This window comes from Vibrio sp. Vb0667 (assembly GCF_033391095.1).
This window is the reverse complement of sequence record NZ_JAWPOL010000016.1, coordinates 1-94,279: the sequence shown is the minus strand read 5'-3', so window position 1 is coordinate 94,279 and position 94,279 is coordinate 1. Positions and strand designations below refer to the sequence as shown.

General features: G+C 44.4%; 78 protein-coding genes, 2 tRNA genes and 1 riboswitch. Of the genes, 40 read left to right on the top strand and 40 right to left on the bottom strand.

Features of this window, described 5'->3' with window-relative positions; all coding sequences use genetic code 11:
- Window positions 1-207: YeaC family protein (locus R8269_RS15420; RefSeq protein ID WP_318125756.1), on the top strand; the 207-nt coding region annotated here is incomplete at its 5' end.
- Window positions 208-302: 95 nt separating this feature from the next.
- Here R8269_RS15420 and ansA read toward each other — a convergent pair.
- Both ansA and sppA read right to left on the bottom strand, forming a co-directional pair.
- Window positions 303-1,316, bottom strand: coding sequence for an asparaginase (gene ansA / locus R8269_RS15415; RefSeq protein ID WP_017635822.1), 1,014 nt, complete (start codon window positions 1,314-1,316; stop codon window positions 303-305).
- A 164-nt stretch (window positions 1,317-1,480) separates the two neighbouring features.
- Window positions 1,481-3,331, bottom strand: coding sequence for a signal peptide peptidase SppA (sppA, locus tag R8269_RS15410; protein ID WP_238970015.1), 1,851 nt, complete (start codon window positions 3,329-3,331; stop codon window positions 1,481-1,483).
- Window positions 3,332-3,555: 224 nt separating this feature from the next.
- Between sppA and R8269_RS15405 the strand changes: the two genes are divergently transcribed.
- Window positions 3,556-5,568 (top strand): NADPH-dependent 2,4-dienoyl-CoA reductase, encoded by a 2,013-nt coding sequence (locus R8269_RS15405; RefSeq protein ID WP_213899708.1) that lies wholly within the window; start codon window positions 3,556-3,558, stop codon window positions 5,566-5,568.
- A 60-nt stretch (window positions 5,569-5,628) separates the two neighbouring features.
- Here R8269_RS15405 and R8269_RS15400 read toward each other — a convergent pair whose 3' ends face one another.
- A complete protein-coding gene (locus R8269_RS15400; RefSeq protein ID WP_213899707.1) occupies window positions 5,629-6,945 on the bottom strand; it encodes an MFS transporter in 1,317 nt (438 codons plus the stop codon).
- A gap of 173 nt (window positions 6,946-7,118) precedes the next feature.
- Here R8269_RS15400 and R8269_RS15395 point away from each other — a divergent pair, with 173 nt between their 5' ends.
- Entirely contained in the window at window positions 7,119-7,667 is a 549-nt protein-coding gene (locus R8269_RS15395) for an NAD(P)H nitroreductase (RefSeq protein ID WP_206958128.1), read from the top strand.
- Window positions 7,668-7,770: 103 nt separating this feature from the next.
- The gene (locus R8269_RS15390; protein ID WP_005380714.1) at window positions 7,771-9,738 is read left to right on the top strand and encodes a DNA topoisomerase III; all 1,968 of its coding nucleotides are present in this window, start codon (window positions 7,771-7,773) and stop codon (window positions 9,736-9,738) included.
- A 44-nt stretch (window positions 9,739-9,782) separates the two neighbouring features.
- Here R8269_RS15390 and R8269_RS15385 read toward each other — a convergent pair whose 3' ends face one another.
- Together R8269_RS15385 and R8269_RS15380 are read right to left on the bottom strand one after the other, a co-directional pair.
- Window positions 9,783-9,989 carry a hypothetical protein gene (locus R8269_RS15385; RefSeq protein ID WP_005380717.1) on the bottom strand — a complete coding sequence of 69 codons (207 nt, stop codon included), beginning with the start codon at window positions 9,987-9,989 and terminating at the stop codon, window positions 9,783-9,785.
- A 183-nt stretch (window positions 9,990-10,172) separates the two neighbouring features.
- Window positions 10,173-10,862, bottom strand: coding sequence for an SDR family oxidoreductase (locus R8269_RS15380; RefSeq protein ID WP_005384911.1), 690 nt, complete (start codon window positions 10,860-10,862; stop codon window positions 10,173-10,175).
- Between the two features lie 271 nt (window positions 10,863-11,133).
- Between R8269_RS15380 and R8269_RS15375 the strand changes: the two genes are divergently transcribed.
- The gene (locus R8269_RS15375) at window positions 11,134-12,057 is read left to right on the top strand and encodes a histone deacetylase (protein ID WP_017635827.1); all 924 of its coding nucleotides are present in this window, start codon (window positions 11,134-11,136) and stop codon (window positions 12,055-12,057) included.
- 194 nt (window positions 12,058-12,251) lie between these two features.
- Here R8269_RS15375 and R8269_RS15370 read toward each other — a convergent pair.
- From R8269_RS15370 to R8269_RS15360, 3 genes are all read right to left on the bottom strand, one after another.
- A tRNA-Ser gene (locus R8269_RS15370) sits at window positions 12,252-12,342 on the bottom strand.
- Between the two features lie 154 nt (window positions 12,343-12,496).
- A complete protein-coding gene (locus R8269_RS15365; protein ID WP_005380721.1) occupies window positions 12,497-14,305 on the bottom strand; it encodes a DUF3413 domain-containing protein in 1,809 nt (602 codons plus the stop codon).
- Window positions 14,306-14,327: 22 nt separating this feature from the next.
- The gene (locus R8269_RS15360) at window positions 14,328-14,555 is read right to left on the bottom strand and encodes a YejL family protein (protein WP_005380722.1); all 228 of its coding nucleotides are present in this window, start codon (window positions 14,553-14,555) and stop codon (window positions 14,328-14,330) included.
- An 85-nt stretch (window positions 14,556-14,640) separates the two neighbouring features.
- On the opposite strand from R8269_RS15360, the gene yejK reads away from it, so the two are divergent.
- The 3 genes from yejK (at window position 14,641) to R8269_RS15345 (ending at window position 18,318) form a co-directional block, all read left to right on the top strand.
- Entirely contained in the window at window positions 14,641-15,639 is a 999-nt protein-coding gene (yejK, locus tag R8269_RS15355; RefSeq protein ID WP_005380723.1) for a nucleoid-associated protein YejK, read from the top strand.
- Window positions 15,640-15,721: 82 nt separating this feature from the next.
- Window positions 15,722-17,050: an Hpt domain-containing protein gene (locus R8269_RS15350; protein ID WP_054729707.1), complete on the top strand. Its 1,329-nt coding sequence runs from the start codon at window positions 15,722-15,724 to the stop codon at window positions 17,048-17,050.
- Between the two features lie 104 nt (window positions 17,051-17,154).
- A complete protein-coding gene (locus R8269_RS15345; protein ID WP_017821147.1) occupies window positions 17,155-18,318 on the top strand; it encodes a hypothetical protein in 1,164 nt (387 codons plus the stop codon).
- A gap of 90 nt (window positions 18,319-18,408) precedes the next feature.
- Here R8269_RS15345 and nhaC read toward each other — a convergent pair whose 3' ends face one another.
- Window positions 18,409-19,842 carry a Na+/H+ antiporter NhaC gene (nhaC, locus tag R8269_RS15340; protein WP_005380726.1) on the bottom strand — a complete coding sequence of 478 codons (1,434 nt, stop codon included), beginning with the start codon at window positions 19,840-19,842 and terminating at the stop codon, window positions 18,409-18,411.
- 431 nt (window positions 19,843-20,273) lie between these two features.
- Here nhaC and asd point away from each other — a divergent pair, with 431 nt between their 5' ends.
- Window positions 20,274-21,389, top strand: a complete 1,116-nt coding sequence (gene asd / locus R8269_RS15335) for an aspartate-semialdehyde dehydrogenase (RefSeq protein ID WP_005380727.1) — start codon at window positions 20,274-20,276, stop codon at window positions 21,387-21,389.
- Between the two features lie 57 nt (window positions 21,390-21,446).
- Here asd and R8269_RS15330 read toward each other — a convergent pair whose 3' ends face one another.
- A complete protein-coding gene (locus R8269_RS15330; protein WP_005380728.1) occupies window positions 21,447-22,310 on the bottom strand; it encodes an ion transporter in 864 nt (287 codons plus the stop codon).
- A gap of 35 nt (window positions 22,311-22,345) precedes the next feature.
- A complete protein-coding gene (locus R8269_RS15325) occupies window positions 22,346-22,984 on the bottom strand; it encodes a YchE family NAAT transporter (protein ID WP_005380729.1) in 639 nt (212 codons plus the stop codon).
- A gap of 650 nt (window positions 22,985-23,634) precedes the next feature.
- Between R8269_RS15325 and adhE the strand changes: the two genes are divergently transcribed.
- On the top strand, window positions 23,635-26,337 hold the full coding sequence (adhE, locus tag R8269_RS15320; protein ID WP_005380731.1) for a bifunctional acetaldehyde-CoA/alcohol dehydrogenase: 2,703 nt from the start codon (window positions 23,635-23,637) through the stop codon (window positions 26,335-26,337).
- A gap of 143 nt (window positions 26,338-26,480) precedes the next feature.
- On the opposite strand, the gene R8269_RS15315 is transcribed toward adhE, so the two are convergent.
- The 3 genes from R8269_RS15315 to sodB form a co-directional block, all read right to left on the bottom strand.
- Window positions 26,481-27,224, bottom strand: a complete 744-nt coding sequence (locus R8269_RS15315) for an SDR family oxidoreductase (RefSeq protein WP_005380732.1) — start codon at window positions 27,222-27,224, stop codon at window positions 26,481-26,483.
- Between the two features lie 134 nt (window positions 27,225-27,358).
- Window positions 27,359-27,862, bottom strand: a complete 504-nt coding sequence (locus R8269_RS15310) for a VC2046/SO_2500 family protein (RefSeq protein ID WP_005380733.1) — start codon at window positions 27,860-27,862, stop codon at window positions 27,359-27,361.
- A 154-nt stretch (window positions 27,863-28,016) separates the two neighbouring features.
- Window positions 28,017-28,601 (bottom strand): superoxide dismutase [Fe], encoded by a 585-nt coding sequence (sodB, locus tag R8269_RS15305; protein ID WP_005396533.1) that lies wholly within the window; start codon window positions 28,599-28,601, stop codon window positions 28,017-28,019.
- Between the two features lie 285 nt (window positions 28,602-28,886).
- Here sodB and R8269_RS15300 point away from each other — a divergent pair, with 285 nt between their 5' ends.
- Entirely contained in the window at window positions 28,887-29,222 is a 336-nt protein-coding gene (locus tag R8269_RS15300; RefSeq protein WP_017635833.1) for a Grx4 family monothiol glutaredoxin, read from the top strand.
- A 74-nt stretch (window positions 29,223-29,296) separates the two neighbouring features.
- Window positions 29,297-29,926 (top strand): DsbA family protein, encoded by a 630-nt coding sequence (locus tag R8269_RS15295; RefSeq protein WP_005384890.1) that lies wholly within the window; start codon window positions 29,297-29,299, stop codon window positions 29,924-29,926.
- 78 nt (window positions 29,927-30,004) lie between these two features.
- Here R8269_RS15295 and R8269_RS15290 read toward each other — a convergent pair whose 3' ends face one another.
- Window positions 30,005-31,330, bottom strand: a complete 1,326-nt coding sequence (locus tag R8269_RS15290; RefSeq protein WP_017821192.1) for a Na+/H+ antiporter family protein — start codon at window positions 31,328-31,330, stop codon at window positions 30,005-30,007.
- Between the two features lie 28 nt (window positions 31,331-31,358).
- A complete protein-coding gene (rnt, locus tag R8269_RS15285; RefSeq protein ID WP_258476848.1) occupies window positions 31,359-32,003 on the bottom strand; it encodes a ribonuclease T in 645 nt (214 codons plus the stop codon).
- Between the two features lie 341 nt (window positions 32,004-32,344).
- Between rnt and motY the strand changes: the two genes are divergently transcribed.
- Window positions 32,345-33,226 carry a flagellar protein MotY gene (gene motY / locus R8269_RS15280; protein ID WP_005384887.1) on the top strand — a complete coding sequence of 294 codons (882 nt, stop codon included), beginning with the start codon at window positions 32,345-32,347 and terminating at the stop codon, window positions 33,224-33,226.
- Window positions 33,227-33,346: 120 nt separating this feature from the next.
- Here the strand turns inward: motY and R8269_RS15275 are convergent, their stop codons facing one another.
- The 11 genes from R8269_RS15275 to R8269_RS15225 form a co-directional block, all read right to left on the bottom strand.
- Entirely contained in the window at window positions 33,347-33,781 is a 435-nt protein-coding gene (locus R8269_RS15275) for a DUF2753 domain-containing protein (protein WP_005384886.1), read from the bottom strand.
- Between the two features lie 150 nt (window positions 33,782-33,931).
- Window positions 33,932-34,348, bottom strand: coding sequence for a lactoylglutathione lyase (gene gloA, locus R8269_RS15270; RefSeq protein ID WP_005380739.1), 417 nt, complete (start codon window positions 34,346-34,348; stop codon window positions 33,932-33,934).
- A 32-nt stretch (window positions 34,349-34,380) separates the two neighbouring features.
- Complete coding sequence (gene nth / locus R8269_RS15265; protein ID WP_005380743.1) at window positions 34,381-35,022, bottom strand: endonuclease III; 642 nt, start codon at window positions 35,020-35,022, stop codon at window positions 34,381-34,383.
- A 64-nt stretch (window positions 35,023-35,086) separates the two neighbouring features.
- Window positions 35,087-35,779, bottom strand: coding sequence for an electron transport complex subunit E (locus R8269_RS15260; RefSeq protein ID WP_005384881.1), 693 nt, complete (start codon window positions 35,777-35,779; stop codon window positions 35,087-35,089).
- Window positions 35,779-36,411 (bottom strand): electron transport complex subunit RsxG, encoded by a 633-nt coding sequence (gene rsxG, locus R8269_RS15255; protein ID WP_205390966.1) that lies wholly within the window; start codon window positions 36,409-36,411, stop codon window positions 35,779-35,781. Before rsxG ends, R8269_RS15260 begins: the two co-directional genes overlap by 1 nt.
- A gap of 7 nt (window positions 36,412-36,418) precedes the next feature.
- Complete coding sequence (gene rsxD / locus R8269_RS15250; RefSeq protein WP_005390256.1) at window positions 36,419-37,465, bottom strand: electron transport complex subunit RsxD; 1,047 nt, start codon at window positions 37,463-37,465, stop codon at window positions 36,419-36,421.
- A complete protein-coding gene (gene rsxC, locus R8269_RS15245) occupies window positions 37,465-40,329 on the bottom strand; it encodes an electron transport complex subunit RsxC (RefSeq protein ID WP_318222585.1) in 2,865 nt (954 codons plus the stop codon). Before rsxC ends, rsxD begins: the two co-directional genes overlap by 1 nt.
- 8 nt (window positions 40,330-40,337) lie before the next feature.
- Window positions 40,338-40,934 (bottom strand): electron transport complex subunit RsxB, encoded by a 597-nt coding sequence (gene rsxB / locus R8269_RS15240; RefSeq protein ID WP_005380760.1) that lies wholly within the window; start codon window positions 40,932-40,934, stop codon window positions 40,338-40,340.
- Between the two features lie 3 nt (window positions 40,935-40,937).
- Window positions 40,938-41,516 (bottom strand): electron transport complex subunit RsxA, encoded by a 579-nt coding sequence (rsxA, locus tag R8269_RS15235; RefSeq protein WP_005380762.1) that lies wholly within the window; start codon window positions 41,514-41,516, stop codon window positions 40,938-40,940.
- A gap of 305 nt (window positions 41,517-41,821) precedes the next feature.
- Window positions 41,822-44,119, bottom strand: coding sequence for a formate C-acetyltransferase (gene pflB / locus R8269_RS15230; protein ID WP_205390964.1), 2,298 nt, complete (start codon window positions 44,117-44,119; stop codon window positions 41,822-41,824).
- A gap of 351 nt (window positions 44,120-44,470) precedes the next feature.
- Window positions 44,471-44,546: transfer RNA gene (locus R8269_RS15225), tRNA-Asn, on the bottom strand.
- Window positions 44,547-45,105: 559 nt separating this feature from the next.
- Here R8269_RS15225 and uvrB point away from each other — a divergent pair.
- The 3 genes from uvrB (at window position 45,106) to luxU (ending at window position 49,175) form a co-directional block, all read left to right on the top strand.
- The gene (gene uvrB, locus R8269_RS15220) at window positions 45,106-47,136 is read left to right on the top strand and encodes an excinuclease ABC subunit UvrB (RefSeq protein ID WP_017636056.1); all 2,031 of its coding nucleotides are present in this window, start codon (window positions 45,106-45,108) and stop codon (window positions 47,134-47,136) included.
- 291 nt (window positions 47,137-47,427) lie between these two features.
- Entirely contained in the window at window positions 47,428-48,834 is a 1,407-nt protein-coding gene (luxO, locus tag R8269_RS15215) for a quorum-sensing sigma-54 dependent transcriptional regulator LuxO (RefSeq protein WP_005380768.1), read from the top strand.
- A complete protein-coding gene (gene luxU, locus R8269_RS15210; RefSeq protein ID WP_005380770.1) occupies window positions 48,831-49,175 on the top strand; it encodes a quorum-sensing phosphorelay protein LuxU in 345 nt (114 codons plus the stop codon). The genes luxO and luxU overlap by 4 nt, the downstream gene beginning before the upstream one ends.
- Window positions 49,176-49,312: 137 nt before the next feature.
- Here the strand turns inward: luxU and R8269_RS15205 are convergent, their stop codons facing one another.
- Entirely contained in the window at window positions 49,313-50,209 is an 897-nt protein-coding gene (locus R8269_RS15205) for a YvcK family protein (RefSeq protein WP_005380772.1), read from the bottom strand.
- A gap of 175 nt (window positions 50,210-50,384) precedes the next feature.
- Window positions 50,385-50,519, top strand: a riboswitch (molybdenum cofactor riboswitch).
- On the opposite strand from R8269_RS15205, the gene moaA reads away from it, so the two are divergent.
- The 11 genes from moaA (at window position 50,508) to R8269_RS15150 (ending at window position 60,609) form a co-directional block, all read left to right on the top strand.
- Window positions 50,508-51,497, top strand: coding sequence for a GTP 3',8-cyclase MoaA (moaA, locus tag R8269_RS15200; RefSeq protein WP_005380776.1), 990 nt, complete (start codon window positions 50,508-50,510; stop codon window positions 51,495-51,497). It overlaps the preceding riboswitch by 12 nt.
- A gap of 101 nt (window positions 51,498-51,598) precedes the next feature.
- On the top strand, window positions 51,599-52,111 hold the full coding sequence (gene moaB / locus R8269_RS15195; protein WP_005380778.1) for a molybdenum cofactor biosynthesis protein B: 513 nt from the start codon (window positions 51,599-51,601) through the stop codon (window positions 52,109-52,111).
- Window positions 52,112-52,137: 26 nt separating this feature from the next.
- Window positions 52,138-52,617 (top strand): cyclic pyranopterin monophosphate synthase MoaC, encoded by a 480-nt coding sequence (gene moaC, locus R8269_RS15190; protein WP_258476845.1) that lies wholly within the window; start codon window positions 52,138-52,140, stop codon window positions 52,615-52,617.
- Entirely contained in the window at window positions 52,614-52,871 is a 258-nt protein-coding gene (moaD, locus tag R8269_RS15185) for a molybdopterin synthase sulfur carrier subunit (protein ID WP_005380780.1), read from the top strand. Before moaC ends, moaD begins: the two co-directional genes overlap by 4 nt.
- A 1-nt stretch (window position 52,872) precedes the next feature.
- A complete protein-coding gene (gene moaE / locus R8269_RS15180; RefSeq protein ID WP_005380781.1) occupies window positions 52,873-53,328 on the top strand; it encodes a molybdopterin synthase catalytic subunit MoaE in 456 nt (151 codons plus the stop codon).
- Window positions 53,329-53,859: 531 nt separating this feature from the next.
- Complete coding sequence (locus tag R8269_RS15175; protein ID WP_031779051.1) at window positions 53,860-55,536, top strand: ABC transporter substrate-binding protein; 1,677 nt, start codon at window positions 53,860-53,862, stop codon at window positions 55,534-55,536.
- Between the two features lie 128 nt (window positions 55,537-55,664).
- Window positions 55,665-56,585, top strand: a complete 921-nt coding sequence (gene oppB / locus R8269_RS15170) for an oligopeptide ABC transporter permease OppB (protein WP_005380786.1) — start codon at window positions 55,665-55,667, stop codon at window positions 56,583-56,585.
- 15 nt (window positions 56,586-56,600) lie between these two features.
- Window positions 56,601-57,503, top strand: coding sequence for an oligopeptide ABC transporter permease OppC (gene oppC, locus R8269_RS15165; RefSeq protein WP_005380790.1), 903 nt, complete (start codon window positions 56,601-56,603; stop codon window positions 57,501-57,503).
- 27 nt (window positions 57,504-57,530) lie between these two features.
- Complete coding sequence (locus R8269_RS15160; protein WP_318222584.1) at window positions 57,531-58,502, top strand: ABC transporter ATP-binding protein; 972 nt, start codon at window positions 57,531-57,533, stop codon at window positions 58,500-58,502.
- The gene (oppF, locus tag R8269_RS15155) at window positions 58,481-59,494 is read left to right on the top strand and encodes a murein tripeptide/oligopeptide ABC transporter ATP binding protein OppF (RefSeq protein WP_005387265.1); all 1,014 of its coding nucleotides are present in this window, start codon (window positions 58,481-58,483) and stop codon (window positions 59,492-59,494) included. The genes R8269_RS15160 and oppF overlap by 22 nt, the downstream gene beginning before the upstream one ends.
- A gap of 167 nt (window positions 59,495-59,661) precedes the next feature.
- On the top strand, window positions 59,662-60,609 hold the full coding sequence (locus tag R8269_RS15150; RefSeq protein ID WP_215810313.1) for a glutathione S-transferase family protein: 948 nt from the start codon (window positions 59,662-59,664) through the stop codon (window positions 60,607-60,609).
- A 114-nt stretch (window positions 60,610-60,723) separates the two neighbouring features.
- Here the strand turns inward: R8269_RS15150 and R8269_RS15145 are convergent, their stop codons facing one another.
- The 3 genes from R8269_RS15145 to R8269_RS15135 all read right to left on the bottom strand — a co-directional run bounded on the left by R8269_RS15145 (window position 60,724) and on the right by R8269_RS15135 (window position 64,965).
- On the bottom strand, window positions 60,724-61,146 hold the full coding sequence (locus R8269_RS15145) for a hypothetical protein (RefSeq protein WP_005380804.1): 423 nt from the start codon (window positions 61,144-61,146) through the stop codon (window positions 60,724-60,726).
- A 341-nt stretch (window positions 61,147-61,487) separates the two neighbouring features.
- Complete coding sequence (pta, locus tag R8269_RS15140; protein WP_005380805.1) at window positions 61,488-63,632, bottom strand: phosphate acetyltransferase; 2,145 nt, start codon at window positions 63,630-63,632, stop codon at window positions 61,488-61,490.
- A gap of 136 nt (window positions 63,633-63,768) precedes the next feature.
- Window positions 63,769-64,965: an acetate kinase gene (locus R8269_RS15135; protein ID WP_005380807.1), complete on the bottom strand. Its 1,197-nt coding sequence runs from the start codon at window positions 64,963-64,965 to the stop codon at window positions 63,769-63,771.
- Between the two features lie 346 nt (window positions 64,966-65,311).
- On the opposite strand from R8269_RS15135, the gene yfbV reads away from it, so the two are divergent.
- The 6 genes from yfbV (at window position 65,312) to R8269_RS15105 (ending at window position 72,564) form a co-directional block, all read left to right on the top strand.
- Complete coding sequence (yfbV, locus tag R8269_RS15130; protein ID WP_005380809.1) at window positions 65,312-65,764, top strand: terminus macrodomain insulation protein YfbV; 453 nt, start codon at window positions 65,312-65,314, stop codon at window positions 65,762-65,764.
- A 330-nt stretch (window positions 65,765-66,094) separates the two neighbouring features.
- Window positions 66,095-67,060 carry an ABC transporter substrate-binding protein gene (locus R8269_RS15125; RefSeq protein WP_005380811.1) on the top strand — a complete coding sequence of 322 codons (966 nt, stop codon included), beginning with the start codon at window positions 66,095-66,097 and terminating at the stop codon, window positions 67,058-67,060.
- Window positions 67,061-67,234: 174 nt separating this feature from the next.
- Window positions 67,235-68,170, top strand: coding sequence for an ABC transporter permease (locus R8269_RS15120; RefSeq protein WP_005380812.1), 936 nt, complete (start codon window positions 67,235-67,237; stop codon window positions 68,168-68,170).
- A complete protein-coding gene (locus R8269_RS15115; protein ID WP_005380813.1) occupies window positions 68,167-68,961 on the top strand; it encodes an ABC transporter ATP-binding protein in 795 nt (264 codons plus the stop codon). Before R8269_RS15120 ends, R8269_RS15115 begins: the two co-directional genes overlap by 4 nt.
- Window positions 68,962-69,102: 141 nt before the next feature.
- The gene (gene malZ / locus R8269_RS15110) at window positions 69,103-70,929 is read left to right on the top strand and encodes a maltodextrin glucosidase (RefSeq protein WP_047103445.1); all 1,827 of its coding nucleotides are present in this window, start codon (window positions 69,103-69,105) and stop codon (window positions 70,927-70,929) included.
- 174 nt (window positions 70,930-71,103) lie between these two features.
- On the top strand, window positions 71,104-72,564 hold the full coding sequence (locus R8269_RS15105; RefSeq protein WP_005387278.1) for a sensor domain-containing diguanylate cyclase: 1,461 nt from the start codon (window positions 71,104-71,106) through the stop codon (window positions 72,562-72,564).
- A gap of 50 nt (window positions 72,565-72,614) precedes the next feature.
- Here the strand turns inward: R8269_RS15105 and dusC are convergent, their stop codons facing one another.
- Window positions 72,615-73,574, bottom strand: coding sequence for a tRNA dihydrouridine(16) synthase DusC (gene dusC, locus R8269_RS15100; RefSeq protein WP_047103443.1), 960 nt, complete (start codon window positions 73,572-73,574; stop codon window positions 72,615-72,617).
- Window positions 73,575-73,744: 170 nt separating this feature from the next.
- Between dusC and R8269_RS15095 the strand changes: the two genes are divergently transcribed.
- Window positions 73,745-74,362, top strand: a complete 618-nt coding sequence (locus R8269_RS15095) for a YecA family protein (protein WP_005380818.1) — start codon at window positions 73,745-73,747, stop codon at window positions 74,360-74,362.
- A gap of 79 nt (window positions 74,363-74,441) precedes the next feature.
- Here the strand turns inward: R8269_RS15095 and dsbB are convergent, their stop codons facing one another.
- Window positions 74,442-74,978, bottom strand: coding sequence for a disulfide bond formation protein DsbB (gene dsbB / locus R8269_RS15090; RefSeq protein ID WP_047103441.1), 537 nt, complete (start codon window positions 74,976-74,978; stop codon window positions 74,442-74,444).
- Window positions 74,979-75,061: 83 nt separating this feature from the next.
- A complete protein-coding gene (gene nhaB, locus R8269_RS15085; protein ID WP_005380822.1) occupies window positions 75,062-76,648 on the bottom strand; it encodes a Na(+)/H(+) antiporter NhaB in 1,587 nt (528 codons plus the stop codon).
- Window positions 76,649-77,287: 639 nt separating this feature from the next.
- Between nhaB and fadR the strand changes: the two genes are divergently transcribed.
- The gene (gene fadR, locus R8269_RS15080) at window positions 77,288-78,127 is read left to right on the top strand and encodes a fatty acid metabolism transcriptional regulator FadR (RefSeq protein WP_005380824.1); all 840 of its coding nucleotides are present in this window, start codon (window positions 77,288-77,290) and stop codon (window positions 78,125-78,127) included.
- A 110-nt stretch (window positions 78,128-78,237) separates the two neighbouring features.
- Here the strand turns inward: fadR and R8269_RS15075 are convergent, their stop codons facing one another.
- Window positions 78,238-79,047: a hypothetical protein gene (locus tag R8269_RS15075; RefSeq protein WP_025767216.1), complete on the bottom strand. Its 810-nt coding sequence runs from the start codon at window positions 79,045-79,047 to the stop codon at window positions 78,238-78,240.
- Window positions 79,048-79,256: 209 nt separating this feature from the next.
- Window positions 79,257-81,332 carry a methionine--tRNA ligase gene (gene metG, locus R8269_RS15070; protein WP_005387290.1) on the bottom strand — a complete coding sequence of 692 codons (2,076 nt, stop codon included), beginning with the start codon at window positions 81,330-81,332 and terminating at the stop codon, window positions 79,257-79,259.
- Between the two features lie 162 nt (window positions 81,333-81,494).
- Here metG and apbC point away from each other — a divergent pair, with 162 nt between their 5' ends.
- The 3 genes from apbC (at window position 81,495) to R8269_RS15055 (ending at window position 85,669) form a co-directional block, all read left to right on the top strand.
- Window positions 81,495-82,571: an iron-sulfur cluster carrier protein ApbC gene (gene apbC, locus R8269_RS15065; RefSeq protein ID WP_053349618.1), complete on the top strand. Its 1,077-nt coding sequence runs from the start codon at window positions 81,495-81,497 to the stop codon at window positions 82,569-82,571.
- Between the two features lie 180 nt (window positions 82,572-82,751).
- Entirely contained in the window at window positions 82,752-83,393 is a 642-nt protein-coding gene (gene udk / locus R8269_RS15060; protein WP_005380833.1) for a uridine kinase, read from the top strand.
- Window positions 83,394-83,581: 188 nt separating this feature from the next.
- The gene (locus R8269_RS15055) at window positions 83,582-85,669 is read left to right on the top strand and encodes an AsmA family protein (protein WP_258500563.1); all 2,088 of its coding nucleotides are present in this window, start codon (window positions 83,582-83,584) and stop codon (window positions 85,667-85,669) included.
- A gap of 62 nt (window positions 85,670-85,731) precedes the next feature.
- Here R8269_RS15055 and cobO read toward each other — a convergent pair whose 3' ends face one another.
- Window positions 85,732-86,337, bottom strand: a complete 606-nt coding sequence (cobO, locus tag R8269_RS15050) for a cob(I)yrinic acid a,c-diamide adenosyltransferase (protein WP_005380837.1) — start codon at window positions 86,335-86,337, stop codon at window positions 85,732-85,734.
- Window positions 86,338-86,454: 117 nt separating this feature from the next.
- Here cobO and R8269_RS15045 point away from each other — a divergent pair, with 117 nt between their 5' ends.
- Window positions 86,455-86,904 carry a low molecular weight protein-tyrosine-phosphatase gene (locus R8269_RS15045; RefSeq protein WP_025767219.1) on the top strand — a complete coding sequence of 150 codons (450 nt, stop codon included), beginning with the start codon at window positions 86,455-86,457 and terminating at the stop codon, window positions 86,902-86,904.
- Window positions 86,905-86,964: 60 nt separating this feature from the next.
- On the opposite strand, the gene R8269_RS15040 is transcribed toward R8269_RS15045, so the two are convergent.
- On the bottom strand, window positions 86,965-88,524 hold the full coding sequence (locus R8269_RS15040) for a SulP family inorganic anion transporter (RefSeq protein ID WP_258476837.1): 1,560 nt from the start codon (window positions 88,522-88,524) through the stop codon (window positions 86,965-86,967).
- A 332-nt stretch (window positions 88,525-88,856) separates the two neighbouring features.
- On the bottom strand, window positions 88,857-91,922 hold the full coding sequence (rne, locus tag R8269_RS15035) for a ribonuclease E (RefSeq protein ID WP_065274710.1): 3,066 nt from the start codon (window positions 91,920-91,922) through the stop codon (window positions 88,857-88,859).
- Between the two features lie 639 nt (window positions 91,923-92,561).
- On the opposite strand from rne, the gene rluC reads away from it, so the two are divergent.
- Window positions 92,562-93,506 (top strand): 23S rRNA pseudouridine(955/2504/2580) synthase RluC, encoded by a 945-nt coding sequence (gene rluC / locus R8269_RS15030; RefSeq protein WP_021033985.1) that lies wholly within the window; start codon window positions 92,562-92,564, stop codon window positions 93,504-93,506.
- A gap of 58 nt (window positions 93,507-93,564) precedes the next feature.
- Here the strand turns inward: rluC and R8269_RS15025 are convergent, their stop codons facing one another.
- Window positions 93,565-94,146, bottom strand: coding sequence for a Maf family protein (locus R8269_RS15025; protein WP_054729223.1), 582 nt, complete (start codon window positions 94,144-94,146; stop codon window positions 93,565-93,567).
- Window positions 94,147-94,279 lie beyond the last annotated feature (133 nt).

The following is a 94,279-nucleotide window of genomic DNA, read 5'->3' as shown; positions in this document are numbered from 1 at the left end:
TGGCCTGAGGGTACAACACTTTCTAAAGAGCAGCGAGATTCGTGTATGCAAGCTGTGATGTTGTATCAATCAAAACATAATACTGATGCGCAGCATATGACGGTTGCAGCCGGTGGTGAAATCAGTTTTAAATCAAAACAAGAGCTTAAAAAACAATTCAGCGGAGAAGAGAGCGATATTGTTCGTGTCAATCCGAACATTGATTAATCCTTACGCCTTATTTCTCAAAATTTTATTATTTTGATTTTGAAAGAAAAAAGCCCAAATTGTATTGGGCTTTTTAGATCGTAGAAAGCTTGAACTTACAGGCTCATTTCACCACGCAGTACTTGTTGCATTCTCTCTTTTACTTCTTCGTAAGAAAGGTTTTGGCTTAGAAGGTAGTGTAGTTTTGCCAGCGCCGCTTCGGGCGTCATGTCAAAGCCACTGATAACACCAGAGTCTGCGAGCGCACAACCTGTGGCATATCCGCCCATATTCACTTTACCTGCCAAACACTGAGTTAGGTTTACGACAATAACGCCGCGCTCAGAGGCTTCTTTCAGGTGACCAAGCAGCTCAGGGTTCTGAGGAGCATTACCGACACCAAAAGTCAGAAGAATCATCGCATTCACGGGCTGACGAAGCGTGTTGCGGATAACTTCGTGTGAAATACCAGGGTACATGGTGATCACACCGATTGGTTGTGGCGTGATGTTGTGAACCTTAAACTCACCTTCTGGTTGTGCACCAACGGTTACGCTGTTGCTAACTTGAATATTGATCCCAGCTTCCAATAGTGGAGGAAGGTTTGGTGAAGTAAAGGCATTAAAACCGTCAGCATGAGATTTTGTGCTGCGGTTACCACGCATCAATTGATTATTGAAGAACAAAGTTACTTCGTTGATCGGGTAGTTTGCCGCAATATGTAGCGCGTTTAATAGGTTTGCTTGGCCGTCAGAACGCAGCTCTGCGAGAGGGATTTGTGAACCCGTTACAATCACTGGCTTACCAAGGTTTTCAAGCATGAAAGACAATGCGGACGCTGTGTACGCCATGGTGTCAGTACCATGTAGGATAACGAAACCATCGTATTTGTCATAGTTGTCACGAATATCATTCGCAATCTGCTGCCAGTCAGCAGGTGTCATATCTGATGAGTCAATCAGAGGGTCGTATTCGTGGATGGTGTAATCCGGCATTTCAGGACGATGGAATTCGGGCATGCTTGCTAATTGCTTTTCCATAAAGCCAGCAACAGGCACATAGCCGTGGTCGGATTTTTGCATTCCGATGGTACCACCGGTGTAAGCGATGTAGATGTGTTTTCTAGTCATCGTTTTTTCTTTCGTGTAGGGGAACAGAGGCGGGGATTATATACCTAAATAACCTTGAGATGCGAGGCTATACGCACAGCATCAGAAAGTCATCTGAGGAGATGCAAAGCCTAATAAAAAGGGCACTTCAAGTAGAAGTGCCCTTTGTAATATTGATGGAAAAACTACTGCACTTGGCAGTTCAAACAAAATGCGTATTGACCTTTAGGATCGTTGAAGCTTTGGAGCAAGCTTGCGTCTTGTTCGAATTGTTGAGCTACGGGTTGAAGACTTTTTGGTAGCAAGCTTGTTGCATCAATACCTAGAGAGACTTTCACCTGTTTCATAAACTCTTGTAGAAATAGTTCAGTAGGTGAAAGAGGCTCTTCTACCCAGTAAATGCCGTAATCGGTTACGTTCGCTAGTTTCGCTGCTAGCTCTACAGCATCATCAAAGTCACCCATTTGATCGACAAGACCAAAGGATAGTGCATCTTGGCCAGTCCAAACTCGACCTTGAGCAACTTTGTCAACTTCCTCTAGAGACATATCGCGATTCTCGCCAACTAGAGAAATAAAGCGCTTGTAACCGTGTTCGATACCTAATTGGAACACTTGAGACGCGCCCTCAGAAAGGCCAGTGGTAATACCGTCACCTGAGAACGGCGATGTGCCAACGCCATCAGTGTTAATACCTAACTTGCTAAAGCCTTTTTCAAACGTGGTGATGACACTAAATATACCAATGGAGCCCGTCAGGGTTGTTGGCTGAGCAACGATTTTGTCTGCGCTCATTGAAATCCAATAACCACCAGAAGCAGCCAAACTCGACATGGATACAACAACCGGCTTACCTGCTTGCTTCAGAGCATCTACTTCGTTACGAATCACTTCAGAAGCAAAGGCACTGCCTCCTGGACTATCTACTCGTAACACGACCGCTTTCACTTTTTCATCATTGCGTGCTTGACGCAGCAAGCTTGCGACCGTGTCACCACCAACAGTTCCGCGAGGTTGTTGACCGTCCATAATCGCGCCACTTGCTAGAACAACGGCGATGTCGTGCTGAGGTAGTGTGTAATCGGGACGAATCGTTGCAAGGTAGTCGTAGTAACCAATCGCGTTGTAGCTGTCTTTGCCGTCACTACCAAACTGTTTTGCAAATAGAGTGCGAATGTCTTGGCGTGTCGCAAGTTCATCCACTAGCCCCAGTTTGACTGCGAGCTGAGCAATATCTCCATTTACAGACTTCATCTCGTTAATCAGCTCATCCATGGTTGGATTAAGCACTTTCGCATCAATGTTTCGGTTTGTTGTTACGTCATCAACAAAAGCACTCCATAATTGAGTAACCCAACGTGTTGCTGACTCTTTCGCCGCATCGGACATGTCATCACGAATAAACGGTTCGATAGCGGATTTATAAGTACCTACGCGAAAAACATGAGTAGAAACGTCAAGCTTTTCAAGTAACGTTTTGTAGTACATTGAGTAAGCGCTGTAACCTTTAATCAATACACCACCATCAGGTGCCAGATAAACTTTATCGGCGTAACTTGCCAAGTAATATTGGCTTTGGTTGTAGAAATCACCTACGGCGTAAACGGGTTTGCCTGACGCTTTAAATTCGTTCAACGCTTTCGCGATGTAACGTAGTTTCGTGAGATTTGTTTCTGGCATGTCTCGCAGTGCTAGCACTAATCCAGACACTTTAGGATCGTCTTTCGCGTAGCGAATAGTATCAACGATATCGAAAAGGACGTTTTCTTTCGGTAGCTCATTACCCAAAAGGGAACCAGCAAAAGAGTCCATTGGGTTTACATAACGTCTTTGTTCGACAATTGGGCCTGAAAGGTTCATCACCAATGCCGATTCTTTTTCGACGACAGGTTGACCGTCTCCGGTATAAGTAAAGGCAAAGTAGAAAACGGCAATCATCAGCAAGAAAATTAGGTTTGCCAGTGCGAGTCTGATGAAAGTGATACTTTTCCATATCCCTTTAAATATCAAACCAATAAATTTGAAGAGTTTTTTCATCTTGTCTCCATAACGAGATAGTTACGCCGAGTCTAACAAAGTATGGGTTCTTATCTCTAAGATCTCAAAAGATAACATTTTTTTAGCTTATCACGACCACTCAACAATTGGCATATTTTCACACGAGATTGATCGGTGTTACAAAAATGTAAACGCTTGTTTGATTTTTTGGTTGAGCAGGCTTAATCTGGTCAGACCATGATAATAACAATGGATGTTAAGTGATGTCTGCCATGTACCCAAACCTATTAAAGCCACTGGACCTCGGTTTCACACAATTACGAAACCGAGTTCTGATGGGATCAATGCACACGGGCTTAGAAGAGCACAAAGAAGGATTACAGAAGCTCGCGGCTTTTTATGAAGAACGCGCGAAAGGCGGTGTCGGACTGATTGTAACCGGAGGTTTTTCTCCTAACTTACGCGGTCGTTTACACCCGTTGAGTGCTGAATTCAGCAAGCCAAAACATGCTAAAGCCCATAAAGTTGTGACAGAAGCGGTGCACAAGCACGGTGGTAAAATTGCGTTGCAAATTCTCCATGCTGGGCGTTATGCAATGCATCCATTCTCGCAAAGTGCATCTGGCATTAAAGCGCCAATTGCAAAGTTTGCTCCGAGTGAAATGAGCGACCGCCAGATAAAGAAAACCATCGACGCGTTTGCTAATAGTGCGGAGTTAGCACAGCTTGCTGGTTATGATGGCGTCGAGTTAATGGGCTCGGAAGGTTACTTGATAAACCAATTCTTATGTAAACGTACTAATATGCGTTACGACGAATGGGGTGGCAGCTATAAAAAACGTATGCGTTTTCCGCTAGAAATTGTTAAAGCGGTACGCAAGGCGGTAGGTGACAAGTTCATCATCATCTTCCGTCTTTCTATGCTGGATCTTGTCGAGCAGGGCAGCACTTTTGAAGACGTTATCGAATTGGCGAAAGCACTTGAAGAGGCTGGCGTCACGATTATTAATACGGGTATCGGTTGGCATGAGGCTCGAATTCCGACCATTGCGACTCAAGTACCACGCGGTGCGTTTACATGGGTTACGGAAAAAGTTAAACCTCACGTTTCGGTTCCTATTATCACTTGCAACCGTATAAATACGCCAGATGAAGCAGAACGCATTTTATCTTCCGGTCATGCCGACATGGTTTCGATGGCGCGCCCATTCTTGGCCGATCCTTACTTTGTTGCTAAAGCCGAACAGGAAAAAGCGCAGCTTATTAATACGTGTATTGGTTGTAATCAGGCGTGTCTAGATAACGTGTTTAAAGGTAAACGCGCCAGTTGCTTAGTGAACCCTCTAGCGTGCTATGAAACCGAAATTGTTGTTGAGCCAGCCTTTAAAAAGAAAAACATTGCAGTTGTTGGTGCTGGACCTGCGGGCTTGGCTTGTGCGACCACACTGGCTGAACGTGGCCATAAGGTTGATTTGTTCGAAAAGAACGACCGCATCGGTGGTCAGTTCCGTCTTGCGATGCAGATCCCTGGTAAGGAAGAGTTTCGGGAGACGATACGATATTTCGCTAACCGTATTGATGAAACAGGCGTGAATCTGCACTTATCGACGGAAGCGAACTATGACTTACTCACAGAATACGATGAGATAGTGATGGCATCGGGTGTTGAGCCACGTAAAGTCAATATTGATGGAATTGATAACCCAGAGAAAGTCGTCGACTATCAAACTCTCATTCGAGACAAAACGCCAGTCGGTGAGAAAGTGGCTATCGTTGGTGCTGGTGGCATTGGCGTAGATGTCGCGACCATGCTCACAGAGCCAGTTGGACAAACGTTGGATGACTGGTTGCATGAATGGGGAATCGACAAGGAGATGTCTCAGCCGGGTGGTTTATATCCTTACCCTGATGCGGTCAGCGATAAAGAAGTCTGGGTACTTCAGCGTCGTAAAGGTCGTGTAGGTAAAGGTCCGGGTAAAACGACAGGTTGGATCCATAAACGTACCCTTGAAAAACGGGGCGTACATTTAGTCGGTGGTGTGTCTTACGATAAAATTGATGATCAAGGTTTGCACATTCATGTAGACGGAAGCGCGCAGGTACTTAATGCAGACAAAGTTATCATTTGTGCTGGGCAAGAGTCTGTATGTCCGTTTGAAGATAAATGGTCTGAACTTGGAGATAAGATTCATATCATTGGCGGAGCTGACCATGCGGGTGAACTTGATGCTGTGCGTGCGATTCGTCAAGGTGTTAAATTGGCGGTAAAACTCTAGCCTTTTAATGTGTGTTTACCATGAAAGCTGCGCTTTGAGCGCAGCTTTTTTTGTATAGAACTAGTCACTGATATCTGGCAGTTGTTTGGCCATTACTACGCCAGCAAGAGTAATAAAAGAGAACACTAACACCACTGCTGAAAGGCTCAAAAAGTTCGACATAACACCAAGAGAACTCATTAGAAGCAGCATTATTCCAACCACCGTGTTACTCACGGCTACATAGCTTGTCCGCTTGTCACCTTCTGCGATATCAACTAAGTAGGTTTTTCGTCCGACTCGTATTCCGTCGTGGGCAATACACACACAAAAGTAGAGCAGAGGAATCACGAATAGGAAGCTTTGGCTAGCGGTGACCCACGTATCGTAAACAAATAAAACAACGCCAAGTAGCGCGCTCATCATTGCGCCGATGACCATCACACTGCGGCTAGAGCGATCGGACATTCTTCCCCAGAAAGGACCTGACACAAAGGAGGCTAAGCCACTCGCAAACATAAAGAGAGCTAGCACCCAGAGCTGTCCACCCAGAGATTGCTGTGCCAGCACAACGTAGTACGGTGCACTCAGCGCAGAACATAAAAATAGTGTCCGCGTGATAACGAATCGACGAAAGGTCACGTCTGTCTTAAGTAACGCGAGTTGTTTAAATGCTTCGAGGACGCCATTTCGACCACCGTCTACCTCACCGGCATACTCATTAATTCGCGCATAGACGAATGCCGCGATGAGCCATATGACGCCTGCTAAGCCTAAACTCAGACCGTAAAAGCGCTCTGTCGGCTCTACGTCCCATAACCAGGCTAGTGCCAGAAGGCTCGCGAAAAGCAGCGTAACCAGGCCAGCAGCGCTTGAAGACCAGCCGTTGACTTGACCTCGTTGGTTTTTAGGGATGGTTTTGCCCAATACATCTTTTGATGCGACGGAATTTAAACCGCGTGAGAGGCTGAAGATCACAAGGCATGCAATCACACCATAACCCGCAGCTGCTCCTGTTAGAGTTAATGCGACCAATCCGATTGCAAATATGGAAAGAGCCTGCAAGATACTGCCAATTACCCAGACCCATTTTCTTACTGGAATGCGTCGGATGTAGTGCGCGATGCTAAGTTGTGGGATAAGGGATCCTGACTCACGAATAGGAACCAGCCAACCAATTAAGTAAACCGGAGCCCCGAGACTTTGTAGTATCCACGGCAACGTGACTTTAGGATTGATTAACGCATCGCCGACTTTCGTTAAAAACTGAGCGAGAATGATTTTAAGAAAGTTGCCGGGAACTTGATGACAAGCTGATTCAGGAATCGCCTTACAGGCACGGGCATCTTCGTCATTAACGATCTTTTCGTAAATGCTGTTTTGTTTGTCCTTGTTCATCAACCTGCCTATGTTCAACTTATTCATTTCGCGAATAAATTAACATTAAACCCAGATTGATGTTAAGTGAAGCACGTTATCAAGCCCACAGAAAACCGGTTGTTATTCGCAGGAGCAGATTGTGCTAAAGTGGCGTAAACAAAATAACAACGATATTCAATAAGGATTCTTTCATGGACGCTCTCGATCTTTTGCTCAATCGCCGATCTATCGCGAAGTTATCCGCGCCTGCTCCAGAAGGTAAAGCACTTGAGAACATCATTCGTGCTGGCCTTCGTGCGCCTGACCATGCGGGATTAACCCCTTGGCGTTTCGTTATCGCACAGGGCGATGGTTTGAAAAAACTGTCAGATATATTGGTAAAAGCGGCAGAAGCTGAAAATAGTGATGAAGCGGTGGTCGAAAAGGTAAAGAATGCCCCATTTCGCGCACCAATGGTGATCACTGTTATTGCTAAAGTAACAGAACATGAGAAAGTACCAGCACTAGAGCAACACTTATCTGCGGGATGCGCTGTACAAGCGATGCAAATGTCAGCCGTAGCGCAAGGCTTTCAAGGGTTTTGGCGCTCAGGTAAGTGGATGTTCCATCCAGAAGTTCATCAAGCATTTGGTTTAGAAGGTGACGATGAGATTGTTGGTTTCTTGTACTTAGGCACGCCTGGTTGTACACCGATGAAAGTTCCTGAGCGTGACCTTTCTCAGTTTGTTGAATTTCTATAACTGAAAACTTAAATAAACTGACTGTTTATTTATACAGTTTTTCTTGATTTATTAGGGCTACATTCGATAATGTGGCCCTAATTATATTTATTTCCAAAACGTTATGTCTCGTCTGTTTATTGCTGAAAAACCAAGTTTAGGCCGTGCGATTGCCGCTGCACTGCCAAACCCTCAAAAGAAAGATCAAGGATTCATCCGCTGTGGGAACGGGGATATCGTTACTTGGTGTATCGGCCACTTGCTCGAACAAGTCGAACCCGACGCTTACGATGAGCGTTACAAAAAGTGGAATATGGCAGATTTACCAATTGTTCCGCAGCAATGGCAGCTCAGACCGAGGAAAAGTGCAAGTAAGCAATTAACAGTGATTCGTAAATTGCTCAAAGAAGCTAACGAAGTCATTCATGCAGGAGACCCAGACCGAGAGGGTCAGCTGTTAGTTGATGAAGTTCTGGACTATTGCAAGTTATCTAAAACCAAGAAGGAATCCACACAGCGTTTGCTGATTTCCGACTTGAACTTACCTGCGGTTAAACGCGCACTCAGTTCTATGCGCAGTAATCGCGAGTTTATCCCACTTTCAGTTTCTGCATTGGCCCGCTCTCGGGCTGATTGGCTGTATGGTATGAACATGTCTCGTGCTTATACCTTGCTTGGTCAAAAAGCAGGGTATCAAGGTGTTCTCTCGGTAGGGCGAGTGCAAACGCCAGTTCTTGGCTTAGTGGTGCGTCGTGATGAAGAAATCGAAAACTTTGTCCCGAAGGACTATTTTACCCTACATGCTCTGATCCCATATCAAGATGCCAATGGTACTTTTGATATTCGTGCTCGTTGGAAGCCAAGTGAGGCATGCAAGCCTTGGCAGGACGAAGAAGGTCGAGTGTTAAACCGTAAGTTGGTGGAAAATGTTGCAAACCGTATCGCAAGTCAACCTGCAAAAGTGACGGAGTCGGAACAAAAGCAAACCAAGCAATCAGCACCATTACCTTATTCGTTATCTGCTTTACAGATCGATGCCGCGAAGCGCTATGGTATGAGTGCGCAACAAGTACTAGATACTTGTCAGGCATTGTATGAAAAGCACAAGCTGATCACTTACCCGCGTTCAGATTGTCGCTATTTACCGATGGAACACTACTCACAAGCAGGGACGGTGACAACTGCTATTGCGAATAACGCAAAAGAGTTGCAAGTTGCCGTTCAGGGAGCAGACTTAACATTAAAGTCCAAAGCCTGGAACGATAAAAAAGTGGATGCTCACCATGCGATTATCCCTACACCGAAGCAAGCTAATGTGAATGCGCTTTCCGGCAATGAGATGAAAGTGTATCAATTGATTGCGCGCCAGTACCTCATGCAGTTCTATCCGGCGGCGGTTTACGCAGAAGCGAAATTGGTTTTCGATATCGCTGGTGGTACGTTTGTCGCGAAAGGTCGTCAGTTAGTTTCGCCGGGTTGGAAAGCGCTAATGGGCAAAACTGACAAGGAAGATGAAGGTATTGATGCCGTGCCACCGCTACCCGAAGGCACCGTGTTAACTTGTCGTGAAGGGGAAATAAAAGACCGAAAAACCGAGCCACCAAAGCATTTTACCGAGGCATCGCTGTTGCAAGCGATGACCGGGATCGCCCGTTACGTTGCGGATAAAGAACTGAAAAAAATCCTTCGTGACACTGATGGGCTAGGCACGGAAGCGACTCGCGCTGGTATTTTGGACACGCTGTTCAAACGCCAACTGCTTACGCGTCAAGGTAAGTCAATTCTCAGTTCTCCTGCTGGAAGAGGTCTCATTCATGCCTTGCCAGAAGATTCAACATACCCTGATATGACGGCTCATTGGGAGCACCAGTTACAAGGTATGGCAGAGAGAAATCAAGCATATCAGCCGTTCATGCAAGCACTGGAACAACGCATTGATAGCTTGATGGCACAAGTAAAAGCAGGGCCTATCCCTGATTCATTACGTCATCTACCCAAGGTGGAACGTCCTGCGTTTAAACGTAAAAAGCGCAGTTATTCAAAGAATGGTGGCGCGACTAAATCTCGTGCAACCAAAGGTAAGCAGGCATAGGACAAGCGCGGCGTAATTAAACTCCGCGCATGCTTGAAAATAGATTACTCGAACAGATCACCGTGGTTTTGGATCGCGCCTCTTACTTCACCTTGAGTTAACACGCGTTTGTCCAGTACCTCTTTCACCTGGTTGCCCAAGTCAACTAATGTATCTCGATTCGCTTGAGTTTGGCGTTTACCAGCACTTCTCAAGCAGTAATTTAGTTCGTGCTCTTCGCTAAAATTAACCAAATCCCTATCTGCTGCCATCGTGCTTTCTCCTTATTTGTTCTACTTTTTCCTAAGTCTGGATTGGATGTAGATAAATTCAAGTTAGATTGCATGAATTATGCTGGTGGATCACTGATGAACATTATGTTTGCCAACCAAGTCACGATTATGAAGCCTGGCTTTGATGGTATTTGGTTTAGTGATGGTTGTGTCTTAATGCTGCTACCAAGGTAACTCAGTACCATCGTAGTTAATAAATCGACCTGAAAGCTGCGGTGTGCTCAGCTCTATCACGTTCGCTAGGCCTTGCGCGGAGGTTTGCGTATCTATCAAAGCATTTGGCCCGCCCATCGCCGTTTTTACCCAACCAGGGTGAAGCGCTAAAACGGTAAATCCTTCAGGTGTTAAATCATTACTTAAGCTTTTCACAACCGAGTTAAGCGCCGCTTTCGATGAGCGATAAATATAGCCGCCGCCGGACGTATTTTCGGTCATACTGCCGACTTTTGATGAGATACAAGCAATCTTTTTCATCTTGCCTTGTTGTAAGCGAGGGTAACAGTACTCAACCAGTTTTAACGGAGCAATGGTGTTTACTTCGAAGACTTTACGCCATGCTTCTACGTCAGTATTTCCAAAGCCATATCCCTTGGGGCCGTAATATCCTGCATTATTGATGAGTAAGTCGATGGCAGGGAGTTTATCGGCAAGCTTAGCGACTTGTTCGTAGTGCGTGACATCCAGTTCGTGCAAAACTAGATTGCTGAATTGTGAGGCTAGAGTTTGTAGTTCTGAACTGTTCTCTAAGGAACGGCTAGTAGCATGTACTTGGTGGCCTTGCTTCAGGTACAGCTCAGTTAAGCTAAGGCCAATGCCGCGATTTGCTCCGGTAATAAAGACGGTTTGACTCATACAAACACCTATGTTTTTTTGATTTCAGTTGAAAGTCATTGTGTTAGTTAAGCACAATAAAATCAACCAACCACCACGCACCAACAACAAGAGATGAAAATAGGGACAGGGCACAAAGAGAGCCAAACAGTGCGCCGAGAATAGCAAAGAAAGTAGAATTCATATGTATATTAAATTTAATTGATATTGAAAATCATTATCAATTAAATTGCGTTTTATTCAACCCTTTAAGTTGATACTATTTCGTTACCATTGTTATTAAGAATTTCTCATGCTGCCATTTATCTACCACCCGATTTATTCTCAACTTGAGTTGCCAGAGGGGCATCGTTACCCAATTATGAAATACCAGTACCTCTATGAATCGGTATTGGTGCATATAGAGAAAGATAACTGGAAAGAGCACACGCAGTTTTTCCAGCCCGAAGCATTAACTGTTGGGGAAGTAAAACGTGTTCATGACGAGGAATACGTCGAGTTACTTGTTAGTGGAAACATGCCAGCTGCGAAGATGCGCCGAATAGGTTTTCCTTGGAGTGAGTCTCTCATTACCAGAACGCTAACGTCAGCAGCGGGCACGGCTCTGACCGCAAAAAAGGCACTTGAGTACGGTGTGGCCATTCATTTGAGTGGTGGGTATCACCACGCACACAAAGAGTTTGGCAGTGGTTTTTGTTTATTTAATGACTTAGTGATCGCGGCCAGGCAAGCGCTCGAAGTCGAGCATGTCGATAAAGTATTGATCATTGATAGTGATGTTCACCATGGGGATGGAACAGCAACTTTATGTGACGATGAGCCAGATATCATCACGCTTTCTTTCCACTGTGATAAAAACTTCCCAGCGAGGAAGCCTCAGTCTGATCTCGATGTGCCTTTGGTGCGAGGAACAGGTGATGAGGACTTTTTAATGGCGTTTAAAGAAGTGGTCGATATGGCACTTAATCTTCATCGCCCTGATTTAGTTATCTACGATGCTGGTGTCGATATACATCAAGACGATGAGCTTGGATATTTTGATGTGTCGACGCAAGGGATCTTAGAACGTGATAGATTTTTAATGCAAACAGTGAAATCTCGAGGTATCCCTGTCGCAGCTGTCGTTGGAGGTGGATATCGAACGAATCATGCTGACCTCGTCCCAATCCATTTGCAGCTTATCAATGCCGCTAAAGAAGTCTTTATTGATGAGTAGATACAACTAGACGTAAATATCAAATTGATTCAACACTGGAACGAACGAAAAGGGCATTAATTTTTTGTGGGTTCTTTCTGAGTGTGGCGGAGTGCTTAGTTGCGTTCAAGAAGTGATAAGTGATTTGTACAAATCTTTTTAAGTCTGGAGATGCGAAAAAGCCCGCTAATTTCTTAGCGGGCTTTTTCTAAATGTGGCGGAGAGATAGGGATTTGAACCCTAGATACGCTATTAACGTATGCCGGTTTTCAAGACCGGTGCTTTCAACCACTCAGCCATCTCTCCGTTGTTGAGGCGCATAATATAAGGCTTTGAAAATGTTGTAAACCCCTAGTTGAACTGATTGGATGTTTACTGCGCAAATTTGTGGTTTGTGTTGTTGAAATAAACAAAAACTCCCCAAAAAGGGGAGTTTGAATAGCATATGGATTGCTAGGTATTAATCGTTTTTAGAATAAAAACGCTGTAACTCAGTTAAACCTTGCATCAAAACTGGCAACTTCGGTGCATCATCTCGAAGTCGTTTGTAGTTTTTGTCATACAGCTTGTAGTTGCCAAACTTATCGATCACTGTGGTTTGTGAGCTAGTAATTAAGGCAAGCTCGCGAGTATCGCCCGCCAAGATCCAGCGACGACGACTTTCATCGAATAGGTTGCGACCACTACTGTAATCATATGGGTTGGAAGATACGCCGAGCATATCTTGCAACAGTGTAACTGAGAGGTCCAAGTGACTTGTGCTGTGATTAAATTCGCCAGCCAGCATTCCAGGCCAATGGATCACCATCGGAACTTGTAATTGATAACGGCTGTAGTTGCTGTTTGCTCCCCAGCTGTTCGTATTGGTTTCGTTAAATTCACTACCGTGATTAGAAGTGATGATTACGATGGTGTTTGTCAGTTGTCCCGTCGTTTCCAGTTCATCAATAATACCGGCGATAGTTCTATCCGCCGACTTCACTGCATATTCATAAGCTTTTTTGAATCGCTCACTTGCAGGCATTTCTTCGTCATTATTTGAAGGAATCGATTCAAAATTATCAACGGTGGTGACTTCGATGTAACTAAACCATGGCTGACTTGCTTTCTCTGCTAACCATGTATTCCAGTTTGCGATAGATTGTTTATCGGTATGAGCTTGCGTGCCATCTAGGTCTTCCGCTAAGTTCAAGTCGCGGAAAATAATTTCTGAGTAGAGATCATCTTCAAACCCACTGCCACTGAATAAACCAAAGTTGTAGCCCTGATCTTTCAGTACATCGAGCAATACTGGGGAAGCACCTTGCGCCTTGATGCTTGATGCATAACTGGTCGGTAAGCCATAGAACAAACCAAAGGCCCCGTATGTATCATTACTTGAGCTGTAATGATTACGGAAGTTCTGATTGTTTTCAGCAAACTCATAGAGGTTAGGCATCTCTTCTTGGTTCAGCGCATCCGCTCGTAAATTGTTTATGCTGATCATCAACACATTGAGCTTATTAACTCGGCGGTTAAACTCAAGCTTTTCAAGAGGGTAGTTGACTAACTCTACGTTGCCTTCGTTTTCTGCCAAACGTTTTAGGTATTCCTCACGGTCAAGTAGACCATGTTTTTCCATAAAACTCTTCGCCGTCATCGGGTAAGACAAAGGGAAGTTTGAACGCTGGCTAGTAATTGGGTTGTAAAAATACGCATCTGCCCAAATGTAAACCAAATGGCTGGTCATAAAGCTGAGGAAAAAGACGGCCGCGAGAGGGCGTCCTACGTGCTTATGAGATAGTTTGCGCTGTTTTCGCCATACCCATTCGGATAGTGCGAGTTGAATAAGGAAGATCAGCGGCATCACAACAAATAAATGTTGTAGGTCAGTGCTGAGCGCACTTTTGTCTTCGCTGAATAGTAACTCCCAGACAACGGGAGTTAAGTGCAAATTGATCGACTGATACGCTTGGGTATCAATTAATAATATGGTTTGCCCAACGGTTGCGAAAATCACTGCCACCAAACGGAACAACTTCCGCGATGGCAGGATAAACGTCAACGGGAATAGAACAAGCAAGTAAAGTGCGAAAACTAGAAAGCCAAAGTGACCAACCCAAGAAACCGCCAGATAAAACTGACCAAGTAACGTCTCGGGCCAAGGAGACTGAACAATGTAGCGTGTGCCTATCAACATCGACGCAACGATATTGAAGAATGCAAACCAGTGACCCCAACCAACTAGTCGAGATACACGTTCGCCGTATGAGTTTCCGCTGTCTACCATGTATGTGTTCTATTGTCCGTGATTAGTGTGTTTTTGGTGTTTCTAAAGAAGACATCAGCGCCTGAGCAAATTTTTCAGCAATCGCTTTGCGTTGTGAAGCAGCAACACGTTGATTTAAGACATTGGTTGCGATATTTCCGGCAATCATTAGCGTCAACTCAGGAGAAGCAGCGTGTTTTTCAAGAACTGTTGCTACTTCAGCAAGAATTTTTTCTACTTGCTCGTCAGTATATTTAGATGTAATCGGCATAAAGACTCTAATAATGATAGTAAAAGCGGCTTATGATAACCTACAATGCCCATCAACTAAAACCTTGTAGCAAGATAAAATCACTATGAGTCTTCATCTTTCAAACGTTATTCTGCATCAACTGTGCAAAAACGATCAGGACGAGCTGGTTGTAAACTTTCGTCCAGCATCATTAGAGAACGATGCATCTACAGAAAACTTAGTCGCTGAGCTTCACCGAGTATTCCATTCTAAAGCTGGTAAAGGTTTTGGCGCTTTCCAGTCAGACAGCGAATTTCAATTTTGGCTTCAAGAAATGCGCAAAGGAGAGCGAGATTTTTACGACTTCTCACAAATTAGTGCAAATCGCTTGAAAGAAGAGTTGATTAAGTACCCATTTGCGGATGAAGGTATCTTGGTTTTCGCTGAGTATCAGAGTTTAGCAACGGACTACTTGTTCATCGGTATCTTACCAATGAATCAGAGTTTAAAAGTGACCGAAGGTTTGGACATCAGTGCGACAGATTACCTTGATATCACCAAAATGGATATTGCCGCACGCATCGACCTGTCGAGCTACGAGACCGACAAGGAATCCAATCGTTATCTGCAATACATTAAAGGACGCGTTGGCCGTAAAGTGGCGGACTTCTTCCTAGATTTTCTGCAAGCGGATATTGGCTTAGATACTAAACAACAAAACTTAGTGTTGATGCAGGCGGTGGATGATTTTTGTGCTGACTCGAAGCTAGAAAAGCAAGAAGTGAACGAGTACAAGAAACAAGTTTACGACTACTGCAATGAGCAAATTAAATCCGGTGATGAGGTTCAAATCTCAGAGCTTTCCGGAGAGCTTCCTCAAAGCCAAGATGGCACGAGCTTTATGGATTTCACCAAAGAGCAAGGGTACGAGCTTGAAGAGTCTTTCCCAGGTGATCGTGCGACGGTTCGCAAACTGACTAAATTTGTTGGAGCTGGTGGTGGTTTGAATATTAGCTTCGATAGTCTCTTACTTGGCGAGCGTATTTTTTATGATCCAGAGACGGATACCTTAACGATTAAAGGGACGCCTCCAAATCTAAAAGATCAGTTAAGTCGCAATTAAAATCATATCGTTAAATAAAGAGAGCAAACGGCTCTCTTTTTTTATGTGAATAAGAAACATCCATAGTATATGCTTGTAATTAATGGAGATATGCGAGGGGCAAGTGTTGCTGAAGCTAAAAGAAGGAATACGGCGGTTTGTTTGGTTCTGGTTCGTTTTGTGGTGTGTTTTAGCACTTGGCATTTGGCTGCAAGCCAAACAAACGATTCAAACGATTTCGACTGTAAATGAGTTAGGAAGTAAAGTTGAAGAAGTCAGGCACTTTTTTAACTTCGATCTGCCTTACCGTGTTAAACACGTCGACCAAATTTCACTGAAACTTCAGTTGGCTTATGCAGTTCGCTTACAGCTTGAAAGTGAGTTTTCTGAAGGGAAAATCACACCAGACATCACTCAATTACTTTATACGACCGACCGATTTTTAGAAAGTGCTCGAGCTTTTGTAAGAAGTGACAGTGAATTGGTTTCGTTAGCAGAACAGTTACGAAGCAGCCGTGCTCGAACAGAAAACTCTGAGCAAATTCAGGCAATGTACTATCGCTTAGGTGCGCTTGTTTTTGAGTCTGTCTTTAGTGACTCTGCAACGAATAGCGATACTTACCGTGACTTAGACCGACTTTTTATTGAATCAGAGACGCTCTCTCCCGAAGAGCGAAGCGCTCTTCAGCGCCAGCTTGCTCAAACCTCAAGCGCACTATCTGCTCAGGCACAGGGCAGTTATTTATCTAATCAACTGCTTAATCCAGATTTCCCGAACCAGTTAACTTCGATAAATGAGCAGTTGGAACAGAAGCTAATGACTTTTATTGTTTGGCTGTCTGTAATCAGTGGTTTGCTCCTTTTCCTCATTTCATGGGGAGCCTTCTCCCCAAAAACGATTCAACCGATACCACTACCCAGAACCGATGATAAAAAGTCAGAGCAAGTTGGCGATGATGAAAATGGAGCTAACACTGTTCCCTCAGCTCAGTCAGAAAATTTTCAAAACGTCCAAATGAACGAAAAAAGTTGTAATGAGGTGAATTCATCACAAGTGGAAGTAGTGGAACGTGAGCCGTACATAGATATCAATAAAATGTTAGATTCTCTGTCTGGTGACGAGGGCGCTGTGCGGATGTTACTGGAGGTCTTTATTCAGGACCACTCTGGCGATGGCACTAAAATGTATCAGCTGTTAGAAGAGGATAAAGAGCAAGCGCAAAGAGCCGCACACAGTCTTAAAGGGGTCTCAGGGAGTTTAGGTGCAATGCCATTGCACTGTATTTCGGGTGATATTGAACTGTTGATTAAACAAGGGCAAAAAGTGCCGGAAGAGAAGTTGGCATGTTTAGATGATGTCCTAAAACAAACCATACTTTTTGCTAATAATGCTCTCAATAGTGAAAAGATAACAGAAGCGCTAACAGATTGATATTGCTCTGACTTAATGTCATAAGAGTTGAGGTAATAAAGGCTCGAACTATATGACTTAGTTCGCTTTATTCCTGTTCTATACAATTTGTTAAAGGTGTTTTCATGTCCGTTCGCCGAATGTCTTCAATGATGTTGATAGGGCTGGTTATGATGCTTTCAGGGTGCTCCCTGCTCGAAGTCAAGATCGAGAGTCAAACCGTCCCTCTTACCAAACAAGAGCTCAATATGCGTCTTTTGACTCGTGAGTATGCGCAGCAGTTTTTTGCTCAGGTTGAGCAAGCAGCAGATGCACTACACGAACAATATGAGCCTCATGATAAAGTTCATCAATCTTATATTTTACTTTGGAAGATAAATGCTGAAGAAGGCATCCAAGCTTCTGCATACCAAGTGTCCCCAATGGCTGCACTGATTGATACATGGACTTTCACGCTACAAATGGAACAGTTTTTTATTACCGCTTCTGGTAATGAGCTCTTTGCGTCTGATGAGGCCAAGTTAGTTTCCGTTTATTTAGCGAAAGAGGTAGATAAACTGGCTCAATCTTTATTGAAGAAAGAAGCATACATCAAGACAAAAACGTTTGTTGCAGAGTTCGCCAAGCAGCATCCATTCGCTGATTTAAGCATGATTAGGACTCCGGCTTACCGTAGGTGGTTAGATGCAAACCAAATTAGCGAAGAGGAAGCCGTTACAACGCTAGGCACGATGCCAGAAGCACTCGGGGATGTCTCTGATCGTCTAAGTCTGGTATCAGAGCAGACACCAAAAATTATGACGTGGAAAGCGCAGTTGTTGGCCTTGAATAGCTCTGCCAGTATCGAAAAAGTCAATGCGGCGCTCAATAGTTTGCAAGTTACCGCTGATTCGATGAGGGATTTTATCGATAACAACCCAGAGTACATGCGCTATTTGGCAGAACAAATGGCGCTGGAGTTACAACCTTTGGTTGACGATATCGATCAAAGGACGGAGGCGCGTTTATCTCAGTTGGGTGAAGAACGCCAAGCTATAGAGCTGATGGTTGCCAGAGAGCGCCAAGAAATCGCACAGATCATTACCCATGAGCGCGAGAAGTTTGCTCAAGATATGGATCGAGTGTCGCAAGAGGTTGTGAATCTCGCCATGACTAAGCTGATTGAACTTGTCAAAAGTACCATCATCTACTTTATTCTGTTCATTGCCGTTATATTCTTTGCACCGCTTGGCTTGGGCTATTGGTTTGGGAAGCGTGCAGCCGTGAAAACGCCAGTCAAACAAAGCTAACGATTTGTTTTGGAAATAAAAAAAGAGCGCTTTAAAGTGCTCTTTTTTAGTATTGAATTCGGAAGGGAGGTTCTTCCTATCTCTGCGAAGTTAAGCGGTTTGCTGCTTTAATTCGCCTTCAGCTTCTTCAACTGCTTCTGCTGTTGGTTCGCACTTATCAACAAACCAACCCATGTAAGAAGTGAAGATCGTTACGATGATACATACAAAACTCAGCCACATGAACGGGGCATAAGACAGTGTAGCAACACCCAAAATACTGGCCATGTAGATACCGTTGTCACTCCAAGGGACCATACCTGAGGTTAGCGTGCCGCCAAATTCTGCGTTACGAGACAAATTCTTACGTTTGTAGCCTAGACGGTCATAGTTCTTCGCACAGATTTTTGGGGTCAGAATAAGTGAAACGTACATCGCTGAACCAAATACGTTGCCCATAAAGGCCGTACCAATTGTGCTTGTTGCCAATGAACCTGCACTTTGAACGCGTTTTTCAAACAGCTTCGCGATAGTCTCTAGCACGCCTACTTTATCTAGTAGACCGCCAAAACCAAGGCCGAATACGATAACCGCTACCGACCCAAGCATTGAAGACATGCCGCCACGGTTAAGGATTGAGTCAATGAAATCTACGCCAGATGAGATTGCAAACGGAGCCCAAGCCGTGTTGAACGCGGTTAGGAAATCGACATCTTGGATCATCACTGCCCAAATAATACCTAGCAGAGAACCAAAACTGATCACTGGGAATGAAGGCATACGCATCGCTAGAAGTGACAATACGATGATCACAGGAACAAATGAGTAAGGGGTGATGTAGAACTGCTGTTCCATCGCTTTAATGACAGAGTCTACCTGGCTCATGTCAACTTGACCTGCGTAGTGGAAGCCAAATGCAGTAAACATAATGCCTGTAATAATGTAGCTAATGAGTGCTATCGGCAACATACCTTTAATATGTTCCATCACTTCAACGTTAGACATAGATGAAGCAAGGATTACTGAATCCGATAGAGGCGACATTTTGTCACCAAAGTAACAGCCTGAAAGTACGGCACCTGCAGTGATTGGCGCAGGAACACCAAGACCTTGACCGATACCCATCATTGCAATACCTGCCGTGCCAGCCGCACCCCAAGATGTGCCAGTCGCTAGCGCAGTCAATGAACAGATGATCATGGTCGCCAGCAAAAAGATGGAAGGGTGGATTGCTTTAAGGCCGTAGTAAATAATGGTTGGAACAATACCACCAGAGATCCAAGTACCTACAAGCGCGCCAACGGCCAAAAGGATTAAAACGGCTCCAAGTCCATTGGAAATGCCATTTAGTGCTGCTTTTTCCAGATCTTTATACTGATGGCCAAGCTTTATGCCCAATATCATGACAATGAACCAACCGATGTATAGCGCTAGCTGAATCGGTAGGTCTAGCTTGGCTGTGAACGAAAATGCCAGCAGGAGAAATAAACCGAGCGAGATAAATACCTGTATCAAGCTTGGTAGGCGTGGTGTAACTTGCTTCATATGTGCCTCTGTCAATCTTGGAGCAATAGAGGAAGGCGCTCCTTGTTGTAATCGCGCATAACATACATTAACAAAAATTATATTTCGAACATTTGGTGTTTTATCTTGATGTTCGTCGGTAAAAACGTTTGCTTGTGAAATTAACTGTTAGTTTGTTTTAATTTTTTTGGTTTTAAATGTTGTGTAATGTGAAATTATTGTGCTTCATGTGTTATTTTCTCATTGAGTGGTAAGACCAATTAGGGGGCTAAAGTGCTTTCCCTACTTGAAAAATGGTTAAAACCGCAAACCAAACACTAAAAAATCTCGTGTAACCCGGTTTTTCAGAGGAAAAGGTTAAAAAACGCGCTTATTTACAAAATAGGGGTTGAGATTTTGCTGTGAAAAATTAACTATGGGGTAGGTTTTTTAATACATGGAGAGTTAATACGATGAGAGTTGGTTTAGTTGGTTGGCGCGGTATGGTTGGTTCAGTCCTTATGCAGCGTATGGTTGAAGAGAAAGACTTCGACCTAATCGAACCAGTATTCTACAGTACTTCTCAAGTTGGTATTCCTGCTCCTAACTTAGGAAAAGACGCAGGCTTACTGCAAGACGCGTATGATATTGAAAGCTTAAAACAGCTTGATGCGGTAATCACCTGTCAAGGTGGTAGCTACACAGAAAAAGTTTTCCCTGCACTTCGTCAGGCTGGTTGGAAAGGCTACTGGATTGATGCGGCCTCTACGCTACGTATGGCTGAAGATTCGATCATCACACTTGATCCAGTGAACTTAAAGCAAATCCAACAAGGCATCCACGGTGGCACGAACACATTTGTCGGTGGTAACTGTACGGTTAGTTTAATGCTAATGGGGCTAGGTGGTCTATTTGAGAAAGGCCTTGTTGAGTGGACAAGCGCAATGACTTACCAAGCCGCATCTGGCGCTGGTGCGCAAAATATGCGTGAATTGATCTCGCAAATGGGCGTTATCAATGACTCTGTTAGCTCTGAACTTGCAAACCCATCAAGCTCTATCCTAGATATTGATAAGAAAGTCGCGGATACAATGCGCAGCGGCTCTTTCCCTACCGATAAATTCGGTGTGCCACTAGCTGGTTCGTTGATCCCATGGATCGATGTGAAGCGCGATAATGGTCAGAGTAAAGAAGAGTGGAAAGCGGGCGCTGAGGCGAATAAAATTTTGGGTTCTCAAAGTTCACCTGTTCCAATTGACGGTACTTGCGTGCGTATTGGCGCGATGCGTTGTCACTCTCAAGCACTTACTATCAAGCTTAAACAAAATGTACCAATGGACGAAATCGAAGAAATCATCGCCACTCATAACGATTGGGTGAAAGTGATTCCTAACGACCGTGACATCACTGCTCAAGAGCTAACGCCGGCAAAAGTTACGGGCACAATGTCTGTACCAGTGGGTCGTCTACGTAAGATGGCAATGGGTGATGATTTCCTAAATGCTTTCACTGTTGGTGACCAACTGCTTTGGGGTGCTGCGGAGCCATTGCGTCGTACTCTGCGAATTATTCTGTCTGAGAAAGCATAATCACATCAATCCTTTATTTGATGACAAAATAAAAGAGCTCCTTAGGGAGCTCTTTTTTCATGCGTCGTCTTCTGTTCGAACGACTCTTTTGTCTGGATCGGCCAGTTCACTACCACAATGTTTACAGTAAATTGCGTCAGAGTCGTGCCCTGCGTGGGAGCAGTTTGGGCATTTCACCAATACTTTGTGCGATTGCATCTCTTGGTGTAATTCGGCAGTGAAAATACCTGTAGGTACCGCCAAAATGGAATAACCCAGTAACATGGTGAGTGATGCAAGCCCTTTACCCAGGTCTGTTTGAGGGACCAAGTCACCATACCCAACCGTTGTGATGGTCACGATCGCCCAATAAATACTTTTAGGAATGCTAGTAAATCCGTTTTCAGGTCCTTCAATGATAAAAATCAACGAGCCGAAAATCGTTACCATAATGGCGACGGAACTAAAGAAGATAAAAATCTTTCTGCGCGCCATAAGCAGTGAACGTAAGAGGATATTGGACTCTTGGAGGTATCGGACTAACTTGAGTATGCGGAATATTCGCATCACTCGCAGCGCCCTGATCACACCCATAAACGAAGCGGATGGGAAGAAGAGTGCTAAATAAGTGGGCAAAATCGCAAGTAAATCGACGACACCATAAAAACTCTTTGCGTAGGCGGCAGGTTTAGGAGAGCAATAAAGCCTTAGAAGGTATTCAATCGTGAATAGGCCAGTAAATGTGTATTCAATAAACTTCAGCTCTTTTTCCCACTCGGCCCGAACGGAGGGTATCGAATCTAACACCAGTACGATTAACGAACTGATGATCGCGATAATGAGAGCAATATCGAACGTTTTACCAGCTTTGGTATGAGTACCAAAAATGGTGACATATAGAGTATGTTTAAGAGAGTCAGTCGTCATGACAAAGCGATCCATTGTTGAATCGCTCTATCATACAATTTTATAGAAACTCAGGCTAATCCTGGAAATAAGTTGCGTAAGCCATTCGCAATGAACTCTATGCCAAGCGCGCCCAATATCAAACCCATGATACGAGTAATGACGTTGATTCCAGTTTGACCTAAAAATCGTACGATCAATGGGGCAGAACGGAATAATAGCCATGAACAAAGGCAGAACAAACCAATCGTAATACTAATGCCCACGGTATCGAACATGCTTGGGTAGCGTGCACCATAAACAATAGTCGAACTGATTGCACCAGGACCTGCCATTAAAGGCATTGCAAGAGGGACCACACCAATCTGTTCACGACTGACGTATTCCGTTTTCTCTTGTTTGTTCTGCTTATCTTCCCCCAGTTTACCGCTCATCATCGAGAATGCGATGCTAAGTAATAGCAACCCGCCAGCGACACGAAACGAATCCAGAGAAATACTGAACATGTCTAACAGTAACTGACCAGCAAAAAGCGAAATGATCAGGATGATCGCAACAGCCACATTTGCTGTTGTTGCCGTATTGCGCTTTTCGTCTGGTGTCATATGCCCGGTTAGTGACACAAACACAGGCATGATACCAACAGGGTTTACTGCGGCTACCAAACCGAGAAAAAACTGCAAGAAGATAGCAAGTTCAAAAGTTTGCATGTTGCGTACTCATCAAAGTTCACATTAGTGAAAAGGAGAAGGGGTAATTTGGGCGTAATGTAAGGCAAAAGTTAGGTTGTAAGAAATGAAAAAAACTAACGCATTCCCTGCCATTTAAGTGAGAAAAACTAATTCTTTAATAAACTGTATCTAATCTGGAAAGGAAATGTTACGTATAAGGTTGCTGATAAATTGCACTGTTTTACATAAACGTTAACATTCGCACATTTTTGATAAAAACCAAGGTGGTTTGTAGAGAGATGTATTCGGTTCGATATACTCTCAGTAGCACAAAGAATTGGGCCTACATGTAATTTTGTTGGTCAAAAATGAAACTTTTTTACAGGTTGTTGTAGTTTCTTTTATTTATTTGTCCATTTGCTTCTTTTTTACTCAATAAAAAATGAAAGTTAATTTATTTGTTTATCAGTGATTTATGTCATTTTGGTGTGATGAGGCACCACTTTGGTAGTATTTAGGTGGTGAGAACTGATCCAAGTCAATTTTTTTCACACTCTGAAATATTATACTCAGTCCTGAAAGCAATTTACTAAGACGTTTGTTTTCTAAGTGACTGATAAACAGTAAAAACGATAAGTAATAGCCTTAGTAAAAAGTTTTTAATATTTGTTAATTTTAGGAGATTCCCTATGCCTGTAACTAATATGGCTGAACTAGATGCAATGGTTGCTCGCGTTAAGAAAGCGCAAGAAGAGTTCGCTACTTACTCTCAAGAGCAAGTAGATAAAATCTTTCGTGCAGCATCGCTTGCAGCTAACCAGGCCCGTATCCCGCTAGCTCAACAAGCGGTAGAAGAATCTGGTATGGGTATTGTTGAAGATAAAGTAATCAAGAACCACTTCGCTTCTGAGTTTATCTACAACAAATACAAAGACGAACAAACGTGTGGCATCTTAGAAGAGGATGACAACCTAGGTACTATGACTATCGCTGAGCCTGTAGGCATCATCTGCGGTATCGTACCAACGACTAACCCAACTTCTACAGCGATCTTCAAATCTCTAATCTCTTTGAAGACTCGTAACGGTATCATCTTCTCACCACACCCACGTGCGAAAAACTCAACTAACGATGCAGCTAAACTCGTTCTAGATGCAGCAGTAGCAGCAGGCGCACCAAAAGACATCATCGGTTGGATCGACCAGCCTTCTGTTGAGCTTTCAAACGCTCTAATGAAACACGATGACATCGCTCTTATCCTTGCAACTGGTGGTCCAGGCATGGTTAAAGCCGCTTACTCTTCTGGTAAGCCAGCAATCGGTGTAGGTGCAGGTAACGTTCCGGTTGTTATCGATGAAACAGCAGACATCAAACGTGCTGTTGCTTCTATCCTTATGTCTAAGACTTTCGACAACGGTGTAGTATGTGCTTCTGAGCAAGCTGCAATCGTAGTTGATGAAGTATACGACGAAGTGAAAGAGCGTTTTGCTTCTCACAAAGCTTATGTCCTAAGCAAAGCAGAAGCTGATAAAGTTCGTAAAGTGCTTCTTATCGATGGCGCGCTAAACGCGAAAATCGTAGGTCAGCCAGCAGCAGCAATCGCTGAAATGGCAGGCGTTAAAGTTCCAGCAGACACTAAAGTTCTTGTTGGTGAAGGTCTGGGCAAAGTATCTCACGATGACGCATTCGCTCACGAGAAACTATCTCCAACTCTAGGTCTATTCCGTGCTGACAACTTCGAAGACGCGGTTGCTCAAGCGGTAACTATGGTTGAGATTGGTGGTATCGGCCACACATCTGGTCTTTACACTAACCAAGATACTAACGCTGACCGTATCCGTTACTTCGGTGACAAGATGAAGACAGCTCGTATCCTAATCAACATCCCGACTACTCACGGCGGTATCGGTGACTTGTACAACTTCAACGTTGCGCCATCTCTAACGCTAGGTTGTGGTTCTTGGGGTGGTAACTCTATCTCTGAGAACGTAGGTCCTAAACACCTAATCAACAAGAAAACTGTAGCGAAGCGAGCTGAAAACATGTTGTGGCATAAACTACCTAAGTCAATCTACTTCCGTCGTGGTAGCCTTCCAATCGCACTGGGCGACCTAGAAGGTAAGAAACGTGCATTCCTAGTAACTGACCGTTTCCTATTCAACAACGGTTACGCAGATGACGTAGTAAGCCTACTAAAAGCTCAAGGCATGGAAGTTCAAACATTCTTCGATGTTGAAGCTGACCCAACACTGTCTGTAGTAGAAAAAGGTGCGGCTCAAATGGCTAGCTACCAACCTGACGTTATCCTAGCGCTAGGCGGTGGTTCACCAATGGATGCAGCGAAAATCATGTGGGTAATGTACGAGCACCCAGAAACTCACTTTGAAGAACTAGCAATGCGCTTTATGGACATCCGTAAACGTATCTACAAGTTCCCTAAAATGGGTAAAAAAGCTGAGCTTGTATGTATCACTACAACTTCAGGTACTGGTTCAGAAGTTACTCCATTCGCGGTTGTTACTGACGACAAGACTGGTGCTAAATACCCACTAGCTGACTACGAAATCACGCCAAACATGGCAATCGTTGATGCGAACCTAGTAATGAACATGCCTAAGTCTCTAACAGCATTTGGTGGTTACGATGCAGTAACTCACGCTCTAGAAGCTTACGTTTCTGTTCTTGCTAACGAATACTCAGATGGCCAAGCTCTTCAAGCACTTAAGATGCTAAAAGAGTACCTACCATCAAGCTATGCGAACGGTGCAAATGACCCAATCGCTCGTGAGAAAGTACACAACGCAGCTACTATCGCTGGTGTTGCATTTGCGAACGCATTCCTAGGTGTTTGTCACTCAATGGCTCACAAACTGGGTGCTGAGTTCCACTTGCCACACGGCCTAGCTAACGCACTACTTATCTCTAACGTGGTACGTTACAACGCGAACGACAATCCAACTAAACAAACTGCGTTCTCTCAATACGACCGTCCACAAGCACGTCGTCGTTACGCTGAAGTTGCTGACCACCTAGGCCTAAGCCAAGAAGGTGACCGTACTGCTCAGAAGATTGAACGTCTACTAGCATGGTTGGATGAACTAAAAGTTAACCTAGACATCCCAATGTCTATCCAAGCGGCAGGTGTTGCTGAATCAGATTTCGTAGCGAAACTGGATGAGCTAGCGGTAGAAGCGTTCGATGACCAATGTACTGGTGCGAACCCACGTTATCCTCTAATCAGCGAACTTAAAGATGTGTTGATGGCTTCTTACTACGGTAAAGCATTTGTTGAAGGCGAAACTTTCGAAGGTACAACTGTTATCAAGAAGAAAGCAGACCAAGAAGCAGCAAAAGCAGCACCTAAAGCAAAGAAAGAAAAAGCTGACGCGTAATTAAAAAATCGAGTGAGCAAGGTTTTCGCTAGCACGGAACCTTAATCGGGAAAAGGTTAAAGCCCCAGTCAAGTGACTGGGGCTTTTTTTATTTTGGTGCAGGAGTTACATCTGGCTCGGGAAAACAGAGTTGCTGTGTATGCTTACACTTCGGTCGCAACTACTCGGCCACTGAAGTATTCATTCGCGACGATGTATGCTGTGTTGCGGACTAGTTCGTCTTGGATCTCAGCCCAGTGTCTCTCGTTGAGCTCCTCTTTTGTATGATTTACCGAGGGAATAACGCCGCCCACTCGAATGTTGAATGGTGTGAGTTCTTTTGCCCAGCTGTGAGTAAAACCTGACACCAACGCCGCCATGCTTTCAACTCCCGTAAAGTCTTCATGGTTGTCATGAGAAATGACGTTAACAATGACGCCTTTCTTGTTTCTGGCTCGAAAGCGCTCTGCTCCTACTTGGCCGTAGGTATAAAGGAAGCGTGCCGCAGACGACAAGTGATCAATGTAAGTACTCATTGGTTCTGGCGCCATTAAGCCAGGCATAGGGGAGCTGGTCCAGCAATTAACAATCACATCTGGTGTCGCACGTAGCTGTGATTCTATCTGGTCAAACAATAAGTTAATGGACGTTGTGTTATCACTACACACATTCATCGCATACACTTTGTCAGTGAAAGCGCTGATTTGCTCATAGCTCGCTCTCAAAGCGCTAGAATTTTGGTCACAAAGAATCAAAGTTGCTCCAAGGTGAGCAAAGTGATTTGCACAGGTTCTTCCTATAACCGAACCTGCAGACGTGACGAGAATAATTGATTCTTTGATATCCATAGCACCTTCACTGTATCCATATGTGAAAAACAATACACCAGTGGTTTGTGCTAATAGCATGGTTGAAATTCGTTGGGTTCAGTGTGAAAGGCTTCAAACTAACGCTTTCGAGTGAGGACTATTGTGCGGTAATTTGTAAGATGTCACATTTCTGACGTGTAGGTATTGCAAGCTATTGGATAAAAAGCGGATCTCTATGCTTTAGCTTGAATTTGATGCTGACGTTGAGCCGTCACTAGCTGATTATATAGCCCAGCATCTGGGATCAGTTGTTTGTTGCGTTCGCCCAATCTGCGTCGCTCATGACCAGATAGGTTGTGATAAACCTCTTCTGGTAGGTTGAATGTGTCTTCAGGCAGGTAAGTCAGCGCATCTGGTTTTAGGTAATGGCTCAGCTTTGCGGAAGGCAATCCTGCATCGTGAAACTGTTTCGCTTGTTCAGCTGCGAGTTCATAGCTGCTGCTATCAGAACGAAGAGCTTGAGGTTGCGATAAACCCAATTGTTGGCGAAGAATACTGTCACTGGTGATGACTTCCTGGACCTCTTCAACCGGGACTACATCGCGAACATCATTAGAGAACATAGACAGAATCAGCGAGAAATCCGCACGACGACCGTCGTGTACGGCATGGTTAATACCATTACCGAACTGAAGTTCGTTGATAATTGCAGCTTTGTCTAAAGTATGAATTTGCATGATGTTCCTCGCTCGATGCTCTTTTAACGGCGTGGATAAGAAGAACTTTAGTAAAAGAGGGAATTATTTAAAGGTGCTAGGGAAGGCGAAACAAAAAAGCCCGCTAAATAGCGAGCTTTTGAATAAGACTAAATTGAACTTAGGGGGAAGTATATTACTTCGCTAGGTTCTCAGCTACGAAGTCCCAGTTTACTAGAGCCCAGAAGCCGTTCATGTAATCAGGACGTACGTTACGGTAATCGATGTAGTACGCGTGTTCCCATAGGTCAACAGTTAGAAGTGGTGTTGTACCTTCTTCTGTTAGAGGAGTAGCAGCGTTAGAAGTGTTAACGATCTCTAGAGAGCCATCAGCTTTCTTAACAAGCCAAGTCCATGAAGAACCGAAGTTGTTGATTGCTGAATCAGTAAACTTCGCTTTGAATTCTTCAAAAGAACCGAATGCTGCGTTGATTGCGTCTGCAACTGCGCCAGTTGGCTCGCCGCCCGCATTTGGAGCAAGACAGTGCCAGTAGAACGTGTGGTTCCAGATTTGCGCTGCGTTGTTGAATACGCCACCAGTAGAAGTCTTGATGATCTCTTCTAGAGTTTTGCCTTCGAACTCAGTACCAGGGATAAGACCGTTAAGCTTAACAACGTAAGTGTTGTGGTGCTTACCGTGGTGGTAGTCTAGAGTCTCTGCTGAGATGTGTGGTTCTAGTGCGTCTTTCGCGTAAGGAAGAGCTGGTAGTTCAAATGCCATTACTCGATTCTCCATTGATTTGAAAGGATGACCTTTCGATTGCTTCCAGTGTTTTTTTATAGCTATGTCGCCTTTAAGGCTGACTTGCTAAGTATTTTAGCAAGTTTTTACTTTATTAAAACCCCGATATGAAAATATTTTAAGAGGTTAGCAGTGGTGAAGTGCTGCATTGCTCGCCAATGAGCAACCTAAAATTAAGCCTTATTAATTATATGGTTTTTATTCTGTCGTTATTGAGTAGAATGTGGCAAATAAATAAAGTTCAAACCCATGAATGAGGAAGCGATGGAAACTATCGACAAAATCAAACAGCAGATCTCTGAAAACTCAATCCTGCTGTACATGAAAGGATCACCGAAACTACCTAGCTGTGGTTTCTCTTCTCAAGCGTCACAGGCACTAATGGCATGTGGTGAGAAGTTCGCTTACGTAGACATTCTGCAAAACCCAGATATCCGTGCTGAGTTACCAAAGTACGCGCAATGGCCAACTTTCCCTCAACTATGGGTTGAAGGTGAGCTTATCGGCGGTTGTGACATTATTCTAGAAATGTTCCAAAAAGGTGAACTGCAGCCTCTAATCAAAGAAGCAGCAGCGCGCGCTGAAGATCAAGCTGAGTAATTCGTAAATACTCACATTTAGCGATAGAATACGAAGGAGCCGTACTGGCTCCTTTTTCTTTTTAGGTTAGTGGAATGAACATAAAGCTTTACTACGTGCATGACCCAATGTGCAGTTGGTGTTGGGGTTACAAACCAACGCTGGATAAACTAAAACAGCAACTGCCAGGTGTGATTCAGTTTGAGTATGTGGTTGGTGGTCTTGCGCCAGATACTAATTTACCGATGCCGCCCGAGATGCAACAAAAACTCGAAGGTATTTGGAAGCAGATTGAGCGCCAGTTAGGCACTAAGTTTAACTACGATTTCTGGAAGCTTTGTACGCCAGTTAGAAGCACTTACCAATCTTGTCGTGCGGTTATTGCAGCGGGCTTTCAAGATTCTTATGAGCAGATGCTAGAAGCGATTCAGCATGCGTATTACTTACGTGCGATGCCTCCTCATGAAGAAGCCACTCACTTGCAACTAGCGAGAGAAATTGGCTTGAATGTTCAGCAATTCAAGAATGATATGGACGGCTCTTTCTTAGAGGGTGTGTTCGAAGATCAATTGAGCCTTGCAAAGAGCCTAGGTGTGAACTCTTACCCTAGCTTGGTTCTTAAAATTAACGACGCTTATTTTCCGATTGCCATCGATTACCTGTCGACAGAACCAACCTTGAAGCTGATTCGTGAGCGTATTATTGACAATATGCCAGCGCAATAACCTCAGTTATGAATAACAAAAAGCCGCTCATTGAGCGGCTTTTTCGTAACTAAATGTATATCCATCCAAACAATAGTATTAAAGCACCATTGCTGCAATCCAACCAAAGATGATTAGAGGGATATTGTAATGGATAAAGGTTGGAACGACTGTTTCCCAAATGTGCTCATGTTGACCGTCGGCATTTAGACCAGATGTAGGGCCTAATGTAGAGTCAGAAGCTGGAGAGCCTGCATCACCTAACGCAGCTGCAGTACCTACCAGTGCAATCGTTGCCATCGGCGAGAAGCCGAATGCTAGCGCAAGAGGAACATAGATAGTTGCAAGGATTGGAATCGTAGAGAACGATGAACCAATGCCCATTGTTACTAATAGACCAACGATCAGCATCAGTAGTGCAGCTAGAGGCTTATTGTCACCGATGCTGGTTGATAGCGATTGTACTAGTGTTTCAACACCGCCAGTTTGCTTCATTACTGCTGCAAAACCTGCCGCTGCAATCATGATGAAGCCAATCATTGCCATCATGTGTACACCTTTAGTGAACACGTCGTGCGTCTCTTTCCATGCAATAACGCCGCCGAAAGTAAACACCATAAAGCCAGCTAGAGCACCGATAATCATTGAACCCGTGTAAAGCTGAACACCCAATGCAGCGACAATACCAAGTGCCGCAACTAAGATGTGCTTTTTATTGATGACATGATCGGTTTCGTCAACGACAGTCAACTCAGTTTCTTTGTAGACACGCGGTTTACGATAGCTAACAAAGATAGCCAGTAATAGACCAAACAGCATGCCTGCACCTGGCAGTAACATGGCGGTTGGGACTTGGCTTGCAACCACGTTTTCCAAACCGTTGTCATGTAGGTTCTTTAATAGAATGTTGTTTAAGAAAATACCGCCGAAACCAACAGGTAAGATCATGTAAGGTGTGATCAAACCGAAGGTAAGAACACACGCGACCAAACGTCGGTCGAGCTTAAGTTTCGCGAATACGCCCAAAAGAGGTGGAATCAAAATTGGAATAAAGGCGATATGGACCGGAATTACGTTCTGAGATGACATCGTGACAAGCACTAATGCCACCAACACGGCGTACTTTAACCCGGTAGTTGACGCCGAGTTTTCTTTACCATTTAAGCGCTTGATAACACTTTTGGCCAGTAGATCCGTGATGCCTGATTTCGAGATGGCAACAGCGAAAGTACCTAACATGGCGTAGCTTAGCGCGATAGTTGCACCGCCACCTAGACCACTTTCAAATGCGGCAACCGTATCCCCAAGGCTCATGCCTGCGACTAGGCCGCCTACGATGGCACTAAACGTGAGGGCAACCACCACGTTTACGCGCATCAATGCTAACACGAGCATGACGCACACTGATATAACGACAGGATTCATACTTTTCCTAATATGTTGTGTTTACTTATTATTCTTCGTCGACAAGCGGCCAACCGCCGAGGGCCTTCCATTTGTTGACAATACCGCAGAATAATTCTGCTGTTTTTTGTGTATCGTAAAGCGCAGAGTGTGCTTCACGGTTATCAAATTCCATCCCGGCTGTTTTGCATGCTTTAGCGAGAACTGTTTGGCCATAAGCAAGGCCACTTAATGTAGCCGTATCAAAAGTAGCAAAGGGATGAAAAGGGACTCTTTTTAGTTTACAGCGTTCATTTGCTGCATTTACAAAACCCAAGTCGAATGCTGCGTTATGAGCAACCATAATTGCACGTGAGCAATCTGCGGCTTTTTGTTCCTTTCGAATAAGCTTATAAATTTCCTTTAGCGCCTCTTGCTCAGAAACAGCACCACGAAGAGGGCTGAAAGGTTCACGAATACCATTGAATTCAAGCGCTTCTTTTTCTAAGTTAGCGCCTTCAAATGGTTCCACATGAAAATGAATGGTGGAGGCCGGATGCAACACGCCATGTTCGTCCATTTTCAACGTAACGGCACAGATTTCTAAAAGTGCATCAGATTGAGCATTGAAACCAGCGGTCTCAACGTCTACTACCACAGGGAAATAACCACGAAAGCGTTTTTTCAAGGTTAGAGCTTCATTTTCTAGTGTCATGTTGGCTTATTTTTGTGTGACGAAGGCTGCATTATTGCAGATTATACCGATGAGAAAAACCGCAATTTAAGAGAAAACCGGAATTCTATTTTGCATCCAATCAATAAGTTTGTATTGCATATTATGTAGACGTTTATTCACCATACTTTGCATCATGTAAACCGATAAAACATGAGGAAGTAAAACGCTAAGTGGCGGTTAAGGTGATTGGAACACGGTGGCTCACATTAATGGCAGTGTGACAGATAACCCTATATTGGCGAGATTTTTGCATGCCGGTTGAAGTGGTTTTATTGATGCAAATTGACGGCAACAGACTGCCGTTTAAGAGACAGTATTAGATGAAGAAATGGCTGATTACCAGTGGTGTTGTATTTTCGTTGTTTAGCACAAGCAGCTTCGCTTTGATGGGCAAACGTTATGCTGCAACTCCACAGCAATCTCAATGGGAAATGGTGGTCAATACACCATTAGAATGTCAGCTTGTACACCCCATTCCAAGCTTTGGAGATGCGGTATTTTCATCTCGTGCAAATAAAAAAATCAATTTAGACTTTGAGTTAAAAATGCGTCGCCCGATGGGAGAAACACGTAACGTCAGTCTCATTTCTATGCCGCCACCTTGGCGACCAGGTGAACACGCCGATCGAATTACAAACTTAAAGTTTTTTAAACAGTTTGATGGTTATGTCGGAGGGCAAACAGCATGGGGCATTTTGTCTGAGCTGGAAAAAGGCCGTTATCCGACTTTTAGTTACCAAGATTGGCAGAGCCGAGATCAGAGAATTGAAGTCGCATTGTCATCAGTACTGTTTCAAAACAAGTACAACGCGTTTAGCGACTGTATTTCCAACTTATTGAAATACAGTTTCGAGGACATTGCTTTTACGATTTTGCACTACGAAAGACAAGGTGATCAGTTAACCAAGGCTTCTAAAAAGCGTTTATCACAAATTGCAGATTATATCCGACATAATCAAGATATCGATCTCGTGCTGGTGGCGACGTACACAGATTCAACCGATGGTAAAAGTGCGAGTCAAAGTTTATCAGAGCGACGTGCAGAGTCACTTCGTGACTATTTTCAGTCTCTAGGGCTACCGGAAGATCGAATTCAAGTGCAAGGGTACGGCAAGCGTCGTCCTATTGCAGATAACGGTTCGCCAATAGGAAAAGACAAAAACCGCCGAGTCGTGATATCTCTAGGGCGAACCCAAGTGTGATGCATATAAAAACGCCGAAGCTGAAAGCTTCGGCGTTTTTGATTTACTGACGTTGTTAATAATATTTTAGTGGTATTTTGCCAAGCACGTTTCGGTGATTCCTGCTGTATAATTTGAATGTTAGTTTAAGCGGAATTTGGCAATGACTTCGCAATTGGTGGCGGTATCGATTTTTTCAACCTGTTTGGCAATAGCCGGATTAGGGTGACGCTTCATAAAGTCTATCAACGCCTTAGTACAGCATCCTATCGAGTCGATAAAGCTTGCACACTCTTTATTTGGGCATTGTGGGATAAGTGTTAAGACCTTCTCAGAGGCCAGTTGAAGGTATTTGAGTTCATAGTCAGTATCTCCAGCCCAACGCCAGAACTGAGCTAAGTTATGACAAGAAATCACAGAAATTAATAATCGCTCGTCCGCCTCAATTTCCACACATTCGCTAATATCTTCACTCAGGCTTAGGGCTTGCTGGTAATGAAGAATGCTGCGAACAGGGTCATCTAGTTGAAGTGCCGTATCGGCTAGAAGTGTGTGTTTTTCCCATTCACTGATCATTATCGTAATCCCGCATATCGAAGTTGCGGATAAATCTAAACGATAACTATTATCAAGTAAAGGGTTTTGTTTATAAAAGGACAGGCAGATCGCAGACCTGCCTGTAATCGGAGTTCAACTTGCAGTACAAGTGATTATTAGAAGTGCCGCTTAGCCTTCAAGACCTGCTGAAGCTTGCTTGTTTTGAATAAGCTCAATCATATAACCATCTGGGTCTTTTACGAATGCAATGTGCGTGCTTCCGCCTTTTACGGGACCTGGCTCACGCGTCACATTACCGCCCGCCGCTTTGATAGCGTCGCAAGTTGTGTAGATATCATCAACACCAATGGCGATATGACCAAAAGCGGTACCTAAGTCATACTCAGTTTTACCCCAGTTGTAAGTCAGTTCGATCACTGCACCTTGGGATTCGTCACCATAACCAAGAAACGCTAGCGTGTATTCGTACTCTTTATTTTCGTTAGTACGAAGCAGCTGCATGCCCATAACTTCAGTGTAAAACTTGATGGATTTGTCTAGATCACCTACGCGAAGCATAGTGTGGAGAATTCGACCGTTTGACATTTTTTGCTCCTAGCTTTGATTTACAAATAGCGTTAGCTATCTGGGTATACTTTCTCTTTATATTCGCACAAATCTTCGATAATGCAGCTACCGCAGCGAGGCTTTCTTGCTACGCACGTATAACGACCATGAAGAATGAGCCAGTGGTGCACATCGAGTTTGAACTCTTTTGGCACAACTTTTAATAGCTTCTGCTCGACATCATCAACCGTTTTTCCCATCGCAAATTTAGTGCGATTCGACACGCGATAAATGTGCGTATCGACGGCAATAGTTGGCCAACCAAAAGCGGTGTTGAGCACGACGTTTGCGGTCTTGCGACCTACGCCTGGCAGCGCTTCTAACGCGGCACGATCTTCAGGAACTTCACCATTGTGTTTTTCCAACAAGATCTTACAAGTCTTGATTGTGTTTTCTGCCTTTGAGTTAAACAAACCGATGGTCTTTATGTATTCTTTTAAGCCATCGACTCCCAAATCAAGAATGCTTTGAGGTGTATTCGCTACAGGGAAAAGCTTGTCGGTGGCTTTATTGACGCTTACATCGGTTGCTTGAGCTGATAGTAATACAGCGATTAGCAGCTCAAAAGGGGAGCTCCAGTTAAGCTCAGTTTGAGGATTCGGATTGTTTTCTCGTAATCGCTCAAGAATTTCGATTCTTTTTATTTTGTTCATTGCTGACTTCCAATACCGTCTCTGCGGTTTATGAAAAAGGCTCCTATGACAGAGCCTTATCTTGTTATGCGTTAGTGACGCGAGCACGTTCTATGGTTGGTTTTTCTTCTTTTGGTTGACGTGCCTGAATTGAATTATCTATGACATTTTTGAGCGCTATCAACAGCCCAACACCGATAAATGCACCAGGTGGGAGAAGCGCTAACAGGAAGCTATTGTCAAATTGGAAAACTTGAATCCGTAGAGCTGAAGCCCAGTCTCCTAGGAGAAGGTCTGCTCCGTCGAATAGTGTGCCATTACCAATTAATTCGCGCATGGCACCTAAAACAACCAAGACGCTCGTCATACCAAGGCCCATCCACAAACCATCTAGCGCAGCGGGTGCAACATCATTTTTTGAAGCATATGCTTCAGCTCGACCAATAATGATGCAGTTGGTTACAATCAGAGGAATAAAGATACCAAGAGATAGGTATAAACCATACGCATAGGCATTCATCAATAACTGAACACAGGTAACGAGAGAGGCAATGATCATCACGAACACAGGAATGCGGATCTCTTTTGGTACGTAATTACGAATAAGAGAAACCGTGACGTTGGAGCCGACCAGCACTAATAAGGTTGCAATACCAAGACCTAAGGCATTGGTTATCGTGGAAGAAACCGCTAGTAGTGGACACAGACCCAGCAGCTGTACGAGAGCAGGGTTATTGCTCCACATACCGTTTTTCATCAGCAATTTATTTTCACTCATTACTGCTCTCCTTCACAGCCCAAAGGCTGGCTAAGAATGTCTTCACGAGATTGGTTTACGTAGTTAACGGTATTTCGCACCACTTTTACGACGGCTCTAGGCGTGATCGTTGCACCAGTAAATTGATCGAAATCACCACCATCTTTACGAACTTTCCATGAGTTCCAGTTACTTTCCGTGACTTGTTTGCCCGTAAAGCTCAGGATCCAGTCGGTGACACGAAGATCGATTTTATCGCCCAGACCAGGGGTTTCTTGGTGGTTTAGGACGCGTGTCCCCAAAATATTGCCCTGATTATCAATCCCAGTAATCACTTTTATCTCACCATTGTAGCCATCTGGCGCGATAGATTCTATTGCGATTGCTGTTGGTTCACCATTCTTCGTGGCGAGGTAGGCTGGCATCGCACGTAATGTCCCCAGATCTGGAGACGTGACCATTGTACAAGCTTGCGTGAGTGCGTTGTCATGCATGTTTTCTGGAATGACTTGATTCAAAACAGAAAGTAATTGTTTTTGCTCTTGTACCTTGATTTGGTCTTTTGTTAGGTACTGAGTAAGGGCGACTAATCCGGTTGTTGCACATGCAAACATCGCGAGTGTCAGACCATTTTTTCTAATAGCGGTTAACATGTTTACCTCAGTGACCGTAAGTTCTAGGTTTGGTGTAGTAATCGATCAGTGGCACACACATATTTGCAAGCAACACTGCAAATGCAACACCATCTGGGAAACCGCCCCAACTGCGAATGATAAAAACCAAAGCACCAATAAGCGCACCGAAGATTAAACGTCCTTTGACGGTGGTAGACGCCGAAACGGGATCGGTTGCAATAAAGAATGCGCCAAGCATGGTTGCACCAGATAACAAGTGTAAAACTGGCGACGCAGTTTCCCCTGGCGTCAGCAACGTGAACACTAGGCTAAACAGAGTCAGACTCGCAAGGAAACCTGCTGGAATATACCATTGGATGATACGCTTTTTGATCATGACTATGCCGCCAAGAAGGTAAGCAAGGTTTACCCATTGCCAACCAATACCACCTAAGCCATCAAATATTGGCTGCGACATTACTTCGCTTGGAGTGGCACCTGTAAGAATGCCAGTCTTAAATGCATCAAGTGGTGTCGCCATTGTCACGCCGTCAACACCTGAGCGAACTTGCTGAAGTGATAAGCCGTCGTAATCATAGCCCGTAAAAATTAAAGAGAGTGTATCTGCAAAATTTACATGATCAGGTATGAGTGATGTCGGTGCACTCCAACTCGTCATTTGTACTGGGAAAGAGATCAACAAGACCACATAAGCGACCATTGCAGGGTTGAATAAGTTTTGTCCAAGGCCACCATAGAGGTGTTTAGCGATTACTATCGCAAAAATAAGCCCGATCACCATAATCCACCACGGAGACCATGGTGGTATAGCAACGGCTAATAACCAAGCGGTAACTATTGCACTGTTATCACGTAGCGCTCTCATTGGTGAGCGTTTACGACAGATCATGACTAAGGCTTCAAGGGATACAGCGACTGCAATGGCAAAAATCAGCTGAATAAGCGTACCCCAGCCAAAGAAGTAGGTTTGAGCTACTAAACCTGGAAGTGCGCAAAGTGCCACCCATTTCATTAAGTCTGGCGTACTACGACGACTGTGGGTATGCGGTGAACTGGCAATAAAAAACGACACTACTCGTTCTCCTCAGTATTATTTTTATTAGCTTCTTGTTGCGCTTTGCGTGCCTTCGCGCGCGCAATTGCTGCGGCAACCGCGGCTTTCTTCGGATCTACTTCTGGTTCTTCGGAGGTTGCTTCTTCAACAGGCTCTGTTTGCGTTTCTTGCTTCGCTTTGCGCGCTTTGGCTCGAGCGATGGCAGCAGCCACGGCGGCTTTTTTCGGATCTTCGGTTTGCTCGGCAGGTGCTTCAGCTTCTTCCGCTTCAGTTGAGTCTGCTTGTTTCGCTTTACGAGCCTTCGCGCGCGCAATTGCTGCGGCAACCGTGGCTTTTTTCGGATCCACTTCTGGTTCTTCAGAAGTTGCGTCTTCAACAGGCTCAGTTTGCGTTTCTTGCTTCGCTTTGCGCGCTTTGGCTCGAGCGATGGCAGCAGCCACGGCGGCTTTCTTCGGATCTTCGGTTTGCTCGGCAGGTGCGTCAGCTTCTTCCGCTTCAGTTGAGTCTGCTTGTTTCGCTTTACGCGCTTTGGCACGAGCAATGGCAGCAGCCACCGCGGCTTTCTTCGGATCGTCGGTTTGCTCAGCAGGTGCTTCAGCTTCTTCCGCTTCAGTTGAGTCTGCTTGTTTCGCTTTACGTGCTTTGGCACGTGCAATCGCGGCAGCCACGGCGGCTTTTTTCGGATCGTCGGTTTGCTCAGTAGGTGCTTCAGCTTCTTCCGCTTCAGTTGAGTCTGCTTGCTTCGCTTTACGTGCTTTGGCACGTGCAATCGCAGCAGCCACGGCGGCTTTTTTCGGATCTTCGGTTTGCTCGGCAGGTGCGTCAGCTTCTTCCGCTTCAATTGAGTCTGCTTGCTTCGCTTTGCGCGCTTTGGCTCGAGCAATTGCAGCGGCAACTGCGGCTTTTTTCGGATCGTCGGTTTGCTCAGCAGGTGCGTCAGCTTCTTCCGCTTCAGTTGAGTCTGCTTGCTTCGCTTTACGTGCTTTGGCACGTGCAATGGCAGCAGCAACCGCGGCTTTCTTCGGATCGCTGTCTTGCTGTGCAGACGTTTCCGATTCTACAGATTCAGTTGAATCTTCTTGTTGTGCTTTTTTCGCTTTAGCTCGGGCGATGGCGGCCGCAACTGCCGACTTTTTATCATCAGCGTTATTGTCTGGCGTTTCGCCTTGTTCTTTTTGCGCTTTCCGTTCGCGAGCAAGACGTTTGCGTTCTTCGCGCAGTTTTGCCATTTCTGAGTTATCAGGTTCACTAGAGCCTGCTTTAGCTGCTGCCGCTTGTTTAGCCTTCGCTTTGGCAATGGCTGCCGCTACGGCTGGTTTTACTGCTGGCTCTGCTTTTTCAGTGGTTTCTGTCTTTTGAGCTTTCACTCGTGCGATTGCTGCTGCTATCGCATCATCGCCGCCAGAAGACTTCATCTCTTTACGGCGCTGATCGGCAGCTTTCTTGAAGCGATTTTCACGTTCTGCTTTTTCGCGTTCCATACGCGCTTTTTTCTCTTCAAAACGCAGTTTTGCTCGCTCTGCAGCTTCCGCTTCTTGTGTTCTAGTTCGAATTTCTGCTTTCGCTTGACGGTAGTACTGTACGAGCGGAATTTCACTTGGACATACAAACGCACAAGCGCCGCACTCGATACAATCCTTTAAGTTTAATTCTTCGAGTTTGTCATACTCTTCAGCTTTTGCATGCCATTGCAGTTGTTGAGGCAGCAGCGAAGCAGGGCACGCTTCGGCACATTGGCTACAGCGAATACATTCCATCTCATACTGGTGCGGAGAGATCTCACGACGAGTCGGAGCAAGGATACAGTTTGCTGTCTTGGTAATCGGCACTTGGGAGTGAGGAAGGGTAAAGCCCATCATTGGCCCACCCATAATTAAACGCTGTAACTTCTTATCTGCTTTATAGCCAAACTCATCCAACAGTGCTTGTACTGGTGTCCCTAACAATGCCCAAACGTTGCGTGGTTGTTTGAAGGTTTTACCAGTGAGAGTCACGATGCGCTTTATCATCGGTTCACCGTCGATGACTGCGCGTTTTATAGCGTAAAGAGAACCAACATTCTGAACCAAAATACCAATATCGGCTGGAATCGCGCCACTTGGTACTTCTTTATTGGTTAAAATTTTGATCAGCTGTTTTTCACCGCCAGAAGGGTATTTAGTTGGGATAACGCGAATAACGATATCTTTGTTTATAGCCGCAGCTTCTAGCGCTTTGATTGCTTCTGGTTTGTTGTCTTCAATGCCAATAATCGTGAGCTTTGGTGTCAGGATATGTTCGACAATTTCGATACCTTGAATAAGCTCTTCGGCATGTTCTTGCATGAGCTTGTCATCAGACGTGATGTATGGCTCGCACTCTGCTGCATTAACGATAAGAATCTCGGTACGAGCAAAACCTGATTGGATTTTTTTTGCAGTAGGGAAGCCTGCGCCACCCATACCAGAAATACCAGCGAGACGAATAATATCAATCAGTGCGTCAGGGGTTTCTTGTTGGTAATCTGCGACGGGGTTTCTTTCACACCATGCATCTTTCCCATCAGGCGTGATGACTGCGCACAACTCACTTAACCCAGAAGGGTGCGCGACAGTTCGTGGCTCAATCGCGGTGAGCGTACCTGATGTTGGAGCATGCACTGGAACCGTAAAGCCGGTCTCCGATTGCGTTAATGGCTGACCTTTTAATACGTAGTCACCTTCGGCAACCAGTAGGTTACCCGCTTTACCAATGTGCTGCTTTAGCGGCAATACAATTTCTGACGGGATAGCCGCATGAGCGAGTTCAGTTTTGTTGGACTGCTTTTTATTGTCTGCCGGATGCACACCACCTGGGAAATCCCAAAGCGCGCCTGTACGAATTTGTTCAATCAAAGACAACATGTGAAACCTTACTTAATTGAATCTTTCACGTTCGCTGCATTGTCGGCAGCATCCGTAATGTTAAGTACCGGAATGGAGTGAAGTTGCCACTTCCAGCTTTCTGTGGTCGTTGCCACAGGAATCATTTCAATACAATCAGTCGGACATGGGGCAACACACAAGTCACAGCCCGTACATTCATCTTTGATTACGGTATGGACCGCCTTTGTTCCGCCTACAATTGCATCCACCGGACACGCCTGAATACACTTAGTGCAGCCAATACACATGTCTTCATGAATAAACGCAACGGTTGGAATTTTGCTGTCGAGATCGTGCGCAGATTCTTCTGGCTCAACACCCATTAAGTCGGCGAGCTTTTCGATTGTTGCCTGACCACCAGGGGGACATTTGTTTATGTGGTCGCCATTTGCAATTGCTTCAGCATAAGGGCGGCAACCAGGGTAGCCACATTGACCGCATTGAGTTTGCGGTAAAATGGCGTCGATTTGATCCACAATAGGGTCCGCTTCAACTTTAAAGCGAATAGAAGCAAAACCAAGTATCGCGCCGAAAATCGCAGCCAGAACCGCTAACGCGATAATCGCAATTAAAATCGTACTCATCGCTTACTTCACCAAACCTGTAAAGCCCATAAAGGCGAGTGACATTAAACCTGCTGTAATCATTGCTATTGATGCACCTTTAAAAGGTACAGGAACGTCGGCGGCGGCTATGCGTTCTCGCATGGATGCAAAAAGTATCAACACCAATGAGAAACCAACAGCGGCGCCGAAGCCGTAGATGATCGATTCAATAAAGTTATGGTTTTCATTAATGTTAAGAAGTGCCACGCCCAATACTGCGCAGTTTGTTGTGATCAGCGGTAAGAAAATGCCAAGCAAGCGATAAAGCGTCGGGCTGGTTTTGTGCACAACCATTTCGGTGAACTGCACCACAACGGCTATCACCAAAATAAAACTCATGGTTCGAAGGTACTCAATACCCAGTGGACGAAGGATGTAGCTTTCCACTAAATACGCACACACTGACGCGAGCGTTAGCACAAAAGTTGTCGCTAAGCCCATACCTATTGCTGTTTCCAGTTTTTTGGACACGCCCATGAAAGGACATAGGCCCAAAAACTTCACCAGTACAAAGTTGTTCACCAGCACAGTGCCGACCAACAACAAAACATATTCGGTCATAGTTATTACGTTCTTAAAATCCGATCTTGATATTATCGTGTTTTGTGACACCAATAACAACCAGTGAACGATGTGGTTTTACATACACGATGGAAAAATAGTCGTCTATTTGATCTATTTTGATGAATCAATAAGAAATTGAATCGTTTGCTGAATGTATTGTTAGCGAGAGGATACTACCTATTAATTTTCATCTAATGTGTGATTTTAAAAAAAGCCCGCCTCTCCCAGGTAGAAAAGAGAGGCGGGCAATGCATATTTACAAGCTAATTATTTAAACTTTCTGAGTGCTTGATGGACTGTGTTTATATCTTATTCGTGAAGGTACGAGTGATGACGTCTTGCTGTTGCTCTGTCGTTAGAGAGTTAAAACGTACCGCATAACCAGACACTCGAATCGTCAACTGAGGGTATTTCTCTGGATGTTCAACCGCATCCAATAACATCTCTCGGTCTAGAACGTTGACGTTAAGGTGTTGACCACCTTCAATCGCAATGCCCTCGTTGCTTGCTTCGTGATGGAAGTAACCATCCATTAGCGCAGCTAGGTTCTTCTTCTGACTCAAGTCATCTTTACCCAATGCGCTCGGCACAATTGAGAAAGTGTAAGAAATACCATCTTTAGCGTAAGCAAACGGTAATTTAGAAACCGATGCCAGAGACGCAACCGCCCCTTTTTCATCACGACCGTGCATTGGGTTTGCACCCGGTCCAAAAGGCATACCTGCGAGACGGCCATCAGGTGTATTACCCGTTTTTTTACCGTAAACCACGTTAGATGTGATTGTTAAAATCGATTGAGTTGGCACTGCTTCGCGGTAGGTGTGCATCTTCTGAATTTTCTTCATGAAGCGCTCAACTAGATCACAAGCGATGTCATCAACACGGGCATCGTTGTTACCAAATTTTGGATAATCACCTTCGATTTCAAAATCAACGGCGATGCCATCTTCATCACGAACAGGTTTCACGGTCGCGTATTTAATTGCCGCCAAAGAGTCAGCGACAACAGACAGACCTGCAATACCACACGCCATCGTGCGGTGCACGTCGCGATCCATCAGTGCCATCAGTGATGCTTCGTAGCTGTAACGGTCATGTGAGTAATGGATGATGTTCAACGCTGTGACGTATTGCGTTGCTAGCCACTCCAACATATTGTCGAAACGAGGCATCAAAGCGTCAAAGTCGAGAATTTCATCTTGAACTTTGTCCACTACCGGACCCACTTGCGCTTTCGATTTTTCATCGATACCACCATTGATGGTGTAAAGCAGTGCTTTTGCAAGGTTGGCACGTGCACCAAAGAATTGCATGTGCTGACCAACAACCTGCGGGCTCACACAACAGGCAATCGCGTAGTCGTCATTGTCGAAATCAGGACGCATTAGATCGTCGTTTTCGTATTGAACCGAAGAGGTATCAATCGACACTTTTGCAGCATATTGTTTGAACGCTTCAGGTAATTGCTCTGACCAAAGAATCGTCATGTTTGGCTCAGGAGCAGGGCCCATAGTATGTAGAGTATGTAAGTACCGGAATGTCGTTTTAGATACTAGCGTACGGCCATCAACGCCCATACCAGCCATGGCTTCGGTTGCCCAGATTGGGTCGCCAGAGAACAATGAATCGTATTCTGGTGTGCGTAGGAAGCGAACCATGCGTAGCTTCATGATGAAGTGGTCAATCATTTCTTGCGCTTGTGATTCATCAATCAAACCGTTTGCTATATCGCGTTCTAGATAGACGTCTAGGAAAGTCGAAGTACGGCCCAGTGACATTGCTGCGCCGTTTTGCGATTTAACCGCCGCTAGGTAGCCAAAGTAGGTAAATTGGATCGCTTCTTGTGCAGTTTTTGCAGGTAGCGACATATCAATGCCGTATTTCAGACCCATTTGACGAATGTCTTCAAGCGCTTGAACTTGATCGGCTATTTCTTCGCGCAGACGAAGTGTTTTCTCAAGATCGTTGCCTTGTTCTAAGAACGTTTGTGTTGAGTTGTATTGCTCTTTTTTGTCTGCTTTTAAGAAGTCGATACCGTATAGGGCGAGACGACGATAGTCACCAATGATACGACCACGGCCATAGGCATCAGGAAGGCCCGTGATGATGCCTGATTTACGACACGCCAGAATTTCTTGGGTGTAAAGGTCGAAACACGCTTTGTTGTGAGTTTTACGGTATTCAGTGAAGATTTTTTCAACCGTTGGATCTAGCTCGCGGCCATAAACTTCGCACGAGTTTTTTACCATGCGAATCCCGCCATTGGCGATGATTGCACGTTTTAGCGGTTGATCAGTTTGTAAGCCAACGATCTTTTCCAGATCTTTGTTGATGTAGCCTGCATCGTGGGAAGTGATTGTTGAGGGCAAGTCTGTGTCAAAATCAATAGGGGCGTGTGTGCGGCTTTCTTGTTTTATGCCTTCAAGCACTTGGTTCCATAATGCTGAAGTGGATTCGCTAACTTCAGCTAAGAAAGTCTCGTCTCCCTCATAGGGTGTATAGTTTTTTTGGATGAAGTCACGAGTGTTGACAGAGTTTTGCCATTCACCAGCAGTAAATCCAGCCCATGCATCTAGCATGTCAGTTGTCGGAATAGTCATAAGTAAATCCCTGAGTTATTGATAATTAGAATGGAGGCGACGAGTAGGACGGAACCATTCTTAACCCTTTTAATCGTATGGATTTATTTGGTATGAGTAAAATGAATGCTTTTCATTTTTTCAATGATTAAATTGCATTAATAATAGATTCAATTGGTTATGATTGTTTTTTGCTAGAAAAGAGACAGAATTAAATGTGTGGTACTGTGAGAACACTATCTATGACAATGTTATGAGTTCTGTAATTTGAACTTATTTCGGTGTGATTTTATGACGCCTAGATTGGCTTAGATTTCATGGCGATTAAGATACAAAAAAAGCCGTGTCTTGCGACACGGCTTTTCTATAATCTGGCTCCTCCTGCTGGGCTCGAACCAGCGACCTGCGGATTAACAGTCCGTCGCTCTACCAACTGAGCTAAGGAGGAATTGCTTTGCTTGAAAGCGGGACGAATCTTACCGAGCACTCAAACTACTGTCAACAGTAAAAAAATACATTTTTAGAAAAAAATATTGAGTTAAGGGCTTTACTTTTCTGTATGGCTTGCCAGTAAAGGCTCGAGGTTAGTTATCCACTAAATTTGTGGATAAGTATGTTGATGAGATCTGGGTAAAGAAAATTGATATGCAACTAAGTTTTTATTTAATGAATCTTTAGTCAGAGTTATGCGTAAAATAAGCAAATAAAACAGAGATTTATCGATGTTAATCAAAAGGTATTCAAAGTGGATAAAAATCAATCTTTTGGGGATAAGAAAGTTTTAAGCTAATTTTTGGGGAAAAGTTGTGGAAACTATAATGTGAAGAATGTGTGTAGCTCTTCAACTAGGGCGAAGTACTATATCAGAGTCACTTTTGTATGGCTATAGCATTCTAGACAAACAAGAAAATTTATTAACAATGATGGTTAAATTCTCGATAGACGTAGATTTCATTAGCTAAGGTGTATATATATACAGCCAAAGCGCAGTAAAATTGAGGAAGGGTATGAGTAAAGTCTATGAATTGGTCTCCGATTATCAGCCGTCGGGCGATCAACCAGGAGCGATCAATCAGTTGCTTGAGGGGCTCGATGCTGGGCTAGCACATCAAACCTTGTTGGGGGTCACAGGCTCAGGTAAAACCTTCACACTAGCGAATGTGATTGCTCAAGCCCAACGACCCGCAATATTACTTGCGCCAAACAAAACGCTTGCTGCTCAGTTATATGGTGAGATGAAGTCATTCTTTCCTAATAATGCGGTTGAGTATTTTGTTTCTTACTACGATTACTACCAACCTGAAGCATACGTTCCCACAACAGATACTTTCATTGAAAAGGACGCTTCGGTTAACGCCCACATTGAGCAAATGCGACTGTCTGCCACTAAAGCTTTATTGGAACGGAAAGACGCTATTATAGTTGCTTCGGTTTCAGCTATCTATGGTTTGGGTGATCCGGAATCCTACTTACAAATGATGCTTCATTTGCGACGTGGAGATGTGATTGATCAGCGTGATATGCTTCGTCGCCTAGCGGAGCTCCAATACTCGCGCAATGATGTTGCTTTTGAGCGAGGGCAGTTCCGTGTCCGTGGCGAGGTGATTGATATATTCCCTGCTGAATCAGACCAAGACGCTGTGCGCGTTGAGATGTTTGACGATGAGGTGGATTGCATCAGTGTGTTCGATCCATTGACAGGCGTGGTGAAACAACGAGACTTGCCGCGCTATACCATCTATCCCAAGACGCACTATGTCACGCCAAGAGATCGCATTCTTGAAGCGATTGAAAATATTAAAGTCGAACTAGAAGTGCGCAAAAAGCAGCTTCTAGATAACAACAAGCTACTGGAAGAGCAGCGAATTAGCCAGCGCACTCAATTCGATATCGAAATGATGAATGAGTTGGGCTTTTGCTCCGGTATCGAAAACTATTCTCGTTATCTCAGTGGACGCTCGGAAGGTGAGCCGCCACCAACCCTGTTTGACTACTTACCTCATGATGGCTTGTTGATCATCGATGAATCTCACGTGACAGTACCGCAGATAGGTGCCATGTATAAAGGCGACCGTTCGCGTAAAGAAACGCTGGTGGAGTTTGGTTTCCGGTTACCTTCAGCTTTGGATAATCGTCCACTGAAGTTTGAGGAGTTTGAAGCACTAGCGCCACAAACGATTTTCGTCTCTGCTACTCCTGGAAATTACGAACTAGAAAAATCGGCGGGTGATGTAGCGGATCAAGTCGTTCGTCCTACAGGCTTGCTTGACCCTGAGTTGGAAGTTCGCCCAGTAGCGACCCAAGTCGACGACCTATTGTCTGAGATCCGTATTCGCGCAGCTAAAGATGAACGAGTTCTGGTTACAACACTGACCAAACGAATGGCTGAAGATCTCACCGAATACCTTCACGAACATGATGTTAAGGTACGTTATTTACACTCAGACATTGATACTGTTGAGCGTGTGGAAATTATCCGTGACCTTCGTCTTGGGGAATTTGACGTGCTGGTGGGAATAAACTTATTGAGAGAGGGCCTGGATATGCCAGAGGTCTCGTTAGTTGCAATTTTGGATGCGGATAAAGAGGGCTTCTTGCGGTCTGAACGCTCACTCATTCAGACCATTGGTCGTGCTGCGCGAAACATCGAAGGTAAGGCGATTCTATACGCTGACCGAATCACCAACTCAATGAAAAAGGCGATGGATGAAACTAACCGTCGTCGCGAGAAGCAGGAAGCGTACAACGAAGAAATGGGTATTTCGCCACAAGCGCTCAAACGAAATATCAAAGACATCATGGAACTTGGCGATATCACTAAGTCTAAACGCCAGCGTAACACTAAACAGGTACCATTATCGAAAGTGGCGGAGCCTTCGCAAACTTACGAGGCACTGTCCCCTCAGCAGCTAGAAAAAGAAATCAGTCGACTGGAGGCAGCGATGTATCAGCATGCGCAAGATTTAGAATTTGAGTTAGCGGCACAAAAGCGTGACGAGATTGAAAAACTACGAGCGCAGTTCATCGCAAATAGTTGAACAAACTTACCGATTTAACTATCCAAGCATTTTAGGTCGCTTGTAAAAAAAAGAAGCCAATAGGCAGTCGGGTCTATTGGCTTGTTTTGTGAACATATCGTTCACTAACAACGTCAGTTGGCTAGGTGACCCGAGGGGTCACTATTGTTACAGCATGGTTTGTGCCACTTTTTAAATAATTGATATTATTTTTGAATTTTTTCCTTTGCCCATAATTTAGCTAATGTTATTTGCAAAATGCAAAGCGTAATGCGATTATTGTTTAAAACACAACAAAATAATAGCTAGGTTATGCAACAAAAACCCGAAGGCCCAAAGTCTCGTTACCTTTTAATGGTCGAGGACACCGCATCTGTTGCGGCTCTGTACCGCTCATACCTGACACCGCTTGGCATAGATATCAATATTGTCGGCACAGGTAGGGATGCCATTGAGAGCCTAAATCATCGAATTCCAGATCTTATTTTACTCGATCTCCGTCTGCCAGATATGACGGGGATGGACGTTTTACATGCCGTTAAAAAGAGTCATCCCGACGTACCTATAATCTTTATGACAGCGCATGGTTCTATCGATACCGCTGTCGAGGCCATGCGTCATGGCTCACAAGACTTTCTAATTAAACCGTGTGAAGCAGACCGTTTACGTGTCACGGTTAACAATGCAATTCGTAAAGCGACCAAGCTAAAAAATGAAGCCGATAATCCAGGCAATCAGAGCTATCAGGGGTTTATCGGCAGTAGCCAAACCATGCAGCAGGTTTACCGTACGATAGATTCAGCGGCGAGCAGTAAAGCGAGTATTTTTATCACAGGTGAAAGTGGTACTGGTAAAGAGGTATGTGCTGAGGCTATTCACGCAGCAAGTAAACGTGGTGACAAACCTTTTATTGCAATTAACTGTGCTGCAATTCCAAAAGATTTGATTGAGAGTGAACTGTTTGGTCACGTAAAAGGGGCCTTTACTGGCGCTGCGAATGATCGTCAAGGGGCAGCTGAGTTAGCGGATGGCGGCACACTTTTTCTAGATGAGCTTTGTGAGATGGACTTGGATTTACAAACCAAGTTGCTACGATTTATTCAAACGGGCACATTCCAAAAAGTGGGTTCCTCAAAAATGAAGAGCGTGGATGTGCGCTTTGTTTGTGCCACTAACCGTGATCCTTGGAAAGAGGTACAAGAAGGTCGATTCCGTGAAGATTTGTACTATCGTTTGTATGTCATTCCTTTGCATTTACCGCCTTTACGCGAACGAGGCGAAGATGTTATTGAAATTGCATACTCACTGTTAGGTTACATGTCACACGAAGAAGGAAAAAGCTTCATACGTTTTGCGCCTGATGTCATCGAGCGATTCAACAGCTATGAGTGGCCGGGTAACGTTCGTCAGTTACAAAACGTGCTACGCAATATCGTTGTTCTAAACAACGGTAAAGAGATTACGTTGGACATGTTACCGCCACCGTTGAATCAACCGCTTGACCGTCCGTCGTCTGTGGCTAAATTAATTGAGCCGAAAGCGATGACCGCATCTGAGATTATGCCATTATGGATGACGGAAAAAATGGCAATCGAGCAAGCGATTGAAGCATGTGATGGCAATATTCCTCGAGCGGCGGGATACCTTGATGTCAGTCCGTCGACGATTTACCGCAAGTTACAGGCATGGAACGGCAAGGAAGAGCGGCAAAAAGTATGAGTGTAAATGTATTAAATCAGCAAAAAATAGATGAACTGTCGATGGAAATTGGCAGTGACAACGTACCTGTACTGTTCGATATCTTCCTAGGAGAAATGGATACCTATATCGAGAACTTATCCCAACTACAGGGGGCAGAGCGATTAGCTTACTCAAAAGAAATCAGCCACGCGTTGAAAAGTAGTGCTGCGAGCTTTGGGGCAGATCGCCTTTGTGAACTGGCGATGTCCATAGACAAAAAAGCGAAAGCCGGTGAGTTAACTGCGGAGTCTGAGGTGTTAGAGGTTATGTTCGATCTTTTGCACGAAACTCGAGATGCTTATCGCTCTTGGCGACAGTAGCTATTTATTCCTATTAACCATTTTTCTTAGTAAACATCTGTTCTTACTGGATGCCTGAACTAAAACCCTTCGATGACAGAAGGGTTTTCATTATCAATAAACAACTTAAAAGAGGGCGCTAGTCAGGTAACGTGCTCCTAGATAGAAAGTTGTAGCTGATTTTCAATCGCTAGTTTGAGCTTGTTTCTATCGTGACGCCAGTCTCGGTTAGAGGAGGCGAGTGACTCCGTCACTACATTCCATTGACTTAAGACGTCTTGCTCGGTTTTCTCTGTTAGAACCACGTCTATTTTTCTTCCTTGGCAGGCACGTTCACACCATTCTAATTTTTGAGCCATCGTCATTCTTCCTGCTGGGCCGTATTCTGGACTCAGGTTAGCAACAAAAATGACGTTTGCTTTTGTGTTTGCTGCAATCGCTTTGCCGAGTTCAGGCAGCAATAAAGGAGGCATGATACTAGTTAAAAAACTGCCAGGGCCAAGAATAATCGCGTCCGCTTCCGCCAAAGCTGTGATGGCTTCTTTGGTAGCAGGCACTTCTGGTGAAAGATCCAAACGTCGCAAGTCTGCTTTCATTTCGTCGACATTTGTTTCTCCCGTAACCCACTTCCCATCTACGGATAACGCGGAAAGATCCGAAGGGTGTTCGGACATAGGAAGGATGTTAACGTCGACTTTTAACATATTGCGAATCAGATTAATGGCATCTAAAGGTCTGACCGATAAGTTATCGAGTGCAGTAAGCATCAAATTACCAAGATTATGACCATCAAGTTCGCCAGTGCCTTTGAAGCGATATTCAAACATCATAGAACTGATCGAAGGCTCTGTAATGAGCTGATTAATACAGTTACGTGTGTCTCCCCAAGCGATTCCTCCTTGGCAGTGACGAATTCTTCCTGTTGAACCACCATTGTCAGTCGTGGCAACAATCCCAGTTGCATTGCTGCCAAAATCTCGTAATGCGGCCAGCATTCGACCTAAGCCATGACCACCGCCAACAGCGACCACTTTTTTATCTGTGTAGATATTCATTATGTTCTTCTAATAATCTAATAAAAAACGGCTACAATTTATCTTAAGGAGTGTCTTAAAGGTACTCACTTAGCGGTAAATTGTGTCTCTAGAGAGTTTTTTATCACTCAAGTCTGGATTCCATTACAAATATTAAGTATTTTACACCGCAAAGCTATCAGAGATTTCATATCTCTGGTTGCCATAACTCCGAGCTCACTATTGCTAAGTCCTTGGATAAGCGTTTTGAGCCAGTGGCATACTGTCACAAGGGCATGATTGGAAATGGCCATGCCTCCCGTGTTTGGAAAGGTGTTCCGTGGCGCAACAATTCGAAGACAAATTTCATCGTAAGTTTTATTACTTGCGTCTGTCTGTGACCGACGTATGTAATTTCAAATGTACCTATTGCCTTCCTGATGGCTATAAGCCTTCGGGCAATAAAAACTCGTCTTTTTTATCTCTCCCTGAAATCAAACGGGTCGTAAAAGCATTCGCTGATTGTGGCACGTCAAAAGTGCGCATCACTGGTGGTGAGCCTAGCTTACGCAAAGATTTTACCGACATTATCCATTCAGTAGCGGCGACGCCTGGCATTCAAAAAGTTGCAACGACAACCAATGGCTATCGCATGGCAAAACAAGTCGCAGATTGGCGTGAAGCGGGTTTAACCCACATTAATGTCAGTGTGGATAGCCTTGACCCGCGTATGTTTCATCAAATCACAGGTGAAAATAAGTTTACTGAAGTCATGAATGGTATCGAACGTGCGTTCGAGGTCGGTTATGAGCAAGTAAAAGTTAATGTGGTGTTGATGAAAGATCTGAACCATCACGAGCTGCCAGCGTTTCTTAACTGGATAAAAGATCGTCCAATCCAACTGCGTTTCATTGAGTTGATGCAAACGGGTGAGATGGATGAGCTATTTAATAAGCACCATGTATCCGGAGTGGCAATTCGTAACCAGCTAATTGCAAATGGTTGGTTGCTGAAAGTACGCTCGCATAATGATGGTCCTGCGCAAGTATTTGTTCATCCTGATTACAAGGGTGAAATAGGTCTTATCATGCCTTATGAAAAAGACTTTTGTGAAAGCTGCAACCGACTGCGCGTTTCTGCGATGGGTAAGCTGCACCTATGTCTGTTTGGAGACTACGGTGTAGAATTGCGTGATCTTTTGGAACGTGATGAGCAAGAGAGTGAGCTTATTGAACGTATCCAGGCGCAGTTACAAACCAAGTCGGTAAGCCATTTCTTGCATGATGGCAATACTGGTATGACGCCACACCTCGCGTCTATCGGCGGCTAACTTCATTCAACTTTTAGAGCGAGCTTAGTGATAAGCTGGCTCTAACTTTTTCCGAATCGATACCAAGCGTATCAAAGCTAATTAAGAGAATAGGTGAACAAATGGGTCACGCTGAAAGCAAATTCCAACCTGCAAATATTGCCGTTCTAACGGTATCTGACACTCGTACTGAAGAAAACGATACCTCTGGTCGTTACCTAGCTGAGCATGCTCAAGAAGCGGGTCACAACGTAGTAGACAAGCAAATTGTTATTGATGACATGTACAAGATCCGCGCGATTGTTTCTCAATGGATTGCTGATGAAAGCGTACAAGCGATCATGATTACTGGCGGTACAGGTTTCACCTCACGTGATAGCACGCCAGAAGCACTTAAGCCTCTATTTGATAAAGAAGTTGAAGGTTTTGGTGAGTTGTTCCGTATGGTGTCGTACGAAGAGATCGGTACGTCTACGATTCAGTCTCGTGCGATGGCTGGTTTTGCTAACCACACCGTGATCTTCGCAATGCCAGGTTCAACTGGTGCGTGCCGCACAGGCTGGACAAAAATTATTAAACAGCAGTTGGATGCAAGTCATCGCCCTTGTAACTTCATGCCACACCTATCTGTATAACCTTTCCTAAAAGCGAAGGAAAAACAATGACCCAATTTACACATATCAATGCTTCTGGCGAAGCAAACATGGTTGACGTGTCAGCAAAAACGGAGACGGTTCGTGAAGCTCGTGCTGAAGCATTTGTTCACATGGCCCCAGAAACACTTCAACTGATGGTCTCTGGCCAGCACCATAAAGGTGATGTATTTGCGACGGCTCGTATTGCTGGTATTCAAGCTGCGAAGAAAACCTGGGATTTGATTCCACTTTGTCATCCGCTACTACTCTCTAAAGTTGAAGTTCAACTGGAAGCTATCGAAGCAGAGAACAAAGTTCGCATCGAATCAGTATGTAAACTTGCGGGTAAAACTGGTGTGGAAATGGAAGCGCTCACGGCAGCTTCCGTTGCTGCTCTAACGATTTACGATATGTGTAAAGCAGTACAAAAAGACATGGTCATTGGTCAAGTTCGTCTATTAGAGAAAACGGGTGGTAAATCTGGTCACTTTAAGGTGGAATCATGATTAAAGTACTTTTCTTTGCTCAAACTCGCGAGCTGATTGGCATCGACAGTGTTGAGTTAGACGGGCCGTTTGAAACGGTTGAATCAATTCGTGCACATCTAGTGGAAGAAGGCACTGAGAAAGATGGCAAGTGGGATTTAGCACTCGAGTCAGGAAAGCTACTTGCTGCAGTGAACCAATCTATCGTCCCTCTGGATACACAAGTAAAAGCAGGTGATGAAGTTGCGTTTTTCCCGCCGGTAACTGGGGGTTAAGATGGATTCTCGTGTTTCTGTACAAATTGAAGACTTTTCGGTTGAGCAAGAATATCAACGTCTATCTGAAGGGACGGCTGCCGGCGCTGTCGTTACATTCGTTGGTAAAGTTCGAGATATGAACCTTGGGGATAATGTCATTGGTTTACATCTAGAGCACTATCCGGGGATGACAGAGAAGAGCTTGAGCGACATTTGCGATCAAGCTGAGTCTCGCTGGCCACTATTAGGTGTACGCGTGATTCATCGTGTCGGAGACATGGATAGCGGTGATCAAATTGTATTTGTGGGCGTTTCCAGTGCGCACCGCGGCGCGGCATTTGATGCGTGCGAGTTCATCATGGATTATCTGAAAACCCAAGCACCATTTTGGAAAAAAGAGCGTACGACGAATGAAGATCGTTGGATTGAGTCGCGCGACACCGATCATCAAGCTGCACAGCGTTGGGAAAAATAGAACTAACCCGCATTCTAGTGAAAAAAGCTAAGTGCTAATGGCACTTAGCTTTTTTTGTATTTATCTTCATTGTATTGCTCACTTTGTTTCAATATTTCCTATCTTTTGTCTGGTGATATTCTTCACAATAAAAGTTTTTTGCCCAATATATAAACAATTATTTGTTAGACTTGATTTGTCATAAATGTTAAATGATGTGTAAATATCTAGCATAAGATGCTAGTAAATGGTTTAAACTCAGATTAATCGAAAGTTTCGCCTGTTAAATGTCGCTTCTGGTCTTTATTTGGCTGGTGAATGCTTTGGGGTTAGAGTTTACTGCTAGATATGTGTGGTTTAGTCAGCATTATTGGTTTTTTTGCTACATTTTTATGGCAAATTACTTCAATGATTGCTAATGTGTGCCGCAGTCTTTGTAAGGTTTTAGACTTTTGTGCTCAGAAAGTGCACTAAAAAAATCTAAAACTCTGACCGTTCCAGGCCCTTACAAAGAAGTCATGGATGCTAACGAAAAAATTTGGAGTTTTACGCATGTATAAGAATAAAATCACGCGCGCTTTATTTATTGGTGCTGGTCTTTCTCTCGCTCTAGCTGGTTGTGGTGAAAAGCCTGCGGAGAAACAAGCTGCTGAGCCTGCTCCGGCTCCAGCTCCTGAAGCTAAATCTGATTCTAAAGAGCCAAAACTTGCTGCTGTTCAAGAATTGGTGCGTGGTAACGGTACAGAAGTTGCGACAATAGACCCTCATAAATCTCAAGGTGTTCCAGAATCCCACGTGATTCGCGATCTTCTTGAAGGCCTTGTAAACCAAGATGCGGACGGTAACACTATCCCTGGTGTTGCAGAATCTTGGGACACTGAAGACAACAAAACATACACTTTCCACTTACGTGAAGACGCAAAATGGTCAAACGGTGATCCTGTCACTGCAGGTGATTTCGTTTACAGCTTCCAACGTGCAGTCGATCCAGCAACCGCCTCTCCATATGCTTGGTACATGGAATACACCAAGATGAAGAACGCAAAAGACATTGTTGCGGGTAAAAAAGATAAGAGCGAGTTAGGTGTTAAAGCGGTTGACGACCACACGTTAGTGGTTGAGTTAGATACTGCAGTACCATATTTTGTAATGATGATGGGCCACACGACAGTGAAACCTGTTCATCAAGCAACTGTTGAAAAGTTCGGCGATCAATGGACGAAGCCAGAGAACTTTGTAGGTAACGGTGCTTATGTTGTTGACAACTGGGTTGTAAACGAGCGTTTGGTTCTAAAACGTAACGAACAGTACTGGGACAACGAAAACACGACGCTTGACCAAGTTACTTTCCTACCAATCGAGAACCAAGTAGCGGAAATGAACCGCTTCCTAGCGGGTGAAATCGACTTCACAAACGAGCTGCCTACAGAGCACTTCAAGCGTCTGAAGAAAGAGCACCCACAAGAAGTGTCTGTAACCGGTAACTTATGTACTTACTACTACATCTTCAATACGAAGAAAAAGCCGTTTGATGATGTTCGCGTGCGTAAAGCGATTTCTTATGCGATTGACCGTAACATTGTGACTGATGCGATTTTAGGTCAAGGTCAAAAGCCAGCTTACTTCCTAACACCTGAAATTACGGCAGGTTTCAACCCAGAAATCCCTGCATACGGCAAAATGACGCAAGAAGAGCGTAACGCAGAAGCTGCGCGTCTATTGGAAGAAGCGGGTTACGGCGCAGACAACCCTCTTGAATTTAACCTTCTATACAATACATCAGAGAACCACAAGAAACTTGCGGTTGCACTGGGTTCAATGTGGAAGAAGACACTTGGTCTTGACGTTACGCTAGAAAACCAAGAGTGGAAAACTTACCTATCTACCAAAGATTCTGGCAACTTTGAGGTTGCTCGTGCAGGTTGGTGTGGCGACTACAACGAAGCTTCATCTTTCCTAACGCTGATGATGAGTAATAACACTACTGGTGGTATTCACTACGACAGCAAAGAGTACGATGCGATCATGAACAAAGCATTTGCTTCAACTTCTGACGAAGAGCGCCAAGCACTTTACCTAGAAGCAGAGAAGTTGATGGCAAAAGATATGCCAATCGCACCTATCTACCAGTACGTGAAATCACGTCTACTATCACCGAAAGTTGGTGGCTTCCCAGTAAATAACGCGGAAGACAAGATTTACTCTAAAGATCTCTACATCACAGAGTAATTCGTAACTCGATAGAACTATAAAAATGAGGCTCTACATGTGAGAAATTGCATGTAGCGCCTATCTTTAGTCCAAAAGAATTGGACGACTTCTTTAATTTAACTGTCACAGACTGAAAGAGTGAGTTTATGCTTAAATTCATCGCAAAAAGGATATTTGAGGCGATCCCAACAATGTTGGTTTTGATCACCGTATCTTTCTTTCTTATGCGCTTTGCACCGGGAAACCCTTTCTCGACAGAGCGTCCATTGCCACCCGAAGTAATGGCAAATATCGAAGCTAAATATGGCTTGGATAAACCTGTATTTGAACAATACACCACGTATCTGACCAATGTTATCCAAGGTGATTTCGGACCGTCATTTAAATACCTTGATTACTCAGTAAATGAGCTGATCGCTGTTGCCTTACCTGTTTCGGCTAAAGTGGGCTTCATCGCCTTTATCTTTACTTTGATAATGGGGGTTACCGTCGGCACCATTGCTGCGCTCAAGCAAAATACTTGGATTGATTACACCATTATGTCGACTGCGATGCTTGGTGTGGTAATGCCATCCTTTGTATTGGCACCTGCGCTTATCTACATATTCTCGCTTCACTGGAATATCTTCCCTGCGGGCGGTTGGCAAGATGGTAGCTGGCAGTATTTAGTGCTTCCTGTTATTGGTATGTCGCTACTGTATGTTGCTACCTTTGCTCGTATCACGCGTGGTTCGATGATCGAAACCCTAAACAGTAACTTTATTCGTACGGCACGTGCTAAAGGTTTAAGTTATCGTTACATCATTATCAAACACGCTCTTAAGCCGGCACTTCTCCCTGTTGTTTCTTACATGGGCCCAGCTTTCGTAGGTATCATCACCGGTTCCGTTGTTATCGAAACCATTTTTGGTCTGCCTGGTATTGGTAAACTATTCGTTAACGCTGCATTTAACCGTGACTACTCGCTAGTAATGGGGGTAACCATTCTGATTGGTTTCCTATTTATTCTATTCAACGCGATTGTAGATATTTTACTTGCAATGATTGACCCGAAAATTCGCTACTAACAGGGACGTTTGGTTATGTTAACGAAAAAAGAAAACCTAGAAGCGATTGAGAAATTCTCCGAAAACTTGGAGATTGAAGGTCGCAGTCTTTGGCAAGATGCTCGTATCCGTTTCATGCGCAACAAAGCGGCGATGGTGAGCTTATTCCTTCTTATTCTAATGACGTTGGCGGTTATTATCCTGCCAATGATCGCACCGTACACATTTGATGATACTGACTGGTACGCGATGCACGTTGCACCGAATGCTGACCATTGGTTTGGTACTGACAGCTTAGGCCGTGATTTATACGTGCGTACGCTAATTGGAGGTCGTATTTCGTTGATGGTAGGTGTTATGGGTGCATTTGTAGCGGTACTGATTGGTACGCTCTACGGCGCAGCATCTGGTTTCATCGGCGGTAAAGTTGACCGCGTAATGATGCGTATTCTAGAAATTTTATACGCGGTACCGTTTATGTTCCTGGTGATTGTACTGGTAACATTCTTCGGTCGTAACATCATGCTGATCTTCGTTGCGATTGGTGCTATCGCATGGCTAGATATGGCGCGTATCGTACGTGGTCAGACTCTTAGTCTACGTAGCAAGGAGTTTATCGAAGCGGCACATGTGTGTGGTGTAAGCAACTGGAAAATCATTACTCGTCATATCGTACCGAACGTACTGGGTATTGTAGCGGTATACTCTACGCTGCTTATCCCAAGTATGATTCTAACGGAATCATTCCTATCATTCCTTGGTCTTGGTGTTCAGGAACCAATGACAAGTTGGGGCGCTCTTCTACAAGAAGGTGCACAGACAATGGAAGTAGCAATCTGGCAGCTGGCATTCCCAGCAGTGTTCATGGTTGTGACGCTATTCTGCTTCAACTACGTTGGTGACGGCCTGCGCGATGCGCTGGATCCAAAAGACAGATAATTAAAAGATAAGATTAAGGAAGCAATGATGAGCTTATTAGATGTCAAAGATCTGCGCGTCGAATTCACCACGCAAGATGGTATCGTAACCGCAGTAAACGATTTGAACTTCTCTCTCAACCAAGGCGAAACCTTAGGTATCGTTGGAGAGTCGGGATCAGGTAAATCTCAAACCGTATTCGCAATCATGGGCCTTTTGGCTAAGAATGGTATTATTTCTGGTAGCGCAAAGTTTGAAGGCAAAGAAATCCTAAACTTACCAGAAAAAGAACTGAACAAAGTGCGTGCGGAACAGATCGCAATGATCTTCCAAGACCCAATGGCATCACTGAACCCTTACATGAAAGTCAGTGATCAGTTGATGGAAGTGCTTATGCTGCACAAAGGCATGGGCAAAGCGGAAGCATTTGAAGAATCAGTACGCATGCTGGAAGCGGTAAAAATCCCTGAAGCGCGTAAGCGTATCACGATGTACCCGCATGAGTTTTCAGGCGGTATGCGTCAGCGTGTAATGATCGCGATGGCGTTGTTATGTCGTCCTAAACTGCTTATAGCCGATGAGCCAACAACAGCACTTGATGTGACGGTACAAGCACAGATCATGGACTTGTTGAATGAGCTGAAATCTGAGTTCAACACAGCGATCATCATGATCACTCACGACCTTGGTGTGGTTGCAGGTTCGTGTGACAAGGTGCTGGTGATGTATGCAGGCCGTACCATGGAGTACGGCAACGTAAACGAAATTTTCTACAATCCAAGCCATCCTTATGCGGAGGGGCTGCTGAAGGCGATTCCTCGCCTCGATACTGAGGGTGAAATTCTGCCGACCATTCCTGGTAATCCACCAAACTTGCTTCGTCTACCGCCGGGCTGCCCTTATCAAGAGCGCTGTCACCGTGTGATGGATCGTTGTAAGCGCGAGGCGCCAATTCTGACACCATTTGGTGATGGTCGTCAGCGTGCATGTTTTTCTGAATGGGAGGCTTGGAACAAATGAACGCAGTAGACAAAAAACTAATTCTGGACATTTCTGAGCTGAAAGTTCACTTCAGCATTGCCTCAAAGTCGGCATGGCCGTGGTCAAAGCCTTCGAGCCTGAAAGCGGTAGATGGCGTGAACGTTCGACTATACGAAGGGGAAACGCTTGGTGTAGTAGGTGAATCAGGTTGTGGTAAATCGACGTTTGCTCGTGCCATCATTGGTCTGGTTGAAGCTACTGACGGCCAAGTAGTCTGGTTGGGTCAAGACCTTACTAAAATGAAAAGCGTTCAGCGCCGTGAGACGCGTAAAGAAATTCAGATGATTTTCCAAGACCCATTGGCATCGCTGAATCCGCGTATGACTGTTGGTGATATCATTGCTGAACCTCTTGAGACATTCTATCCAGAACTGTCTAAGCAGGAAGTGAAAGATCGCGTTAAAGAGATGATGGCGAAAGTTGGCCTATTACCTAACGTGATTAACCGTTACCCACACGAGTTCTCGGGTGGTCAGTGTCAGCGTATCGGGATAGCGCGTGCGCTTATCCTTAAGCCTAAGATGATCATTTGTGACGAGCCAGTATCGGCGCTTGATGTATCTATTCAAGCTCAGGTGGTTAACCTACTTAAAGAGATTCAAAAAGAGTTAGGGCTTTCTCTGGTATTCATTGCGCATGACTTGTCTGTCGTTAAACACATTTCAGATCGCGTTTTAGTTATGTATTTAGGTAATGCCGTGGAACTTGGCGAGGCCGAGGCTCTGTTTGCTGATCCTAAGCACCCATATACGCGTGCGCTGATGTCTGCGGTTCCGATCCCGGACCCGGATATTGAGCGCAATAAGAAAATCCAAATGCTAGAGGGTGATCTTCCTTCACCTATCAACCCACCGTCGGGTTGTGTATTCCGCACTCGTTGCCCACAAGCAACCGAAGAGTGTGCGAAGACAAAGCCAACCATTTTAGGTAATGACGTTCACGCGGTATCTTGTTTACACGTTAGTGTATAAATTCAGCCTGTGACGGGCTTAAGCGCGACACCTTCATCGGGTCGCGCTTTTTTTATGTGTCTGATTTATACATTCGAATTTCTTGAACATGATGTCCTAAGTTCGATGATTCTCTGTTTGATAGGAAACGCTAATATAGACACAAACAGAACGAGAGGAGAGCAATCATGGGTAAGTTGGTTGAAGGTGTTTGGCAAGATGTCTGGTATGACACAAAATCAAATGGTGGCAAATTTGTGCGCGAAGATGCCGGATTCCGTAACTGGGTTAAAAACGACCCTGATGCGGAGTTTACACCAGAGTCCGGTCGATACCATTTGTATGTCTCTCTTGCTTGTCCGTGGGCACATCGAACCCTCATTTTCCGCAAGCTGAAAGGTTTAGAACCACATATTGATGTCACGGTCGTTTGCCCTGATATGCTCAGCCAAGGTTGGCAAATGGGGCTTCCTGAGCCATTGTTTGGTCACACGCGCATGTATCAAATTTACACGCAGGGCAAACCCGATTACACGGGCCGCGTAACCGTGCCTGTACTTTGGGATAAAAAGACCAATACTATTGTGTCAAACGAGTCGTCAGAGATCATTCGCATGTTCAATTCGGAATTCAATGCGTTAACAGGGAATCACGACGACTACTATCCAGATCATCTAAAACACGTTATTGATGAGTGGAACGATTTTGTTTATCCAAATGTCAACAACGGAGTGTATCGTTGTGGCTTCGCGACTACGCAAGAGGCGTATGAAGAAGCGTTTGATTCTTTGTTTAATGCGTTAGATAAAATCGATGCTCACCTAGCGACGCATCGTTACTTAGCAGGGAACACAATTACTGAGGCTGATTGGCGTTTGTTTACGACTCTTATTCGTTTTGATGCGGTGTATGTGGGGCATTTCAAGTGTAACAAGCAGCGCATCGCAGACTACGAAAATATACAAGGCTACTTAAAAGAGTTATATCAAGTCGAAGGCGTCGAAGACACGACGGATTTCTATCACATTAAACGCCACTACTACTTCAGCCACACTGGGATTAATCCGACGCAAGTTGTACCAAAAGGGCCTGATTTAGACCTAAATACTCCTCATGGAAGAGAAAGGATTGGTTAGTTTGCTGCTTCCATCGCAAATGAAAAAGTACTTAACGGTTAGCAATGCCGTTAAGTACTTTTGTGTCATCTAAATACCTGGAGTAGGAAGTTTACTTTTTCATTCATCGCCACCTTACTTAGCGCGTACGATGTCCATCACTAGCTTTCCGTCCACTTTTACAGGGCCGTCCTCTTTAGCGCCGAGCGTATACTCAAACACGCCAGTCTTCATGCCACCTTTCTCTCCGTGGACCATTAACATCAGCATATCGCCTGATTCTACTGGTTCCATCAAAATTGCATTTACGTTTTCATTCTTTCCCATTTTTAACGGAGCGTAGCCGATAACAGGACCAGGCTTCATTGATTCGTCTGTTCGGTGGACAACCATCCACCCATTGTCATCAGCATGAGCCATTTCAGCGGTCACCGTTCCTCCGGACATATCTTGATCGACGCCTTTAATACTCGGGGCGGAAAAGCTGAATGAAGAAAAACTAATCAGAAACGCAGCTAAACCAAACTTTATCAGTGATGTATTGATGAAATCCTTCATATATATTCCTTAGCAGTCAACGAGTTTGTGCATTGCAGTAGTTTTTACGTATTTCCTAGCAAAAAAGTTTAGCTAAAACGTAAATAATGTCGATAAATTGAACAGGGACCGTGCTGCTTTGGAGCCAATACATTTTGAGGAGTGGGTCAATCGGTGTAAGAACAAGCACGAGCAATGTCGATTAGGTATGGGGGGCGATAGGGAGAAAAGCTTTGTGCACCAGTAATTATAGGTTGTGCAGTGATTGGTATAAAAAACAAATAAGTGTTCTGGCCAGCAATAGAAAAGCCCTCGATGAATCGAGGGCTTTGTATCTATATCCAACTAGATGTCAGAAGCGATTATTTAGCTTCTTGGTCTGCTTGGATAGCTGTTAGAGCGATGGTGTACACGATGTCGTCTACTAGCGCGCCACGAGACAAGTCGTTTACAGGCTTACGCATACCTTGCAGCATTGGACCGATAGATACTAGGTCAGCTGAACGTTGTACCGCTTTGTAAGTTGTGTTACCCGTGTTTAGGTCTGGGAATACAAATACTGTCGCTTTACCTGCAACTGGAGAGTTTGGTGCTTTAGAAGCAGCAACGTTTTCCATAATAGCAGCGTCGTACTGTAGAGGACCGTCAATGATAAGATCAGGACGTTTCTCTTGAGCCAGTTTTGTTGCTTCACGTACTTTATCAACGTCTGCACCCTTACCAGATTCACCAGTAGAGTAAGAGATCATTGCAACGCGTGGTTCGATACCAAATGCTGCTGCAGAGTCAGCAGATTGGATAGCGATTTCAGCAAGCTGTTCAGCAGTTGGATCTGGGTTGATTGCACAGTCACCGTAAACCAGTACTTGATCAGGCAGAAGCATGAAGAATACTGAAGATACGATAGACGCATTTGGTGCCGTCTTGATGATTTGGAACGGAGGAACGATAGTGTTCGCCGTAGTGTGAACAGCACCAGAAACTAGGCCGTCAACTTCGTCGTTCTCAAGCATCATTGTGCCTAGGAATACTGAATCTTGTAGCTTCTCACGAGCCACAACTTCAGTCATGCCTTTCGCACCGCGCAACTCAACTAGGCGAGCAACGTAGTTTTCACGAACAGCATCTGCATCAATGATGGTTACACCAGTACCTAGCTCAACGCCTTGTTGAGCCGCTACGCGACGGATTTCATCTGGGTTACCTAGAAGTACACAGTCTGCAATGCCGCGTTCAGCACAGATCGCTGCTGCTTTAACTGTGCGTGGTTCGTCACCTTCTGGAAGAACGATACGCTTACCTGCTTTACGAGCAAGTTCAGTTAGCTGGTAACGGAACGCTGGTGGGCTTAGACGACGAGACTTCTGAGTGCCTTCAGTCATAGACTCGATCCAGTTACCGTCGATGTGGCCAGCAACGTGTTCGTTGATGAACTCGATACGCTCTTTATCGTCTGCAGGTACTTCGATGCTGAAGCTCTGTAGGTTTAGAGACGTTTGCCAAGTGTTACCTTGTGCTTTGAAGATAGGTAGACCAGTGTCGAATGCTGGTTTACATAGGCCTTCGATTTCGCTAGGGATATCGTAACCGCCAGTTAGCAGTACTGCACCAATATCCACACCGTTCATTGCAGCAAGAGAAGCAGCAACGATAACATCAGGACGGTCTGCAGAAGTAACAAGTAGAGAGCCCGGTTTGAAGTGCTCAATCATGTTTGGCAGAGAACGTGCACAGAAAGTGATGCTCTTGATGCGACGAGTGTTGATGTCACCTTCGTTGATGATATCTGCTTTCAGGTGCTTAGCCATGTCGATTGCACGAGTCGCAATCAGATCAATGCTCCATGGCACACAACCTAGTACACGAATTGGAGAAGTGTTGAAAATTTCCATCACTTTCAATTCGTTTTGTTTCGCGCTGTCTGCATCGTCAAAGATTTCAGATAGGTCAGGGCGAGTACGGCCAGCTTCGTCAACAGGAGCGTTTAGCTTGTTGATGATAACACCAGAGATGTTTTTGTTTTTAGTGCCGCCGAAGTTAGAACATGCTACTTCGATACGCTCTTTCAGTTGTGCAGGGTTATCAGTACCTGGAGTCGCAACTAGCACGATTTCTGCACCAAGTGTTGCCGCGATTTCCGCGTTTACTTGGTTTGCAAATGGGTGCTTACGAGTAGGTACAAGACCTTCGATTAGCGTAACGTCTGCGTCTTTGTTGATTTGGTTGTAACGTTCAACAACGGTTTCTAGCAGCTCGTCCATGTTGTCGTTACCGATTAGGCTTTCAGCAACAGACATCGCCATTGGTTCACCGATCTTCATATCGCTGTTACGACCAACGATAGTTGAAGTCAGATCTGGTTGATCACCACCTGAACGTGGCTGACAGATTGGCTTGTAGAAAGAAACTTTAACGCCTTTACGCTCCATAGCGCGAAGAACACCCATGCTAACGCTTGTTAGGCCAACGCCTGCGCTAGTAGGGATAAGCATAATAGTACGAGACATTCGTAGAGTACCTTTAGCTATTTGGGGGATAAAAGCTCAACTCTTATTCCATGAAGCTCGAAGAATAGGAGTTGAGCCCCTAAGAAATTCGTTTGAATGAAAATCTGGCTAGCCGAGTGGCTAGCCAGGAATTCAATTAAAGACCTGTCAGGCGAGCAGTGTCTTCAGCGATGACTAGCTCTTCGTTAGTAGAGATAACCATTGCAGGGATACGGCTGTTTTCAGTCGTGATAACGCCTTCGCCGCCGAAGCGAGCTTTAAGGTTAGCTTCGCTATCTACTTCGATACCGAAGATGCCAAGACGGTTTAGAACCATTTCACGGATAGGGCCAGAGTTCTCGCCGATACCGCCAGTGAAAGTGATTGCGTCTAGACGGCCTTCCATTGAAGCAGTGTAGCCAGCAACGTATTTAGCTAGACGGTGGCAGAACACGTCCATTGCGCGTGTTGCTTCTTCTTTTTGACCGTAGTTGTCTTCAACGAAACGACAGTCAGAAGTCACTTCAGTTAGACCTTGAAGACCAGATTCTTTAGTTAGCATCGTGTTGATTTGATCAACAGAGTAACCTAGAGCGTCGTGTAGGTGGAAGACGATAGCAGGGTCGATGTCGCCACAGCGAGTACCCATTACCAGACCTTCAAGTGGAGTAAGACCCATAGAAGTGTCTACAGATTGACCGTTCTTGATCGCACATACAGATGCGCCGTTACCTAGGTGACAGTTGATGATGTTTACTTCTTCAACTGGTTTGTTTAGTAGGCCTGCAACTTCACGAGTGATGAACAAGTGAGAAGTACCGTGCATGCCGTAACGACGGATACCGTGTTCTTTGTATAGGTTGTATGGAAGAGCGTATAGGTAAGACTCTTCAGGCATAGTTTGGTGGAACGCAGTGTCAAATACAGCAACGTTTTTCAGCTCTGGGAAGTTTTTCTTAGCCGCTTCGATACCGATGATGTGAGCAGGGTTATGAAGAGGTGCAAATGTTGCAGCGTCTTGAATACCTTTTAGAACTTCATCAGTAATTAGTGCAGATTGAGTGAACTGCTCGCCGCCGTGAACGATACGGTGACCGATTGCGCCTAGGTTAGCTTTAAGCTCTGGCTTAGAAGCAAGAATAGTTTCTACCATAAACGCTAGTGCTTCTTCGTGAGCTGCACCATTGCCTAGTTGAGCTTCGTGCTTGCCATCAAGTTTCCACTTGATGCGAGCTTCAGGAAGGTGAAGACACTCAGCAAGACCTGACAAGTGCTCGTCGCCGTTCTCGGCATCAACAACGGCAAATTTAAGAGAAGAACTACCGCAGTTTAAAACTAAAACTAGCTTAGACATGTATGACTACCTGTTATTCGTCTGATAAAAAATCAGTTAAAGAATGAAAAATTAATCACAAGAATAGCCGATACCCAGAAGGCTGCGTACTAATCCTGGTCAAAAATTGTTCTAATTCCATATAAAGAAATAGTGATGAACCCTTCCATCACTATGATGCGATCCGTGCAGATAGATATCTCGGAGTTGCTTAAATTGTAAATAACAGCAACAATGAGATTGAGGGTCTGCAAAGGATAGCGATAATAAGCAATGATAACAAAAAAAATTTGAAAGAATATTAACTTTCATCAATTTTTTGTACCTTCAGTTGAAATGTTCAACTATTTTTTAGTGAGAGAGCGGTATGAGTAATAAAGTCGGATTGATCCATAGCCTGAAAGATGGCCAGAATTACATGGAGATCTGGCCAGTTCGTAAAGAGCTAAGCGCCATATTTCCGGAACAGCGTATCATTAAGGCGACTCGCTTTGGCATTAAAGTCATGCCGGCCGTTGCTGCGATCAGCGTACTCACTCAAATGGCATTCAACAATTACCACGCGTTACCTCAATCCATTGTTGTTGCCTTGTTTGCGATTAGCTTGCCACTTCAAGGCATTTGGTGGCTTGGTGCTCGATCCAACACGAAATTGCCGCCTTCTTTGGCCTCTTGGTATCGGGAGTTGCATCAAAAAATTGTGGAAACAGGTTTTGCATTAGAGCCTGTCAAAGCTCGCCCTCGTTACAAAGAGCTTGCGATAATACTGAACCGAGCGTTTCGCCAGCTCGATAAATCGTCATTAGAGCGTTGGTTCTAATTTAAATTGTTTGAAATGGAGTGTGCACTGGCCGCTCCATTTTTGATCCTGCCTCTATTACCTACTTTGACGGTCGTTGATGAAGCGAGCGAAGCTTTGTTTACCAAAGATTCTTTCCGGATGAAGAAGTCCCCCCGATCACAAATGTTGCTTTAGTGTTAAATCTTTCTTTTCTTTACTAAGACTTAGTAGTAATAATAAAAACAAGATGCGCAAGAAGTGCACAGTTATATGAACACAACAATACCGCCTTCAAACATTTGAATTCACGAGTCGATACACATATTGAAAGCTCGTGAAACAAGGACGAAGTCACATCAAGGAGTTATGATGAAAACGAAACGTTTATTAGCCACTGCCGTTCTATCAGCTACTGCTATTTTCTCTTCTACCAATGTACTGGCCGCCACTGCAACTGTCGCAGTTTCACAGATTGTCGAACACCCGGCGTTAGACGCGACGCGTCAAGGATTGCTTGATGGTTTGAAAGCGAAAGGCTACGAAGAAGGCAAAAATCTAGAATTTGATTATAAGACCGCACAGGGTAATCCAGCGATTGCGGTGCAAATTGCCCGTCAGTACGTCGGCGAAAATCCTGATGTGTTAGTTGGCATCGCGACACCTTCGGCACAAGCCTTGGTGTCGGCTACTCGCTCTATTCCTGTTGTCTTTACTGCGGTAACAGATCCGGTTGGTGCGAAATTGGTTAAGTCGATGGAACAACCAGGCAAAAACGTAACTGGCCTGTCTGATCTTTCACCCGTTGCTCAGCATGTCGATCTCATCCAAGAAATTCTTCCTCAGGTGAAAAGCATCGGGGTTGTATTTAATCCCGGTGAAGCTAATGCCGTGACTTTAGTTGAATTACTAAAAGAAAGCGCAAAAGCAAAAGGCATACAAGTGGTTGAAGCGACCGCACTAAAAAGTGCTGATGTTCAGTCTGCGACTCAAGCGATTGCAGCGAAATCAGACATTCTTTACGCCCCAACAGACAATACAGTTGCAAGTGCGATTGAAGGGATGATTGTTGCAGCGAATCAAGCGAAGAAACCTGTATTTGGTGGCGCGACGTCGTATGTCGAAAAGGGTGCAATTGCAGGCTTAGGTTTTGACTACTATCAGGTTGGTGTACAAACCGCGGATTACGTGGCGGCGATTCTTGATGGTCAAGAACCAGGCAAGCTGGATGTAAAAGTCGCGACGGGCTCTGACCTTGTAATTAATGAAAGCGCAGCATCTAAGCTCGGTATCAAGCTGCCAAGTTCTGTGATTGAACGTGCGACAAGCATGCAATAAGTAACGCTTTTTGGGGTTAAGCCTGTCACGTTGGTTGATAGAGGCTTGCCCCAAAACTGATACTCTCCAGATTTCTCGTGTAAAGCATTCTGCTAGAGAAGAAGGGGAGTATACGTTAGAAGTCTTAAGTTCAGGTTGGTATTAGCCAGCCTGAGCATGCAGAAAGGAGCAGTTATGTCTGCATTTGCTTTTTTTGGTGCACTCGAAATTGGCTTGATTTATGGCCTAGTCGCTCTGGGTGTGTATCTTACGTTCCGTGTTCTCGATTTCCCCGATTTGAGTGTGGATGGCAGCTTTCCAATGGGAGCGGCGGTGGCTGCAACGGCGATTGTCGCAGGTATTAATCCTTGGCTTGCGACAATAATGGCGATGATAGCTGGTAGTATGACGGGGTGGGTAACCGCTTTTCTGGCTGTTCGGTGTGGTATTTTACACCTGTTAGCTTCCATTCTTACCATGATCGCTGCATTTTCAATTAATATTCGTATTATGGGCAAACCTAATATGGCGCTGCTTGGAGAGGATACGATTCTCACTCCGTTTGAAGCATTGGGCGATGCGATGTTTATTCGCCCTCTGGTTGTTGGGGCCTTAGTTCTTCTGTCCGCTTTCTTTGTCATTCGCCTGCTGAACAGCGACTTTGGTCTTGGTTTACGAGCCACGGGTGTGAATGCGCGTATGGTTTCTGCGCAAGGGGCGAGCACTGGCTTTTATACCTACTTTGGCTTGGCTTTATCCAACGGGTTTGTGGGATTCGCAGGCGCGTTGTTTGCACAAACGAACAGCTTTGCGGATGTGACCTCTGGCGTGGGCACCATTGTCGTTGGTTTGGCAGCTGTGATTTTGGGGCAGACCCTTATTCCCGGGCGCAAGATTTGGGTTGCGGTGTTTGCGGTCATCATCGGTTCGGTACTTTATCGCCTTGCAGTAGCTTTCGCTTTGAGTTCTGGCATGTTTGGTTTACAAGCTTCAGACCTCAACCTTGTTACCGCAGTATTGGTGGCTGTGGCGCTTATTGCTCCAAAGCTAAAACAGAGCATGAGAGCGAAACAACGCGTTACTGATGCTAAACAAGCGGCATCAAAAAATGGTTCTGGGGAGGCATTATGATCGAACTAAATAATATTCAGGTCACGTTCAACCCTGGGACGATTTTGGAAAATCGTGCATTGAAAGGCGTCTCTTTAGAGGTTCCAGATCATCAATTTCTTACCGTGATTGGTTCTAATGGCGCAGGAAAATCGACGTTGCTTGGTGCGGTGACAGGTGAGACGCCGATGATAGGTGGTCAGGTTATCATTGACGGCAAAGACGTCACCAAGCAGACGGTTGCCCAACGTGCGACGCAATGCGCCCGAGTGTTTCAAGATCCATTGGCCGGGACTTGTGGTGAACTTACGATAGAAGAGAACATGGCTCTAGCGCACATGCGTGGTAAAAAACGCAGCTGGGGGTTGGCGCTCTCTACTAAACGTCGCAAGCTGTTCCAAGAGCGAATTAGCATCCTCGGTCTTGGTTTAGAAGACCGCTTGGGCGATAGCATTGGGTTGCTGTCTGGTGGACAACGACAAGCCGTTAGCCTTGTGATGGCGACGTTATCGGAGAGTAAGCTGTTATTGCTTGATGAACACACGGCTGCGCTTGATCCTCGTATGGCGGCGTTTGTTATCGACTTAACTAAACGTATTGTCGATGAGTTCGATTTAACAGTGATGATGGTGACGCATTCGATGAAAGACGCATTAGCATGTGGCGATAGGACCGTAATGCTTCACCAAGGTGAAATTGTGCTTGATGTGGCTGGAGAGCAGCGCGCTAACATGCAAGTACCAGACTTGTTGGATATGTTCTCCAAAGTGCGTGGTGAAGAGCTGGCAGATGACAGTCTCTTGTTGAACTAAGCGGTATCCGACAAGTCACTACGCCTACTAAGTGTGATCCTCCTTGGGAAAATTGGCTGATATGTCAACTCGCAAGGAGGATTTCTTGTCTCTAATTCTTCAATAACATAGTGGCATATCCGATGACGAGGAGTGCCCATAATGAACCTGCCATTTATTTTTCATAGTCAAACTATTGATGGTTTAGCTTTTAATGACGAGCAAGTTACAGTCAGACTGAAAACCGAGACATTGGATTTTGATTCCGTCTATGTGCGTATTGAGCCGGACAATGAAGAATATCTGGTCGATATGGCTCAAGTAGGAACAGCTGGTGAATTATTACTATGGGAGGCATCGTTTCGACCAAATCAAGATCGAGATGTCACACATTATGTGTTTAAGCTCCTCAAAGACGGACAACAATACTGGCTCGATGCACGAGGCGTACAAAAGCGTATTCCACCCAAAGAGTTCCACTTTAAGTTGAATGTAGAGCATCAACCACCAAGCTGGGTCCAAGAGCAAGTTTTCTATCAAATCTTTCCTGACCGTTTTTCTGCTAGTAAAAGTGAGTCTGATATTCGCCACGCTTATGCTCAGTATGATTCTGCATCGATCGTCAAGGCGTGGGGAGATGCGGTAGGCTCTCACCAAAATACCGGGGCACGTGAATTCTTTGGCGGCGACCTCAAAGGTGTGGAGCAAAAGTTGGACTATCTTGAACAGCTCGGCGTTACTGCGCTTTATTTTAATCCGATCTTTTCTTCACCAAGTAATCATAAATACGACACCACTGATTACTTCACTGTTGACCCTATGTTCGGCACCAACGATCAGTTTGCTGAACTGTGTGAGAAAATCCGTGGTAAGAATATGAAGATTGTCTTAGACGCGGTGTTTAACCACACGTCAGTGCATCATCCTTGGTTTGATATCCAACAAAAAGGAGAAGGAGCATATGGCAATCCGCAGTCAAAGCTCCGTGATTACTACTTTTTCGAAGGCGAAACCAATCACTACATTGGTTGGAAAGGCATTGGTAACTTACCGGTTCTGAACTTCGAAAATGAACAGGTGCGCGACTACATCTACCAAAGTGAAGATTCTGTCATCAAGTATTGGCTGAAGCCACCGTACTTGGTTGATGGCTGGCGGTTTGATGTAATCCATATGCTTGGCGAAGGGGACGGCGCGAAAAACAATGCTCATTATGTGGCAGCGTTTCGTCATGCAACTAAGTCAGTAAACCCGAATGCTTATGTGTTAGGTGAGCACTTTTTTGAAGCAACGCAGTGGTTGCAAGGTGATCAAGAGGATGGGGCGATGAACTACTACGGTTTTGCTCATCCAGTCCGAGCTTTTATCGCACGACAAGACATTATGTACGATCCAATCAACATTGATGGTTTGGAGTTTAAAGCATGGTTGGACGAAGCCAGAGCAAAAATCCCATTTTCGAATCAGCTATCGCAGCTAAATCAACTCGATAGTCACGATACTGCTCGGTTTATCACATTGGTTGATGGTGATAAGCGTAAAATGAACATCGCGCTAGCAATGCTTATGACTTACGTTGGCACGCCTTGTATTTACTATGGGAGTGAAGTCGGTCTAGAAGGAGGGCTAGACCCGGATAATCGTCGTTGTTTTCCTTGGAATGAAATTGAAAGTTCACAATGGCTATCGCTTTACCAACAATGGATCAAGATACGTAAACAATGTAAGCCTTTACAGTCGGGCTGTATTCAATGGCTGCATTGCACTAACAACCAGTTGGCGTACGCACGTGTACTGGGTCGTGAAGCAGTCGTTGTTATGATTAATCTCAGTGGTAATGAATGTTCAATCGATTTACCTATGTGGCAACTGGGCTTGGAGGTTAGCCAAGTTATATCGTTGTTAGATGACACAGAACAGGTTGATTATAAAGGTCATATCTCTGTCAATATGTCGGCACAGAGCTGCAAATTATGGCGACTAAAGTGACACCACACTCTATATTGATTAAACTCCTTTAATATATAAACGGTCTCAAACAGCGCGCACACATTTGTTTGGTCTCTTGTTATCTGGTGCTGCATTGCATGCGTCACCAGATAACGAGTATCAATTTAATAGCAGTCATAAGAGACTATTGACCTTTCATATGCATGGTACTCAATGGTAAACCAAAGGCGATTTAGCCTCTCATTTGTCATCTTTTTTCCTCTGGCGTTATTTGTAGTGGTTTTACTCGTGACAACGAAAAATTACTATGATGCGGTTAACCGCTATATCGATTCTGAGTATTCGCGTATCGAGCGTGCAATGTCTCGCGGTATTAAAGTACTCACGGCTTTAGATTACAGCTTCACCAACTATACCAATTACGCTAACCCACTGTTTGAAGAACATAATTCTTTAGTCAAAGAAGGGCTTTGTTATCTTTGGCCTATAGATGTGTTATTACTCGAAAGTGTTTATAGTGAAGGGTTACCTGCGGTTGACCTTGATTATATGATCGTAGGGGATGAAAGCTTATGTCAGCAAGGTTCAACGATTAACCAGTTAGCTGAACAAAAGGCGGGTTTTGCGCCGTCATTGTCATTTCTGCACGATATTGAATCGCACATTGTTGGAATCCATTACATTGACAAGCGCGGTTACGTTATCTCCTCACCCGATACCTACGCAAAAAATTTCACTAGAGAGCTTTTGTCAACGCTAAAAGCCCGACCTTTTTGGCAAAAAACCGCGCAAGATAAAGTGAACATTACCTTGGCTGGACCAGGGCCTGTGTTGGACTCGATGGAAGGTCAAGTCATTAGTATGACGGTACCCGTCTATGAGAAAGGAGAACATCAAGGTGTTTTGTCTATTGATTTCGACATCAATACGCTCATGGCTTCGTCGCTAGGTCTTGTTGGTCAGTTTCATTTGGTTTCCAATTTACAATCCATTCCTTCAAACAGTACACGAATCAAACCAGTCGAATTAGAGCGATTGAGTGCGAATCACAGCATGTACTACGAGTACAACCTTTGGGATGAAGCTAAGAACCTAGCGGTTTTTGAAAAATACAGCCTTATTGTCGCACTATTTATTTACGTGCTGAGTACCGTCGTCTTGTTCTATGTGAATATGCATAGCGAGCGACGTTACTTTAAAGAACTGGCAGCAAGAGACCCAATGACCAGCTTATTGAATCGTCGAGGTATGCAAACCGTGTGGCGTAATAAGATGACAAAAAAACAGGTTGCTTTAGCAGTGTTCGATATTGATAACTTCAAGAAGATCAACGACACCTATGGTCATGATGTCGGTGATTCTGCAATTCAGCTTGTTGCAAAATGTATACGTGAAAATATTCGCCATACCGATGTTGCCTCAAGGTTTGGTGGCGAAGAGTTCGTTTTAGCTATTTATGACGAAGATTCAGAAGGCATTAAACTCATTTTAGACAGAGTAAAAAAAGCCATAGATGAGCGCTCGATACGCGTAACGAAAGAAGGCTTTACGATCTCTGGCGGTGTGGTGTTTAGTAAAGAGAGCCGAGTAGAAAACTTTGATGAATTGTTTAAAGCGGCGGATGAAAAGTTATATCAAGCCAAAAGTACCGGCAAAAATAAGATCTGTTACTAGGATTTAGGTACAAAAAAGGACGAGATATTCGTCCTTTTTGTGTTCGGGAATTATGCAACCTGAGAGTTTAAGTCATCGCGGTAGCGTTGAATATGCTCAACAATTGGTGCGGCTTTGTTGAACGTTCTGATTTCTCTAAATAGGTCTTTTGCTTCAGGATAAGCTTGACGTAAGTAAGAGAACCATTGTTTTACGCGGTTTGGGTAATACAAGCCTTTATCGCCTTTCATCTCAAACTTGGAGTAATAGATGAGCAACTCAACCACCTCGGGCCATGACATTGGCTGGTGGTTATGTTTTACCATATTGCCTAAGTTAGGGATATTGAAAGCGCCTCGGCACACCATCAAAGAGCTAACGCCAGTCGTTTCAATGCAACGTTGACCGTCTTCATAATTCCAAATTTCGCCATTCGCAATCAGTGGGATATCAAAACGTTCACGAATTTGGTTGATGTAATCCCATTTTATCTCAGAAGCTTTATAACCACCTTGTTTAGTACGTGCGTGTACGGTCAGTTCATTTGCGCCAGCAGACTGAATGGCATCGACAATTTCAAAGCAATCTTCAGGGTTCTCCCAGCCAAGACGAATTTTTGCAGTTACGGGAATGGCTTCTGGAACGGCTTCTCGACAAGCTTTAACCACACGGTGAATGAGCTCTGGATGTTGGAGTAGCGCTGCTCCACCTTTACTTTTGTTGACCATTTTGGCTGGGCAACCAAAGTTTATATCAATACCTCTGGCGCCAAGGTTTGCCGCTTTAATTGCGTTCTCAGCCATCCAGTTCGGTTCTTGTCCCAACAATTGCACATGTACTGGCACACCAGATGCAGTCTGAGAACCTTGCAACAGCTCTGGGCATAAACGGTGAAACACATGATCGGGTAATAGCTGGTCGATTACGCGAACAAACTCCGTAACACACAGGTCATAGTCGTTTATCTCGGTCAGGATTTGGCGCATCAAATGATCTAAAACGCCTTCCATTGGGCCTAGTACAACTTGCATAGCTTGCCTAATACAGTTTGGTGGTAAAAAGGAGGGCGATTGTAGCGATGTAAGTTAAGTTTGTCATTAAAAGAGTCGAAGCGCCCAATGCAGTCAAACACACAACGTTAGGTTACGTGCTTTTGAGCTCTGAGGTATAATGCCGCCAAATTTATGGGAAACCAGATGTCATGCAATACACATTGATTGAAAAAGGTGAAGTTCACGTCGATGAATCTTGCCTATTTATCGAAGGCGCAGTGTTAGCTGCGAATCTGACGACAAAACCACTCGCTCCTGAAAAGTGGTTAGAGCCGCTATTAGGTGAGGGATTCAAAGCGATTCAACCAGCTGTGGAAGAGCAAATTCACAAGCAGCATAACCGAATTCAACGAAACGAATATTCCGTGCTAGAGCTAACAGGCAAAGAACCTGAACAACTTGCTGATTTTGCCGAAGGCTTTATGTCTGTTTGGCCAATGATTGAAGAACAGTGGCAAGACGTTGAGCTCAATGATGGATTACAGCGTATGCTGCAAGCATTACTGACCACTTTGATGCTGGCGATCGATGAGCCAGCAACGCAGCAACAGATGCGTGACGCAGGTATTGAAACGCCACCGGCCCTGACAGATTTAGTCGACCAGCTTGATTTAATGGTCGGTGAAGTCGCGCTGGGCGCGGATGAGTTGATGGTAGGCAATAAAGCTCAAAGCCTAAACCCATTCAAAGGTATCGGGCGCAATGATCCCTGTCCTTGTGAGAGCGGAAAAAAATTCAAGCAGTGCTGTGGTCAATCACGCGGCTAAGTCGAATCGCCGCGCTATCCACTTAACAAAAAGCCGACCAGATGGTCGGCTTTTTGTTAATTTTTACGCGTCAGTAGGATTAACGAATTGGATTAACGCGTTTTGCAGGGAAGAATTGTGCAATTACAATTAATGCCAAAGCGATTAAATTGCCTGCAAAAATTACGACTAACCATTGTGGCATTGATAAATCAAGGAACTGCCATACAACCTTAGAGCAATCACCATATGCTTCAAACATCCAAGGAACCCACTGATTGAGCTGAGCCCAGCTAGGGAATGTGACGAATAAATCGCAAGTCGCGAATGGTGATGGATTAAACTGGTAGTCAACGTGCTGCATTGCAAGTAACAAACCCTTGTAAGCACTTAATCCCCAGCCTATCAAACCTAGCCAGCGGAAAATTGGGTTCTTGGGTGCCAATATACCAACCATTGCAGCGACGCCCACTCCCATCATCGCGACTCTTTCATAAATACACATGACACATGGTGCAAGCATCATGACGTGCTGAAAATAGAGGGCACATGCTTCAAAGAAAACGACGAATAGCAGAAGCAGTAGCCACGATAAACGTCCCTTTGAAAACTGGTTAAGTGAATTTAAAATAGTCACGTTTTTGTTCCTGTCTGAAATAGAAAAAGCTCTGAATACTCAGAGCTTTTTATCGTGGATAAGTTTCCTAATCAACTCAAATTTTAGTGACCACCGGATACTACGGGAGTCAGATCACCACTATGAGGTAAAATCCAACCAGCTTCGTAGAAAGAAGCTGTTGCAGGCTCTAGGAAGAACATGATTCCCATCAGACCGACAATCGCAAGAACGACGGTGTAAGGCAGCGCCATGATAACCATTCGACCGTAAGACAGACGAATTAATGGAGCGAGAGCCGATGTGAGTAAGAATAGGAATGCCGCTTGACCGTTTGGCGTTGCAACAGAAGGCAGGTTAGTACCAGTATTGATTGCCACCGCCAGTAAGTCGAACTGATCACGAGTAATGAGGCCCTCAATGAGTGCAGTTTTTACTTCATTGATGTAAACCGTACCAACGAACACGTTATCCGACACCATAGATAATAAGCCATTCGCCACATAGAACAGAGCTAGCTGAGTACCTTTATCTTCAACGGCAAGCACCGCATCGATGACTGGTTTAAACAGCTCTTGATCAATGATTACAGCAACGATCGAGAAAAATACAGCAAGCAGTGCAGTGAAGGGCAGGGCCTCTTCAAACGCTTTCCCCATGGAGTGCTCTTCAATGACACCAGTAAATGCGGTCGCTAAAATGATCACAGAAAGGCCAATTAAGCCGACAGCCGCTAAGTGCAAAGCGAGTGCAACGATCAACCAAACCGCAATAAGACCTTGAACCCAGAGTTTTGCGACATCTTGATTTGTTCGCGTTTTACGCTCTTCACGGTCAAAATCGACGAGGATCTGACGAACGTTATTAGGAAGCTTCGCGCCGTAGCCAAACACTTTAAGCTTTTCAACTAAAGCACAAGTGATGAGACCACAGAAAAATACAGGTAGTGTCACTGGAGACATACGGATTAGGAATTCACCAAATAACCAACCCGCTTGGTCTGCAATAATTAAGTTTTGAGGTTCACCAACCATCGTGGTTACGCCACCTAAGGCAGTACCTACACCAGCATGCATCAACAAAGAGCGCAAAAAGGCACGATAGTTTTCTAGGTCATCACGCGTTAGTTCAGTGATCGTGTCATCTTGTGTATGGTCATGGTCACCGATAGGGTTACCAGACGCTACTTTGTGATAGATAGAGTAAAAGCCGATCGCCACGCTGATAACAACGGCGATAACCGTCAAGGCATCCAAAAATGCAGATAAAAATGCCGCAGCAAAGCAGAACGCGAGTGATAGAAGGGTTTTAGAGCGAATGCCAAGTAAAATTTTGGTAAAAATGAACAGCAACAGCTGCTTCATGAAGTAGATGCCCGCAACCATAAATACCAGAAGTAGCAGTACTTCGATATTTGCTACTAATTCGTGCTTAACTTGCGCAGGGCTAGTCATGCCGATAGCAATGGCTTCAATAGCAAGTAAACCGCCAGGTTGTAATGGGTAGCATTTTAATGCCATTGCTAGCGTGAAAATAAATTCAGCGACCAACAACCATCCAGCTACAAATGGGTTTATTAGGAAGAATACAATCGGGTTAATTATTAAGAAGGCTATAATGGCAACTTTGTACCAATCAGGCGCTTTACCAAGGAAGTTCTTGATAAAAGCGTTTCCGAGCGATATCGGCATGATAATTCTCTTTATAACAAAATTATGAATAGACACTACAATAGTGCTTAAGTATCTGTTTGTTAGACTTATTAACTAGTCTTTAAAAACAATAACTTAGTAAAACAACAATCCTTTGTTTATTGTAGTCTTGCCAAGTTACTTCCCCTGAACTCAAGCACCGCTCACTTTCGACCGCAAACTCTACACTCAGGCATTTATTAGTCAATAACAAAACGTGATGCTACCGACTAAAATGACTTTTTAAATGTAATAACGCGATCAAAACGGCGTTACTATACCATGAAAGTATTAAAAAAATCCTCTTGGATTTTAAATGACGGTCAGTGACGAGAAAAGGCAAATTAAGAAAGAATATTAACTGTGATATACAAAGTAATTTTTCATATTTTGAATATAAAAATGTGACACGGTTGTCTTTATTTCTCCGAGATTTGTGAGCTGTTTAATTAAATGAAAATTCATATTTTACTGCTTTCGCTCGCATGTTAGAGCCTCTTAAATTGACACAACATATAGAGTATTAACTCTATGTTATGGAGTCGTTTTCACTATTGATCGTAAATTTTCTCAAACCGCTAAGTAGTGGTATGATGAGTAGTATCGACCCTCAGAAATCAATATTGGATAAAAAGTAGAATGGTCATAAAGGCGAAAAGCCCTGCGGGATTCGCAGAAAAATATATTATCGAGAGCATTTGGAACGGCCGTTTTCCTCCAGGCTCAATTTTACCTGCTGAGCGCGAGCTGTCCGAACTGATTGGTGTTACTCGAACGACTTTAAGAGAGGTTCTTCAACGACTAGCCCGTGATGGATGGCTGACTATCCAGCACGGCAAACCTACGAAAGTTAACCAATTTATGGAGACCTCTGGTCTGCATATTTTGGATACTTTAATGACGCTAGACGTTGATAATGCGACAAACATTGTAGAAGATCTGCTTGCGGCACGTACTAACATCAGTCCTATCTTTATGCGCTATGCATTTAAAGCGAACAAAGAGAGCTCTGAGCGTACAATTAAGAACGTAATCGAATCTTGTGAAGCTTTAATGAATGCGGCTTCCTGGGACGAATTCATCGCTTCCTCGCCGTATGCCGAAAAAGTTCTGCAGAATGTGAAAGAAGATAACGAGAAAGATGAAGCGAAGCGTCAAGAAATCTTGATTGCTAAAACGTTCAACTTTTACGATTATATGCTTTTCCAGCGCCTAGCATTCCATTCAGGAAATCAAATTTACGGTTTGATCTTTAATGGTTTGAAGAAGCTCTACGATCGTGTCGGTAGCTACTACTTCTCAAATCCAGCTTCTCGTGAGCTAGCTCTGAAGTTTTACCATCAATTGCTCGAAACTTGTGAAAGTGGCCAGCGTGAGCAACTACCAGTAGTGATTCGTCATTATGGTATGGAAAGTGCGTTGATCTGGAACGAAATGAAAAAGCAATTACCAACGAACTTCACGGAAGACGACAGCTAAGCGCTGACAAGTTGAATAAACGAAAACCGCAGTGCCTTAGGCCTGCGGTTTTTTTGTTTTTATTTATAAGTCGGCGACGGACCTAGCACCAATAATAAGGCATGGAACGTTTATCCTGCTAGCGAGAGTCTGGGTAACGGTAGATATAATGACTCTACGACATCTGAAAGGACATGGTCGTAAGTATTGAAGATGGTCAATGACAAGTCCGATGTGACGCCATAAAGCTCTGCTTCTGTTAAGTCGACATGACTCCCTGTCACGTATTCATTTAGCGTCTGTATTGAGCGCGTGGAAGCAGGAGAGGTAATGCTAAGTGGAGCGATAACCGCTAGTTGGTTTAGCTTACGCATCATGACCGATGCATAGTTTTTGAAACGCTCATTTCCGCCTTGTTCTCCTAAATCTTGAATGCTGATTCGTAACTGAGTCAGGGTCTCCAAGCTATCCATAATGTTTTGCCAGTTCATGTGATACTCATTATGCAAGTCATCTCTTTGCTCAACCGCTAGCCATGCGATGGTTACTTCATCCATCAAGAACAAGCAATGACGAATCAACTTACCATGCTCCATCTGGTTTCTTGCAACACTATGGTCATCCCATTGTTCAAGTAGTTTCCCTACTTTAATCTGTAATACGCGATACATGGGTTTGTTTTCAAACCGTGAGGTTTCGACTAAAAGATGAAGCTTGTTGGTGAGATCGTTATGAAGGACTTCTAATTCTTGTTCGTTATTTTGTTGAAATTGAAGTGAGTAGTGCGTCGCAGCTCGATGGCGTCTCAGCAGATGAACAACATCTCGCAATAATGTTAACAGCTGATATTTACGCGCGTGTTGCTGCTCTCGTTTAGAAGATAAGTGATATATTCCGGCTAAAATAGCGATAGATAATAATGTGGAAATCAAAACAAACATAACCAACTCCTTGTTAGTGTTTGGACCTAGCAAGGAAGATGGCAGTTTTGATGCCACTAATTAAATTCTATTAAAACAGTAATTTAGGATTGTGATGGGAGAGGTGCTGTACAAGTTTGGTGCACAAATTCCCCAAAAGTGTGAATTCAGTCAAAAAAGTCCCCGCTGAACTGGCGAGGACTTTTTAAATTTGATTGTAAAGCTACAACTTACATTACACGCATCCCTGGTTGAGCGCCTTCGTGTGGCTCAAGGATCCACAGGTCGCTACCACCAGGGCCTGCCGCTAGGATCATACCTTCAGACATACCAAACTTCATCTTACGAGGTTTTAGGTTTGCTACCATTACTGTTAGCTTGCCTTCTAGCTCTTCAGGTTTGTAAGCTGACTTGATGCCAGAGAATACCTGACGAGTTTCACCACCGATGTCCAATTGGAACTTAAGCAGTTTGTTGGCTTTTGGTACTTCTTCACAAGAGATGATGCGAGCGATACGCATATCTACTGCGGCAAAAGCATCGAACTCAATCTCTTCAGCGATTGGTTCTTTGTCTAGCTCGGTTTGGCTAGCCTTGTTCTTTTCCGCTTCAGCTTTCTCTTTCGCCGCCATTTCTGCCGCCGCATCTTCTTTAGACGCTTCGATCATCGCTTCAACATTCTTCGGATCGATACGGTTGAACAGTGCTTTGAACTTAGTGATCTCGTGGCCTGTTAGTGGAGCAGCGATGTTTTCCCAAGTTAGCTCTTGGTTTAGAAACGCTTCAGTACGCGCAGCTAGCGATGGCATTACTGGTTTCAGGTAAGTCATCAGTACGCGGAACAGGTTGATACCGACAGAACAGATGTCTTGTAGTTCCTGATCTTTGCCTTCTTCTTTTGCTACAACCCACGGTGCTTTTTCATCAACGTATTGGTTAGCTTTGTCTGCCAATGCCGTGATTTCACGGATTGCACGACCAAACTCACGCGTTTCGTAAAGCTCAGCGATACGGTCAGCAGCAGCAACAAATTCGTTGTAAAGTTCAGGCTCTGCAAAGTTGTCAGACAGTTTGCCTTCAAAACGTTTCGCGATGAAACCTGCGTTACGAGATGCCAGGTTAACGATCTTGTTAACAACGTCAGCGTTTACGCGCTGAGTGAAGTCTTCAAGGTTAAGATCTAGATCGTCGATACGGCTGTTTAGCTTCGCAGCGTAGTAGTAACGTAGACACTCAGGGTCTAGGTGCTCTAGGTAAGTGCTTGCTTTTACGAACGTACCTTTAGACTTCGACATTTTCGCGCCGTTTACGGTTACGTAACCGTGTACGAATACGTTGTTAGGCTTGCGGAAGCCAGAACCTTCTAGCATTGCTGGCCAAAATAGGCTGTGGAAGTAAACGATGTCTTTACCGATGAAGTGGTACAGCTCTGCTGAGCTATCTTTTTTCCAATACTCGTCGAAATCTAGGTCGTCGCGCTTGTCACATAGATTTTTGAAAGAACCCATGTAGCCGATAGGCGCGTCTAGCCATACGTAGAAGAATTTGTTCTTCTCACCAGGGATCTCGAAGCCAAAGTATGGTGCATCACGTGAGATATCCCATTGCTGCAAACCAGACTCGAACCATTCTTGCATTTTGTTCGCTGTTTCAGCTTGTAGCGAGCCAGAGCGAGTCCACTCTTTTAGCATGCTTTCAAACTGAGGCAGGTCGAAGAAGAAGTGCTCTGAATCTTTCATTACTGGCGTCGCACCAGAAACCGCAGATTTAGGATTGATCAGTTCTGTTGGGCTGTAAGTCTCACCACAGTTGTCACAGTTGTCACCGTACTGGTCTTCAGACTTACATTTTGGACAGGTACCTTTTACGAAACGGTCCGGTAAGAACATCTCTTTTTCTGGATCGAACAGCTGAGAGATAGTGCGGCTAGAGATAAAGCCATTTTTCTTCAACTCAAGATAAATGTGTGACGCTAGCTCACGGTTCTCATCTGAGTGTGTGCTGTGGTAGTTATCAAAGCTGATATCAAATCCAGCGAAGTCTTTTTGGTGCTCTTCGCTAACTGCGGCAATCATTTCTTCAGGAGTAATACCCATCTGTTGCGCTTTAAGCATGATTGGCGTGCCGTGAGCATCGTCAGCACAGATGAAGTTTACAGTGTTGCCGCGTAGGCGTTGGTAACGAACCCAAATGTCCGCTTGGATATGCTCAAGCATATGACCAAGGTGGATCGAACCGTTAGCGTACGGAAGGGCACAAGTTACCAGCATTTTCCTTGACGGAAAGTTTTTTGGATCGTTTGCCATACTTAATATTCGCTTTTCTTGATAGGTATAAATAAATTTTGATGGATAATACTACCCCATGAACTGACTAACTCCAAGGTGTCAAACTGCGGAATGCCTTAGTTTTTTTGGGGTTCTGGTTGAGCCTGGACGGTGGTAGCATGACATCTAAAAGGAGGGCTTATGCATCAGTTCACTTCAAAACAAGATTTTTGTCACTGGTTTAACCAATTCCAACATCCACAGTTGGTGGAAAACTGGGCAGATATTCATGGCGCAATTTCGATTACGACACAGGGTTCTATTGATATAACGTTGCCATTCGCAAGTAATGAGCTTCAAACCGTACTGCATGACTGGATCAAACAGCAGCAAGCCTCGGGTAAAGTGGCTGAATTCCCATTTAATATTCGCCTTGGAGTTAAAGCTTTAGAAACTCAAGTGGCTAACTCGGTTAAGGGTGTTAAGAACATCGTTGCCGTCAGTTCTGCGAAAGGTGGCGTTGGTAAATCTACTACCGCAGTTAACTTAGCGTTGGCGATTGCTCAATCTGGGGCGAAAGTGGGATTGTTGGATGCAGATATCTATGGTCCGTCTGTACCTATGATGTTGGGGCAAGAAGATTCTAAACCAGAAGTTCGTGATGGCAAGTGGATGGAACCCATTTTTGCTCACGGCATCTATACTCATTCTATCGGTTATTTGGTGGATAAATCAGAAGCGGCGATATGGCGCGGTCCAATGGCTTCAAAAGCGTTGTCGCAGTTATTAACTGAAACAGATTGGCCAGATTTGGATTATTTGGTGATTGATATGCCGCCAGGTACGGGGGATATTCAATTGACTCTGTCACAACAAATTCCGGTAACAGGTAGCGTGCTAGTCACAACACCGCAAGATTTAGCCCTTGCCGATGCAAGGAAGGGAGCGGCAATGTTTAACAAAGTCCATGTCCCGGTTATTGGTGTTGTGGAAAACATGAGTTATCACATTTGTAGTCAATGTGGCGCGAAAGAGCATATTTTTGGTATGGGCGGAGCTGAAAAAATGTCGCAAGAATTTGGCTTAGCATTGTTAGGACAAATTCCGCTTCATATCTCTATGCGAGAAGATATTGACGCTGGCGTGCCAACGGTAGCAAGACGCCCAGAAAGTGAGCATGCAGGGTATTATAAGCAACTTGCCGATCGCGTATGTAGCACGATGTTTTGGCAAGGCAAAGCAAAACCAGATGCGATTAGCTTTACAATGGTGAACTAAGTTTACTATGCCTGTTGGTTGATAATTGCACATTTTAACGTTTGCTCGGAGGTTAATCCTCTGAGCAGGCAGAAACTTATGACTAAACCCTAATTCCAACTAGTAACTATGGGGTGAACTCCCTATAATCAGACAGTTTATCTTTTTATGTGACTAGAAATCATCATCGGGTGCAAACTAATGTCTGATAATAATCAATGCGTCATCGTAGGTATTGCTGGCGCTTCTGCTTCTGGAAAAAGTCTGATCGCGAGCACTATTTATAATGAGCTTCGCGCGAAAGTAGGCGATCATCAAATCGGTGTCATCACGGAAGATTGCTACTACAACGACCAAAGCCACCTAAGCATGGAAGAGCGAGTAAAGACGAACTACGATCACCCGAGTGCGTTGGACCACGACCTACTGTGTGAGCACCTAGAAAAACTGGTACGTGGTGAAGCAGTAGAAGTGCCTGAGTACAGCTACACTGAGCACACAAGAACAATTAACACCACCACAATGACACCTAAAAAGGTGATCATTCTAGAAGGTATCCTTCTTCTTACAGACCCTCGTCTTCGTGATTTGATGCATGCGACAGTATTTATGGACACACCGTTAGATATTTGCTTGCTTCGCCGTGTTAAGCGTGATGTGGAAGAACGAGGCCGAACTATGGAGTCTGTTCTTAAGCAATACCAACAAACAGTACGTCCGATGTTCATGCAGTTTATCGAACCTTCTAAGCAATATGCGGACATTATTGTTCCTCGCGGTGGTAAAAACCGTATCGCAATTGATGTATTAAAAGCTCACATTGCAAGACTTTTGAAAGCTTAAGCCTATAGACGGCTATATCGCTTTATTTTTAGGAGAAGAAGTGGCACCTTAAGTGCCACTTCTTTTTTTGTTTTTAAATTAGTCAGTTGCAGGTTAAAACCAGACACTTTTCACGCTTTTGTGGAACTGTCAGCGGTAAATGGAGTCTGCGCTTATAATTGTAAAAACACTCGAGCAAGGAAAAACAAATGAAGAAACTGCTCTTAATTCTAGCAATACCGATTGTGGTCATTTTGGTCGCAATTTTAGCGTTAACCATCTTCGTCAATCCGAATCAGTTTAAACCCCTTATTGTTGAGCAAGCACAAAAGCAAACGGGATTAGAGTTGGTGATTGAAGGGGATATCAGTTGGCAATTTTTCCCATCGATTGGCTTTGAGTTGGGACATACAGAATTGCGAAACCCACAAGGCTTTAGTAAACCCAATTTATTCAAAGTTGATACCGTTGGTGTAGACATCTCTGTTATGCCACTTTTTAGTCAACAGCTTGAAATTGGAAACGTCACGCTTGATGGTGCTGAGTTCTACATTGAAACCAAGAAAGATGGCAGCAAGAATATTGATGCATTGACGAAAGCCCAAACACAACAAGCAGAACAAGAGAGCAATGCTGCGTCTACGCAAAATGGTGAAACGCAAACTTCTGGTTCTGAGTGGAGTATTAATCTTGCTGGCGTTACGGTTTCTAACGGTTCATTAGAAATGCAGGATAAGCAAGCCGGTAGTTACACCAAACTTTATGATATTTCATTAAACCTTTCCGAATTCGCTTTTGACAACTGGACAACGGCTGATTTTGGCGTGAAGGGCGAAATGAACGACCAAAAGTTCACCGCGAAAGGTCAGGCAGACTTTAAGCTAGAAAAAGGTTTGGCAAACTACGCGCTAAAGAACATCAACTTTGATGCGACATACTCTGACCCTGCCAATAAAATTGAATCGGCAACGATCGGTTTAGACACGTTTGAATTCGATAAAGTAAATAACCTGACTTATGCCATTAAGGGTGACGCTGGTGGTATGAAGTTAGATATGCAGGGTGCTGGTCAACTTAGCGTGGACAAGGCTATCAGCAAAGTACAGTTGGATAAGTTAACTCTTAAATCGACTTTTGAGGGTGATGCCTTACCTCAGTCCCCGATGAAAGTCGACATGGTGTCTGATCTGTCTTTCGACCTAACGAAAAACCATCTGAGTTTTGTTCTAGAGAAGTTAACAGCGAATGCTATCGCCTTAGATGGTAAGGCTGATGTGGCACTCGGTGATATTCCTAAAGTACGCTTTGCTCTCCATAGCCCCAATATCGATCTTGATGAGTTCTTAGGGTTAGATAAGCAAGCTGCCGAAGGTAATAAGCCTGCTTCTGGTGGCGAGAGTGCTCCTGCCGGACCTGAGGTTGAGCCTGATTTGTCTGCGTTGAAAACGTTAGATGTAAAGGGTGACATTACCATCGACAAATTCAAAGCGGCAAATGCGAAGATGGAAGCGGTAAAAACGAGCTTCACTGTAAATCGTGGCGTGTTTGAGCTTACATCTTTTAGTTCGAAGTTGTACCAAGGCTCAATCTCAGCGACAGCGAAGTTAGATGCACGCCAATCACCAGCGACTTACAGTGTTAAAAAGTCAATCAAAGGCGTGAAAGTTCAACCGCTACTTATAGACGTTGCTGAAAACGACAAACTTGAAGGGACAGGTAACATTGATGTGAATGTTACAGGTAAGAGTCTCACGCCTACCGGTATCAAGAAGAATCTATCTGGTACGGTTGTTATCAATTTTGCTGACGGTGCGGTGAATGGCATCAACGTTGCTCAGTTGATTCGTGAAAACTATGCGAAATTTAAAGGGCAAAAAGTTGAAGGCACCAATGTAGCTAAGAAAACAGACTTCAGTGCGATGACGGCGACATTGAAACTCAACAAAGGTGTTGTATCAACGGATAATATGCAAGCTCAGTCTCCATTGTTACGTGTTCGTGGTAAAGGTACCGCAAACTACATCAATGAAACAGTCGACTTTACTATCAGCACGTCAGTTGTAGGCAGCCTAGAAGGCCAGGGCGGTAAAGATATAGATGAGCTGAAAGACATCACGATTCCAATCAATGTGTCTGGTAAGTGGGCAGATCCTAAATTCAAGCTCGTATTCGATGATGTTCTGAAGCAGAAAGCTCAAAAAGAAATCGATCGTGGCGTGGAGAAGCTAACGGACAAAATCAAAGACGAGAAAACCAAAGATGCGGTCGATGGTTTATTGAAGAATCTTTTCAACTAACCGTGCGTGAAAATCAAAAGGGTTGGCATTTTGCCAACCCTTTTTAAATTACTCTGCGAGTGTTACCAATCGACGCCTTTGAGGGCTTTTACGCCAGATTCAAATGCGTGCTTTACATTTTTCACTTCAGAAACGGTATCGGCCATTTCAATCAGGGTTCGATGTGCGCCACGCCCAGTAATAATAACCGACTGCATTTTAGGTCTGTTGCTCAGTGCTTCGACCACTTCGTCTAAGTCGATGTAGCCGTAGCTCACCATATAAGTTAGCTCGTCAAACAAGATGACATCGATAGAGTCGTCTTGCAGCATGCGCTTACATTCTTGCCATACGCCTTGCGCTGCTTCGGTATCAGCGGCTTTGTTTTGAGTTTCCCACGTAAAGCCGGTTGCCATTACTTGGAATTCAACGCCGAGTTTCTCAAGTAGGTTGCGCTCACCGTTGTCCCAAGTACCTTTAATAAACTGCGCGACAGCACAATTCAAACCATGACCCACTGCGCGTGCGATCGTACCGAATCCTGATGTCGATTTACCTTTACCATTTCCGGTAATGATCAGTAGCAGACCTTTTTCCTCTTGAGCAGCAGCGATTTTTGCGTCTACCTGTTCTTTGACTTTTTGTTGGCGAGCTTTATGGCGTGCTTCTTTATTTTCTTCGATAGACATAATACTTCCTCAATTCCTTTTCGTGCTGTGCCCAAGCTAATTTGGGTTCATTGATTTATCTCGCTATGATAGACCAACATATCGTGAAGAAAAACCACCGATAATTCAGGGAATAAAATGAAGAAAATACTTGTTGTTTGTATGGGAAACATTTGTCGGTCACCAACTGGAGAGGCAGTGTTAAGAGCGAAAGCTCAAAAGCTAGGCGTTGAAGTAGAGGTTGATTCGGCAGGTACAATTGGCTACCACGCAGGAAACCGACCGGATTCAAGAGCGATGGCAGCAGGAAAGCAGCGAGGTTATTCTTTTAAAGGAATGCAAGCGCGCCAAGTCACCATTGATGACTTTGAAAAGTTTGACCTTATATTAGCCGCAGATAAAGCAAATTTGGCCGATTTATTGGATATTTGTCCGTTGAAGTATCGACACAAAGTATCGTTATTTTTAAGTCATTCTGAGTCAGGTTACGACGAAGTCCCGGACCCATATTATGGTGGGGAAGATGGCTTTGAACTGGTGCTTGATTTAATCGAAGAGGCATCAGACGCAATTTTGAAGAAGCTATAATCGCCGTGCTTGAAGACAATAGAAAAAGGGATGAGCTCAGCTCATCCCTTTTTATTCGTGTTAACCCGCTAGTATGTCGGTTGCGACTTTGTAGCTTGGGTCTTCCTTCACGTTAATTTCAACCAAGCTGCCAGCTTTGTCCAAAAGTTTACGACAATCTGGGCTTAGGTGACGAAGGTGCAGCGTTTTACCTTGAGCATTGTAACGCTCAGCCAGTGTTTCAATGGCTTCAATTGCAGAGTGATCTGTCACGCGAGAGTCTGCAAAATCGACAATCACATCTTTTGGATCTTCAGGCGCGTTAAACAACTCCAGGAAGTTAGCCGCAGAGCCAAAGAAAATAGGGCCGTGAATCTTGTACTCTTTTGAACCTTCCTCGTTTAAGCACGTGTCGGCATAGATGTGCTTAGCGTGTTGCCATGCAAACATTAATGCAGAAACGATAACACCAACCGCTACGGCAACAGCAAGGTCAGTAAGAACAGTAACAACGGTCACAAGAACAATAACGAAGAAGTCTTGCTTCGGTACGCGGCGTGCTAGCTTAAATGTTGCCCATTCGAATGTACCAATGACAACCATGAACATCACACCAACCAGAGCAGCGAGTGGGATCATTTCAATTAGCGAAGAAGCGAATAAGATAAACATCAATAGAGCGATAGCCGCAACGATACCAGATAGACGGCCGCGACCACCTGAGTTTACGTTGATCATCGACTGACCAATCATCGCACAACCACCCATTGCGCCAAACACAGAACACGTCATGTTTGCCATACCTTGACCGATACATTCGCGGTTAGATTGACCACGAGTATTCGTCATCTCATCTAAAACTGTCAGTGTTAGTAGAGATTCAATTAGACCAATGGCCGCTAGAATGATCGCGTATGGAAGAATGATTTGTAGAGTTTCTAGCGTAAATGGCACCGCCGGAATAGAGAAGGTCGGCAGTGAACCTGCGAGTGTTGCCGCTTCATCACCAGACATTGTACGCAGGAAGTCAACAACAGTACGAGTTTCCAGATCCAAACCAACCACTAAAGCAGTCACCGTTACGATTGCAACAAGTGAAGAGGGTACAGCCGTTGTGATTTTTGGTAGAAAGTGAATGATTGCCATAGTTAGCGCAACCAAACCAAGCATTAGTAGCATTTGGTCTTGTGGTAGCCAAGTAAGCATGCCGTTGATATCTGGCGCTTTAAACTGACCCAACTGAGCTAGGAAGATAACAATAGCCAGACCGTTCACAAAACCAATCATCACAGGGTGAGGCACGATACGGATGAACTTACCCAATTTAAACATACCAGCGGCAATTTGAAGTATACCAGCGAGCATGATGGCTGCGAATAGGTACTGGACACCGTGATTCGCGACAAGCGAAACCATTACGACTGCCATGGCACCTGTTGCACCAGAGATCATGCCGGGACGACCACCGAAAATGGAAGTAATAAGACCAACGATGAATGCAGCGTAAAGACCGACCATCGGATCTACGCCTGCGACGAACGCAAATGCGACAGCTTCAGGAACCAATGCTAGCGCAACGGTTAAGCCTGATAGCACATCATTTTTTACGGAGTGCTTAGAAAATTGGGGAAATTCGAACATGTTTGTTTTTAAGTTCTCTTTGCAATGAGTTAAACCCGACACATATTCGTATTTGCACAAGCCACTGAGTGGTTGATTTCCAATCAAACATTGCAGTGTAAACCGTAGTATTAAAAGAGCAGCATCAGAATGGTGTCGAAAACTTGAGTCGGCGCATGCTACCGAAAAGTGTGATTAAGTTCAAGAATGATACGAATAATGGCGTACAAATGTGATCACGAATTGGTATTTATATGAACAATTTATTGGGCAAATATGAAGATAAAAAAGGCTACCAGATGGTAGCCTTTAATTTATTTATGCCGTTAAGCAGTTGAACGTAATGATTTAGCCTAGTTAAAGTTAGGCTTTGTCATCTCTGCTGATGCGCGGTTTTTAGCCACTTGGCTACCCGCACCTTTAGCTTGGTAACGTTCGGTTTTGAACGGTGCTGCTGCAACCGTGATTTCGCGTAGCTCTTGAGGGCCAGGTGCTTTCGTCATCGGTGCGCTAGCGTTTAGCTTAGCAGCAACTTTAATGGCTTCGACTTTAGGCTCTGGTTTATCTACTGGCGCTTCGGCTACAATCTCTTTTGCTGCTTCAACGATAGGCTCTTCAGTAGGTGCCGTTTCTACAATGGCATCAACCGGTTCAGCATGTTCAGTTACAGGAGTTTCAACGATAGGCTCTACCGATGCTGTTTCTACTACTGCCGATTCAGCTTTTTCTGCGATTACTGTTTCAACAACAGGTGCTTCTACTACTGGAGCTTCCACTTTCGCTTCAACGGTTTCTTGAACCTTGTGTTCAACAACTGGCGCATCTGTTACGACAGGTTGCTCGCGACGAATAATCACTTTACCCATTGCCATTTCTGGACACGCAAAGCCACCTTGGATTGTAGGTACTGCTGCTACAGCTTCTTCCTTAACTCGCTCTTCCTTCTTAGGTGCTGGTTTCGGAATGTAACGTGGCATTACTTTACCCATAGCCATTTCAGGAGAAGCGACACCTCCCTTACGTAGGCGGAACGGGTTAGGGCGGCGATCACGGCCACGGCGACGACGCTGGCCGCTTGCACGCAGGTGACGTGGCGAACGACGATTACGACGTTGCTTAGACTCTGCTTGCTTGTTGTCTTGCTGTGCCTCTACCGCTGCTTCTGTTGGCTTTTCAACTTTAGCTTCAACCGTTTCTTGAGTCTTAACCGTTGTTTCTTCGGCTTTCTTCTCAATAGCTTCTTGGTCCTTAACGCGTACAGACTTGTTCAATTTGCGACGTTGGCGGCGCTCTTTCACTTTTTCTGCTTTCGCATTTTGCTGCTTCGGTTTGCTCTCTTCTGGTTTTGTTTCAGTACGAGCTTCCGCTGCTAGCTGCAGACCTTTTTCCGCTACTTTTGCGTTTGCTTTCTGCTCTTGGGCTTTATCTGCCTGTTGAGCTTTAGGTTTACGCTTTTGGTTACGGTTTTGCGGTTTATTTGTTTGTTGTTGAGCTTCGTTTTGCTCATTCGCTTGCTCATCACGAGGCTTACGACGACGTCGGTTATCGCGATTATCACGATTATCGCGCTGGTTGTTATTGCGACGACGATCGTTGCGATCACGCTTGTTACGTCGATTATCGCGATTTGGTTTTTTCTCTTCCTGAGGTTTCTGTTCTTCTTTTGTTTCTTCAGAACCACCGAATAGGAAGCTACCAAGTGCTTTAAACAGACGGCTGAACAATCCAGGTTTCTCTTCTTGTTCAACGTTTTGTTCTTTCTTCTTCGCCTCAGGAGCTGGTTTAGCTGCTGGTGCAGGTGCGGTTTGAGACGGAGCAGCAAAGCCTTTAAGAACTGGCTCTTCAATTCGTTTTGGTTTTACGTCAACTTCCGCTGGCTCTTTACCTTCTGCTTCTTTCATTGCTTCCAGTTTCTTAGGAAGTAAGTAAGAAATCAGATCGAACTCTTCGCCTTCACGAACACGGATAACTTCAAAGTGCGGTGTTTCCATATCAGAGTTAGGAACAACCGTAATTTTCACTTCTTGAATGCGTTCGATATGGTTTACTGAACGACGTTTTTCGTTCAATAAGTAAGAGGCGATTGGCACAGGTACGACTGCAAGTACTTGTGCTGTGTTGTCTTTTAGCGCTTCCTCTTCAATTAAACGAAGTACAGAAAGTGCTAGAGATTCGTTGTCGCGAACGACACCAGTTCCGCTACAGCGAGGACAGATGTGGTGGCTTGCTTCTGCTAGAGAAGGGCTCAAGCGCTGGCGTGACATCTCCAACAAACCAAAGCGAGAAATACGACCGATTTGTACACGAGCGCGGTCAAGGCGAACGGCTTCACGTAGACGGTTTTCTACTTCTCGTTGGTGACGAACTGGGGTCATATCGATAAAGTCGATAACCACTAAGCCACCTAAGTCACGTAGACGTAATTGGCGAGCAATTTCGTCGGCTGCTTCTAGGTTCGTGTTTAGAGCTGTTTCTTCAATATCGCCGCCCTTGGTTGCACGAGCAGAGTTGATATCGATAGACGTTAGTGCTTCAGTCGGGTCAATAACAATAGAACCACCAGATGGCAGACGCACTTCACGTTGGAAAGCCGATTCAATTTGGCTTTCGATTTGGTAGTGGCTGAATAGTGGAACTTCGCCTTCATATTTCTTAACGCGGTTAAGGAAATCAGGGCGCACCAATTGAATGTGCTCTTTTGCACGTTCGTAGATGGTGTTGCTATCAATTAAGATTTCGCCAATATCACGACGCAAATAGTCACGGATTGCACGAACGATAACGTTACTTTCTTGGTGGATTAAGAATGGAGCAGGGTTAGAGTCCGCTGCACCTTTGATTGCACCCCAGTGGTTAAGTAGTACATTCAAATCCCACTCAAGTTCTTCAGCACTCTTGCCAACGCCAGCAGTACGTACGATTAGGCCCATGCCCTGAGGCAGTTCCAAAGTACTTAATGCGGCTTTTAGTTGAGTACGCTCGTCACCTTCGATTCGACGAGAAATACCGCCAGCACGAGGGTTGTTAGGCATCAGAACAAGGTAACTACCGGCAAGAGAAATGAAAGTAGTAAGAGCTGCGCCCTTGCTTCCACGTTCTTCTTTTTCCACTTGAACGATAACTTCTTGGCCTTCCGTTAGCACTTCTTTGATGCTTGGACGACCTTGGTAGGTGTAACCTTCAGGGAAATATTCGCGGGCAATTTCTTTGAGAGGGAGGAAACCGTGACGCTCGGCGCCGTAATCAACAAATGCGGCTTCTAAGCTTGGTTCGATACGTGTGATACGTCCTTTGTAGATATTCGCTTTTTTAGATTCATGCCCTGGACTCTCGATATCAAGATCGAAAAGTCGCTGGCCATCAACCAGAGCGACACGCAACTCTTCTTTTTGAGTTGCGTTAATTAACATTCTTTTCATTGAAAATTCTCGTTGTCTTTTCTTTTATATCTTTCTTGTCGACTTGCCACTGTTTTTTCGCTCTTTCACGGTGCCTGATCCCATGGCTTGTATTTTGCAGCCTCCCGGCTGGAAGGGGATGCTCTCGGGCACTTCAGTCATCACAAGCCTCTTGTGGTTTCTGTTGGAAACGTAGACTTGTGACCCGCTATTTGGGCGGTAGGTACTCAACGTGAATATGCGAGGAGTAGGGTGGCAAGAGTGTTGAATTCGATGTGTCTCACGCCAATGCTGCACTCGACCTTCAACGATCTACTCACATTGCTTGAGGATAAATGATTGGTAATGAATAAAATGTAACCAAACCTTCCTTAGCAGCTGTGAACTATAGCAGTGCGCGTGGCTATCAGCAATCTGCTTTCACGCAAACGATAGAAAATTTGCCGCTAAACTCAAAATTTCTATTTTATAACTGGCTGTTTCATAAGCAATTGAGATGTGCAAACTGTTCAAGACAGAAAACAAATTGAGAACTTGATTGAGAGTTTTAATAATTTAAACAAAAGCTTGGCGAAATTTAGACCAGTATGTGCCACCGAGTGTTTCTTTTACGACAAGAATAATGTGAAGTCGCACGAAATTGAGTTTACAATACCGCCCATGAACGAAATAAGAACAAAAGTCCAGTTCGTCGACATCGACGAAGATATGGCGGGTCAGCGCATTGATAATTTTTTGCGCAACCAATTAAAAGACATTCCTAAAAGCATGATTTACCGAATTGTGCGTAAGGGCGAAGTGCGCGTAAATAAAAAGCGTATAAAAGCAGAGTACAAGTTAAAAGCAGGCGATCTCGTTCGTATTCCACCGGTGACCGTCGAGAAAAAAGATGACGATGTCGCACCAAGTACGAAACTTAACAAAGTCGCTGAGTTGGAAAATATGATTATCTTCGAAGATGACCATATGTTGATTCTAAACAAACCATCTGGCACCGCTGTGCATGGTGGCAGTGGTTTAAAGTTTGGTGCGATTGAAGCGCTTAGGGCTCTGCGTCCTCAAGCTCGCTTTCTTGAACTTGTGCATCGTATTGACCGTGATACTTCAGGGATTTTGCTGGTTGCTAAAAAGCGTTCTGCACTTCGTCACTTGCAAGCCCAGTTTCGTGAAAAGACAGTAAAGAAGTTTTACTTAGCTCTTGTCATGGGGCAATGGAAAAGCAGTTGTAAGGTTGTGAACGCGCCACTGCTCAAAAACGAAGTGAACAGTATTGTTCGTGTTAACCCTAATGGTAAGCCGTCAGAAACGCGTTTTAAGATTTTGGAAAAGTTCGAACAAGCTACATTGATTCAGGCGAGTCCGATTACTGGTCGAACTCACCAAATACGAGTTCATACGCAATACACTGGTCACCCAATCGCTTGGGATGATCGCTACGGTGATCGTCGCTTTGATGCTTACACAGGTCAAGTTGGTTTAGATCGTTTGTTCCTACACGCGGCAAACATCAAGTTCCAACACCCATCAAATGATGAGTGGATGGAAATCAACGCACCGATGGAACCGAAACTAGAAAAAGTGTTGGCGGGTTTAAGAAACGCGTAACCATGTTTTCCTCGCGGATGCAAAAGGGAGCCTGTAGCTCCCTTTTATCGCATTTGGGTTAAAGGACATCGAGTCCTTGAACATGCAACATATCAATCAAATCAATCAATGGTAGTCCGACAAGTGTGTTCGGGTCTTTACCGACTAATTTCGTAAACAAGCAAATTCCCATGCCTTCGCTTTTAAAGCTGCCTGCGCAGTAAAAAGGTTCTTCCCTGTCGACGTAGCGTTCGATTTGTTCAAGCGTTAAATCTCTAAAGTGCACCTCGAAAGAATCAAAGCCGACTTCTGTATGGTTTGTCACGGTGTTATGTACCGCAAGACCAGTATAGAAAGTGATGACTTTTCCACTTTGAGCCAAAAGTTGATTTATCGCGTTATCTCTATTTAAAGGCTTGCCAACGATTTCACCATTAATGACACAAACTTGGTCACTGCCGATAACTAAACTTGCTTTATCCGTCTGGCAAGATATTGCTTTCTCTTGGGCCAGTCTCTGCACAAGTTCAGTTGGCGTTTCTTGGTCAAAAGGTGTTTCATCGCAATCAGGTGGTAAACAAACGAATGGTAGTGAGAGCTTTTCAAGCAGTTGTTTACGAAAAGGGGAAGTTGAGGCTAAAACCAGTTGGTAATTTTTCATTTTGAATTACAATTCGTGGGAGCATTTCCAATAGGATAATCGATCAAAAATGATTCTGGCTAATGCTCTGTATGTTAAGCGTAAAAAAGTACAACTTTTTTGCCTTTTTCTTTGACTAATTTTGATTTGGAAG

Coding starts and splice junctions, on each gene's coding strand:
- gloA (WP_005380739.1), bottom strand. CDS start 34,348: ATGTCAAACGGTCGAATTCTCCACACTATGCTTCGCGTAGGTGATCTA.
- asd (WP_005380727.1), top strand. CDS start 20,274: ATGAGAGTTGGTTTAGTTGGTTGGCGCGGTATGGTTGGTTCAGTCCTT.
- luxO (WP_005380768.1), top strand. CDS start 47,428: ATGCAACAAAAACCCGAAGGCCCAAAGTCTCGTTACCTTTTAATGGTC.
- rsxB (WP_005380760.1), bottom strand. CDS start 40,934: ATGAGTACGATTTTAATTGCGATTATCGCGTTAGCGGTTCTGGCTGCG.
- R8269_RS15105 (WP_005387278.1), top strand. CDS start 71,104: ATGGTAAACCAAAGGCGATTTAGCCTCTCATTTGTCATCTTTTTTCCT.
- rluC (WP_021033985.1), top strand. CDS start 92,562: ATGAACGAAATAAGAACAAAAGTCCAGTTCGTCGACATCGACGAAGAT.
- R8269_RS15175 (WP_031779051.1), top strand. CDS start 53,860: ATGTATAAGAATAAAATCACGCGCGCTTTATTTATTGGTGCTGGTCTT.
- moaB (WP_005380778.1), top strand. CDS start 51,599: ATGGGTCACGCTGAAAGCAAATTCCAACCTGCAAATATTGCCGTTCTA.
- R8269_RS15075 (WP_025767216.1), bottom strand. CDS start 79,047: ATGTTTGTTTTGATTTCCACATTATTATCTATCGCTATTTTAGCCGGA.
- R8269_RS15260 (WP_005384881.1), bottom strand. CDS start 35,779: ATGAGTGAAAATAAATTGCTGATGAAAAACGGTATGTGGAGCAATAAC.
- R8269_RS15150 (WP_215810313.1), top strand. CDS start 59,662: ATGGGTAAGTTGGTTGAAGGTGTTTGGCAAGATGTCTGGTATGACACA.
- R8269_RS15120 (WP_005380812.1), top strand. CDS start 67,235: ATGTCTGCATTTGCTTTTTTTGGTGCACTCGAAATTGGCTTGATTTAT.
- R8269_RS15300 (WP_017635833.1), top strand. CDS start 28,887: ATGGAAACTATCGACAAAATCAAACAGCAGATCTCTGAAAACTCAATC.
- R8269_RS15055 (WP_258500563.1), top strand. CDS start 83,582: ATGAAGAAACTGCTCTTAATTCTAGCAATACCGATTGTGGTCATTTTG.
- udk (WP_005380833.1), top strand. CDS start 82,752: ATGTCTGATAATAATCAATGCGTCATCGTAGGTATTGCTGGCGCTTCT.
- R8269_RS15380 (WP_005384911.1), bottom strand. CDS start 10,862: ATGAGTCAAACCGTCTTTATTACCGGAGCAAATCGCGGCATTGGCCTT.
- metG (WP_005387290.1), bottom strand. CDS start 81,332: ATGGCAAACGATCCAAAAAACTTTCCGTCAAGGAAAATGCTGGTAACT.
- sppA (WP_238970015.1), bottom strand. CDS start 3,331: ATGAAAAAACTCTTCAAATTTATTGGTTTGATATTTAAAGGGATATGG.
- rsxC (WP_318222585.1), bottom strand. CDS start 40,329: ATGTTGTCTTTGATTGAACAAATTCGTACAGGCGCGCTTTGGGATTTC.
- R8269_RS15095 (WP_005380818.1), top strand. CDS start 73,745: ATGCAATACACATTGATTGAAAAAGGTGAAGTTCACGTCGATGAATCT.
- R8269_RS15025 (WP_054729223.1), bottom strand. CDS start 94,146: ATGAAAAATTACCAACTGGTTTTAGCCTCAACTTCCCCTTTTCGTAAA.
- R8269_RS15345 (WP_017821147.1), top strand. CDS start 17,155: ATGTCCGTTCGCCGAATGTCTTCAATGATGTTGATAGGGCTGGTTATG.
- R8269_RS15295 (WP_005384890.1), top strand. CDS start 29,297: ATGAACATAAAGCTTTACTACGTGCATGACCCAATGTGCAGTTGGTGT.
- R8269_RS15145 (WP_005380804.1), bottom strand. CDS start 61,146: ATGAAGGATTTCATCAATACATCACTGATAAAGTTTGGTTTAGCTGCG.
- R8269_RS15405 (WP_213899708.1), top strand. CDS start 3,556: ATGTCTGCCATGTACCCAAACCTATTAAAGCCACTGGACCTCGGTTTC.
- nhaC (WP_005380726.1), bottom strand. CDS start 19,842: ATGAAGCAAGTTACACCACGCCTACCAAGCTTGATACAGGTATTTATC.
- yfbV (WP_005380809.1), top strand. CDS start 65,312: ATGAGTAATAAAGTCGGATTGATCCATAGCCTGAAAGATGGCCAGAAT.
- R8269_RS15365 (WP_005380721.1), bottom strand. CDS start 14,305: ATGGTAGACAGCGGAAACTCATACGGCGAACGTGTATCTCGACTAGTT.
- nth (WP_005380743.1), bottom strand. CDS start 35,022: ATGAACAAAATAAAAAGAATCGAAATTCTTGAGCGATTACGAGAAAAC.
- moaE (WP_005380781.1), top strand. CDS start 52,873: ATGGATTCTCGTGTTTCTGTACAAATTGAAGACTTTTCGGTTGAGCAA.
- R8269_RS15400 (WP_213899707.1), bottom strand. CDS start 6,945: ATGAACAAGGACAAACAAAACAGCATTTACGAAAAGATCGTTAATGAC.
- R8269_RS15290 (WP_017821192.1), bottom strand. CDS start 31,330: ATGAATCCTGTCGTTATATCAGTGTGCGTCATGCTCGTGTTAGCATTG.
- R8269_RS15330 (WP_005380728.1), bottom strand. CDS start 22,310: ATGGATCGCTTTGTCATGACGACTGACTCTCTTAAACATACTCTATAT.
- luxU (WP_005380770.1), top strand. CDS start 48,831: ATGAGTGTAAATGTATTAAATCAGCAAAAAATAGATGAACTGTCGATG.
- fadR (WP_005380824.1), top strand. CDS start 77,288: ATGGTCATAAAGGCGAAAAGCCCTGCGGGATTCGCAGAAAAATATATT.
- moaD (WP_005380780.1), top strand. CDS start 52,614: ATGATTAAAGTACTTTTCTTTGCTCAAACTCGCGAGCTGATTGGCATC.
- R8269_RS15385 (WP_005380717.1), bottom strand. CDS start 9,989: ATGGCAGCAGATAGGGATTTGGTTAATTTTAGCGAAGAGCACGAACTA.
- adhE (WP_005380731.1), top strand. CDS start 23,635: ATGCCTGTAACTAATATGGCTGAACTAGATGCAATGGTTGCTCGCGTT.
- R8269_RS15390 (WP_005380714.1), top strand. CDS start 7,771: ATGTCTCGTCTGTTTATTGCTGAAAAACCAAGTTTAGGCCGTGCGATT.
- rsxG (WP_205390966.1), bottom strand. CDS start 36,411: ATGTTAACCGCTATTAGAAAAAATGGTCTGACACTCGCGATGTTTGCA.
- R8269_RS15040 (WP_258476837.1), bottom strand. CDS start 88,524: ATGTTCGAATTTCCCCAATTTTCTAAGCACTCCGTAAAAAATGATGTG.
- motY (WP_005384887.1), top strand. CDS start 32,345: ATGAAGAAATGGCTGATTACCAGTGGTGTTGTATTTTCGTTGTTTAGC.
- dusC (WP_047103443.1), bottom strand. CDS start 73,574: ATGCAAGTTGTACTAGGCCCAATGGAAGGCGTTTTAGATCATTTGATG.
- R8269_RS15115 (WP_005380813.1), top strand. CDS start 68,167: ATGATCGAACTAAATAATATTCAGGTCACGTTCAACCCTGGGACGATT.
- R8269_RS15375 (WP_017635827.1), top strand. CDS start 11,134: ATGCTGCCATTTATCTACCACCCGATTTATTCTCAACTTGAGTTGCCA.
- rsxA (WP_005380762.1), bottom strand. CDS start 41,516: ATGACCGAATATGTTTTGTTGTTGGTCGGCACTGTGCTGGTGAACAAC.
- pflB (WP_205390964.1), bottom strand. CDS start 44,119: ATGACTATTCCGACAACTGACATGCTAGATGCATGGGCTGGATTTACT.
- sodB (WP_005396533.1), bottom strand. CDS start 28,601: ATGGCATTTGAACTACCAGCTCTTCCTTACGCGAAAGACGCACTAGAA.
- pta (WP_005380805.1), bottom strand. CDS start 63,632: ATGTCTCGTACTATTATGCTTATCCCTACTAGCGCAGGCGTTGGCCTA.
- apbC (WP_053349618.1), top strand. CDS start 81,495: ATGCATCAGTTCACTTCAAAACAAGATTTTTGTCACTGGTTTAACCAA.
- cobO (WP_005380837.1), bottom strand. CDS start 86,337: ATGTCTATCGAAGAAAATAAAGAAGCACGCCATAAAGCTCGCCAACAA.
- R8269_RS15315 (WP_005380732.1), bottom strand. CDS start 27,224: ATGCTATTAGCACAAACCACTGGTGTATTGTTTTTCACATATGGATAC.
- uvrB (WP_017636056.1), top strand. CDS start 45,106: ATGAGTAAAGTCTATGAATTGGTCTCCGATTATCAGCCGTCGGGCGAT.
- R8269_RS15350 (WP_054729707.1), top strand. CDS start 15,722: ATGGAGATATGCGAGGGGCAAGTGTTGCTGAAGCTAAAAGAAGGAATA.
- rne (WP_065274710.1), bottom strand. CDS start 91,922: ATGAAAAGAATGTTAATTAACGCAACTCAAAAAGAAGAGTTGCGTGTC.
- R8269_RS15205 (WP_005380772.1), bottom strand. CDS start 50,209: ATGAATATCTACACAGATAAAAAAGTGGTCGCTGTTGGCGGTGGTCAT.
- R8269_RS15160 (WP_318222584.1), top strand. CDS start 57,531: ATGAGCTTATTAGATGTCAAAGATCTGCGCGTCGAATTCACCACGCAA.
- R8269_RS15045 (WP_025767219.1), top strand. CDS start 86,455: ATGAAGAAAATACTTGTTGTTTGTATGGGAAACATTTGTCGGTCACCA.
- ansA (WP_017635822.1), bottom strand. CDS start 1,316: ATGACTAGAAAACACATCTACATCGCTTACACCGGTGGTACCATCGGA.
- nhaB (WP_005380822.1), bottom strand. CDS start 76,648: ATGCCGATATCGCTCGGAAACGCTTTTATCAAGAACTTCCTTGGTAAA.
- rnt (WP_258476848.1), bottom strand. CDS start 32,003: ATGACACTAGAAAATGAAGCTCTAACCTTGAAAAAACGCTTTCGTGGT.
- R8269_RS15135 (WP_005380807.1), bottom strand. CDS start 64,965: ATGTCTAAGCTAGTTTTAGTTTTAAACTGCGGTAGTTCTTCTCTTAAA.
- R8269_RS15275 (WP_005384886.1), bottom strand. CDS start 33,781: ATGATCAGTGAATGGGAAAAACACACACTTCTAGCCGATACGGCACTT.
- oppF (WP_005387265.1), top strand. CDS start 58,481: ATGGGAGGCTTGGAACAAATGAACGCAGTAGACAAAAAACTAATTCTG.
- oppC (WP_005380790.1), top strand. CDS start 56,601: ATGTTAACGAAAAAAGAAAACCTAGAAGCGATTGAGAAATTCTCCGAA.
- R8269_RS15325 (WP_005380729.1), bottom strand. CDS start 22,984: ATGCAAACTTTTGAACTTGCTATCTTCTTGCAGTTTTTTCTCGGTTTG.
- yejK (WP_005380723.1), top strand. CDS start 14,641: ATGAGTCTTCATCTTTCAAACGTTATTCTGCATCAACTGTGCAAAAAC.
- R8269_RS15360 (WP_005380722.1), bottom strand. CDS start 14,555: ATGCCGATTACATCTAAATATACTGACGAGCAAGTAGAAAAAATTCTT.
- oppB (WP_005380786.1), top strand. CDS start 55,665: ATGCTTAAATTCATCGCAAAAAGGATATTTGAGGCGATCCCAACAATG.
- malZ (WP_047103445.1), top strand. CDS start 69,103: ATGAACCTGCCATTTATTTTTCATAGTCAAACTATTGATGGTTTAGCT.
- R8269_RS15395 (WP_206958128.1), top strand. CDS start 7,119: ATGGACGCTCTCGATCTTTTGCTCAATCGCCGATCTATCGCGAAGTTA.
- R8269_RS15310 (WP_005380733.1), bottom strand. CDS start 27,862: ATGCAAATTCATACTTTAGACAAAGCTGCAATTATCAACGAACTTCAG.
- moaC (WP_258476845.1), top strand. CDS start 52,138: ATGACCCAATTTACACATATCAATGCTTCTGGCGAAGCAAACATGGTT.
- R8269_RS15125 (WP_005380811.1), top strand. CDS start 66,095: ATGAAAACGAAACGTTTATTAGCCACTGCCGTTCTATCAGCTACTGCT.